This window comes from Acinetobacter sp. YH16042, from assembly GCF_013417245.1.
Lineage (GTDB): Bacteria > Pseudomonadota > Gammaproteobacteria > Pseudomonadales > Moraxellaceae > Acinetobacter > Acinetobacter amyesii.
In genome coordinates this window covers 1-115,343 of record NZ_VPEJ01000003.1, presented here as the reverse complement: position 1 = coordinate 115,343, position 115,343 = coordinate 1, and the positions used below count along the sequence as shown (strand labels likewise).

At 42.0% G+C, this 115,343-nt stretch carries 108 protein-coding genes, 8 tRNA genes, 3 pseudogenes and 1 riboswitch (1 of these 120 running past the window's edge); of the genes and pseudogenes, 74 read left to right on the top strand and 45 right to left on the bottom strand.

The window, feature by feature from the left end:
• Window positions 1–203: the 5' end (the start) of a methyltransferase type 11 gene (locus FTV37_RS03285; protein ID WP_180008776.1), read on the bottom strand. It extends 508 nt beyond the left edge of the window; 203 of the gene's 711 nt are visible here — the first part of the coding sequence; its start codon is at window positions 201–203; its stop codon lies beyond the left edge, outside the window.
• A gap of 58 nt (window positions 204–261) precedes the next feature.
• Window positions 262–404: riboswitch (yybP-ykoY riboswitch) on the top strand.
• 74 nt (window positions 405–478) lie between these two features.
• Between FTV37_RS03285 and FTV37_RS03280 the strand changes: the two genes are divergently transcribed.
• The 7 genes from FTV37_RS03280 to recJ all read left to right on the top strand — a co-directional run bounded on the left by FTV37_RS03280 (window position 479) and on the right by recJ (window position 8,029).
• Window positions 479–1,057 carry a TMEM165/GDT1 family protein gene (locus FTV37_RS03280; protein ID WP_078190565.1) on the top strand — a complete coding sequence of 193 codons (579 nt, stop codon included), beginning with the start codon at window positions 479–481 and terminating at the stop codon, window positions 1,055–1,057.
• Window positions 1,058–1,251: 194 nt separating this feature from the next.
• Window positions 1,252–2,049 (top strand): MBL fold metallo-hydrolase, encoded by a 798-nt coding sequence (locus FTV37_RS03275; protein WP_078190564.1) that lies wholly within the window; start codon window positions 1,252–1,254, stop codon window positions 2,047–2,049.
• A gap of 99 nt (window positions 2,050–2,148) precedes the next feature.
• Complete coding sequence (locus FTV37_RS03270; RefSeq protein WP_168379406.1) at window positions 2,149–2,514, top strand: YkgJ family cysteine cluster protein; 366 nt, start codon at window positions 2,149–2,151, stop codon at window positions 2,512–2,514.
• A 219-nt stretch (window positions 2,515–2,733) separates the two neighbouring features.
• Window positions 2,734–4,200, top strand: a complete 1,467-nt coding sequence (gene guaB, locus FTV37_RS03265) for an IMP dehydrogenase (protein ID WP_078190562.1) — start codon at window positions 2,734–2,736, stop codon at window positions 4,198–4,200.
• 118 nt (window positions 4,201–4,318) lie between these two features.
• A complete protein-coding gene (gene glmM / locus FTV37_RS03260) occupies window positions 4,319–5,650 on the top strand; it encodes a phosphoglucosamine mutase (RefSeq protein ID WP_180054189.1) in 1,332 nt (443 codons plus the stop codon).
• Between the two features lie 18 nt (window positions 5,651–5,668).
• The gene (gene pdxH / locus FTV37_RS03255; RefSeq protein WP_180063025.1) at window positions 5,669–6,325 is read left to right on the top strand and encodes a pyridoxamine 5'-phosphate oxidase; all 657 of its coding nucleotides are present in this window, start codon (window positions 5,669–5,671) and stop codon (window positions 6,323–6,325) included.
• Complete coding sequence (gene recJ / locus FTV37_RS03250; RefSeq protein WP_180063024.1) at window positions 6,326–8,029, top strand: single-stranded-DNA-specific exonuclease RecJ; 1,704 nt, start codon at window positions 6,326–6,328, stop codon at window positions 8,027–8,029.
• 71 nt (window positions 8,030–8,100) lie between these two features.
• Here recJ and FTV37_RS03245 read toward each other — a convergent pair whose 3' ends face one another.
• Both FTV37_RS03245 and FTV37_RS03240 read right to left on the bottom strand, forming a co-directional pair.
• Window positions 8,101–8,886, bottom strand: a complete 786-nt coding sequence (locus FTV37_RS03245) for a putative porin (RefSeq protein ID WP_067761595.1) — start codon at window positions 8,884–8,886, stop codon at window positions 8,101–8,103.
• 325 nt (window positions 8,887–9,211) lie between these two features.
• A complete protein-coding gene (locus FTV37_RS03240) occupies window positions 9,212–10,030 on the bottom strand; it encodes a putative porin (RefSeq protein WP_180063023.1) in 819 nt (272 codons plus the stop codon).
• 181 nt (window positions 10,031–10,211) lie between these two features.
• On the opposite strand from FTV37_RS03240, the gene prfB reads away from it, so the two are divergent.
• From prfB to FTV37_RS03215, 5 genes are all read left to right on the top strand, one after another.
• Window positions 10,212–11,307, top strand: a protein-coding gene (gene prfB, locus FTV37_RS03235) for a peptide chain release factor 2 (RefSeq protein ID WP_111884474.1) whose coding sequence is annotated in 2 segments (ribosomal slippage) — window positions 10,212–10,283 and window positions 10,285–11,307 — 1,095 coding nt in all. Because the reading frame shifts where the segments join, the coding sequence is not laid out codon by codon here.
• A gap of 154 nt (window positions 11,308–11,461) precedes the next feature.
• Entirely contained in the window at window positions 11,462–11,761 is a 300-nt protein-coding gene (locus FTV37_RS03230; protein ID WP_078190555.1) for a helix-turn-helix transcriptional regulator, read from the top strand.
• Window positions 11,762–11,798: 37 nt separating this feature from the next.
• Window positions 11,799–12,887, top strand: a complete 1,089-nt coding sequence (locus FTV37_RS03225) for an alkene reductase (RefSeq protein ID WP_111884475.1) — start codon at window positions 11,799–11,801, stop codon at window positions 12,885–12,887.
• Between the two features lie 87 nt (window positions 12,888–12,974).
• Window positions 12,975–14,255, top strand: a complete 1,281-nt coding sequence (locus tag FTV37_RS03220; RefSeq protein WP_180063022.1) for a 3-deoxy-D-manno-octulosonic acid transferase — start codon at window positions 12,975–12,977, stop codon at window positions 14,253–14,255.
• Window positions 14,256–14,581: 326 nt separating this feature from the next.
• Window positions 14,582–15,292 (top strand): 16S rRNA (uracil(1498)-N(3))-methyltransferase, encoded by a 711-nt coding sequence (locus FTV37_RS03215; RefSeq protein ID WP_180063021.1) that lies wholly within the window; start codon window positions 14,582–14,584, stop codon window positions 15,290–15,292.
• On the opposite strand, the gene FTV37_RS03210 is transcribed toward FTV37_RS03215, so the two are convergent.
• Together FTV37_RS03210 and FTV37_RS03205 are read right to left on the bottom strand one after the other, a co-directional pair.
• A complete protein-coding gene (locus FTV37_RS03210) occupies window positions 15,278–16,249 on the bottom strand; it encodes a mechanosensitive ion channel family protein (protein ID WP_078193200.1) in 972 nt (323 codons plus the stop codon). The two genes, FTV37_RS03215 and FTV37_RS03210, sit on opposite strands and share 15 nt — an antisense overlap.
• 123 nt (window positions 16,250–16,372) lie before the next feature.
• Entirely contained in the window at window positions 16,373–16,951 is a 579-nt protein-coding gene (locus FTV37_RS03205) for a DUF805 domain-containing protein (RefSeq protein WP_180022760.1), read from the bottom strand.
• A gap of 284 nt (window positions 16,952–17,235) precedes the next feature.
• Between FTV37_RS03205 and acs the strand changes: the two genes are divergently transcribed.
• Entirely contained in the window at window positions 17,236–19,179 is a 1,944-nt protein-coding gene (gene acs / locus FTV37_RS03200; RefSeq protein ID WP_180022761.1) for an acetate--CoA ligase, read from the top strand.
• Between the two features lie 306 nt (window positions 19,180–19,485).
• Entirely contained in the window at window positions 19,486–20,664 is a 1,179-nt protein-coding gene (locus tag FTV37_RS03195; RefSeq protein WP_180063020.1) for an acyl-CoA dehydrogenase family protein, read from the top strand.
• 71 nt (window positions 20,665–20,735) lie between these two features.
• Here FTV37_RS03195 and FTV37_RS03190 read toward each other — a convergent pair whose 3' ends face one another.
• From FTV37_RS03190 to msuE, 4 genes are all read right to left on the bottom strand, one after another.
• Window positions 20,736–21,350, bottom strand: a complete 615-nt coding sequence (locus tag FTV37_RS03190) for a riboflavin synthase subunit alpha (RefSeq protein ID WP_180022763.1) — start codon at window positions 21,348–21,350, stop codon at window positions 20,736–20,738.
• Between the two features lie 125 nt (window positions 21,351–21,475).
• Window positions 21,476–22,894, bottom strand: a complete 1,419-nt coding sequence (locus FTV37_RS03185; RefSeq protein ID WP_180063019.1) for a deoxyribodipyrimidine photo-lyase — start codon at window positions 22,892–22,894, stop codon at window positions 21,476–21,478.
• A gap of 494 nt (window positions 22,895–23,388) precedes the next feature.
• The gene (gene sfnG / locus FTV37_RS03180) at window positions 23,389–24,495 is read right to left on the bottom strand and encodes a dimethylsulfone monooxygenase SfnG (RefSeq protein WP_180063018.1); all 1,107 of its coding nucleotides are present in this window, start codon (window positions 24,493–24,495) and stop codon (window positions 23,389–23,391) included.
• Window positions 24,496–24,534: 39 nt separating this feature from the next.
• Window positions 24,535–25,266, bottom strand: a complete 732-nt coding sequence (msuE, locus tag FTV37_RS03175) for an FMN reductase (protein WP_078190544.1) — start codon at window positions 25,264–25,266, stop codon at window positions 24,535–24,537.
• Between the two features lie 374 nt (window positions 25,267–25,640).
• Here msuE and FTV37_RS03170 point away from each other — a divergent pair, with 374 nt between their 5' ends.
• The gene (locus FTV37_RS03170; protein ID WP_078190543.1) at window positions 25,641–26,291 is read left to right on the top strand and encodes a response regulator transcription factor; all 651 of its coding nucleotides are present in this window, start codon (window positions 25,641–25,643) and stop codon (window positions 26,289–26,291) included.
• A 425-nt stretch (window positions 26,292–26,716) separates the two neighbouring features.
• Here the strand turns inward: FTV37_RS03170 and FTV37_RS03165 are convergent, their stop codons facing one another.
• Window positions 26,717–27,466 carry a hypothetical protein gene (locus FTV37_RS03165; protein ID WP_171525947.1) on the bottom strand — a complete coding sequence of 250 codons (750 nt, stop codon included), beginning with the start codon at window positions 27,464–27,466 and terminating at the stop codon, window positions 26,717–26,719.
• A gap of 447 nt (window positions 27,467–27,913) precedes the next feature.
• Window positions 27,914–31,402, bottom strand: coding sequence for a PAS domain-containing hybrid sensor histidine kinase/response regulator (locus FTV37_RS03160; protein WP_078190541.1), 3,489 nt, complete (start codon window positions 31,400–31,402; stop codon window positions 27,914–27,916).
• A gap of 181 nt (window positions 31,403–31,583) precedes the next feature.
• Between FTV37_RS03160 and FTV37_RS03155 the strand changes: the two genes are divergently transcribed.
• Both FTV37_RS03155 and FTV37_RS03150 read left to right on the top strand, forming a co-directional pair.
• Window positions 31,584–31,916 (top strand): DUF485 domain-containing protein, encoded by a 333-nt coding sequence (locus tag FTV37_RS03155; protein ID WP_078190540.1) that lies wholly within the window; start codon window positions 31,584–31,586, stop codon window positions 31,914–31,916.
• Between the two features lies 1 nt (window position 31,917).
• Complete coding sequence (locus FTV37_RS03150) at window positions 31,918–33,633, top strand: cation acetate symporter (RefSeq protein WP_180063017.1); 1,716 nt, start codon at window positions 31,918–31,920, stop codon at window positions 33,631–33,633.
• A gap of 89 nt (window positions 33,634–33,722) precedes the next feature.
• Here the strand turns inward: FTV37_RS03150 and FTV37_RS03145 are convergent, their stop codons facing one another.
• Entirely contained in the window at window positions 33,723–34,097 is a 375-nt protein-coding gene (locus FTV37_RS03145; protein ID WP_180063016.1) for a hypothetical protein, read from the bottom strand.
• Window positions 34,098–34,348: 251 nt separating this feature from the next.
• On the opposite strand from FTV37_RS03145, the gene FTV37_RS03140 reads away from it, so the two are divergent.
• The gene (locus FTV37_RS03140) at window positions 34,349–35,044 is read left to right on the top strand and encodes an ion channel (protein ID WP_180008803.1); all 696 of its coding nucleotides are present in this window, start codon (window positions 34,349–34,351) and stop codon (window positions 35,042–35,044) included.
• Between the two features lie 59 nt (window positions 35,045–35,103).
• Here the strand turns inward: FTV37_RS03140 and omp33-36 are convergent, their stop codons facing one another.
• Entirely contained in the window at window positions 35,104–35,979 is an 876-nt protein-coding gene (gene omp33-36, locus FTV37_RS03135) for a porin Omp33-36 (protein WP_180063015.1), read from the bottom strand.
• A 1,100-nt stretch (window positions 35,980–37,079) separates the two neighbouring features.
• On the opposite strand from omp33-36, the gene FTV37_RS03130 reads away from it, so the two are divergent.
• A complete protein-coding gene (locus FTV37_RS03130) occupies window positions 37,080–38,786 on the top strand; it encodes a diguanylate cyclase (RefSeq protein ID WP_180063014.1) in 1,707 nt (568 codons plus the stop codon).
• A 41-nt stretch (window positions 38,787–38,827) separates the two neighbouring features.
• On the opposite strand, the gene FTV37_RS03125 is transcribed toward FTV37_RS03130, so the two are convergent.
• The gene (locus FTV37_RS03125) at window positions 38,828–39,637 is read right to left on the bottom strand and encodes a toxin-antitoxin system YwqK family antitoxin (RefSeq protein ID WP_180063013.1); all 810 of its coding nucleotides are present in this window, start codon (window positions 39,635–39,637) and stop codon (window positions 38,828–38,830) included.
• A gap of 202 nt (window positions 39,638–39,839) precedes the next feature.
• On the opposite strand from FTV37_RS03125, the gene blaOXA reads away from it, so the two are divergent.
• On the top strand, window positions 39,840–40,691 hold the full coding sequence (gene blaOXA / locus FTV37_RS03120; protein ID WP_373683556.1) for a class D beta-lactamase: 852 nt from the start codon (window positions 39,840–39,842) through the stop codon (window positions 40,689–40,691).
• 417 nt (window positions 40,692–41,108) lie between these two features.
• On the opposite strand, the gene FTV37_RS03115 is transcribed toward blaOXA, so the two are convergent.
• Both FTV37_RS03115 and uvrA read right to left on the bottom strand, forming a co-directional pair.
• Window positions 41,109–41,480, bottom strand: coding sequence for a hypothetical protein (locus tag FTV37_RS03115; protein WP_180063012.1), 372 nt, complete (start codon window positions 41,478–41,480; stop codon window positions 41,109–41,111).
• A 199-nt stretch (window positions 41,481–41,679) separates the two neighbouring features.
• Window positions 41,680–44,511 (bottom strand): excinuclease ABC subunit UvrA, encoded by a 2,832-nt coding sequence (gene uvrA, locus FTV37_RS03110; protein WP_180063011.1) that lies wholly within the window; start codon window positions 44,509–44,511, stop codon window positions 41,680–41,682.
• 253 nt (window positions 44,512–44,764) lie between these two features.
• On the opposite strand from uvrA, the gene FTV37_RS03105 reads away from it, so the two are divergent.
• The 3 genes from FTV37_RS03105 to FTV37_RS03095 all read left to right on the top strand — a co-directional run bounded on the left by FTV37_RS03105 (window position 44,765) and on the right by FTV37_RS03095 (window position 46,410).
• Window positions 44,765–45,118: a DUF1304 domain-containing protein gene (locus tag FTV37_RS03105; protein WP_180063075.1), complete on the top strand. Its 354-nt coding sequence runs from the start codon at window positions 44,765–44,767 to the stop codon at window positions 45,116–45,118.
• Between the two features lie 64 nt (window positions 45,119–45,182).
• Entirely contained in the window at window positions 45,183–45,521 is a 339-nt protein-coding gene (locus FTV37_RS03100) for a GlpM family protein (protein ID WP_180063010.1), read from the top strand.
• 166 nt (window positions 45,522–45,687) lie between these two features.
• A complete protein-coding gene (locus FTV37_RS03095) occupies window positions 45,688–46,410 on the top strand; it encodes a hypothetical protein (protein ID WP_180063009.1) in 723 nt (240 codons plus the stop codon).
• A gap of 111 nt (window positions 46,411–46,521) precedes the next feature.
• Here FTV37_RS03095 and tenA read toward each other — a convergent pair whose 3' ends face one another.
• On the bottom strand, window positions 46,522–47,187 hold the full coding sequence (gene tenA, locus FTV37_RS03090) for a thiaminase II (RefSeq protein ID WP_180063008.1): 666 nt from the start codon (window positions 47,185–47,187) through the stop codon (window positions 46,522–46,524).
• Between the two features lie 207 nt (window positions 47,188–47,394).
• Here tenA and FTV37_RS03085 point away from each other — a divergent pair, with 207 nt between their 5' ends.
• The 3 genes from FTV37_RS03085 to ssb all read left to right on the top strand — a co-directional run bounded on the left by FTV37_RS03085 (window position 47,395) and on the right by ssb (window position 50,639).
• Window positions 47,395–48,480 (top strand): DUF475 domain-containing protein, encoded by a 1,086-nt coding sequence (locus FTV37_RS03085; RefSeq protein WP_180009231.1) that lies wholly within the window; start codon window positions 47,395–47,397, stop codon window positions 48,478–48,480.
• A 155-nt stretch (window positions 48,481–48,635) separates the two neighbouring features.
• Window positions 48,636–50,000, top strand: coding sequence for an MFS transporter (locus FTV37_RS03080; RefSeq protein ID WP_180063007.1), 1,365 nt, complete (start codon window positions 48,636–48,638; stop codon window positions 49,998–50,000).
• Between the two features lie 51 nt (window positions 50,001–50,051).
• Window positions 50,052–50,639 (top strand): single-stranded DNA-binding protein, encoded by a 588-nt coding sequence (ssb, locus tag FTV37_RS03075; RefSeq protein ID WP_078193176.1) that lies wholly within the window; start codon window positions 50,052–50,054, stop codon window positions 50,637–50,639.
• Window positions 50,640–50,762: 123 nt separating this feature from the next.
• Here the strand turns inward: ssb and FTV37_RS03070 are convergent, their stop codons facing one another.
• Window positions 50,763–51,227 (bottom strand): hotdog fold domain-containing protein, encoded by a 465-nt coding sequence (locus FTV37_RS03070; RefSeq protein WP_180054205.1) that lies wholly within the window; start codon window positions 51,225–51,227, stop codon window positions 50,763–50,765.
• Window positions 51,228–51,359: 132 nt separating this feature from the next.
• Here FTV37_RS03070 and FTV37_RS03065 point away from each other — a divergent pair, with 132 nt between their 5' ends.
• The gene (locus tag FTV37_RS03065; protein WP_180054206.1) at window positions 51,360–51,998 is read left to right on the top strand and encodes a TetR/AcrR family transcriptional regulator; all 639 of its coding nucleotides are present in this window, start codon (window positions 51,360–51,362) and stop codon (window positions 51,996–51,998) included.
• A 162-nt stretch (window positions 51,999–52,160) separates the two neighbouring features.
• On the top strand, window positions 52,161–52,724 hold the full coding sequence (gene ahpC, locus FTV37_RS03060; RefSeq protein WP_078190520.1) for an alkyl hydroperoxide reductase subunit C: 564 nt from the start codon (window positions 52,161–52,163) through the stop codon (window positions 52,722–52,724).
• Between the two features lie 68 nt (window positions 52,725–52,792).
• On the opposite strand, the gene FTV37_RS03055 is transcribed toward ahpC, so the two are convergent.
• The gene (locus FTV37_RS03055; RefSeq protein ID WP_180054207.1) at window positions 52,793–53,716 is read right to left on the bottom strand and encodes a LysR substrate-binding domain-containing protein; all 924 of its coding nucleotides are present in this window, start codon (window positions 53,714–53,716) and stop codon (window positions 52,793–52,795) included.
• 106 nt (window positions 53,717–53,822) lie between these two features.
• Window positions 53,823–54,449, bottom strand: a complete 627-nt coding sequence (gene ycaC / locus FTV37_RS03050) for an isochorismate family cysteine hydrolase YcaC (protein WP_180022376.1) — start codon at window positions 54,447–54,449, stop codon at window positions 53,823–53,825.
• A 327-nt stretch (window positions 54,450–54,776) separates the two neighbouring features.
• Here ycaC and FTV37_RS03045 point away from each other — a divergent pair, with 327 nt between their 5' ends.
• The 3 genes from FTV37_RS03045 to FTV37_RS03035 all read left to right on the top strand — a co-directional run bounded on the left by FTV37_RS03045 (window position 54,777) and on the right by FTV37_RS03035 (window position 58,213).
• Window positions 54,777–55,655 carry a pirin family protein gene (locus FTV37_RS03045; RefSeq protein ID WP_180025915.1) on the top strand — a complete coding sequence of 293 codons (879 nt, stop codon included), beginning with the start codon at window positions 54,777–54,779 and terminating at the stop codon, window positions 55,653–55,655.
• A gap of 430 nt (window positions 55,656–56,085) precedes the next feature.
• Window positions 56,086–57,384: an FAD-dependent oxidoreductase gene (locus tag FTV37_RS03040; RefSeq protein WP_180002759.1), complete on the top strand. Its 1,299-nt coding sequence runs from the start codon at window positions 56,086–56,088 to the stop codon at window positions 57,382–57,384.
• 1 nt (window position 57,385) lies between these two features.
• A complete protein-coding gene (locus FTV37_RS03035; protein WP_180063006.1) occupies window positions 57,386–58,213 on the top strand; it encodes a cyclopropane-fatty-acyl-phospholipid synthase family protein in 828 nt (275 codons plus the stop codon).
• A 51-nt stretch (window positions 58,214–58,264) separates the two neighbouring features.
• On the opposite strand, the gene FTV37_RS03030 is transcribed toward FTV37_RS03035, so the two are convergent.
• The 3 genes from FTV37_RS03030 to FTV37_RS03020 all read right to left on the bottom strand — a co-directional run bounded on the left by FTV37_RS03030 (window position 58,265) and on the right by FTV37_RS03020 (window position 59,276).
• Window positions 58,265–58,340 (bottom strand) — tRNA-Thr (locus FTV37_RS03030).
• A 190-nt stretch (window positions 58,341–58,530) separates the two neighbouring features.
• Window positions 58,531–58,758, bottom strand: coding sequence for a hypothetical protein (locus FTV37_RS03025; RefSeq protein WP_078190515.1), 228 nt, complete (start codon window positions 58,756–58,758; stop codon window positions 58,531–58,533).
• A 427-nt stretch (window positions 58,759–59,185) separates the two neighbouring features.
• Window positions 59,186–59,276, bottom strand: a tRNA-Ser gene (locus FTV37_RS03020).
• Window positions 59,277–59,398: 122 nt separating this feature from the next.
• Here FTV37_RS03020 and FTV37_RS03015 point away from each other — a divergent pair.
• The gene (locus FTV37_RS03015; protein WP_078193161.1) at window positions 59,399–61,279 is read left to right on the top strand and encodes a potassium transporter Kup; all 1,881 of its coding nucleotides are present in this window, start codon (window positions 59,399–59,401) and stop codon (window positions 61,277–61,279) included.
• Window positions 61,280–61,481: 202 nt separating this feature from the next.
• Here the strand turns inward: FTV37_RS03015 and FTV37_RS03010 are convergent, their stop codons facing one another.
• Window positions 61,482–62,198, bottom strand: a complete 717-nt coding sequence (locus FTV37_RS03010) for a hypothetical protein (RefSeq protein ID WP_180022375.1) — start codon at window positions 62,196–62,198, stop codon at window positions 61,482–61,484.
• A gap of 263 nt (window positions 62,199–62,461) precedes the next feature.
• Here FTV37_RS03010 and FTV37_RS03005 point away from each other — a divergent pair, with 263 nt between their 5' ends.
• Together FTV37_RS03005 and FTV37_RS03000 are read left to right on the top strand one after the other, a co-directional pair.
• Window positions 62,462–63,550, top strand: coding sequence for a DNA/RNA non-specific endonuclease (locus tag FTV37_RS03005; RefSeq protein ID WP_180063005.1), 1,089 nt, complete (start codon window positions 62,462–62,464; stop codon window positions 63,548–63,550).
• A gap of 117 nt (window positions 63,551–63,667) precedes the next feature.
• Window positions 63,668–63,916 (top strand): hypothetical protein, encoded by a 249-nt coding sequence (locus FTV37_RS03000; protein ID WP_180063004.1) that lies wholly within the window; start codon window positions 63,668–63,670, stop codon window positions 63,914–63,916.
• Between the two features lie 99 nt (window positions 63,917–64,015).
• Here FTV37_RS03000 and aqpZ read toward each other — a convergent pair whose 3' ends face one another.
• Together aqpZ and FTV37_RS02990 are read right to left on the bottom strand one after the other, a co-directional pair.
• Window positions 64,016–64,702, bottom strand: a complete 687-nt coding sequence (aqpZ, locus tag FTV37_RS02995; protein ID WP_180063003.1) for an aquaporin Z — start codon at window positions 64,700–64,702, stop codon at window positions 64,016–64,018.
• 73 nt (window positions 64,703–64,775) lie between these two features.
• A complete protein-coding gene (locus FTV37_RS02990) occupies window positions 64,776–65,786 on the bottom strand; it encodes an AraC family transcriptional regulator (protein ID WP_168378986.1) in 1,011 nt (336 codons plus the stop codon).
• Between the two features lie 111 nt (window positions 65,787–65,897).
• On the opposite strand from FTV37_RS02990, the gene FTV37_RS02985 reads away from it, so the two are divergent.
• Complete coding sequence (locus FTV37_RS02985) at window positions 65,898–66,518, top strand: hypothetical protein (protein ID WP_180025920.1); 621 nt, start codon at window positions 65,898–65,900, stop codon at window positions 66,516–66,518.
• Between the two features lie 374 nt (window positions 66,519–66,892).
• Here FTV37_RS02985 and hisF read toward each other — a convergent pair whose 3' ends face one another.
• A complete protein-coding gene (hisF, locus tag FTV37_RS02980; protein WP_306674445.1) occupies window positions 66,893–67,654 on the bottom strand; it encodes an imidazole glycerol phosphate synthase subunit HisF in 762 nt (253 codons plus the stop codon).
• Window positions 67,655–67,764: 110 nt separating this feature from the next.
• On the opposite strand from hisF, the gene FTV37_RS02975 reads away from it, so the two are divergent.
• From FTV37_RS02975 to FTV37_RS02965, 3 genes are read left to right on the top strand one after another with little or no spacing between them, the layout of a single operon-like run.
• Window positions 67,765–68,715, top strand: a complete 951-nt coding sequence (locus FTV37_RS02975; protein ID WP_180025921.1) for a homoserine kinase — start codon at window positions 67,765–67,767, stop codon at window positions 68,713–68,715.
• Window positions 68,716–68,742: 27 nt separating this feature from the next.
• Window positions 68,743–69,369, top strand: coding sequence for a DUF1294 domain-containing protein (locus FTV37_RS02970; protein ID WP_180025922.1), 627 nt, complete (start codon window positions 68,743–68,745; stop codon window positions 69,367–69,369).
• A gap of 39 nt (window positions 69,370–69,408) precedes the next feature.
• Window positions 69,409–69,801, top strand: a complete 393-nt coding sequence (locus tag FTV37_RS02965) for a hypothetical protein (RefSeq protein WP_078190495.1) — start codon at window positions 69,409–69,411, stop codon at window positions 69,799–69,801.
• A gap of 90 nt (window positions 69,802–69,891) precedes the next feature.
• Here the strand turns inward: FTV37_RS02965 and FTV37_RS02960 are convergent, their stop codons facing one another.
• The 10 genes from FTV37_RS02960 to hisB form a co-directional block, all read right to left on the bottom strand.
• The gene (locus FTV37_RS02960; RefSeq protein WP_180063002.1) at window positions 69,892–70,779 is read right to left on the bottom strand and encodes a DMT family transporter; all 888 of its coding nucleotides are present in this window, start codon (window positions 70,777–70,779) and stop codon (window positions 69,892–69,894) included.
• 69 nt (window positions 70,780–70,848) lie between these two features.
• Window positions 70,849–71,580 carry a 1-(5-phosphoribosyl)-5-[(5-phosphoribosylamino)methylideneamino]imidazole-4-carboxamide isomerase gene (hisA, locus tag FTV37_RS02955; RefSeq protein WP_078190493.1) on the bottom strand — a complete coding sequence of 244 codons (732 nt, stop codon included), beginning with the start codon at window positions 71,578–71,580 and terminating at the stop codon, window positions 70,849–70,851.
• 193 nt (window positions 71,581–71,773) lie between these two features.
• Entirely contained in the window at window positions 71,774–72,112 is a 339-nt protein-coding gene (locus tag FTV37_RS17810) for a hypothetical protein (protein WP_257223971.1), read from the bottom strand.
• Complete coding sequence (locus FTV37_RS17805) at window positions 72,100–72,363, bottom strand: hypothetical protein (RefSeq protein ID WP_257224198.1); 264 nt, start codon at window positions 72,361–72,363, stop codon at window positions 72,100–72,102. Before FTV37_RS17805 ends, FTV37_RS17810 begins: the two co-directional genes overlap by 13 nt.
• Window positions 72,329–72,538, bottom strand: a complete 210-nt coding sequence (locus tag FTV37_RS17800; RefSeq protein WP_257223153.1) for a hypothetical protein — start codon at window positions 72,536–72,538, stop codon at window positions 72,329–72,331. The genes FTV37_RS17805 and FTV37_RS17800 overlap by 35 nt, the downstream gene beginning before the upstream one ends.
• 433 nt (window positions 72,539–72,971) lie before the next feature.
• Entirely contained in the window at window positions 72,972–73,637 is a 666-nt protein-coding gene (locus FTV37_RS02945) for a 3'-5' exonuclease (RefSeq protein ID WP_180063001.1), read from the bottom strand.
• A gap of 174 nt (window positions 73,638–73,811) precedes the next feature.
• Window positions 73,812–74,285, bottom strand: a complete 474-nt coding sequence (locus FTV37_RS02940) for a DUF805 domain-containing protein (RefSeq protein WP_180009274.1) — start codon at window positions 74,283–74,285, stop codon at window positions 73,812–73,814.
• Between the two features lie 229 nt (window positions 74,286–74,514).
• Window positions 74,515–75,024: a DUF805 domain-containing protein gene (locus tag FTV37_RS02935; protein WP_180009276.1), complete on the bottom strand. Its 510-nt coding sequence runs from the start codon at window positions 75,022–75,024 to the stop codon at window positions 74,515–74,517.
• A gap of 130 nt (window positions 75,025–75,154) precedes the next feature.
• The gene (hisH, locus tag FTV37_RS02930) at window positions 75,155–75,772 is read right to left on the bottom strand and encodes an imidazole glycerol phosphate synthase subunit HisH (protein WP_078193147.1); all 618 of its coding nucleotides are present in this window, start codon (window positions 75,770–75,772) and stop codon (window positions 75,155–75,157) included.
• On the bottom strand, window positions 75,772–76,365 hold the full coding sequence (hisB, locus tag FTV37_RS02925; protein WP_180063000.1) for an imidazoleglycerol-phosphate dehydratase HisB: 594 nt from the start codon (window positions 76,363–76,365) through the stop codon (window positions 75,772–75,774). The genes hisH and hisB overlap by 1 nt, the downstream gene beginning before the upstream one ends.
• 97 nt (window positions 76,366–76,462) lie before the next feature.
• On the opposite strand from hisB, the gene FTV37_RS02920 reads away from it, so the two are divergent.
• From FTV37_RS02920 to FTV37_RS02875, 10 genes and pseudogenes are all read left to right on the top strand, one after another.
• On the top strand, window positions 76,463–76,852 hold the full coding sequence (locus FTV37_RS02920) for a GNAT family N-acetyltransferase (RefSeq protein WP_078193146.1): 390 nt from the start codon (window positions 76,463–76,465) through the stop codon (window positions 76,850–76,852).
• Between the two features lie 194 nt (window positions 76,853–77,046).
• A tRNA-Phe gene (locus FTV37_RS02915) sits at window positions 77,047–77,122 on the top strand.
• Window positions 77,123–77,259: 137 nt separating this feature from the next.
• Window positions 77,260–77,335, top strand: a tRNA-Phe gene (locus FTV37_RS02910).
• Between the two features lie 155 nt (window positions 77,336–77,490).
• Window positions 77,491–77,940: a hypothetical protein gene (locus FTV37_RS02905; RefSeq protein WP_180025927.1), complete on the top strand. Its 450-nt coding sequence runs from the start codon at window positions 77,491–77,493 to the stop codon at window positions 77,938–77,940.
• Window positions 77,940–78,662, top strand: coding sequence for a hypothetical protein (locus tag FTV37_RS02900; RefSeq protein WP_180025928.1), 723 nt, complete (start codon window positions 77,940–77,942; stop codon window positions 78,660–78,662). The genes FTV37_RS02905 and FTV37_RS02900 overlap by 1 nt, the downstream gene beginning before the upstream one ends.
• Window positions 78,663–78,766: 104 nt before the next feature.
• A pseudogene (locus FTV37_RS02895) lies at window positions 78,767–79,501 on the top strand (class I SAM-dependent methyltransferase).
• 193 nt (window positions 79,502–79,694) lie between these two features.
• A complete protein-coding gene (locus tag FTV37_RS02890; protein WP_257222199.1) occupies window positions 79,695–80,222 on the top strand; it encodes a hypothetical protein in 528 nt (175 codons plus the stop codon).
• Between the two features lie 192 nt (window positions 80,223–80,414).
• Entirely contained in the window at window positions 80,415–81,164 is a 750-nt protein-coding gene (locus FTV37_RS02885; RefSeq protein WP_180059359.1) for a hypothetical protein, read from the top strand.
• A gap of 79 nt (window positions 81,165–81,243) precedes the next feature.
• A complete protein-coding gene (locus FTV37_RS02880; RefSeq protein ID WP_078190480.1) occupies window positions 81,244–81,522 on the top strand; it encodes a hypothetical protein in 279 nt (92 codons plus the stop codon).
• Window positions 81,523–81,898: 376 nt separating this feature from the next.
• Window positions 81,899–83,260, top strand: a complete 1,362-nt coding sequence (locus tag FTV37_RS02875) for a GGDEF domain-containing protein (protein WP_180062999.1) — start codon at window positions 81,899–81,901, stop codon at window positions 83,258–83,260.
• A gap of 53 nt (window positions 83,261–83,313) precedes the next feature.
• Here FTV37_RS02875 and FTV37_RS02870 read toward each other — a convergent pair whose 3' ends face one another.
• Window positions 83,314–83,934 (bottom strand): hypothetical protein, encoded by a 621-nt coding sequence (locus FTV37_RS02870; RefSeq protein WP_180010565.1) that lies wholly within the window; start codon window positions 83,932–83,934, stop codon window positions 83,314–83,316.
• A 297-nt stretch (window positions 83,935–84,231) separates the two neighbouring features.
• Between FTV37_RS02870 and tehB the strand changes: the two genes are divergently transcribed.
• The gene (gene tehB / locus FTV37_RS02865) at window positions 84,232–85,104 is read left to right on the top strand and encodes an SAM-dependent methyltransferase TehB (RefSeq protein WP_180062998.1); all 873 of its coding nucleotides are present in this window, start codon (window positions 84,232–84,234) and stop codon (window positions 85,102–85,104) included.
• A 149-nt stretch (window positions 85,105–85,253) separates the two neighbouring features.
• Here the strand turns inward: tehB and FTV37_RS02860 are convergent, their stop codons facing one another.
• The 3 genes from FTV37_RS02860 to fadB all read right to left on the bottom strand — a co-directional run bounded on the left by FTV37_RS02860 (window position 85,254) and on the right by fadB (window position 89,681).
• Complete coding sequence (locus tag FTV37_RS02860) at window positions 85,254–85,973, bottom strand: hypothetical protein (protein ID WP_180041547.1); 720 nt, start codon at window positions 85,971–85,973, stop codon at window positions 85,254–85,256.
• Window positions 85,974–86,342: 369 nt separating this feature from the next.
• Entirely contained in the window at window positions 86,343–87,515 is a 1,173-nt protein-coding gene (fadA, locus tag FTV37_RS02855; RefSeq protein ID WP_168379008.1) for an acetyl-CoA C-acyltransferase FadA, read from the bottom strand.
• 12 nt (window positions 87,516–87,527) lie between these two features.
• Window positions 87,528–89,681: a fatty acid oxidation complex subunit alpha FadB gene (fadB, locus tag FTV37_RS02850; protein ID WP_180002818.1), complete on the bottom strand. Its 2,154-nt coding sequence runs from the start codon at window positions 89,679–89,681 to the stop codon at window positions 87,528–87,530.
• 471 nt (window positions 89,682–90,152) lie between these two features.
• Between fadB and lpxO the strand changes: the two are divergent.
• Window positions 90,153–91,067: pseudogene (lpxO, locus tag FTV37_RS02845) on the top strand (lipid A hydroxylase LpxO).
• Window positions 91,068–91,323: 256 nt separating this feature from the next.
• On the opposite strand, the gene FTV37_RS17790 reads toward lpxO, so the two are convergent.
• A complete protein-coding gene (locus FTV37_RS17790) occupies window positions 91,324–91,449 on the bottom strand; it encodes a hypothetical protein (RefSeq protein ID WP_257220820.1) in 126 nt (41 codons plus the stop codon).
• On the opposite strand from FTV37_RS17790, the gene FTV37_RS02840 reads away from it, so the two are divergent.
• A complete protein-coding gene (locus FTV37_RS02840; RefSeq protein ID WP_180062997.1) occupies window positions 91,448–92,530 on the top strand; it encodes a diguanylate cyclase domain-containing protein in 1,083 nt (360 codons plus the stop codon). The genes FTV37_RS17790 and FTV37_RS02840 overlap by 2 nt on opposite strands.
• A gap of 181 nt (window positions 92,531–92,711) precedes the next feature.
• Window positions 92,712–93,125, top strand: a complete 414-nt coding sequence (locus FTV37_RS02835) for a PH domain-containing protein (RefSeq protein ID WP_168379012.1) — start codon at window positions 92,712–92,714, stop codon at window positions 93,123–93,125.
• 53 nt (window positions 93,126–93,178) lie between these two features.
• On the opposite strand, the gene FTV37_RS02830 is transcribed toward FTV37_RS02835, so the two are convergent.
• A complete protein-coding gene (locus FTV37_RS02830) occupies window positions 93,179–94,225 on the bottom strand; it encodes an AAA family ATPase (RefSeq protein WP_180062996.1) in 1,047 nt (348 codons plus the stop codon).
• A gap of 178 nt (window positions 94,226–94,403) precedes the next feature.
• On the opposite strand from FTV37_RS02830, the gene uvrC reads away from it, so the two are divergent.
• The 3 genes from uvrC (at window position 94,404) to pgsA (ending at window position 97,826) form a co-directional block, all read left to right on the top strand.
• Window positions 94,404–96,203, top strand: coding sequence for an excinuclease ABC subunit UvrC (uvrC, locus tag FTV37_RS02825; protein WP_180063074.1), 1,800 nt, complete (start codon window positions 94,404–94,406; stop codon window positions 96,201–96,203).
• 136 nt (window positions 96,204–96,339) lie between these two features.
• Window positions 96,340–97,134 (top strand): thioesterase family protein, encoded by a 795-nt coding sequence (locus tag FTV37_RS02820; RefSeq protein WP_180063073.1) that lies wholly within the window; start codon window positions 96,340–96,342, stop codon window positions 97,132–97,134.
• Between the two features lie 104 nt (window positions 97,135–97,238).
• Window positions 97,239–97,826, top strand: a complete 588-nt coding sequence (gene pgsA / locus FTV37_RS02815; protein WP_180007017.1) for a CDP-diacylglycerol--glycerol-3-phosphate 3-phosphatidyltransferase — start codon at window positions 97,239–97,241, stop codon at window positions 97,824–97,826.
• A gap of 663 nt (window positions 97,827–98,489) precedes the next feature.
• Here the strand turns inward: pgsA and FTV37_RS02810 are convergent.
• Together FTV37_RS02810 and argH are read right to left on the bottom strand one after the other, a co-directional pair.
• On the bottom strand, window positions 98,490–98,759 hold the full coding sequence (locus FTV37_RS02810; RefSeq protein WP_078190466.1) for an oxidative damage protection protein: 270 nt from the start codon (window positions 98,757–98,759) through the stop codon (window positions 98,490–98,492).
• Window positions 98,760–98,786: 27 nt separating this feature from the next.
• Window positions 98,787–100,217 (bottom strand): argininosuccinate lyase, encoded by a 1,431-nt coding sequence (gene argH, locus FTV37_RS02805; RefSeq protein ID WP_171262638.1) that lies wholly within the window; start codon window positions 100,215–100,217, stop codon window positions 98,787–98,789.
• Here argH and FTV37_RS02800 point away from each other — a divergent pair.
• From FTV37_RS02800 to FTV37_RS02710, 19 genes and pseudogenes are all read left to right on the top strand, one after another.
• Window positions 100,208–101,361: pseudogene (locus FTV37_RS02800) on the top strand (sensor histidine kinase). The gene argH and the pseudogene FTV37_RS02800 overlap by 10 nt on opposite strands.
• Before the next feature lie 53 nt (window positions 101,362–101,414).
• A complete protein-coding gene (locus FTV37_RS02795; RefSeq protein WP_180062994.1) occupies window positions 101,415–102,155 on the top strand; it encodes a LytTR family DNA-binding domain-containing protein in 741 nt (246 codons plus the stop codon).
• A gap of 95 nt (window positions 102,156–102,250) precedes the next feature.
• A complete protein-coding gene (gene hemC / locus FTV37_RS02790; RefSeq protein WP_218947547.1) occupies window positions 102,251–103,168 on the top strand; it encodes a hydroxymethylbilane synthase in 918 nt (305 codons plus the stop codon).
• 3 nt (window positions 103,169–103,171) lie between these two features.
• A complete protein-coding gene (locus tag FTV37_RS02785) occupies window positions 103,172–103,951 on the top strand; it encodes a uroporphyrinogen-III synthase (protein ID WP_180062993.1) in 780 nt (259 codons plus the stop codon).
• Window positions 103,948–104,790, top strand: coding sequence for a hypothetical protein (locus tag FTV37_RS02780; protein WP_180062992.1), 843 nt, complete (start codon window positions 103,948–103,950; stop codon window positions 104,788–104,790). The genes FTV37_RS02785 and FTV37_RS02780 overlap by 4 nt, the downstream gene beginning before the upstream one ends.
• A gap of 6 nt (window positions 104,791–104,796) precedes the next feature.
• The gene (locus FTV37_RS02775; protein WP_180062991.1) at window positions 104,797–105,990 is read left to right on the top strand and encodes a heme biosynthesis protein HemY; all 1,194 of its coding nucleotides are present in this window, start codon (window positions 104,797–104,799) and stop codon (window positions 105,988–105,990) included.
• A gap of 9 nt (window positions 105,991–105,999) precedes the next feature.
• Entirely contained in the window at window positions 106,000–106,431 is a 432-nt protein-coding gene (locus FTV37_RS02770; RefSeq protein ID WP_180062990.1) for a thioesterase family protein, read from the top strand.
• A 142-nt stretch (window positions 106,432–106,573) separates the two neighbouring features.
• Window positions 106,574–106,900, top strand: coding sequence for an H-NS family nucleoid-associated regulatory protein (locus tag FTV37_RS02765; protein ID WP_078190459.1), 327 nt, complete (start codon window positions 106,574–106,576; stop codon window positions 106,898–106,900).
• Window positions 106,901–107,067: 167 nt separating this feature from the next.
• Entirely contained in the window at window positions 107,068–107,811 is a 744-nt protein-coding gene (gene gspN, locus FTV37_RS02760; RefSeq protein WP_168379021.1) for a type II secretion system protein N, read from the top strand.
• Entirely contained in the window at window positions 107,811–108,677 is an 867-nt protein-coding gene (locus FTV37_RS02755) for a type II secretion system protein N (RefSeq protein WP_180007029.1), read from the top strand. The genes gspN and FTV37_RS02755 overlap by 1 nt, the downstream gene beginning before the upstream one ends.
• Before the next feature lie 42 nt (window positions 108,678–108,719).
• Window positions 108,720–110,951 (top strand): type II secretion system secretin GspD, encoded by a 2,232-nt coding sequence (gene gspD / locus FTV37_RS02750; protein WP_180062989.1) that lies wholly within the window; start codon window positions 108,720–108,722, stop codon window positions 110,949–110,951.
• Between the two features lie 77 nt (window positions 110,952–111,028).
• A complete protein-coding gene (locus FTV37_RS02745) occupies window positions 111,029–111,778 on the top strand; it encodes an FHA domain-containing protein (protein ID WP_180025945.1) in 750 nt (249 codons plus the stop codon).
• Between the two features lie 77 nt (window positions 111,779–111,855).
• Window positions 111,856–112,524: a phosphoglycolate phosphatase gene (gene gph / locus FTV37_RS02740; RefSeq protein WP_180025946.1), complete on the top strand. Its 669-nt coding sequence runs from the start codon at window positions 111,856–111,858 to the stop codon at window positions 112,522–112,524.
• Between the two features lie 117 nt (window positions 112,525–112,641).
• On the top strand, window positions 112,642–114,135 hold the full coding sequence (gene trpE / locus FTV37_RS02735; protein WP_078193306.1) for an anthranilate synthase component I: 1,494 nt from the start codon (window positions 112,642–112,644) through the stop codon (window positions 114,133–114,135).
• 98 nt (window positions 114,136–114,233) lie between these two features.
• Window positions 114,234–114,309, top strand: a tRNA-Thr gene (locus FTV37_RS02730).
• Window positions 114,310–114,363: 54 nt separating this feature from the next.
• A tRNA-Tyr gene (locus FTV37_RS02725) sits at window positions 114,364–114,447 on the top strand.
• A 38-nt stretch (window positions 114,448–114,485) separates the two neighbouring features.
• A tRNA-Gly gene (locus tag FTV37_RS02720) sits at window positions 114,486–114,561 on the top strand.
• A gap of 23 nt (window positions 114,562–114,584) precedes the next feature.
• Window positions 114,585–114,659, top strand: a tRNA-Thr gene (locus tag FTV37_RS02715).
• 154 nt (window positions 114,660–114,813) lie between these two features.
• The coding region (locus tag FTV37_RS02710; protein WP_180062988.1) for a GTP-binding protein at window positions 114,814–115,343 on the top strand (530 nt) is incomplete at its 3' end.

Genomic DNA, 115,343 nt, shown 5'->3' with positions numbered 1-115,343 from the left:
GCATAGTCTGAATGATGGGCAATTTGAGCCTGAGGAAGTTGAAGAAAACTTTGATTACAGCAAATGATTAGCAGCTTTTTTGAGGGCTGAATGGTGGTTAAGTCAAAACTGAGCTGAGACGGGCCGCCTGCAATGATTAATACATCCTGCACATGCATATAGTGTTGAATAAATTCTTGAAATTTTTGATTATTGTTTTGCATATCAAATTGAGTCATCGAAAATTAAAATTGCGAAAACATGCATTCCTCGCTAGAATAGCATTACTTCATTGGGGAGTAGCCGCTTTTTACGCAAAGTAAAAAGGTGATGGTCAACATATTTGCTCTAAAACGAGCATGGTCATCATAGTAAAGAACCAAATGAGCTCTTCGTAGCTTTCTTTTGTTGGCAAGACCTTTGATTTATCACTCTGCACATTGGCTAGCAGGAGGGATAAGTCATCGGTATATGTTATTGCTAGCCAGAGAAATGCACCATGTTAACCGCTTTCTTCATTTCCCTTGCTGTTGTTGCCCTGTCAGAAATGGGCGATAAAACACAATTACTTGCCTTACTGCTTGCTGCACGTTTTCGTAAACCCGTTCCGATCTTAATTGCAATTTTCCTCGCGACTGTGGTGAACCACGGGGTTTCTGCTGTGCTGGGTCAATGGATTACCACTGTTTTAAGTCCAACCGTTTTATTGTGGATCGTTTCTCTGGGCTTTATTGCTATGGCGGTGTGGATGTTGATCCCCGATCAATTGGATGATGAATCTGAAAGTATCAATAAGTGGCAAAAATATGGGGTTTTCGGCGCCACTTTCGTTTTGTTCTTCTTGGCTGAAATTGGAGATAAAACCCAAATTGCCACTGTTGCACTGGCTGCACGCTTTGACAGTATTGGCTGGGTGACTTTGGGGACGACATTAGGCATCATGTTGGTTAATGCGCCTGCGGTATTTATTGGGAACAAGCTAGCTGAAAAACTACCGATTTCACTGATTCATAAAATTGGCGCCTTGGTATTCTTGGTGATTGGTTTGGCTGCGTTGGCACAACACTATTTATTTTAAATAATGATCTCACCATATTAAAAATACATGAAATCCTGAGTTAAAAACTCAGGATTCTTTGCCAATAAATGAGACCCAATTCACTGATATTTCAGATAATATTGACTTAATATTTATTGTAAGTTTCCCTAAATAAATATATGTTATTCACCTATAGAATATATTTTTTTTGATAAAAAATTTGGGGAATGGGAATGGCTTTCGAACGCACAACATCACAGGTACTTTATGATGATGGAAAGCATAAATGTATTAGCTTTACCAGCTTGGTAAAAGGCGAGGGCGTACAGGCGAACCAGTTCCTGATTTTGGATAATGAGCGCGCAGCGGTGCTCGATCCGGGTGGTGACTTGACCTATGTCCCACTGACTATGGAACTGAATAAATATACCCGTTTGACCAATCTTGACTATGTGATGGCCTCGCATCAGGACCCAGACATTATTACCTCGATGCCGCGTTGGTTGGTTTATACCGACGCCAAAGTGGTGGCATCTAAGCTGTGGGCGCGTTTCTTACCGCATTTAAACTCTGCATTTATGAGTGACCGGATGAAAGGCAACTGGTTGGATCGTCTGATCGAACTGCCAGATCATGGTCAGGTGATTCCATTAGGCAACAGTCATTTGGTGGCTGTTCCTGCACATTTCCTACATTCGGTTGGTAACTTCCAATTTTATGACCCGATTGCCAAAATTTTATTCTCAGGGGATATGGGCGCATCTATGGTGGATGATGCCTCTAAACCTTTAGAAAATTTTGCCGCTCATATTCCTAAAATGAAAGGCTTCCATCAGCGCTACATGTGTTCGAACAAAGTGATCCGTCTGTGGGTCAACATGGTACGGACGATGGATGTGGAAATGATCGTACCGCAGCACGGCACGCCATTTATTGGTAAAGAACAGATCAACCAATTCTTAGATTGGATCGAAACCTTGCAGTGTGGTGTCGATTTAATGGATGAAACAGTCTTTACTTGCCCAGTATAATGACTTGAAAATTCAGAAAAAATAATTGAGTTTGCAGATAACATTTTTTAGTATTTTTCGTCCATAAAATAAGCTTTTAGATGACGAGAATAGATAAAAATGTTGTCTCAAATACCGACTCAGGATGCATGTTTAACCTGTGGAGCATGTTGTGCCCACTATCGCGTTTCTTTTTATTGGGCAGAAGGGCTGAATATGCCCGAACATTATACTGAGCCGGTTAATGCCGTGTATTCATGTATGGCGGGCACCAATCAAACACAGTCTCGTTGTATCGCTTTGGGTGGGAAAATTGGGCAAGCAGTGAGTTGTAGGGTGTACGAGGCTCGGAGTTCCACATGTAAAAGTGTGCAGATAGCTGATGAGCAATGTAATAAAGCACGCATCGCGCATCAAATGATTCCATTGATCAGTATTCCACTGCATGACGCTGAAAATGATGAAGATTTCGATCAAGTCAGTTAAGGCTTTAGTTCCAGAATAAATTTATTGAAATTAAGCGGTAGAGTCTTCGGATTCTGCCTGTATTGAACAAGTTGCTGACTAACCCTCAGTGTATTCTTGCTGAAAACAGCATATTCGATGGTTAATATTGAAAACTCTGTAAAGAATTGCCGCAATTAAAATGAAAATTGAACGGAAATTTGTATATAATGGCTCACGGAAATTACCAGCGAGACTGTTATGTTGACCATCGTTCAAGAAGCCCTAACCTTTGATGATGTCTTATTACTCCCTGCCTATTCTACTGTTCTCCCAAAAGATGTCTCTCTTAAGACACGTTTCACACGTGGCATCAATTTGAATATTCCACTTGTTTCTGCTGCGATGGATACTGTGACTGAATCACGTATGGCGATTGCAATGGCGCAAAACGGTGGTATCGGTATCCTGCATAAAAACATGGATATTGCTGCACAAGCTGCAGAAGTTCGCCGCGTGAAAAAATTTGAAGCAGGTATGGTGAAAGACCCAATTACCGTTACACCAGAAACGACTGTACGTGAGTTGATTGCTTTAACTCAAGCAAATAACATCAGCGGTGTACCAGTGGTGAAAGACGGTCAAGTGGTGGGTATTGTTACTGGTCGTGACACTCGTTTTGAAACCAATCTTGAGCAACCTGTTAGTAACATCATGACAGGTCATGATCGTTTGGTGACTGTTCGTGAAAACGAATCAAAAGAAAACATCCAAGCATTACTTCAAAAGCACCGTATTGAAAAAGTCCTTGTTGTAAATGACAACAACGAACTGAAAGGTTTAATCACGGTTACTGATTTCCGTAAAGCTGAAAACTATCCAAACAGCTGCAAAGATGACTTAGGTCGTTTACGCGTTGGTGCTGCAGTTGGTACAGGTGCAGAAACACCAAGCCGTGTAGAAGCATTGGTAGAAGCGGGTGTTGATGCGATTGTTGTTGATACTGCACATGGTCACTCTGCAGGTGTAATTGAACGTGTACGTTGGGTTAAAGCCAACTATCCACAAGTTCAAGTGATTGGCGGTAACATCGCGACTGGTGATGCAGCACTTGCATTATTAGATGCTGGCGCAGATGCAGTGAAAGTGGGTATTGGCCCAGGTTCAATCTGTACTACACGTATTGTGGCTGGTATTGGTATGCCGCAAATCTCTGCGATTGACAGCGTTGCCAATGCACTAAAAGATCAAATTCCATTGATTGCAGACGGTGGTATCCGTTTCTCTGGTGATATGGCAAAAGCGATTGGTGCCGGTGCGAGTACCATCATGGTAGGTTCATTGATGGCGGGTACTGAAGAAGCACCGGGCGAAGTTGAATTCTTCCAAGGTCGTTACTACAAAGCGTATCGTGGTATGGGTTCATTGGGTGCGATGGCAGGTGCAACAGGTTCTGCTGACCGTTATTTCCAAGACTCAAAAGCAGGCGCTGAAAAACTTGTACCAGAAGGTATTGAAGGTCGCGTACCGTACAAAGGCCCAATGGGTAACATCGTTCATCAAATGATGGGTGGTTTACGTTCATCTATGGGGTATACCGGTTCTGCGGTGATCGATGACTTACGTAAAAATGCACAGTTTGTCAAAATTACTGCGGCAGGTATGTCTGAATCTCACGTACATGACGTGACTATTACTAAAGAAGCACCAAACTACCGTGTTGGTTGATATTTAGTAGCTTTTAGCCGAAAAGGCCGTCATTAATATGACGGCCTTTTTGTTTTTGGTGTAAAGTATTTGCAGTAAAAAGTGATGATTAAGATCACCATTAAGAAGTGAGTACAACATGAGTTATTTTGGTACAGATGGCATTCGTGGCAAATTCGGTGAATTGCCTATTACCCCTGAATTTGCATTAAAACTAGGATTTGCCGCAGGTAAAGTATTAAAACAATACAGTAAAAAAGCAAAGCCCATCGTTGTACTAGGTAAAGATACCCGATTATCGGGCTATATTTTAGAGTCAGCGTTACAAGCTGGTTTAAACGCAGCAGGTGTTTATGTTCATTTGTTGGGTCCATTACCTACACCTGCAATTGCCCATTTAACTCGTGCATTACATGCCAGTTTAGGCATCGTGATCTCGGCGTCGCATAACCCTTATTTTGATAATGGCATTAAGTTCTTCTCGAGCGAAGGTAAAAAATTGCCGGATGAAATTCAAGAAGCCATAAACAAAGAACTTGAAAATGACTTGGTGATCGAAGACCCTGCAAACTTAGGTAAAAGTGTGCGTGTAAAAGATGCCAATGGTCGTTATATCGAATTTTGTAAATCAACCTTCCCGTACCATTTTGACCTGACAGGCTTAAAAATTGTGGTGGACTGTGCCAATGGTGCAGCCTATAGCGTCGGTCCTTCGGTATATCGTGAACTGGGTGCAAAAGTAATTGCGCTGTTTAACGAACCGGATGGTTTAAACATCAATAAAGACTGTGGTTCGACGCATCCTGAGTTTTTACAAAAAGCAGTTGTTGAACATCAGGCGGATTTAGGGATCGCTTTTGATGGTGATGCTGACCGCGTGATTATGGTCGATAAAAACGGTCAGCAAATTACTGGTGACCATATTCTTTATATTTTAGCCACTCAAGCGAGTCAAAAACCTGCGGGTATCGTGGGTACGGTTATGAGCAATATGGCGCTTGAAATTGCGCTAGATAAAGCCCAAGTGCCATTACTGCGTGCCAAAGTCGGTGATCGTTATGTATTGCAAGGTTTGGAAGAAAAAGGTTGGGTAACAGGTGGTGAGCCATCAGGTCATATTCTGACTTTGGACAAGAGCACCACAGGTGATGCGATCATTGCTTCACTTCAGGTGTTAACGGTGATGGTTGAGCAAGGTAAAGCTTTGCATGAATTGGTGGAAGGGTTTGAGTTATTACCAAATGTCTTGGTGAATGTTCGCTTGGCTGCGATGTTTGATCCCTACGCCGTACCTGCACTGGTGAGCGAGTTTGAAAAAGCTGAAGCTCAGCTTAAAGGGCGTGGTCGCATCTTGATTCGTAAATCAGGCACAGAGCCGGTCATTCGTGTCATGGTTGAAGGTAATGACCTTGAAGAAGTCACAGCGTTAGCAAATCATTTGGCCGATGCTGTTCGTGCCAATGCAGCTTAAATCAAGAGGGGAAATTGCATGAATGATGTGATTAAGGACTTAAGTGAACTGCGTTTAACTTATCAAAAAGGTGAGTTGCATGAAGATCAGGTGAACCGTGATCCACATGAGCAGTTTTTATTATGGTTTAACCATGCCTTAGAAGCACAATTGCATGAACCCTATGCTATGTCTTTGGCGACGGCAAATGCCCAAGGTCGTCCGCACGTGCGGACGGTCTTGTTGCGCGGTGCGACCCATGCAGGTTATGACTTCTATACCAACTATGACAGTCAAAAAGGTAACGATCTGCTCAATAATCCTTATGCAGAGTTATTGTTTTATTGGCAAGAGCAGGAACGTCAAATTCGGGTCAGTGGTCGTGTGGAAAAGATATCTTCAGAAGAATCTACGGATTATTACCATAAACGACCGCGTGACAGCCAAATCGCAGCGCACATTAGTACTCCACAAAGTGGTGTTATCGCTAGTCGTGAAGAATTACAACAGCGATTCCAAAATTTGCATGATCAAGTGGAAAGCAAAGACGTATTGGCGAAACCTGAGTTTTGGGGTGGCTATCGTTTAGTTCCGGATTATTATGAATTTTGGCAAGGCCGTCCGAATCGTTTACATGACCGCTTGAGTTATAAACTACAGGATGGTCAATGGGTTCTACAGCGACTGATGCCATAAATGTCTAAACTTTTAATTCAACAAAGACCCTATTTGACGCGCCCTGAAGATATTCAGGGCGTTGCGCCGTTTATTGCGGACTTATTGGCACGTCGCGGGGTTTCTTCCGCACAAGAACTGGAATTGAAGCTCAAGCATTTACATGCCCCGACCTTAAAAGGCATGCAGCAAGCTATAGAGTTGATCGACCAAGCCATTGATATACATAAAAAAATTGTCATTGTAGGCGACTATGATGCCGATGGTGCAACCAGTACTGCATTGATGGTCTTGGCACTGCGTGATATGGGCGCGGATGTTGAATATCTGGTTCCAGACCGTTTTAAGTATGGTTATGGCCTGACACCCGCCATTGCTGATTTAGCCTTCGTGAGTTTTACCCCAGATGTGCTGATTACAGTCGATAATGGTATTTCGAGCCATGCTGGTGTAGCACAGGCACAGGCGCATGGTATGCAGGTGATCATTACAGACCATCACCTGACCACGAAGGAAACACCACAAGCAGAAGCGGTGGTGAATCCGAATCAGTTGGGATGTGAATTTCCAAGTAAAGCCTTGGCTGGCGTAGGTGTTGCATTTTATGTGTTGGCCAATTTGGCCAGTATGCGTAAAAAAAATGCTAAATCCACAGCCAACCTCAGCCAATATTTGGACTTGGTGGCTTTAGGCACTTATGCCGATGTTGCAAGTCTAGATCTGAATAATCGGATCTTGATCGATGCTGGTTTGAAGCGGATTCAGCAAGGACTATGTCGTCCAGGGATCAGTGCATTATTGGATATCGCTGGTCGTGATCCCGCACAGTTAAAAGCACAGGACTTGGGCTTTGTAGTTGGCCCACGACTCAATGCAGCTGGGCGTATGGAGACTATGGATATTGGGATTGAGTGTCTGATTGCGGCGGATTTAAGTACGGCTTATCCGATTGCGCAGCAGTTGAATCAACTCAATATTGAAAGACGCCAAGTCGAAGGGCAGATTAAACAGGAAGCTCTGGCTGAGTTAGAACATATTCAGCTTGATCAGGATAATCTACCTGCAGCCTTGATCATGTTTGAACAGCATTGGCATCAAGGGGTGATTGGGATTGTTGCAGGGCGTTTGAAAGAACAATTCCATAGACCTGCAATCGTCTTTGCTGCAGATGAAGATGGCGTACATATTAAAGGCTCTGCGCGTTCTATCGAAGGTATTCATATTCGAGACAGTATTGAGCGTATTGCTGAATTACATCCGCATTTGGTCAGTCATTTTGGTGGACATGCAGCCGCAGCAGGACTAACCATTCAAAAGCAGCATTTTTCTGAATTTAAAACCGCTTTTGAAGCACTAATCGCTGCGCAAGATGAAAGTTTATTTCAGGCCACTATTTGGACAGATGGCGAATTGCCCGATTCGGCCATTAATGTCGAAACCGTCGATCTTCTGCAAAATTTAAGTCCATGGGGACAAAAATTCCCTGCACCGGTCTATGAAGGCCTATTTAAAATTTTAGATTATCGTTGGTTGAAAGACCTACATTTGAAATTAAAACTTGCTTTAGATAATGGTTTAATGGTGGACGCAATTGCATTTAATGCGGCAGAAAAATATGAATTTAATCCTATGCAAGATAAAATCCGCTTGGTCTACGAACTCGATAAAAATGAATTTAGAGGAAATGTCAGTGTTCAATTGAGAGTTTTACACTTGGCTCAATAAATTCCATTTTTACAGGCAAATAAAAAACCGCTCAGAAGAGCGGTTTTTTTTATGGTTTTGACTTCAATGGATTAGAAGCGGTATTTCGCTGCTACACCAAATGAATTGTAGTCATTGTTGCCAACTTCACCGAAACCAACACGACCTTCAAGGCTCACTTGTTGGTTGAAGAATTTACGTGCATTGATCCCTACTTCGTTACGATCAGTGACATCGTTGTTGTAGTAGTCAGCACCAACACTGAATGTTTTGTCGATGAAGTAATCCGCTGCTAGATTGAATTCATCTAGATCACCGAATGCTGCACCCGCTTCAAGGTTGATGTCTTTACCATTGCTTAAAGTTGTTACGTATTTAGCACGTAAAGTTGGATCTACACCGTCGTCATCGTCATTGTCCCAACCTTTTAGACCGGCAGCAACTAAGAAACCAGGTGCAGGAAGGTAACCCACTTCAGCTGCATAATAAGTTGTATCGTTGTCTATTGTGCCGACTGCAGTGTCAACTTCGACATTATTACGGCTTACATCACCAGATACATAGAAATCTGAGTTTGGTACGAAGTATTCGATACCAACGCCATAAGTATTGTCGTCAACATTGCCACGATCAGCGAAAGTTGCGTGTGCATTGACGTTACTTGCACGGTTTAAGAATGCAGCTTCTGCAAGAGGAGCGTTACGCGTTTGAACAGGGTTGAAGTAATAAGTACCGTTTACACCAAATTCACTGCCAGAGCTTCCATTATCTGGGTCGATGTAACCAGCTGAAGCGCCTACTTCTGCTTGATAAGCATGAGCTGTACCTGTAATAGCAAGTGCAGAAAGAAGTGCTGAAGCAATTGCGAGTTTTTTCATGGAAACTACCCCTCTAAATTGTTTGGCTAAATTTAATACATTTTTTGTTACAAGTTTTAGTCTAGAGAATTTTTAAAGATGGTCAATCGCTGCAAAGTTGCAGAACTGTGTATTCGGTAATTTTATGTAATTTAAATAATTTAATATATTGAAAAATATGAATTTATTTATAATGTTTTGTTTTATTAAAACTGTGTAGATATTATGAATTTGTAGATTATTTGGTCAATAACTGGACTTTTTTTAAAGTAAATATTACATCGAAAAGAAAAAAGCACCTCAAATTTGAGGTGCTTTTTTATGCAAATTGCTAAATCAAACGAAATTAGAAACGGAAAGTTGCATTGATGTTGAACGCTTGAACGTCATCGCCAAAACCAACTTGACCACCGATTGCTAGGTTCGGGTTAAGGAAGTATTTTGAACGAATAGCGAAGTAATCTGTATCTTCTTCACCGTTATCAACGATGCTATAAGCAGCGCCAACGCTAAATGCTTGGTCGAAGTAGTAGTCTGCACCAATCGTAACAGCATCTACATCACCAAAAGCACCATCTGCTTCAAGGTTGATGTATTGACCATTGTTCAAAGGCGCAACATATTTTGCTTTTACAGCAAAACGGTTGTCTTCGTCTTCATCGTTGTCGCCTTGATAGCCATCAATACCTGCAGCAAGTAATAGGTTTGATACAGGAAGATAACCCACTAATGCACGGTAAGTAGTCACATCGTAGTCTTCATCATAAAGAGTTTGACCAAATTCAGTTTCTTTTTGATTGTATTGACCAAGACCAATTTCACCATTGATATAAAATTGATCGACAAAATATTCAATACCTGCGGTTAAGTGGTGAGTATCAGATTCAAGTTTTGAACCAAAAACTTCATTACTTTCCCAAGTGTTATATGAATAACCAAGATAGGCATTGCTGTTATGACCTAGAAATGCAGCTTCATTTAATGGACCATTACCAGTTTGTACTGAGTCAAAATACAAAGTACCTTTTAGGTTGAATGTATTATCAGTATCAGTAAAATCATCATCCCAATCTGTATAAGTAAAACCTCCATCAATTTGGCCGTCATAAGCAAAACTTGAAGATGCGATTACAGCTAAGCCTAGTGCAAGTAATGTCTTTTTCATAAAACCCTCGAAACATTATTGTTGTAAAAAAAATGTAATAAATAGTAATGCGAGCGTATTGTTCATATTATGTGCATTGAAGTCAATGATTTGGATGATCAATCTGGCTGAAACTGTGCAAATGCTCTGTGATATAATAGGCGGCTATTTAAGCCAAATTTTTTGATTGAGAGTAATTCACGTGGAAATTAATCCGTATCTATTACAGCTAAAAGACTTAAACGACCGTGGTCAAACATTACGGGGGTATCTTTGACTACGATCTGAAAAAAGAGCGTTTAGAAGAGGTTCTACGTGAGCTGGAAGACCCAGCAATTTGGAATGATCAAAGCCGTGCGCAAGCAATGGCAAAAGAAAAAGGTGAACTCGAAAACGTCATTAACGTGCTCGAAGGGCTTTCAACTCAACTAGAAGATGCCCAAGCGATGCTGGATCTTGCGGTTGAAGCAGAGGAAGAAAGCTTACTTGCGGATGTGCAAGCAGAGTTAACTTCAGCGGAAGCAGAACTTGCGAAATTAGAATTCCGTCGTATGTTCAGTAATCCGATGGACCCGAACCCATGCTATGTCGAAATTCAAGCAGGTTCTGGCGGTACTGAAGCACAGGATTGGGCATCGATGTTATTACGTATGTATCTACGTTGGATTGAACGTCATGGCTTTAAAGCAGAAGTGATGGAAGAGTCTGATGGTGATGTGGCAGGGATCAAGTCTGCAACGATCCGTGTAGAAGGTGAGTATGCATATGGTTGGTTACGTACAGAATCTGGCGTACATCGTTTAGTCCGTAAGTCACCTTTTGACTCGGGTAACCGTCGACATACTTCATTTTCAGCGGTTTTTGTATCGCCTGAAATTGATGACAATATTGAAATTGAAATCAATCCAGCTGATGTTCGTACTGATACCTATCGTGCATCTGGTGCGGGTGGTCAGCACATTAACAAAACAGACTCTGCGGTACGTTTAACTCACGCTCCAACAGGGATTGTGGTGGCATGTCAGAACCAACGTTCACAGCACGCCAACCGTGACCATGCATGGAAACAGTTACGTGCAAAATTGTACGAACTTGAAATGCAAAAACGTAATGATGCGGCACAAGCGTTGGAAGACACCAAGTCCGATATCGGTTGGGGCAGCCAAATTCGTTCATACGTTTTAGATGACTCGCGTATTAAAGACTTACGTACCAGTGTGGAAAGTTCAAACACCGGCGCAGTACTTGATGGCGATTTAGATAAGTTTATTGAAGCCAGCCTTAAACAAGGTTTGTAATTTAAATTTATATAGAAAACAAAGTTCAATCTGTTTTTGATCAATATATCTAAAAAAATCGATATAAAAATCGAAAAAATACGATATAGTGTATTCAAGATGCTGAATAGAACTTTGTTGTCCAAATTTTTATTTAATTAAACCCGTTTAAATTATGGATATTGATTTAATTTTTAAAGCACTTGCCAATCCGACTCGACGTCAAATCTTGGAATGGTTGAAAACACCAGAACAGTTTTTGTCAGAAGAACAATGTGGCGGCTTTAATCGTGGTGTATGCGCTGGCAATATCGAAAAACTCGGTAATGTTTCGCAGTCTACGATGTCTAATCATTTGTCTGTGTTACAACAGGCGGGCTTAATTCAAGCCGAGAAATATGGTCAATGGTCGTATTTTTCGCGCAATGAAGAACTCATTCAGCAATATATTGATTATCTGCAGAACTCACTTTAAATCATTTTTCGCATTTGAAGTGTCAGGCGAGACATATATGGCTGAACTTAATACTCCTCTCATTTTGGGTGATTTACACCTCAAAAATCGCGTTGTAATGGCGCCACTAACCCGTAGTCGTGCAACGATTGACCGTGTTCCAACGCCGATGATGGCTGAATATTATGCACAGCGTGCAAGTGCTGGATTAATCATTTCAGAAGCAACAGTCATTTCAGAAGCAGCTAATGGCTATTTGCAGACGCCGGGTTTATTTACCGATGCTCAAGTTCAGGGCTGGAAATTGGTGACCCAAGCCGTACATGAACAGCAAGGTTTAATTGTGGCACAATTGTGGCATGTCGGACGTGTCTCACATCCCGATCTTTTGAATGGCGATACACCAGTTTCTGCCAGTGCGGTACAACAGGCAGGTTATGTCAGTCTGCTTCGCCCAAAACGCGAATATGTCGTGCCACGTCCATTAGAGATTGCAGAAATCAAAAGCATTGTTGAGCAATACAAACAGTCTGCGATCAAAGCCAAAGAAGCGGGATTTGATGGTGTGGAATTGCATGCGGCCAATGGTTATTTGATCGATCAATTCCTACAAAGCAAAACCAATCTACGTGAAGATGAGTATGGTGGTTCTGTCGAAAACCGCGCACGTTTATTGCTTGAAGTGGTGGATGCGCTGATTGAAGTGTGGGGGGCAGGTCGTGTAGGTGTGCATCTTGCGCCGCGTGGTGATGAACACGACATGGGCGATCATGATCCACGTGAAACCTTTGGCTATGCTTTAGAGCAGTTGGGGCAGAGGAAGATTGCATTTTTCTTTACCCGTGAATATCTAGCGGATGACAGTATCAGTGATTATCTGAAACAGCGTTCAAATGGTGTGCCATATATTGCCAATATGCGTTTAAGCCGTGAAGATGCTGTTGATTTATTGGCCTCAGGTAAAGCCGATGCGGTGTCTTTTGGTAAAGCTTATATTGCCAATCCAGATTTGTTTGAACGTTTGCTAGCGAATGCTGCACTGAATGAATTGCAGTTGGAAAATATGATTGGAACAGATGTTGCCGAAGGCTATATTGATTATCCAAGCATGAAAAATAAATTTGGTTCAGGTCGTTCAACCTATTAATCGACACTTGAATACGCATTATCCATTAACATGTGGATAATGCTCTGATATATTCTGCCGATTCAAACCGTTTTTGAGCGTAATAATTTGACTACTCCTTTTTGGTATAACGCAGCTTTGGCGCTGATTAAGCCGCTATATCAATGGCGCATCAAAAAACGTGCTGAAGATTTCCAACTATATCAGCAAGAGTGTATTGAGCGCTTTGGGCCATTTCAGCCAGTTAAAAACCGTAATGCAATTTGGTTTCATGTGGTTTCCGTAGGAGAAACCAACGCTGCACAGCCGCTGATTGAACATTATCTCAAAGCAAGCCATCCAGTCTTAGTCACCAATACCACCAAAACCGGACAAGCGCGTGCGAAACAATTATTTTTAAAAGCACCTTATGAATCACTGTTTCAGGCCGTGTATTTGCCGGCAGATCAAAAAAAATTAGTCCGTCGTTTTATCGAAAAATATCAACCGAAAATGTTGGCACTGGTCGAAACTGAACTCTGGCCAAATTTGATGATTGAAGCCGATCAGGCTAACGTTCCGTGTTTATTGATTAATGCCAGATTATCTGAAAAATCGGCGAAGGGTTATAGCAAAGTCCCGAGTTTGACGCAGCCGATGCTAAAGAGTTTGAAACAATTATTGGCGCAAGATCAGGCAACTTTAGCGCGATTTATTGGGTTGGGTGCAAACCCACATACCAGCCAGGTCGTCGGTAGTATCAAGTTTGATATTCATGCGCCCGATAGCTTTGTGCAACAAGCAGCGCAGTTGCGTCAAGATTGGGCTTTGCAAGAGCGTAAAATCATCACCATTGCCAGTACGCATGCGCCCGAGGAACAAAAACTACTTGCAGCGCTGCAGCCAATTTTGCAACAACAGCCTGAGCTATTATGTATCGTCGTACCACGGCATCCTGAACGCTTTGATGAGGTTTTTGTAGAAGCGCAGAAACTGAATTTACGCACGCAGCGCCGCAGTTTAAAGCAAACGATTCAGCCTGAAACGCAACTGTATTTAGCGGATAGTATGGGTGAATTATGGCTTTGGCTGGCACTGAGTCAGGCTTGTTTTGTTGGCGGGTCTTTAAATGTACCGGGCGGTGGACATAATATTTTGGAGCCCATCGCGTTACATGTCCCGACAGTATTAGGTCAGCATTATTTTAATTTTCAAACCATTGTGGATGAATTTGTAGCGGCCCATGCGGTTGTGGTTGTGCAGGATTTTGAGCAGGCGGTCAGTGCATTGGTTGAGATCATTCAAAATACTGCGAAAGCGCAGGCTTTAAATGATGCAGCGCAGCTGATTATGCAAAAAAATACTGGGTCGCTGCAAAAGCATATTCAGGTGATTGATCAATACCTTTGATTTTTCAACCATGATTTAAATTGGTTGATGCTTTAAATAGATGAATGAATAGGCTCGACAGAGTCTTACATTTAAGATTTGAAGAAAGGGGTTAGCCTTCGGTTGGAGGTACTCTTACGAAACGTTGTTTCTCATTCGGTAAAATGAGATGCGAAGCTTCGCAAGGAAACCATCTTGCGGTGCAATGCACCTCACCGACAAAACGCGTCGAATTTTTATGTCTAACAAATAATCGCTGAAATTTGAGTGATTCTATTGAGTGTTGCCTCGAACAGTTGTGGATGACGTTTTCGCGTATCCAATTGAACTGGGTAAGAGAATTTTTTATGAACATCGTCCTGCTTGACCCACGTCAAACTGAATCTGAACTGTGGAGTATCAGTGCTAAACGCCAAATTGAGCATTTAAAAACCCATGTTGATGTACAGGTGGGCGATACCCTCAAAGTCGGGATTCGGGAAGGAAAACGCTATTTAACCCAAATCGTCAGTATCAGTGATGAGCGCATTCAACTTAAACCCTTACAAGAAGAAGAAGTACCAGCAAAGCATCCGGTGACTTTAATTGTGGCAATGCCTCGTCCGAAAGTGTTGCGCCGTCTGATCATGGATGCCGTCACCTTAGGCGTAGAAAAAATCATTTTGCTGCACAGTTATCGCGTGGATAAAAGCTATTGGCAGACACCATTTTTACAGCAGCTCGATCACTATGTGACGTTGGGTTTGGAGCAGGCAGGTGACACCATTGCGCCCAAAATTGAACTGTATAAACGCTTTAAACCCTTTGTGGAGGATGTTTTACCGAGCATGATTTCATCGGACTATCCCGCTTATGTGGCGCACCCTTATGTCGAAGATGTGATGCCTGCAGGGATTCAACATGGATGTACGATCATTATTGGGCCTGAAGGTGGATTTATCCCTTATGAGGTCGATTTGCTCATAAAAAACGGTTGCCAAGCAGTCAGCTTAGGCAACCGAATTATCCGGACAGAAACTGTGATTCCGTACGTTTTAGGGCGATTATTTAGCTGTTGACGCTTCTGTCTCAGCTTGATCACCACGGTAAACTTTAACTTCCTGTACAGGGTAAGGAATTGAAATACCATTTTGATTGAATGCTTGGATAACGTGTTCTTGCACTTCACTGATTGAGTTCGCAGTGGTGGTCTCTGTGGTATCTACCCACCAACGGACATTCAGATTGACCGAGAAATCAGCCAAAGCATTTACGTTTACGGTAAATGCAGGCTGGCTCAAGATGGTTGGATCTTTGTCCAAAATAGCCAAAACAATGTTTTTAGCTTTTTGAATATCATCTTCATAACCAATACCAACCACAAATTCACAACGACGACGTTGATAAGCGGTATTCACCGTTACCGCACTGGTGTAAACAGTCGCGTTTGGAATCACGATACGACGACCATCTGGAGAACGTAGGAAGGTTGCACGGATCTGAATATCTTCAACCGTACCTTCCATTCCTGACACAATAATATCGTCACCGATTTTAAACGGTTCACCGAGGAGAATCAAAATACCCGACAGTAAGTTCTGGAAAATATCTTTAAACGCGAAACCGATTGCGACCGAACCAATCCCCAATGCACTCATGAGCTGACCCGGTGTGAACCCAGGAATCGCAATGACCATTGCAATTAGGAAACCGAAGAACATAATGGCTGAGCTACCCACACGGTTCAGTACTAAAACTAGATTTTGTTTTGAGTAAGAACGGTCAGTGAGCGCTTTACGAACAAAGAATCTAAAGAGTTTAGACAGTAGATAGAAGATCGTAAAAACAATTAATGCGATACAAATATATGGCAGGCGTTCCCAAAATCCATCGACAAATTTATCGATCGTTGAGTATGCGTCATTATATTTAGAGGTATGTTCCAGCACGGTTTGTGCGGTTTTTTCTGTTGCCTCTTGCAAAAGTTGAGTCGTGCCTTGAGTGACATCACTCAAGGCATTTTCTTTTTCAGCCACGAGTTTTCCAAATGTTCCGGTTTTTCGCTATTTTGCCTGAAATTAGTGGCGAAAATAACCCTCATTTACAGGCTTGCGAACAGATGTATCAAAATTCAGACAGGCTCAGATTCGGTCAGTGGCTTAGAAGTATTCAGTACCTTGTTGAATGATTTCTGTAGGCGATTCAATTTCTCCGCTACCCATCATATACGAGGTGATGCTACCTGTAGCCAAGAGCGACAAGACACTGATTAAAATCATCAACCATGCCAGAATTTTTTCCCAAACCGCAGCAGGGCGTGGCGCGCCGTATTGATTTACGGTCGGTGTGCCTGAGGCCAATAATAAATACAGGATAAAGAACAGATTGATCACGGGGATAAATAATAATAGTAGCAACCAACCGGCTTTATTGAGGTCATGCAGCCGACGCACGACAAAGACACAATAAAAATAAATGTAGAGAATAATAATCGCCAAATAGGCGAGGCCAGATACCCCTGTGAATATGCCAACAAATTGCTCATTTAACGCCATGGTATTGATGTTGAAAATACCCACAGCAAGGCTTAAGGCGATCAAGGCAAAAAAGCTGATGATATTGAGAAAGCCATACCAACCAATCATGCTCAGTCGACCAAAACGTCCATCTGGTTTCAGGGGATTATCCGATGTAGTGGTCGTCTGACGGGAAAAGAAAGAAGAGTCATTGGTATTCATGCTTGGGTCAACTCAACGTGTATGGAAGAATAAAAAAGTGGAATGCTGAGTAAAATTACCTTTGCATTATAGGTTCAAATGAACTGATCAGATACTGAATTGAAACATGTTTTTGTTGAAATTTTGCTTATAGATGTGCTTTAAATGGGAAAGAATAATACGACCAAAGCATGATTGCTGCGATTAAAAATTAATCGTCATACTGCTGTGATGCAGAAATTATAAAAGTAGAAATGTGGCATGGCATCTCGTGATGAGATGAATCAGATCAAGGAAAATACAATATGAAAGAGATCTATCCAGTACCTGAAAGTTTTAAAAAAACCGCGCGCATCAATGAGTCGGAGTACTTTGAGCGTTATCAAAAATCAATTGAACAACCAGATGAGTTTTGGGCGGAGCAAGCGCAAAAGATCGATTGGATCAAACCGTTTACCCAAGTTAAAAATACCAATTTTAAGCAAGATGATTTCAAGATCGAGTGGTTTGCTGACGGTGAACTGAATGTCAGTGCCAACTGCCTCGATCGACATTTAAAAGAACATCCACATAAACCGGCCATTATTTGGGAAGGAGATCATCCTTCACGGCATAAAATCATTTCTTTTGAAGAACTGCATGATGAAACTTGCCGTTTTGCTAATGTGCTGAAAAAACATGGCGTGGGCAAAGGCGACCGTGTGGTGCTGTATATGCCAATGGTGCCAGAAGCGGCAATTGCGATGTTGGCCTGTACCCGAATTGGAGCAGTACACTGCGTGGTTTTTGGCGGGTTCTCACCAGACTCATTGGCAAGTCGTATCGATGACAGTCAGGCGAAAGTCGTGATTACTGCGGATTGTGGGATGCGTGGTGGCAAGCCCATTCCACTCAAAGAAAATGTCGATCTTGCACTCGACATTGAAGGCACATCTTCGGTTCAAAATGTCATTGTGGTGCACCGTACAGGTAACCCGATCGAAATGAAAGCGGATCGTGACCTGTGGTATCACATGGAAATCATGTCGGTCAATGATATTTGTCCACCTGAACCTATGAATGCCGAGGACCCGCTATTTATTTTGTATACATCAGGTTCGACAGGAAAACCGAAAGGTGTATTGCATACCACAGGCGGCTATTTAACCTATGTGAATTGTACTTTCCGTGAGGTTTTTGACTTAAAACAAGATGATGTGTTTTGGTGTACCGCAGATGTCGGATGGATCACTGGGCATTCATATGTATTGTATGGCCCATTGTCGAATGGTACTACGACCGTGATGTTTGAAGGTGTACCACAATATCCAAGTTGGGCTCGGACCGGACATATTGTAGATAAACACAACGTCACTATTTTATATACGGCACCGACTGCAATTCGCGCCATGATGCGAGAAGGGGATGCCTTTGTCCGAGAAAGTGACCGTAGTAGTCTGCGTTTACTAGGTTCAGTGGGTGAACCCATTAACCCAGAGGCATGGAATTGGTACTACACCGTGGTAGGTGAAAGCCGCTGCCCAGTGGTGGATACATGGTGGCAAACAGAAACAGGTGGTTTCATGATTACGCCATTGCCGGGGGCAACTGATTTAAAACCGGGTTCGGCGACGCGTCCATTTTTTGGTGTACAACCTGCGATAGTTGATGCTGAAGGCAATGAGCTTGAAGGCGCCGTAGAAGGTAACTTGGTGATTAAGGATTCTTGGCCGGGACAAATGCGAACCATTTGGGGTGATCCTGAGCGCTTTATTGAAGCCTATTTCTCCACTTATCCGGGGACGTATTTTACAGGTGATGGCGCACGTCGTGATGAGTCTGGCTACTATTGGATTACGGGCCGTGTGGATGACGTCTTGAACGTTTCAGGGCATCGATTAGGAACGGCTGAAATTGAAAGTGCGTTGGTTGCGCATGATGCTGTGGCAGAGTCTGCGGTGGTGGGTATGCCGCATGATATTAAAGGACAGGGGATTTGCGCCTTTGTCACCCTACAAGCAGGGACAGCTGAGACGGATGAGTTACGTCAGGAACTGGTGGCTTGGGTACGAAAAGTCCTTGGACCAGTGGCAACGCCAGATGCACTGCATTGGGCGCCAGCCTTACCAAAAACCCGTTCTGGTAAAATCATGCGCCGTATTTTAAGAAAAATTGCGGCCAATGAGCTGGACTCTTTAGGCGACACTTCGACCTTGGCAGAGCCTCAAGTGGTTGAACATTTGATTGCGACGGTTTATCCGAAGTCATAAGAACAATTTGAGCGTGAGTGATCACGTTCTGATGAAAGTTCACTATGGCTTATATGAAGGATTATTAAAGCAATAATGAACGTCCTTTCCCCTAGAAATGTTGATTAGGATGAGGTGACGTTCATGATGCATTTTATCCATCGTACATACGATGGATAACAAAGACCAAGCCATGAGTCGCCTGAATGTTGGTGACTTAGATTTCATGAGATATAGATTTTACAGATATAGACTGCAGGCATTGAGATAAGCTGAATGCCTCTACTTTGTTAAGCTAAAACGGTAACAGAATAATCAGACAGATATATGAACGCTTCAACTCCATTGACTCAAGATCCGATCGATATTGCCCAAAAACTGGCGGCAGAATTTGCCACGACGGCTGCTCAGCGTGATAAGCAGGGGGGAAATCCCAAAACTGAACGTGATTTGATTCGTCAAAGTGGTTTGCTTGCATTGTCCATTGGACAGCAATATGGTGGACAGGGTGCAGATTGGCAGACGATTTTTAAAACCATTCAAACCATTGCCCAAGTGGATAGCTCATTGGCGCATGTTTATGGTTTCCATCATTTATTGATTGCAACGGTACAGTTGTTCGCGCAGCCAGAGCAATATGGCCCGTGGTTTGAACAGACTGCACGTGAGCATTTATTTTGGGGTAATACCTTAAACCCTTTGGACCGTCGTACTACAGCAACGCAATTGTCTGAACATGAATATGTGTTTCATGGCGATAAAAGCTTCTGTTCGGGTTCCATGGATTCAGATATTTTGCTGTGTTCCGGGTTCAATGACGATGGAAAATTATTGATCGGGGTGATTCCTACAGCACGTGAAGGCGTCAGTTTTCTCGGCGATTGGGACAATATGGGACAACGTCAAACCGACAGTGGAAGTAGCCATTTTGAACAGGTCAAAATTTCCAAAGATGAATTACTACTGAACCCGGGGCCTTTGAGTACGCCGTATTCCAGCTTGCGTCCATTGATTGCACAGTTGATCTTTGTGCATTTGTTTTTAGGGGTGGCAGAAGGGGCTTTTGAAACAGCAAAACAGACGGTTCAAAACCAAAAGGCGTGGTCAAAATCATTGGCTGAAAATGCAGTGAATGACCCATTTATTCAAAAGCATTTTGCTGAGTTTTATGTGCAATTAGAAAGTGTACGTTTATTGGCAGATAAAGCGGTTCAGCGTTTGCAAGGGGCTTGGGAGATTGGTGAAGCTTTGACGGCGGAACAACGTGGAGAAGTCTCTATTGCGATTGCAACAGCCAAAATTGCAGCCACCAATAGCTCGCTGTACATTACGCAAAATATTTTCCAAGTGATGGGTGCACGTGCCACGACGGCCAAACTGAATTTAGACCGCTTCTGGCGCAATGTGCGTACCCAGACCCTGCACGATCCGATTGATTATAAATATCAGGAAGTTGGTGAATGGGTGCTCACAGCCAAAGTGCCAGATCCAAGTTTTTATTCTTAAACGTATATTGCAAATGAGCCAATAAAAAGCCTCCGAAAGGGAGGCTTTTTGCAATGTGCTGTCAGTCGATTTTAACGCTGATGGATATTTTCTAAGGTATCGACTAAGGTTCGCGTTGTTTGATCAATTTCATAATTCACGGCATCACCGACTTGGACATCTTTCCATGTAGTGAGGCGCAGTGTTTCAGGAATGAGATCGATTGAAATTTCACTATTGGCACGATCAACACGGTTCACAGTCAAACTGCAACCATTGAGTCCAATAAAACCTTTGAGAAAGAAATATTTAATATTGCCTGCCGGAATGTGAATATCGAGATGAAAGGTTTCCCCACGATGTTCTAAGTTTTTGATCGTGGCTGTGCCTTCGATATGACCATAAAGATTGTGACCACCATTTTCTGCGCCAACTTTGGCTGAGCGTTCGACATTGACCTCATCACCGGCCTTGAGAGCTTTTAGCGTGGTGAGTTGATTGGTCAAATCTGAGACATCAAAATGTACTTGGTTGGCTGCCAAATCAATATGTGTGGCCGTTAAACACACGCCATTAATCGCCACACTTGCCCCGATAAAGACATCATGAAAAAAATTCTGATGATTTGAAATCACCAAGGTTGTGAAGCCATTGCCTTGACGAATGTCTAAGACTTTTTCTAAACCTTGCACGATGCCTGTATACATGTGAGCGTCTCTAAAATGATTTGCGTTTTCTGTATTGTAGGGACAAAACGACCGATCGGCTATGCCTTAGAGTGACCATTTCAGTACAGCGTTTTGATCCCTAGCAGTTCGATCTTGGCAATGGCCTACAATGCTCGGAAAGTTTCAATTGCAGCTAAGCGAGACTGCTTTAAATCGACGATCGGTTGAGGGTAGTTCAATTCTAGTTGAGGATTTTTGGCAAAGGGTTGGTGAATTTGCTTTGCATCCAAATCTGCCAGTTCAGGTAGCCATTGACGTAAATAATCCCCGTTCGGATCAAATTTCTGAGATTGGCTGATCGGGTTAAAAATCCGAAAATAAGGTACAGCATCTGTACCCGTCGAGGCGCACCATTGCCAACCGCCATTATTGGCTGCTAAGTCACCATCGACAAGGTGCTGCATAAACCATTGCTCCCCCAACCGCCAATCGATCAGTAGATTCTTACTGAGGAACATGGCACAAATCATCCGCACCCGATTATGCATCCAACCCGTAGCCAGTAGTTGACGCATCCCTGCATCGACGATCGGAATGCCCGTCTGGCCGTATTGCCACGCAGCAAAGTCTTGTGGTGCATGGCGCCATTTTATTTTTAAGGTTTTGGCTTGAAACGGCTGGTGCTGAGAAACTTGCGGGTAGTCAAATAAAATGTGCTGGTAAAATTCACGCCAAAGTAGCTCATCGAGCCACGTTTGTTGCCCTCTGTGGTCGATCTGGAAATAGCCACCTTGTTCACGAAACAGGGCTTGCAGACATTGGCGAATAGACAAGATGCCCAAGTTGAGATACATGCCAATTCGACTGGTAGCATTGAGCGCTGGATAGTCCCGATCATCAGCATAACGACTCAGATGTTGTTCTATAAATTCATCTAAGCACTGCTGTGCATGATTTTCCCCAATCGGCCAAAGCTCGATTTGAGCTGCTAACAGCCCTGCGGGATAAAAAGGACGAAGATCGAATTCGGTTTGCCACAGAGGATGCTGGGCGAGAGCCGTTTGGGCTTCGATCGCAGGATAACAACTGGGCACACTGATGCTCAATTTCTCGTAGCAATTTTTCTTAAATGCACCGAAAACTTGATAAGGATGTCCAGATTGATTGCGAATACTGCCAACAGGAAACAGGGTGCGGTCATGGTACAGCTCAACAGAGATGTGCTGCTGTTCTAATAACTGTTGTACTTCGCGATCTCGTTTAAGCTCATTCACACCATGTTCAATATGTGCATGCACCGTGTGTATATTGAGCTGAGTGCATAGGGTTAATAGCTCATTGGCGATGTCTGACCAATGGGGAATATGCTGAATAATCAGTGGAATATTTAGTTCAGCCAATTGCTGTCGCAAAAGTTCCAGTTGGGCAAGATAGCGATGGATTTTAATGGGGGCATCGTCATGCCTTGCCCATTGTTCAGGAGAAAGCGCAATAAAGGCAATCGTTGGACCAGACTGTGTCGCCTGCCACAGTGCGCTATGGTCATGTCGTCTTAAATCTTGTCGAAACCAAACCAGTTGCATGTTTATTGCCTCGTTTGTGTTGGAAATATCACTGGAATTACGGGGGTATCTAGTGGTAATGAAATTATCTAAAAAATCGATTTCTATAAAAAACCATATAATATCTATGGTTTAAGTTAACCGATTGCGCACAATCCTGTCAGCTTAAGCGTACAAGTAACGAAGTTTTTAGACGCTATGCGTGCTTTTAAATTTTACCTAAGATGAACTTATACAGGAACAGGACGTTCCGGAACATAAAACAATAACAAAGTGTTCACCATCAGGACTGTGAAGCAAGACAGGAGTCATGCTTAAGTATCCATATAGAAAAAGCCCGACAGGATGTCGGGCTTTTTCTTTGTTTACAATTCCGCTCGTTTTGTAGAAACAGAGCATGTCTTTAAATTGGACTGGCGATAAAAAATCCCCTAAGCCGAGCCTTAGGGGAGGAAAGTGAAGTGAGCCATTTGTGATTATTATGCTGATTTTATGAGCTGTGACTGCATCAACAATTATGCTGATTTAGCCTGCACAACTTGCTGCTGTTGAGCTTCCAGTTCACGAACCAGTGGCAACACTTTTTCGCCAAAGTATTCCACTTCTTCAATGAAGTGGAGAAAACCTGAGAGAACCAAATCGACACCTACACTTTTGAGTTCCACAATGCGTTCGGCAATTTGTTGTGGCGTGCCAATCAGATTGGTTTTAAAGCCGTCGTTGTATTGAACCAAATCTTCAAAAGTAGATTTTGCCCAGTTACCTTCGCCTTCTTTTGTGGATGCACCTGCTTCACGAGTTGCATCGCCAAAGGCATTGACCGCTTCGGTATTGGCATTGTCGATAATCGCTTGAAGCACCGCTTGGGCTTCTTCCTCCGTATCTCGGGCAATAATGAAGGCATTCACCCCGATTTTGACCTGATGGTTATTGGCCTTGGCTTTTTCACGAATATCGTCGATCTGCTTTTTCAACTCAGCAGGGCTATTGCCGTTGGTGAAGTACCAATCGGAAACACGTGATGCCATGTCACGTGCTGCACGTGAACTGCCACCTTGGAAGATTTCAATATGCGGTTTTTGCACCGGTTTCGTAGATAGAGTGTAGTCTTTAAATTGATAGTATTTACCATCAAAACTAAAGTTATCCTGCGTCCAAACGCCTTTTAGGCTACGAATGAACTCTTCAGAGCGCGCATAGCGTTGATCATGTTCGGGCCATTCTTCACCAATCGCATCAAACTCTCCACGGAACCAACCACTTACAACATTGATTGCAATACGGCCATTGGTAAGATGATCGATGGTCGCCAATTGTTTCGCAGCCAGAGCCGGTTTCCAAGGGCCGGGTAAAATCGCTGCAATGACTTTGAGCTTTTCAGTTTTGGCCAAAATACCATGACTGAAGCTAACTGATTCGTGTTGATTTTCCGCGTTATAACCTGCGGTAAAACGAATTTGAGTCAGCGCATAATCAAAGCCACTTTTTTCTGCAGCTTGTGCCAAACGCACGTTATAGTCATAGCTCCAATCGGTACGCTGTTCAATATTACTGACCACCAAACCACCACTGACGTTTGGTACCCAATACGCAAATGTAATGTTTTTTTCTTGTACTGACATTTTGCAAACCCTCGGGATCGAATTGTTATGCTGTGGTGTTTAGGCCACTTGCGTTTTTGGCTTTTTACTATGCAGTCGAGCTTCAGCGGCATCCAAACTTGGAACAGCTGCAGAAGGAAGGACTTCTTCTTGCTCGATTTGCTTATTAATGCCCAAGTTTTGGTTGGCTTGTTGAGACTTGGCTTTCACCACTTCAGCACGCTGACCTTTGGCTGGAGCCCATTCCAAAATCGGCAGCGCACGTGCTACAGCTAAAGTAATGCGGTCACGGAGTAATTCACTATGAATGGTGTATTCAGGGGTGAAATCACGATCTGTTGCATAGACCCCAATCGGCAATGTTTGCGCTTGGAAGAAACTGAACAATGGACGCAGTTGATGTTCAAGCACTAAAGCATGGCGTTCAGAACCACCCGAAGCTGCAAGCAAGACAGGTACATCCACCAATGCAGTTTGTTCGACAAAGTCAAAGAAGTGTTTAAACAGACCTGTAAATGAAGCACGGTAAACAGGTGTTCCAACAATCAGTGCATCAGCAGCTTCAACAGCAGCAAGGTCATCTTGTACACGTTGTGGCAATTGGTTACGGTAAATCGCGCCACCTAATAAATTGCCAATTTCACTAAACTTAATAAAATGCACATTGATTGGAGTTGCATCACCGAGTTCATCAACAATAGCTTGTACCAAAGCTTCGGTTTTAGATGGATTGTTTAGACCACCTGACACAGCAACAATATTCAGGGGTTTTTGTAGATTAACTTGAGACATTTTTTAAACCTAAAAGTGTGGTTTCTCGGAATGCCTTTTATTAATCCCGATGGGTGGATCACTGTAAAATAACGAAAATCAGAAAAGTTATCTGATTTTTAGATATGTTGGAAAAACCAGAAGATTTGTGAAATTTCAAATTTTAAACTGTTGATATTTCAACATATAATGCTTAGATGTACGCATTTTTACTGTGTTGATAAAATTTATATGAAAATATGATTAGATTTAAAGATTTATAGAAAATGCGAAAAAAGACGCATTTTAGGTGAAAATCTACATTTTAAATGCAAAAAAATAAGTTCTTGCATATCCTTCACATAGCATGTGTGGTTAGAATAGGGTCATTGTGCACAAGATCTCTCACGTTGCTTATGAATATTTTAATCGTTGATGATCACCCGCTGTTTCGTCATGCTTTAATTCAGGCGGTTCGTTATAGTTTGCCTCAGGCGCAAATTCATGAGACTGCAGCAGTCAATGAATGCTATGAACGTCTTGAAAATGGCCCTGAGCCTGATCTTGTGTTATTGGATTTAAACTTGCCGGGTGCTTCAGGCTTTTCTGCTCTGGTGCATATTCGCGCACAATATCCATCGATTCCAATCATTGTGGTCTCTGCGCATGAAGAAGCGTCGATTATCCAACGTGCGATTGCACATGGTGCGATGGGTTATATTCCAAAATCTGCGCATCCAAGCCACATTGGTGAAGCGATTCGTCAAGTCTTAGAAGGCGAGATTTGGTTACCACCAAATTTACCTGCCAACATGAACTTTGACCCACGTGCTGCAGATGAAACAGCATTGGCCGAACGTATTCAGTCTTTAACACCGCAACAATTCCGTGTGTTAATGATGGTGGCGGAAGGTTTGTTGAATAAGCAAATTGCCTATGAGTTAGATGTATCTGAAGCAACTATTAAAGCGCATGTAACGGCGATTTTCCGTAAGTTGGGCGTACAAAACCGAACTCAAGCTGTATTGGCAATTAATGCATTGAATATTGAAGAAAAGAAAATCTAAGGATTTTTTCCAAAAAAAGACCTCCATCGTGGAGGTCTTTTTTTACGCTGTTTAAGCGATAGAACAATGCGAATTAAACCAATAACTGATATTACGCACCTAAAAGTAATTTCGCATTTTTAAAATGATTTTTAAGTCAGTTCGACGGAGTCTTACATCTAGGGATTAAATAAAGGGATCAGCCTTCGGCTGGAGGTACTTTTGTTTCGGCAAAAGTACCCAAAACCATTGTCATCCGCAAAACTCGTTCACTTGCGCCAAATTATTCAAAGTATCGCAAAAACATTTGTGATTAGAAGTCGTCCTGTCTCAAACACTTGCGGATGACGTTACCGCGTATCGTTCTTTTATTTGAATCAAATTGTGCTTCTGATGTTACTGCGTAACATCAGTTAATACCTTATATAAACAACTTCAACAATAACTTAAGCAATATAGTCTTGCTTAGGCGTCAGATCGGTACAGTACAAAGGGTTGAGCGCACATTGTAATTCATCAATTTGTTCATCGGACACATAGCCGCGCGCTTTGAGATAATCCGCGACACGGTCATCACGTAAACTCAGGAAAGCCGCATCATAAACACCCAAATCCACAAATAGGGCTGCAGTTTCTAAGCTGTTAAAACGATCCAGATAAACATCATTGTCATACATCAGGAAGATATGGTCTTGCTTGGAGTTGGCATCGACATTCAAACGTTGTGCCAATTCAAATGGCGCTGTTTTAATAAACAGTAAATCAGATAATTCATCAAACTGTGTTTTATCCAGCTGGTTTTTGTCGGTTTTGACTTTACCGAGCCACGCTTTAAACACCAAAACCGCACCACCACGCAGTAGCATGCTCCAAATCTGATGACGGGTGTCCAAACCCAAGCCATTGGATTCTGCTTCTAAATTTTGCAGCAGTAGGTCTTCTTGCTCTGCCAGTCGATCGAATAAGCCAAGGCCTTGAGGTTTGTAGGCATTCGGCGCAAAGACATCAAAATTCAGTTCATCAAACACTTGTAACGCGAGAGGAACGGCACTGCGATAGAGTGTTTCCAACGCTTCGACTTGCACATCACTTAATTTGCTGAACTTAAATAGCTGACGCCAATCGATCTCTGGCAAAATGGCATTGGCACCATACTGACGATGAAACTGTAGATTTTGATCAAAACCATGCGGCATTGTTTCTGAAATATTCACAAGATCACTCCTAATATGCGGGGGAGATCAGCTTCTCAAGTGTTGAGTTATGACGCTTCTTGAATTGGCTTGAAACTGATCAACTTCTTATGAATATTTTTAAAACGAACGGCCGCAGCTAAATATACGACTAAAGTTTTAGTTTTTATTTTTGGTTATAAAAATATGATTTAAATCAAATAGATTTTTAATTGTAACTAAGTGTACAAGTGTTCACTCACGCATTCGATATCTTTTGCCATAGGCAATCTAAATTTGATATTTATGGCTAATAAATAGACGAAATATCGGGGCTATTTTGAATGGTCTTGCCGTTGAGACAAATTTTTTTGCCAGTTAGGTAAGTTTAAGTAAAAGCAAGGTAAACAAAAGCCCATTTCATGTGAATGAAATGGGCTACTTTTCACAGAGCGATGTCCTGTAACAACGCTACTGATTTGAAATTTTTAAACCAGATAACCATGAACGCAGTGAAGCCGGTTTCAATGGTTTTTTCAGTAAGACGATGTTTAACTCTTTTAGACGTTGCGGTAGTTCAGGATCAGAATCTGCGGTAATCAGCGCCACAGGGACATTTTCCTGACGGTTATCTAAAATAAAGTCGAGACCGATCTTGTTGTTATTCAAGTGTTGGTCAACCAACCAAACTTGAATATTTTCTTGTTGAATCAACTCCATGGCCTGTTCAGGTTCAGTGGCTTTAAAGACTTGATAGCCCCATTTGGTCAGTAAGGTCGACATCCCTTCCAAAATGGTTTCATCATTGTCTAAGCACAGAATCTTATAGGCTTTGGTCTTCAGCGGAACCGCTTGAGTCGGTGCAGCGACCACTTTTGGCGCAGCGACCACAGGCACTTCAATCATAAAACACGAACCATGACCAAGTTCTGAGAACACATGCACTGGGTAGTCGAGTAGGCTGGTCATGCGTTGCACGATGGCTAAACCTAAGCCCAGACCCTGTTCGCCCCAAGGAGAGGTATGTCCACAGCGTTCGAACTCTTGGAACAACTTAATGCGCTGTTCTTCCGCGATCCCTGGACCTGTATCCCAAACGCCAATACGAATATGTCCTGGACGTGCTGAACGTAGCACACCCACCACAACACGACCACGCGCCGTATAGCGTAGGGCATTGCTGACGAAGTTTTGAATAATACGACGAATCCACTGTGGGTCGGTGTCAATCCAGAACTGAGCATCATGTACGGTCAGTTTGATATTACGCTGTGCCGCAATCGATTTAAATTGCAGTTCAAGATCGCTGAGTAAGTCATGCAGCGGATAAGGCTGACGTTTTGGTTGAATGGTTCCACCTTCGAGTCGTGCAATGTCCAATAGGGCAGAGAGCATACTTTCCGCACCATGCAGCGCACGATCTAGTTGCTGAAGCGTTTTACGATCATCGTCATTTTGTACGCTTTGCTCGAGGGCGGTACTAAACAGACGCGCAGCATGCATCGGTTGCAATAAGTCATGGCTTGCGGCAGCGATAAAGCGGCTTTTCGACATATTGGCTTTATCGGCTTGCTCACGTGCCAATTGTTGTTCAGACAGGGCATCTGCCAACTGTTGGGTACGGTCTTGCACACGGCCTTCAAGCAAGGCTTCATTTTCACGGAATGCAGTAATATCGGCAAAGGTCGTCACGAAACCGCCGCCTTCGATCGGGTTCCCGCGCATCTGAATTACACGACCATCTTTACGAATTCGTTCAAATTCGTGTGCGCTGCCGACTTGCATCCAATGCATACGTTTACGCACATGTTCTTCGACTGAACCAGGACCACATTCGCCGCGTTCAGCGTTATAACGAATCAAGTCTGAAATTGGGCAACCGACATAGACAATGTCTTTTGGATAATCAAACAGTTTGAGGTATTGATTATTCCATGCCACCAAACACATATTTTCATCAACCACGGACACACCTTGAGTCATATGGTCGATCATGGTCATGATCAGGTTTTGGTTAAAGCGCTGCCACTGTGAGGCTTGGTCAAGAATATTTGCGACCTGACCGAGTGCTAAACCATTATTGACCATGGCTGTGGTGAGTAGGGTACGGGCAGATGCCGCACCGATGGTGCCGGCAAGATACTGTTCGGTAAAACGCCACCACATGCCGTTGGCGCTGCTATTTTCATTCAAAACGACATTGTTTTGTGCGCAGAACTGGTTGAAGGCGCGCATAGTTGGACCTTCACCGGTAATGCGTTTTGCCAAAGTAATCAGATCACCTACTTTTAAGCGTGCCACATCATGGTGAATATAGCTGATGTCGTTTGATGTACTTTGAGCCGGGAGGGGCTTGGTTTCATAATAAAAGAAACTTTCGGCCTGAATTTGCTCGGCAACACTTGGACGGAATACGCGGGAAATCCAAATATAGAGGGTGATATTTAAACCGAGTGCCCAAACTACGCCATGGGTAAGTGGATCGAAAGATTCAAACCCTAACAGTGCTTCAGGACGTAACCAACTCAAGCCTAGCGGACCCTGACTTAAAAGATTTTCGGTAAATGTTTTAAATTGTTCAGGTAAGCTACGCAATACGGTTGGTAATAACAGGGTATAAGCCCACATGCCAAAACCGACCAACAGACCTGCATATACACCTTGCTTACTTCCGCCACGCCAATACAAACCACCAATTAGCGCCGGTGCAAACTGTGCCACAGCACTGAAGGCCAATAGGCCAAATACCGATAATTGGTCAATGTCATTGAAGAAATGGAAGAACAAGAAGCCCAATAACATGACCGCTAAAATACATACACGACGTGTGAATTTCAGTACGAGTGGTAGGCGCTTATCATGGCGTGATAATAAACGTGTACGCCATAGTGCAGGCATGATCAAGTCATTACTGAGCATGATGGATAAGGCCACTGACGATACCAACAGCATGCCTGTCGAAGCAGAAAAACCACCGAGAAAGGCAAGTAAAGTCAACCAGTCTTGGTTATAACTTAAAGGCAGTGAGAGCACAGCAACATCGGGGATTGCCAAGTAGGCAGGTGCTGCATGCAGCGCCCAACTGGCAATCGGGATGATCGCGATAATGGTTAAAATCAGATAAATGGCGAACCAACGACGAGCACCACGGATATGCTTTTCATCACGTAGTTCAACTACCGCGACATGGAACTGACGTGGTAGACAAATAATCGCTAAAGCAGCCAATAAAGTTTGAATCCAGAAGCTTTCTGGCACACCTTTGAGCTGGACATCTTTAAAGGTGGTGTTGATGTCATGGCTGATTTGCGCCATGTTTTCAGGTGATTCAAAAACAAAGAAAAATGCGACTGCAAGTAGTGCAAACAGCTTGACGAAAGACTCAAATGCCACAGCCAACATTAAGCCGCCGTGCTGTTCAGTATTGGCAATCTGTCGTGTCCCAAACATCATCGCCAAAATCGCCAATACACCAGTCAAAAACAGCACACTATTGGTGGTGCCGGTCAGACCAGCGGTCGGTTCTAAAATGACCGTTGCACTTAGGGCAATTGCACGTAGTTGCAAGGCTAAATAGGGAATAATGGCAATCACGGCAAGGATCGTGACTAATGACGCTAAGGGGCCACTTTTACCATATCGTGCTGCTACAAAGTCGGCAATCGATGAAATGGCATGATGCTGACGGACACGGCCTAAACGTCGCCAAATATCATAGCCGAGCGCAACAAATAGCAGCGGTCCTAGATAGATCGGCAGGAAAATAATGCCCTCACGAACCGCGGCACCTGTTGCGCCATAAAACGTCCAAGATGAACAGTAAACCCCTAAAGTTAGACTAAAGAGAAGCATTCTGCCGCGAGTACTGAGCCTGCTGGCATGCTTTTCACCAAAGAATGCACATACAAAGAGTAATGCGATGTAAAGGGCCAATACCCCGACGATAAGCCAACTATTCATAGAGCCTGCAGCATATTAATTCTCGCTTAATGATAACGCATCCATAGGCTTAGGGAGGTTATTGCTCAAAATTTAACGACCAAAGTCTAAATTACAAGAGATAAGGAACATTGGTAAGTTTAGCTTCGAAATAATTCGAATTAGAAAATTGCGCGCCAAGGTTCGGCGTAAGGAGAACATTATGGATGAGAGACAGGTAGAACAAATTCTACAGAATCCAAAATTTAAGGAAATGGTTAGCCGTAAAAGTAAGTTGAGCTGGACTTTGACGATCATCATGTTGGTGGTCTATGTCGGCTTCATGCTACTTGTGGGCTATAACAAAGAGTTCTTGATGCAATCCGTGAGTGGTGGTGTAACCACGATTGGTATGCCATTAGGTTTGAGCATTATTGTATTGTCATTCCTGCTCTGTGGTGTGTATTCGTACATTGCAAATAATAAATTAGATGCATTAAACGAAGAAGCAATGCGTGAAGTAGAAGCAATTACTCAAGAAAAAGGACTTCACTAAGATGAAATGGAATTCATTGAAAGCAACAGCACTGGCGGCTCCCGCTCTGCTCATGTCAAGCATGGCAATGGCAGGACCAGATTTAGGTGAAGCACAGCAGCAAGCGACCAACTGGCATGCGATTATCATGTTCGCAATCTTTGTTGGTTTGACTTTGTTTATTACCAAATGGGCAGCGAAGCAAACCACGAACACTGCAGACTTCTATACTGCCGGTGGTGGTATTTCGGGTTTCCAAAATGGTTTAGCGATTGCCGGTGACTACATGTCAGCAGCATCGTTCCTCGGTATTTCCGCAATGGTATTCAGTTCAGGCTTTGACGGCTTGCTGTATTCATTGGGCTTCATGGTAGGTTGGCCAATCGTACTGTTCTTGGTGGCTGAACGTCTGCGTAACTTAGGTAAGTTTAACTTATCTGACGTGGTGTCATTCCGTTTGGCTGAAAAACCTGTACGTACACTTGCAGCAGTCAGCTCGCTTGTGGTTGTCGCGTTCTACTTGATTGCACAGATGGTGGGTGCAGGTCAGTTGATCAAACTACTATTCGGTCTAAACTACAACATTGCGGTTGTGATCGTTGGTCTACTGATGATGGCGTATGTAATCTTCGGTGGTATGTTGGCAACAACTTGGGTACAGATCATTAAAGCAGTGATGCTACTTTCTGGCGCAACTTTCATGGCATTCATGGTCATGAAAGGCGTGGGCTTCAGCTTCTCTGAAATGTTCTCTCAATCGATCCAAGTTTTCTCGAAGGTGCATGATGTATCTTTAACTGAAGCTGCAAACATTATGGGGCCTGGTAAATTGGCTGCAAACCCAATTGATGCGATCTCTCTCGGTCTTGCATTAATGTTCGGTACAGCAGGTCTGCCACACATTTTAATGCGTTTCTTCACAGTAAAAGATGCGAAAGAAGCGCGTAAATCAGTAGTTGTGGCAACAGGTTTCATTGGTTATTTCTACCTTTTAACTTTCATCATTGGTTTTGGTGCGATCCTTTATGTTTCAAACAACCCACAATTCCTTGATGTAGCGAAAATGGCGGTAACTGGCAAGCTAGAGCTTGTTGGTGGTAACAACATGGCTGCGGTTCACTTGTCTGATGCATTGGGCGGTGACTTGTTCATGGGCTTCATTTCAGCGGTAGCATTCGCAACGATTCTTGCAGTAGTTGCAGGTCTAACATTGTCAGGTGCATCGGCAATCTCTCACGACTTGTATGCAAACGTATTCAAGAAAGGTCAAACAACGCCAGAATCTGAACTTCGTATGTCTAAAATCGCGACTTTAGGTCTTGCGATCTTCGCGATGATTTTAGGTATCTTGTTCGAGAAACAAAACGTTGCATTCATGGTTGGTTTGGCATTCTCTGTAGCAGCGTGTGCAAACTTCCCTGTGCTTGTATTGTCGATGTTCTGGAAAGGTTTAACGACGCGTGGTGCGGTGATTGGTGGTGTGGTTGGTCTAGCAACTGCGGTGATTCTCATTGTATTGTCTAAAGCAGTTTGGGTAGATACATTTGCAATCTCTGAAACACCAGTTAACCCATTCAATGGTCCTGCAATCTTTGCAATGCCATTGGCATTCATCTGCTGCTGGTTGTTCTCTGTAACTGATAATTCAGCACAAGCACAAGCTGAGCGTAAAGCATTCGATGCACAGTATGTACGTTCACAAACTGGTATTGGTATCTCAGGTGCTTCAGATCACTAATCTGAATCGCCTAAAAAGCCCCTAACAAGGGGCTTTTTTTATATCTAAGTAAATTATATGGAGCAGTGGATCATGGACAAATCTCTGTCCTATTTGCGTGTATAACTTTCTCCATTGACCGACATTTTCCAATGGCCTTGATCATCTTGATAAGGCGAGCGCTGAATGGTGAATTGTTGAGAGAAATTATCCTGACCGATGCTAAAGCTCTGATCACCAAAACTGCTCAAATGGGCTTTTATTCGCGACTGTTCAGCACCACTGAAGGTTTGGTTGGCAATACTTTTTTCAGTATGTTCTTGATGGTAATACGTCACTTCGCCCGACGATTTGATCACTAATTCACTGTGGTTGTTTTGCCAAGTCCCCACATAATTTTCATGGCCTTTGAGGAGCGGACTGTTTTGTGTACAGGCAGAGAGCATGAGCAGACAGAGGGGAGCAAATACGAGATGTTTTTTCATAATGAAATCTACCACGTAGGAGATTCCTTTGAATATGTGCCTGAAAACTGAAACTTACAGTAGGTTTTTTGAACCTCTTTGGTAATAAGAAACCCATCTAGAACAGTGCTCATATGGATGCTTTTTCAGATTAAGATCAACAAATTTTTGCAATAAAAAAAACTCACTTCGTGCTAATTTAAAATCAATCAGTTGATGATGCTTCAGATCAATCATTTCAGCGCATGAAAAAAATATAGAGATTGAAAATAATGCAAGGTTTTGTAGATTTTTGGAAAAGCTTTAGACTTTTACCCTCAGCATGGCTGTTACTGGTGCAGTTTCTGATCTTGGTTTTAACCGCGATTACCCGAGAAAGTCTGTCTTTTCGTGCGCTAATTTGGGTACTTGGGGTGTCGGTACTATTGATCATTGCCAAAGTGATTCGCCAAACTCCAATGTTTACGATTCTAGGACTGAGTTTTGTTGGCTGCGCCGTATTGTTTTCTACTTTGATTATGCTCGGTGTAAATCATCCCAATATTCAAATTATTGCGCATGGTTTTGAAGCCTGTGCGTATTTTAGTGCAGCCTATGGCTTATTACGCTATATGTTTGCCGATCGTTATTTAACCAAAGATGAACTTTTTGCAGCAGGGGCAGTATTTACCCTCATCGCATGGGGTTTTGCTTTTCTCTATAGTATTTGTCAGCTGATTTATCCGGATAGTTTTGTAAATCCTGCAGAGCCGGGTATGCAGTCGTGGTTAGATTTACTATTTTTAAGTTTTAGTTTGCAGTCTGCAACGGGCTTGTCAGATCTCATGCCTGTGAGTGCGCCAGCACGGGTGTTGGCTATGCTTCAAATGTTTTGTGGAGTGATGTATTTGGCTCTCATCGTTTCACGTTTAATAGCATTGCAATATATTGCCCATTTACCGGAACGCCATGAGCCCAAAGACAAATAATGGCAGAATAAAAAAAGGACGCAAATGCGTCCTTTTTGGTATTCAGTATCTAATATGAATTAGAAACGGAATTTAGCGTTTACGCCAACAGTTTGAGTGTCAAGCGCAACTTCTTCAGCATTAGCATTTACATAGCTAGCACCAACTGCAACAGCAGGAGTGATGAAGTAGTTTACGTTCGCGCCCCAAGCTGAGTCTGGAGTACCAGCAAAGCTAGATTCAGCGTAAGAAGCACCAACGCTTAATTTAGGAGTTACGAAAAGATCAGTTTTGAATTGGTAAGCAGTGTCATCACCGTAGATGATGCCTGATTCGAAACCAATTGCCATGTTAGTGTCGTCGATTGCGCCAACATATTTAGCACGTGCAGTGATTGCGTCTTGGTCTTGGCCAATAGTTGTAGCTTCAGCAACAGCTTTAGCAACACCGTTACCCATAACGTTGAACGCGTCAACAGCAGCTTGGTCAGCAACGCTAGTGTAACCAACAGCAACTAAGAAGTTTTGAGTTGGAAGCGCACCAACTTCTAATGCATAACGGTCGCCGTTGTCATCAGTGTTGTTTGCATTTTTGCTGTCAAGGATAGTGTGGCTGTAAGACGCGCTTGCATATACAGGAACAACTTTAGTTGGAACATAAGCTTCAGCTTTAGCACCAAAGTTATGAGCAATTACGTCAGTACCTTTTGAACCAACTTCGCCGTAGTTGTAAGCAACAGCTACGTTAGAAGCTTGGTTTAAGAATGCAGCTTCTGCTAAAGGGCCTTTTGTAGAGTCAACATTTTTGAAGTAGTAAGTACCTTGAACACCACCAATGAAATCTTTGTCATTTGTAGTTGTGTCGATGTATTCTGCTTGGCCTTGAACTTCAAATTGGTAAGCTTGAGCACCGGTCATGGCTAATAATAAAGCAGTGGCTAAACCGAGTTTTTTCATGATTTTCTACCAGTTGTTACAAATGGATTAAACATTGAGCATTGTATTGTAACAATATATTAAGTCAATGATCCTAAAGGTTATTATTCAGTCTCTAACTCAGATCTTTATTTCATAATAGGAAATTCAGTTTTTACTCTAACTAATAAGTCACTGAAAAAAAATCATTGAGAACAATCAAATAAGTTTGACTAAAGTCGTAATCGAAAAAATAGGCTTGAAAAATTACACAACTTTTCGATCTAAAATAACAATCAATGTATTTATTTTTATTTAAAATAACATTTAATACGAAGGGCAAATTCTAACGCTTTTCACGCATTTGAAGCGATAAATTGCGGCTTTGACTGCTGAATTGTTGGGCTAAAACCACTTATTTGTATATTAAATAGACATTTTTGTTTTAAGTTTGAGGGATATGTCACTTAAATATGTGTCTTTGTGATATTTTTAATATCCTAGTGAAATACTTGGCTTTACATCAGGTTTTATTTGATTCATAATTTGCCAATTGAGTCGTCACACAGTTTAAAAGTGTGACTTTGACCCTGATTCTCCATCATTTGTTTTTTATTCGCCCAGCTTTCCCCAAGGTTGGGCTTTTTTTTTGTCTAAAAATGGAACTTTACCGCAAAGATTATAGATAAAACGGAGATGGAATAAAAATAAATGCCCTTTTATGGTGCATATATTATTGGATTTATCATCGAGTTGTGTAGGCACAGACAAAAAAAATCCTGATTTTCATGGAAAATCAGGATTTTTTAGCCAAAATTTTCGGGAAACTAAAATATTCTGCTGAGGAAGAAATCTAGTGTGCCCTAATACGGTGCATTCTGCACCAATTTATTGCAATTGTAAATATTTATTTAAGCAAGTTCATAAAAAAATTTATTCCTTTCAAATATGTTGCTGTTTTTTTAGCGAATTATCTCGTTTCAAAGTGATAAAAGTGTGACAGGTTAAACACATTTGTATAGAATTTAGAGGTATAAATGTTCACTTTACAAATTAATAAATTATTGATCATTAATTTAAATATTCCCGCGTTTAGTTGAGAAGTGGGTTGGGGTATGCAACAAGTGTGGGGCATAAAATAGATGGAAACATTACGAACAGAGCATATTAGTAAGCGCTTGCAACTTGCGATGCTAGTAATCGTCTTGTCTATCGTATTTATCAGTGTTCCATTGATTGTGAGCAGCAATCAAAATTACCTCAAAAGTGCCGAAGCGCTGAAAGAAATTCAGATGCTGAAAATGGTGGCAGATTTAACTAACCAAATTTCCCGCGAACGTGCGCCAGCCAACAGCGCAATGTCGAGTCAGGGTGAGCAGCGCGAGCAAAAAATTATTGAGTTGGCTGAATATCGTCAGGGCGTCGATCAGCAATATCAAGACACACTGAAGGTTTTAAAAGAAGAGGGCTTTGCACCGATTGCCCAACAGTTAGAGTCCAATTTATATCCGTATTTGTTGCAGGGTCGCAAAACGGTCGATCAATATATTGCGCTGCCTCTACAACAGCGTGAAGCTAAAAAATTAGATCATGCCATCTTGGCGATGTTCCAAGCTTGGGATCAAAGCTATATTGCCATGCAGAAATTGGTCAATCATTCACATGGTAAAGATACCCGTGTATCGAATTATTACACGCTGATTTTATTACTGGCAGAATTACGTGATCAGGCGGGACGAGTCGCATCAAATATTATGGCTGCGGTATCATTTCAACAGGAAATTCCAGAGCAAAATTTAGCGCGGAGTTTACAAACCCAGCGTCAAACACGCTATCTATGGGAATTGATCAATGTCGTGCAGTCCGAACATGACAAAACACCCGAGTTTAAACAGTTACATCATGCGGTACGAACGGAATTTTTAGATAAAGGTTTGCCAATTATTGATGGTTTGGCTCAAAAAAGTCTTCAACATCAGCGTTATCACATGGATGGCACCCAGCTCACTGATGCAATGGTCAATAAATTTGTCACAGTGGTGGAATTGCAAAGTTATATTTTAGATTACAGTCTCAAAGTAGCTGCGGATGAACAACGTGAAGCGCGAAATAAATTGATTTTCACGCTTTTTGTCTCGCTCGTGTCATTACTGACTGCATTATTAACGATGTTCTATGCCAAGAAATGGGTGTTTGAACCTTTAATTCGTGCTCGTAATCAGTTATTTAAACTGGCTCGGCACCGACAAATTGATCAAGGCGTGATTGAACCCAGCAAATTAGGTTATCTCAGTTTATTTGACGCCATTCAGCATATTGAAAATATGCTAGAACAACGTGATGCCTTTGAGTTTCAGCTTAAACATATTGCCAATACGGACTCACTCACCAATGTCGCCAATCGTTTTGCTTTAGATGAATATATTAAATTTCGTGATAGCCAAAATTCAGGTTTTTTACATACAGCACTGATCGTGATTGATATTGATCACTTTAAACAGGTGAATGATCGTTATGGGCATATTGTTGGCGATTTGGTGATTCAACATGTTGCCAATCAATTACGCCAACATATTCGTTCATCTGACTTGGTGGTGCGATATGGTGGAGATGAGTTTTTAGTCCTGATCGAGGGGATTAATATGCTCAAAGCCCAGCACATTGCCGAAACCATACGGCATGATATTCAGCATGTGAATTTCAATTTGGCAGAAGACGAAGCAGATCTCATCGTGACGGTGAGTATTGGTGTTGCAGTGGGTGCCAAAAGCTGGATCGATTTATTAGAGCGCGCAGACCAAGCATTGTTTAAAGCCAAAGCTGCGGGGCGTGATCGTGTTTCAGCCTAAACGCAGCTTGGCAGATTCATATAGTTAGCCAGAAAAATCAATTAATCTTCATCTTTATATAATTTATTGCAGGCTTGTTGGTTCATTTGGCTGCCGTCTTCATTCCAACACTGGGCTTGGGTAATTTTGCCTAAATCGTACTGAAGCACCGCTTCAGGTTGCCCATTGTCATACCAAATTTTATAACTGTTATGACGAACGCCATTACGATAATAACCTTGGCGTTCTAGTTTGCCGTTTTCAAACCACATTTTCAGCTCGCCAATCAGTTTATTGTTTTGAAAATTGGCATAGGTCCACGGTTTACCATTACTGTACCAGCGTTGGCGCAGGCCATTTTCGATCCCATTTTTATAATTTTGAGAAAAAGCCAGTTGCCCATTTGGATGCCAAATTTTGTAATCCCCCTGTGATTCGCCATTGATGATGCTACTTTCTTGTTCTTTTATCCCATTGGCAAACCAAAACTCAAGTTTGCCCTCGTACTCCCCATTTTTATAGGCAATGCGGCTACGGGGTTTGCCGTTGGGGAAGAAGCTTTCAAATACGCCTGAGCCTTGAATGCCATCTGGAAAGTGAATTAAATGTTCACATTCACCGTTTTTAATTTTGCTGTTGCTCAGAAAGATGGTGGTCAGGGCATTGCCATTGGCATAGACATATTGATTTTCAAAGATTCCTTTGTGTTGAGTCGGGGTACTGAGGGCTTTACACTGCGGCTTATCTTTCCATGGGCTAAGATCGGGGTCTTCTTGTGAGACAAACAGCACCATGTATTCGTTTAGATAGCCATCGGCAAAGCTATATATTGGACATAATAAGAGGCTGAAACTTAAGATAAATTTATTCATTGTTAGTATGCTTTTATATTTTAAAAAATTAAAAATTATTCGTTGTTGAGTCCACGATAGGCGTCATCATAAGGATGTTTTGTTTAAAAATAAATAGTGGTTACGCTAAGTTCTCAACAGATAGAAGACTGTTGAAAAGTAAACAATTCAGGTTTGAACTTCATCTTATACTATGGATTTTAAACACCATAAAAATAGTGCAATGAAAAAAATATATCTATCGTTGATGACTGTCCTGAGTTTGACAGCATGTACAGCAAATGAAGGCATGTTGGATTCATCTCAACACTTAAAACAAACCGCTCAAGCCAATTTAGCAAATTCACGGGTGAGTGAAATTCCGTCTTTATTTAATCAAGCACAGACACAGGCAGTATTTGTCACATTTGATGGTCAGCGTTTAAGTCATTATGGCAATGACTTACAGCGCGCCCACACTGAATACATTCCTGCATCTACCTTTAAAATGTTAAATGCTTTAATTGGTTTGCAGCATCAGAAGGCGACAACCACTGAAGTTTTTAAATGGAAAGGTGAAAAACGTGCTTTTCCGTCATGGGAAAAAGACCTGACTTTGGGTGAAGCCATGCAAGCATCTGCAGTTCCTGTATATCAGGAACTGGCAAGGCGAATAGGTTTGGCGTTAATGCAACAAGAAGTCAAACAGGTCGGTTTTGGCAATGCCAATATTGGCAAACAGGTGGATAATTTTTGGTTGGTAGGGCCGTTAAAGATTACGCCTGAACAAGAAGTCAAATTTGCGTATCAGCTTGCGACAGAGAAATTACCGTTTGATGTCGCGGTACAAAAGCAAGTCAAAGATATGCTTTATATTGAAAGCCGTGAGGATGCGAAGTTATATGCCAAGAGTGGTTGGGGTATGGATGTTGAACCCCAAGTCGGTTGGTATACCGGTTGGGTGGATGATGGTCATGGCAAGATCACGGCGTTTAGTTTGAATTTGCAGATGGCAGCAGGGGATGATGTGGCGGAGCGTAAGCAGTTAACTTTGGATGTGTTGGATAAGTTGGGTGTGTTTCATTATTTACGTTAATTTTTTGAGTTTTGAGTTTTGAGTTTTGAGTTTTGAGTTTTGAGTTTTGAGTTTTGAGTTTGCATTGGGGTTGAGTTCCATTACGTAGGAGATTCATACTTTTGAAAGCACAAAAATAAGCAAAATGCTTTTGTTTGGTTGAAGGTACGTCCGAACGGTTCGAGTAGAATGTATAAAATGATGGCACGAATTTTATGGATGGATTTAGTTCAGGTTATTTTCAAAAAAATATGCTTTTCTAAACGTCCTTGCTTAGCATTGGGTTCGAGTTTCCATTGTGTAGGAGATTCCTACTTTTGAACGCACAAAAGTAGACAAAATGCTTTTGTTTGACTGAGGGCACATCCGTGCTGCCCCACTCAAACAGGCGACATCCATGTCGCCGTCATGTGATTGAATATTGTGAAGAACAAGAATTTATGTAGAAATGGCTTTGTTTAAGCTCGTATAAAGTAATTTTCTAGCCTCTAAAATTTCAAATCTATATTGAGCAGTTGTTTCAACATTGATAGCTCCATTTTTACAAAGTGTATAAGCGTTAAATTTTCCGAGTAATTCGCCATAAATTCTTAGCTTTTCTTGTTGTTCAATATATCCATGTATAAGAAGTAAACCTTCATTTTTGCTAAGCAAATTAAAGTCATTAAAAAGTGCATGTCTTAGAGGTTTAAGTCTGTCTGAAATCTCATTAAGAGCTAGTTGAGATTGTTTTGTTTCAAATTCAAAAATTGCCCAAATTTTTAAAACGAGATGATTTATTTCCTCGAGATCTTTGGAAATATTGGTCAATAAATTACGATTATATAGAAGGTTATCTTTTGCAACTGATGCTGAAATATTTGCCTTTTGATTTTAGTAGGTGATTACGCCAGTTAGCAGTGCTCCTAAACCAATTTTTACGGCTGTATCAATTATCTCTAATAAAGTCATATAAATAAAAACGGTGAATGAATCACCGTTTTATCATGCACTTAAAGGAAAGAGAATCTTATTTCAACATCGGCTTTAAAAACTTCGCTGTATGCGACACTTTATTCTTCGCAACAACTTCAGGTGTACCTTCGGCAATAATCATACCGCCACCCGCACCACCTTCAGGGCCTAAGTCCACAATCCAATCGGCAGTTTTAATCACATCCAAATTATGCTCAATCACCACGATGGTATTACCCTTATTACGTAGCTCATGCAGGATGTCGAGCAATTTGGCAATATCATGGAAGTGCAGACCTGTCGTCGGTTCATCAAGCACGTACAAGGTTTTGCCTGTATCACGTTTCGCCAACTCACGTGCCAATTTCACACGCTGCGCTTCACCACCTGAAAGTGTGGTTGCAGACTGACCCAAACGGATATAGCCCAAGCCCACTTGGTTCAAGGTTTCCAAACGACGGTGAATCACAGGAATAGCATCGAAGAAATGCATCGCATCTTCAACCGTCATTTCTAAGACATCTGAAATATTACGACCTTTATAGCCAACTTCTAACGTTTCACGGTTATAGCGTTTGCCGTGGCAGGCATCACAAGGCACATACATATCAGGTAAGAAGTGCATTGCAACCTTAATCATCCCGTCACCTTCGCAGGCTTCACAGCGACCACCTTTCACGTTAAATGAGAAACGACCTGCCGCATAACCACGTGCTTTGGCTTCAGGAGTTTGCGCAAACAGTTCACGAATAGGTGTGAACAAACCGGTATATGTTGCAGGGTTTGAACGTGGTGTACGACCGATTGGGCTTTGGTCAATATCAACGACTTTATCTAGGAACTGTAAGCCATCAATCGAATCAAATTTCTCAGCCGTTAATGTGGTTGCACCATTCAATTGAGTCGCTGCAAGCGGCAATAATGTCCGGTTAATCAGCGTCGATTTACCTGAACCTGATACACCTGTCACACAGGTCATCACACCTAAAGGAATAGTCAAATCGACATTTTTCAGGTTATGACCCGCAGCACCCATTAACTTAATTTGCTCTTCAGGTTTTGGCGGTTGTGTGCGTGTTTTCGGCACATCAATACTGAGCTTTCCTGATAGATATTGACCAGTTAATGAATCTGGATTTGCCAAAATTTCATCATACGTCCCTTCGGCAATCACATGACCGCCATGCACACCTGCACCGGGGCCGATATCAATAATATGATCGGCGGCACGGATCGCGTCTTCATCATGTTCTACAACTAGTACGGTATTACCTAAGTCACGCAAACGTACTAGGGTTTCCAATAGGCGGTCATTATCACGCTGATGCAAACCAATAGAGGGTTCATCCAGCACGTACATTACGCCCATCAGGCCCGCGCCAATTTGCGAAGCCAAACGAATACGCTGAGCTTCACCACCCGACAGTGTTTCTGCCGAACGCGATAAACTTAAATAGTTCAAACCGACAGAGACTAGGAAGTGCAAACGTTCACGAATCTCTTTGAAAATCTTGTCAGCAATTTCGCCTTTGGCACCGCTTAAGTTGAGGTCTTGATAATAGCTTTCAGCATCGCCAATCGACATCTTGGTGATTTGCGCGATGGTTTTATCTTTAACTCGAACATGACGTGAAATTTCATTGAGACGTGAGCCACCGCAAGCATCACATGCAGCATTGGATAAATACTGCGCCAAATCTTCACGCACGTAGTTTGATTCGGTTTCACGGTAACGACGTTCTAAATGCGGCAAAATCCCTTCAAAGGCTTGTACTCGTTTATGCGAGCGACCACGTTCATCAATATAACTGAGGTCAACTTTTTCCTTGCCTGTACCATAAAGGAATTTCTTTTTGGTCTCGGCATCCAGTTCATTCCATGGGGTTTCCAAAGAATAGCCAAAATGATCAGCGACTTTCTGAATCATACTATAGTAATACGGACGTTGACGGTCCCAACCACGGATTGCCCCTTGGCTAATCGAAACTTCATTATTGGGAATCAATTTGTCAGCACTAAAATGGCTGCGTGTGCCTAAACCATCACAAACAGGGCATGCACCGAATGGATTATTGAAGGAAAATAGACGCGGTTCGAGTTCACCTACGGCACGCTCACATTCAGGGCAGGAGTGTTTCGCAGAAAATACGCGGTCTTCTTGTTCGCCTTTCATCCACGACAAAATGGCAATGTCGCCGCCCATGCGTAAAGCCGTTTCAAAACTTTCTGCAATCCGGTTACCAAGATCATCACGTACTTTAAAACGGTCAACGACCACTTCAATGGTGTGCTTTTTCTTTTTGTCTAATTCGGGTGGTGTGTCGATATCAATGACTTCACCATCGACACGGGCACGGACAAAACCCTGACCTTGTAATTGTTCAAATAAGTTGGTGTATTCACCCTTACGGTCACGGACCACAGGGGCAAGCAACATAAGCGCCGTGCCTTCTTCTAGACCTTTGACGGTATCGACCATTTCAGACACAGTCTGAGCCACCATCGGGAGGTCATGTTCAGGACAGTATGGCGTGCCGACACGGGCATAGAGTAGACGTAAATAGTCGTAAATTTCGGTGATTGTTCCCACTGTTGAGCGTGGGTTATGGCTAGTTGATTTTTGTTCAATGGCAATCGCGGGACTCAAGCCTTCAATCGAGTCGACTTCGGGCTTTTCCATTTGCGAAAGGAATTGGCGCGCATAGGCAGATAAGGACTCGACATAGCGACGTTGACCTTCAGCATACAAGGTATCAAAAGCCAAAGAGGACTTCCCTGAACCAGAAAGACCCGTAATGACCACAAACTTGTCGCGTGGAATATCGAGTGACACATTTTTTAAGTTATGGGTACGTGCGCCTCGAATACGGATATGGCTTTGGCTCATGCAAGGGGTCCTAAAAGATTCATCGAAAAACCTATATATGATAGCGCATGAAAAATGTTCAAGCTTTATTTAAATGAAATTAAACGTCAGCCTATGACGGCTAAATTAACCTATTGTCAAAGCTGTAAACTTTATCTAGGGTAATTAATAGAAAAATTGCATTCATCCAGTTTGAGCTGTTAGGGATGGATCATCATTTGGCAGTTTAGGCAATCTATCCTAAGCGAGTTAAAACAAAAAGGAAAATCACATGATTGTTGGAAAAATTTTCATCGCCCTGATTGCATTCTTGCATATTTATTTTTTAATTTTGGAAATGTTTCTCTGGGATAAACCTTTAGGCATGAAAGCTTTTGGCAATAGTGCAGAAAAAGCAAAACTGACTAAGGTGCTGGCACAAAATCAGGGACTCTATAATGGCTTTTTAGCAGCAGGGCTGATTTGGTCACTGTTTGCACCTGAAAGCTATGCTGTTGCACTGGCGAATTTCTTTTTGGGCTGTGTGTTGGTTGCAGGGATCTATGGCGGCATCACTGCGAGTAAAAAAATTATCTATATTCAGGCGCTGCCAGCCTTAATTGCTTTAATAGTGGTGAATTTTGTCTAAGCAAATCATGTTTTGAAGCGTAGACTACGTGGCGTGATGAATTAATTTGTGGAAACGGTTAGGCATGCTGTCCTTATTTCTCAAAAGCTTAATGGGTGCATTTGTTGTGGTATTAATTGCCTTACTATCTAAAAGTAAGGCATTTTATATCGCCGGTTTGGTCCCGTTATTTCCGACTTTTGCGTTGATTGCCCATGTCATTGTGGCAAATGATCAGGGTGCATCCGCATTACAAAAAACAGCGTTGTTTGGGCTCTGGTCTCTTATCCCGTATTTCATTTATTTATTGTTGATGTATCTGCTCGCAACACGTTTGAGTTTAACGGCATGTTTGAGTGTAGCAACGTTGAGTTGGGTGCTTGCTGCAGCTGTTTTGATTTATGCATGGCAGAGTTTTCAGTAAGCATCAAAGCCAATATCGGTGCTGATTCAGATCATTTATAAAACAATAGATTTGGCTAAAATTATGATGAATTTCCAATCATTAAATATGTGATTTTGAATGTAAGTATTTGAATAAATAATTATAATTCTGCCAGAACAGCAAATAATCATGATAAGAGCAAATAATGTTAAAACAATTTTGGGTGATCATCTGCCTCATGTTTTCAAGCCAAATCCTGTGGGCTGAAGACAGTCAAATCCTCGCGTTTGAACAGTTTATTGACCCTGCAGAAGAGCAGCGCTATAGCGTGAGCGTGCCTGCGGTCGCGCAAAATGAACAGCTATGGTCTGTGGTATATATGGTGCTACAAACCAACCAAGTCCCTGAGAATACTGTTCTGGACTTTAAAGTCGTTCCCCAAGGCTTATTGTTGAAAAATAATCCTGCACAAAAAATACAAGAGTATGCTTTTGACGGCGTGCAGTTGGCACAGAAAAAAGACTATGTATTGTCCCAATTTTCCAATCTGAGTGAGCAACTGGAAGATCAAACGGGCAAGAAAGTGCAGGATGCATCGCTCTTTGATACTAGTCGTGCCCATGTATATGCCCGCGTAGAAGATTGGGTGCCTGACTATAATGCACAAGCAACTCAATTGAATATTGAACTGGGTAAACTTAATGAAATGCAGGTGAAAGGGCTGTATTTGATTTTAGGCAAAGGTGAAAAGCCCAAGGATTTATTGGCCATTGCTCAATTTGATCCGATGATCAAATCACAATTTCATTCAGAAGAAATGCAGGAACGCAAAGCAGCGCGCAGTGAATTGCGTGAAGCACGTTTTGCGATCTTCTTGGTGATTATCGCGATGGGGATTTTCCTCGGATGGTATCGTTTTAAACGCTAATGCTTAAAATGATCATGCAAGGTCATTTTAAAAACCGAATCCAACCGTATAAAAAAAGGATCTAAAAGCAATTTTAGATCCTTAAATTTTTATACAGCTTAAATCACAGGTTTATTCTACAGGCCATGTCCGCTGTTGATACGCGCTGTCCCAGAACATCCATTCTAATTTTGCGCCGTTCGTATAAGCCGCATGCATTTTTTCACGTGTATCTGCATCGCAGCGAGCCGCCACTCGATCAATAGTTTGAATCACGTTTTGCACAGCAGTATTGAAGTCTTCACCTGAGTAGGTATCGATCCATGCTTGGTAAGGGTTATTCGGTACAGATTGGCTGACAATGGCTTTGCCGACTTCAGCATAGATCCAAAAGCAAGGCAGGAGTGAGGCAAGGACCACAGGGTAACTTTCTGACCATGCTGTTGCCGTTAGAAACGAAGTGTAATGATGACAGGCAAGGGTCAGTGGAGTATTTTCAAACTGTTCTTTGCTAATGTTGAAACCTTGCATAAAGTCATTGTGCAGACTACGTTCCACCACGATGGCAATTTTTGCCGCTTCAGAAAACTGAATTACATCGTCGGCATCAAATGCCTTGGCTGCACACACTGCAAGCGCACGACCATAGGCCAATAAATAATGGGCATCCTGAATGACATAGTGGCAAAAGGCATCGCGGCTTAAGCGGCCCTGAGCCAATTCCTGATTAAACGGTAGATGGAGTATCTGCTGATATAACGCGGTATTACGTTGCCAAACTTCTTCAGAAAAACGCATTGAACATTCCTGTCGTTAAAAATGAAAGACGGGTCTACACCATGATGCGATGTAATTGAGAGCCTCCATCTTAGAGTGTTTATTCAAAATGTAACGAATAATTTTTGGTTTCAATCCTGAAAAGCGGCATAATTGCGCCATAAACTTAGCTTCAAACTGGGTATTCCCTCATTTTGAAATCTTATTGAATGAATAGGTCGATCTATCATGATGAAACATTTTGGTTTCTCAATCGTCTTTACGATCGTGTGTCTTGCCATTTCTGCATATTGGGGTCTGAATCATGGCCCAAATGCAGGTGTGCAAGCCATGCTGACAGCACTGACCATTACTGCAATTTTGGCAGTGATGGAAGTATCATTGTCATTTGATAACGCTGTAGTGAATGCATCGGTACTCCGTGGTTGGGATCATTTCTGGAAAATGATTTTCTTAACCGTCGGGATCGTGATTGCTGTATTCGGTATGCGTTTGATTTTCCCAATCGTCATTGTTGCTGTAACGGCTGACATGGGCGCAATGGAAGTGGTGCGATTGGCATTGAATAATCCAATTGAATACTCTGCAAAATTGATGGCACATCATGCAGAAATTGCGGCCTTTGGTGGTGCTTTCTTATTGTTGGTGTTCCTGAACTTCTTCTTAGATGAAGGGAAAGATACCCATTGGTTCCGTTGGCTAGAGCGCCGTTTGGCCAATCTTGCAAACGTTCCTGCGATGTCCGTGTTTATTGCCCTAATTGCGTTATTGGTAATGGCAGCAAACGTGGCCGAAGCCTCTCGTCTAGCGGTAGTGATGGCGGGTATCTGGGGGATCGTGGTGTATATCGGTGTCCAAGTACTGAGTCATTTATTGGGTGGTGAACCTGAAGTTGATGAAAACGGTAATGCGGTTGGACATGATGCAAATGGCGTACCGACGGGCGTGATCAAAGCAGGTTTTGGTGGTTTCCTTTACCTTGAAGTACTCGATGCCTCATTCAGTTTTGATGGTGTGATTGGTGCATTTGCGATTACCTCTGATGTCGTAATCATTATGCTCGGTCTTGCTATTGGTGCTATGTTCGTGCGTTCAATGACCATTTACTTAGTGGATAAAGGCACCTTAGATGCTTATATCTTCCTTGAACATGGTGCGCATTATGCGATTGGTGCTTTGGCCTTCATTATGTTGGCGAGTGGCACAGGTCTGCATGTCCCTGAAGTGGTAACAGGCCTGATTGGTGTGGCATTTATTGTTTGGGCGGTGATTGCCTCAATTCAATATAAAAAGCGCCAAGAAAGTCTAGGCTAATTTAAATTTGCCTAATATCTCCCAAAAAGCGCAGCATCAGCTGCGCTTTTTATTTGTCCAATCATCAGGATATTTAAAATCAATAAAAATCCTGCTTCGCTTTAAGCTGAATGTCCTATAATCCCATTCCAAGATTAATGAATTTTTAACCAGCTATGATGAATGCTCTTGAACGACGCTCAACTTTTGCTTTGAGTAGTATTTTCGCCTTACGTATGCTGGGGCTGTTCATGATTATTCCTGTTTTCTCTGTGGCAGGTCAGCAATATGCAGGGGCAACACCGGCACTCATTGGTTTAGCGGTGGGTGTCTATGGCTTGACCCAAGCAATTTTACAGATTCCGTTTAGTTTGATTGCAGACCGTTATAGCCGTAAACCGTTGGTGGTGATCGGGCTGCTGTTGTTTGCTTTAGGCGGTGCAATTGCGGCGATGTCCGATAGCATCTATGGCGTAATTATCGGGCGTGCGATAGCCGGTGGTGGCGCTGTGTCTGCGGTAGTGATGGCTTTGTTAGCCGATGTCACTCGTGAAGAACAGCGTACTAAAGCTATGGCGATGATGGGGATGAGTATCGGTTTGTCCTTTGTGGTGGCATTTAGCCTTGGACCTTGGCTCACAGGTTTAGTTGGCATCTCGGGTTTATTTTGGGTGACCACCATCATGGGACTTGTGGCAATTGCGATGTTGCTGTTGGTGCCGAAAGTGACACGTCATCACCGAAATTTCCAACAAGGTTATCTGACGCAATTGAAGCAAGTGCTGAAAATGCCTGATCTAAATCGGTTGCACGTTTCAGTCTTTGCATTGCATTTACTACTCACAGCGATGTTTATTTATGTGCCATCTCAGTTGATTGACTTCGCCAATATTCCCTTGCATTCGCATGGTCTGGTATATTTGCCGCTTTTGGTCGTGAGCCTGTTTTTTGCCTTTCCGAGCATTATTCTGGCGGAAAAATATCGCAAAATGCGTGGCATTTTCTTGACCGCCATTGGTGGCATTATTCTAGGATTGGGCATCTTAATTTTTGGTTTCGAATCTAAATATATTCTGCTTACTGGCTTAGGATTATTCTTTATTGCATTTAATGTGATGGAAGCATTATTACCGTCATGGTTATCGAAAGCGGCTCCAATTCAGTCTAAAGCGACAGCCATGGGCGTGAACGCCAGCAGTCAGTTTCTGGGGGCATTTTTTGGTGGTATGATTGGCGGGCAACTTTTGTTGCTAAATGATACGGCAATGGGATGGGGCATCCTGACAGGGCTAGCCATTTTATGGTTGATCATTAGTTTTGGGTTGGCTCAGCCGCGTTATTTATCGTCTATGGTTTTCAGTTTGCCTGAAGATAAAGAAACGGATGAATGGACTTCTCAGCTTTTAGCAATTCGTGGTATTGAAGAAGTTGTGGTGATGTCTGACCAGCAAGTGGCTTATGTAAAAGTGGATAAGCAGCAGATGGATGAATCTGCGCGACAACATTTAACGCACTTGTTAGGGAAAGAGGTAGCCATTTAAGCATAACTCTTATAAAGTAAATAATAGAAACAAATAGGAAGAATACGTCTGATGCGTGGTGTAAATAAGGTCATTTTAGTTGGTACTTTGGGTCGTGACCCTGAAACAAAAACTTTCCCAAATGGTGGTTCTCTCACTCAGTTTTCAATTGCAACGAGTGATTCATGGACAGATAAAAATACAGGTGAACGTAAAGAGCAAACAGAATGGCACCGTATTGTGTTACATAACCGCTTAGGTGAAATTGCACAGCAATATTTGCGCAAAGGTTCTAAAGTTTATATTGAAGGTTCATTACGTACTCGTCAGTGGACAGATCAAGGCGGTCAAGAGCGTTACACGACTGAAATTCGTGGTGAACAAATGCAAATGCTTGACAATAATCGCCAACAAGGCGAACAAGGTCAAGGCGGTGATTTTGGTCAGCCTCGTTTTAATAATCAACAAGGTGGTTATAACAATAACCAAAACCAAGGTGGCTACGGTAATAGCTCAAACCAAGGCGGTTATGGCAATAACCAACCGGCTCAAGGCAATAGCTATGGCAATAACAACCCAGGTGGTTTTGCGCCAAAACAACAGCCTGCACCGACACCGGCTCCTGCAGCAGCAGATTTAGATGACGACTTACCGTTCTAATGAACCTTAAACACAGCGTTTAAAACGGTAGATCATCATCAAAAAAAGCCCTCAATCTTGAGGGTTTTTTTTCGCAGGTCTCATCTTGAAAGATCAGTTTTATTTTGCAATTGAGTCGACGACTTATTTTTTTGCAGAAACCCACATGGTAATTACGGCTTTAAAAACGGCTTCATTACGCGTGTTGTTCACCACTACATTCACCAAATAATCACTCCCTGCATTCCACGTAAAATTAGCATCGACAGGCGTGGCAATGGCCGTTAAATCTGTATCGGCTTTTTTCAAATATTCCACAGTCATGCCTTTGGGAATCCAACGATGGCTGCTCGGAACGGTCACATCGGTCATGGTACCGCCAGCCAATTCAGCCATATTACACATGGCAATCGCGTGGACAGTGCCAATATGATTCAACACACTGCGCTGTTTTTTAATATGTAGTTCACAGTATTGGGGCTTTAATTCATCAAAAACAGGCGAAATACTGCTGAAATACGGTGCTTTTAAACACAGCAATTTTGAAAAAGTCCATTTCCCTGCGGGTTTGTTTTGGAAGGTCTTCCATAATTTTAATGCTTGGCTCATGCTTAATTATCCGTCATTATTCAGAATATAATTCTAATACAGAATATTGTTCTGTTAATGGCGTAAATGACGTCACAGCTATTAAAAAAAGCCAACATTGTTTTAAAATGACCCGAGCAAAGGAAAGTATCAATGTCGTCAAATCAAGCATTATTGCAACGAATTTACAGCGGTCGCAGAGCGGAACTTAAAAGGCAGATCTTAGGAGAAGCCCTTGCATGTTTTTTAGAACAAGGGATTGAAACGACGACGATTGAACTTGTGCGAGACCGCGCAGAGACCAGTGTTGGTGCGATTTACCATCATTTTAAAAATAAAGATGGTTTAGTAGCAGCATTGTATTTTGCGGCATTGCAAGATCAATTTGCGAAAAGGGCAGACGCCTTGACACAGGCCCAATCGCTGCAGGAAGGCATTCAAGCCATTTTGTGCTCGTATATAGACTGGGTCGAAGCGTATCCTGATTTTGCAGGATTCTTGTATGCGGCAGGGTTTAGTATGCGTAAGGAAACGCTACAAGCCGAGTTAAAACAACATAATCTACAACGCAATACCGCGCTGCTGGATTGGTTGACCGCACAATCCGATTGGCATTTGATCGAGCATTTACCCAAAGAATTAATGATGTCTTTGGTCTTAGGGGCAACGGAAAATTATTGTCGGGCATGGTTATCGCATAAAGTCAAAACGCCACCATCACACTATAAACAACAGTTTACACAGGCTGCTTGGCAGGCCCTCTGTATGGATATAAAGCCTTGCTCTCATTGAAATTGATTGGTTTGCTCGATGGAAAGGCAAAGATTGATTTAAATAATAAATCTAAAAATCCGATAGTTTTTATAAAAAAGTTCGGTTTTACCTATGATTTGATAAGTCGTATTCTAGCTTCAACAGATAAGCAATCCCTGAAATGAGTTAGAGGAATATCAAATGAGTTTAATTAATACTGAAGTAAAACCATTTAACGCTACCGCTTACCAAGACGGTCAATTTATTGAAGTTTCAGAAAAAGACTTCTACGGTAAATGGTCTGTGGTGTTTTTCTATCCTGCTGACTTTACTTTTGTATGTCCAACAGAATTAGGCGATCTTGCTGATCACTATGCTGAATTCAAAAAAATGGGCGTAGAAATTTATTCAGTATCTACTGATACACACTTTACGCATAAAGCTTGGCACGATTCTTCTGAAGAAATTAAGAAAATCGAATACCCAATGGTTGGCGATCCAACTTGGACACTTGCGAAAAACTTTGATGTTTTAATTGAAGCGGATGGTCTTGCTGACCGTGGTACTTTCGTAATTGACCCTGAAGGTAAAATCCAAATCGTTGAAATCAATGCAGGTGGTATTGGTCGTGATGCTTCTGAATTGATGCGTAAAGTAAAAGCTGCTCAATATGTACATGCACACCCAGGTGAAGTATGTCCTGCAAAATGGAAAGAAGGTGAAGCGACGCTTGCACCATCGATCGACCTAGTGGGTAAAATCTAATTTGGTGATCCAACCGTAGATTTAAAAAAGCCAGAACTCAGTTCTGGCTTTTTTTGTGGTCTAGAACATTAAACTAAATAGCCATCATGTTCTGGAGCATAGCCACGAACTCCATCGACTAAATAGTCAATTAATCTTTCCATGACTAGGCGTTGACCTTTGCGCGAAGCATATACCAATTGTACCGTACCGACATTTGAGCACCATTCGGGGAAGAGGTGAATTAAACGACCTGCCTCAATATCTGCTTGTACCGTTAAATACGGTAAGTCTGCGATGCCTAAACCATCGAGTACCGCATAATAAGCACCGGCTAAGTCATTGCTTTTAATCCGAGGTTGTAAGGCAATTTCAATCTGCTCTTGCTGTCCCGTATGATGCAAATGCCATTGATAGCGGTTTTTCTGTGTACCCAAAACGATACTCGGAAATTCTGTCAATTCGAAAATATGCTTTAACTCGCGTCCTTGTAAAAGTTCAGGACTAATCACTAAGCAATGCACGGTTTTAATCACGTCACGTACAATAATGCTCGAGTCTTCATTTTTACTAAAATTGGTACGAATCGCTAAATCAATGTCGTCATGCAAGACATCTACACGGCGGCTAGACAGCTCAAGTTCGACCTGAACTTTGGGATGATCTTTTAAAAATTGATTTAACAAGGGGCGAATTTGATGTTCCATCATGACCGGTGGACAACTAATTTTAACCAAGCCTTCAAGTTCACTTTTTTGCTTCAGGAGCACCTGATGCGCACATTCAACTTGTTCGATTACTTTTATGCATTCTTCATACAATTCTTGGCCTAATGTCGTGACCTTAAAGTGTCGGGTAGAACGCTGAATAAGGGTGACATTATATTTGGCTTCAAGATCTAAAATGCGTCGGCTTAATTTTGATTTTGTAATATTCGATGCTTCACTTGCAGCGCTAAAACCGCCATGTTTCACCACCAAGTAAAAGTAGTAATAATCATCAAATGAATGCATGGATCACCTTATGCAGTGAAAATTATTTCAATTCAAATCATCATACGTCAATTTATACATCAGGTATAAAAAAAGCGGCTCGAAGCCGCTTTTTACTACTGAAGGATTATTTCTTTTCAGTATTTTGCGTATAGCTGTTGATTAGGTTGCGGTAGTCCGGTATATGGTTGCCGAAAAGCGCACCTAAACCTTCAATATCATTACGCCAGTCGCGGTGTAATTCACACGCGGTACCAAACCACGTCATAAGCTGCGCACCCGCTTGCGTCATACGTTGCCAAGCTGAGTCACGGGTTAAATGGTTGAATGTACCTGAAGCATCGGTCACCACAAAGACGTCAAAGTCTTCTTCTAAAGCAGACAAGGTTGGAAATGCAACACAAACCTCAGTCACTACACCGGCAATAATCAATTGCTTTTTGCCTGTTGCTTTGACGGCTTTCACAAAGTCTTCATTGTCCCAAGCATTAATTTGACCTGGGCGTGCAATATAAGGTGCGTCAGGGAACATCTCTTTTAGTTCTGGAACCAATGGACCGTTTGGACCTTGTTCAAAACTGGTGGTGAGAATCGTTGGAAGATTAAAATATTTTGCGGCTGCAGCCAGTGCGAGCACATTATTTTTAAATTTATCTGGATCAATGTCGCGAACCAATGAAAGTAGACCTGTTTGATGGTCAACTAAAAGTACCGCGGCATTATCTTTGTCTAAACGAACGTAAGGTTTGCCCATTTTATTGTCCTCTTTCCTGTTTGCAAGTACGCAGGATCAGATGAAATCTGCGTGTTAACTAGATTTAGAATAGTTGTAAAAATGAGACAATGAAATGGGTTTAAATGAGAAGCTCAATCATAAAATTGGGATAATTCATCGTTATATATGACTTAAAGCTTAGAATTTCTGAATTAATGCTTGGTTTTGAGTGAGGTGCAGATTGTATGTCTGAGTATTGTTCTAAATTTGAGATATAGAATGCTATCTGGATGATGGCCATCAAGTATTTCAAAGCTTAAAATAAGCGCTATGTTCATCCTATCGTATGAATATAGGAGCTAAGAAATGAAAAAAGTAATTGGTGTTTATCGTAATCAGCAAATGCACTGGGTGGGCGATGGTTTTCCAGTCAAAAGCTTATTTTCCTATGATCGTCTAGGTCAGGCGATTAGCCCATTTTTGCTTTTGGATTATGCGGCACCTTATCAGTTCGATCCCACCACTGCACGGCATGGTGTAGGTTCACATCCACATCGTGGTTTTGAAACGGTGACTATCGCCTACAGCGGTGAAGTGACTCATAAGGACTCAAGTGGTGGTGGCGGCACAATTCAAACAGGCGATGTGCAATGGATGACCGCAGGGTCGGGTCTGGTGCATGAAGAATTTCATTCGCCTGAATTTGCTCAAGCAGGTGGTCTTTTTGAAATGGTTCAATTGTGGGTGAATTTACCGGCAAAAGACAAAATGACCCAGCCTCGTTATCAAGCGATCACACGCCAAGATATTCCTCGCATAGACATGGATGAAGGTGCAGGGCATATTCGGGTGATTGCTGGTGAAATGGGTGGTCACCTTGGGCCTGCACAAACCTTTAGTCCAGTGAATGTCTGGGATGGTGAATTGAAAGCTCAATATGAAACCACCTTACATGTACCTGAAGGGCATAACACCATTTTGGTGGTCTTGAAGGGTGAGGTTGTGGTGAATGAAAGCCATAAAGTTCAAGACAGTTCGATGGTCATGTTTGCCAAAGATGATATCGCCATTCAGCTACAAGCGTTGCAGGACACACAATTTCTGTTACTTAGCGGTGAGCCACTAAATGAGCCGATTCAAGGTTATGGCCCATTTGTGATGAATAGCAAAGCTGAAATTATTCAAGCCTTTGATGATTTCAATAACGGAAAATTTGGTGAAATTGCGCTAGCGCATGAGGCTTAAGTGAAATTCATGCCGTTGAAATAGCCGAAAAAAAAGCCTCTGAACAGTCAGAGGCTTTTTTATTGAGCGCTGTAGTATTTATAGTCGTCATGATTTAAATATCATTTTACTTTTTATAAATTGTGATGAATTTATCACTTTCTTATGTGGCGCATCTTAGCGAGACTTGGCTTTAAAGTAAACCGAAAGTTATAAAAATGGTTAATTTAATTGTTTGGTTTTATAGAGTAATTAAAATTTTAAAGAAAAATATGTTTAAAAAACAAAGCTTAAATTGTGTGCTTTTTGACTGTAAATATTTGTAAATTTAACTTAAAAACGGCTGTACTGAAATCCATACAAAAAGTGCGAATCTGGTATTTTTTAATAGCTATTTTTAACTTCTGATCAGTCATACTTTTAAACTGTGTTTTATAGATGGAAAAGAAAATTGGAAATTGCAGTCATCGGTAGTGGCATGGCTGGGCTGGCTACCGCAAGAATTCTTAAAGACGCAGGGCATAACATTACAATTTTCGAAGCTCTGCCTGGTCGTGGTATGGATAGCCACAGCACTGAGTTTGAAGGCGGCTTGATCGATGCCCCTTTGCGTGTGATGAATCCACACCTTTGGAAAAATACCTTAAGTTTGGCGACCCATTTAGGGATTAAAACCTTCCCAGTCCGTACCTATATGGCATGCAGTTGGCTATTTGAAGATCGTACAGAAACGTGGTTGACCACCAGTCGTAGCCGTATTGGTAATTTCCCAATTATTAATAATCGTAAAGGCTTACAACAATATGGCTGGCGTTTAGTCAAAGGAATGTTGCAACTCAAAGCCGCGATCACTCGATTTTTTAAATCAAAAAATCAGGACATTACGCTTGCTGAATTCATTAATAAAAATGAAATTGAAGAAGTATTTTGGCATGGTGCAGTCATGCCTGTGTTGTATACCATTTGCACTTGTAACCCGAAAACGATTGGCGAATGGCCTGCGAAACCGCTGTTGATTTTCTTGCGTCAATTGACCAATGGTGATGCCTTGTTGCGTATCCAAGGTGGTACACCTGCGTTGGTTGATAAACTGATTGAAGGTTTAAATATTCAAAGTGGTACGGCAATTACCAAAGTGCTCGAGCAAGACGATAAAGTCTTGGTGGAAACTGAGGCCGGTGCACATCATCTATTCGATCGCGTGGTTGTTGCGACACCAACCACCAAAACGGAAGAATTTTTAGATTCTACTCAGTTTGCTGACGATATTGAGCTCTTAAAGAAATTTAAATTTGAGCAAGGTCAGTTGGTGATCCACACTGATCAAACGGTGATGCCGCCGAAGCGCAAAGATTGGTCTGTACTAAGTTATATGATGGATCGTAAATTTACTCGTCAGCAATTTACCGTGTGGCTTAACTCAATCGAGCCGAGCTTGGTGGGTAAAACTCCAGTGTTCCAAACTTGGCAGCCAGTGACACCGATTGATCCTAAAAAAGTGATCTCTTCGGTCAGTTTGACACGCGCAGTGGTGGATTCACATACGGTGGCGCTGAATAAAGAGTTACAGCAACGACATTTATCCCCTGAGCGTAAAGTCTTCTTTTGTGGCTCATGGTCTTGCGATGGTCTGCCGATTTTAGAGTCTGCGGTAACGTCTGCTATGCATATTGCAGAAATTTTTGGTGCGCCATTGCCGTTTGTGGGTTTAAAACCTAAAGTGGAGGTTGCCCCTCAACTCGGTTACTAACATGAAATGGCTTCAAGCAATTCGTCAGTACGTCCCTAGCCATAAATATGCGATTAACAGTCGACTACTCGGAGATGATGCGGAGCTTGCTTGGAGCAATTTGGGCTATTGGAATGATGCAAAATCATCCTATCCTGCAGCCTGTCAAAAACTCGCTTTCCATCTTGCCGAATCCATTCAATTAAAATCTACAGATCGTGTTTTAGACCTTGGTTGTGGGCAGGGCGCGAGCTTGGTTTTTTGGATGGAACATTTTCAAATTCAAAACTTATCCGCAGTCGAATTGCAAACCGCATGTGTGGAAAAAATCCAAAAAAATTTAAATTCAAAAATCAAAATACAACAAGATTCATTTTTGAATTTAAAAAATATTTATCCACAAAACTGTATGGATGCCGTACTGTGTATTGATGCTGCGTATCATAGTGAGTTGAATTCATTGCTTTCATCAGTCGTTGATGTTTTGAATTCAAAGGGACGCTTTGCTTTTCACTATTTGATGTTGTCCGATGCGTTTTTGAATTTAAATTCAGTGCAACGATTGAAATATCAAAGTCTGTTGAAAGCAGCAGATGTGAATTTGAAAAATTTAAATTCAAAGCAAAATTTACAACACCAAGTGCAACAGGCAGGTTTCGAAAATATCCAGATTGAAGATATCAGCGAATTCGTATTTCAGGGTTTTGCCGATTATATTCAAGAACAACAACGTCAGATGAGCCTGAGTCATGTGGATCAATTCAAAATCAAGATGACGGCAAAATTGTGTGAGAAGTTGTATCGAGACGGGCTGATTCGTTATGTGCAGATTAGCGCGAGGAAGCCATAAAAAAGAGGCTTTAAAAACATCAAAGCCTCACTAAAAAGCGCGGCTAAGAAATGGTGCCGGCACACGGATTCGAACTGTGGACCTACTGATTACAAGTCAGTTGCTCTACCAACTGAGCTATGCCGGCGTTGTGGAATGCATTCTACAGATTTTTTGAAGTGGTGCAAGTTAAAAAAACAGCAAATCGAATGTAATTTATACGTTTGATTTATTCAGCATTCGACCGATGTTTGGCTCTAAAAACCAGAGAAATAAAAATAGGTAATGTTTCGCCCACAAGATGTGGGCGAAAAAATAGGATGGGTGAGCGTTGAGTGCTATTTCATTCTTAAAATTTGGTCTAGATCCTGTGCGCATTCTTCAAGTGTATATGCCATCTCCAGTTGCATTTGGGGGCGGAGTTCATTCGCGAGCTTTCGCCATTCGTCAATCAGACGCTGTGCTTTTTGAATTTTATGTTTATTGATGTCTTTGGCAAGGGTTGGGGTATAGCCACCACGTTTGGCGTTCTTGATCTGCTTAACATAATTCTGGCTGTTATTCATGTTCTCTCCCGAATAGCAGTGATATATGAAATGTGTTTTTTAAGTTTTTCGTTGATCAAGTTAAAAGTACCGCAATCGCGTTTCAGTTCTATGATGTTTAAATTAATGAATAATTTTTTGAATAGCACCTATATTGAGAGGATGATTTATTTTTAGCATAGGCTTAAGTAATTGTCTTTAGAATATAAAATTTGTATTTGTAAATAAACGTGTCTTTCTTACTGCCAATAAAAAATCCATAAGTCGTGCATTAGGAAAAAACGTGTGATTTAAATCCATCAATCAGGACTCAAATACTGTGAAGCTATTGAGCTAAACAAATAGAAGATCAATTAGGGGAATATTTAATATTGAGAACAATAAAATTAAAAAAGGCCTAAATTTTATCAATTTAGACCTTCATTCTGCTTGGTATAGCAGTTTATTCTGGCGGTGAAAGAGGGATTCGAACCCTCGAAACGCTATAAACGTTTACACACTTTCCAGGCGTGCTCCTTCAGCCACTCGGACACTTCACCTTTTGCGCGGTGGATAATAGCGAAAAAAATATATTCTGCCAAGAGAAACAATTGAATTAGACAAAAACATCTTGAGCGGTGCTATGATTCGCAAAAATCCTGTCTAAATTGAAGACAATTATATGCAAAGTACTGCACAAAAAGCCGCATTGCCTGCCATCACCTTGGCAGCTTTGGGCGTAGTATTCGGAGACATTGGGACGAGCCCATTATATGCGCTGCGCCAATGTTTCCTCACAGCACACTTGGCGATTAGCGAAGCGTCTGTGCTGGGTATTCTGTCCCTGATTTTCTGGTGCATCATGCTGACGATTAGTTTTAAATACGTCAGCATCATCATGCGCGCAGATAACAATGGCGAGGGCGGTATTATGTCGCTGTTGGCCTTGAATCTACGAACCACACGAATTGCCGAAAACAAAAAAATCTACCTGATTGCCCTTGGCTTTATTGGGGCATCTTTGTTCTTTGGTGATGGGATCATTACCCCCGCAATCTCTGTGTTATCCGCGATTGAAGGCTTAAGTATTGCGACGCCGATGTTTAACCAATGGCTGCAACCCTTATCGATCGGTATTTTAGCGGGGCTATTTTTAGTGCAACGCCATGGCACAGGCACGATGGGTAAATTCTTTGGGCCTTTAACGCTCATGTGGTTTTTATCCATTGGTGGTTTTGGACTATGGAGTATTTCGCAAACGCCATTTGTATTGACCATGATCAGTCCACATTGGGCCTTCAATTTTGTGGTTCAGCAGCCTTATGTTGCATTTTTGACTATGGGTGCGGTTATCTTGACGATGACGGGTGGTGAGGCAATCTATGCCGATATGGGGCATTTTGGCCGACTCCCAATCCGCTTGGCATGGTTTATTGTGGTGATGCCGTGCTTGCTGTTGAACTATGCGGGTCAAGGTGCTTTGCTACTGCGTAATCCTGAAGCTCTAGCCAATCCATTCTATATGCTGATTCCTGAATGGGCATTGTATCCAATGATTGCTTTGGCAACTGCGGCCGCGGTGATTGCCTCTCAAGCGGTGATCACAGGGGTATTCTCCATGGTCAATCAGGCGATTCAATTGCGTTACTTGCCGCGTTTGACAGTGAAACATACCTCTGAAGTTGAACGTGGTCAGATTTATTTACCATTTATTAACTGGGCATTGTTTATCTCGGTGCTGATCTTGATCTTGCTGTTTGAAAACAGTGCGAATTTGGCCAGTGCGTACGGCGTAGCTGTGACCATGACCATGCTCTGCGGTACGATTTTGATCTCAGTTTTAGCTTATGGTTTATGGCGTTGGCCGGTTTGGAAAGTGGCGATTTTTGCAGTTCCATTTTTATTGATTGATTTGATTTTTGTTGCATCGACATCATTAAAAATCGCAGCGGGCGGTTGGGTTCCAATCCTGATTGGTGCGGTATTGTTTACGATTTTAATGACGTGGAAAGATGGACGGGCATTGGTGCTCAATCGGCTCGGTAAAGATGCTTTGCCTATTGACCTGTTTATTCGCAGTGTTAGCATGGGTAGTGAAACCAAGTTTGTTCCAGGTGATGCCGTATTCTTGACAGGAACGCCTGAGATCGTGCCTCATGCCATGTTGCATAATATTAAGCACAACAAAGTTCTGCATGAACGCAATATTATGGTTACGGTCAACACCCGAGATGTGCCATTTGTACCCGAAAATGAGCGGGTGATCACGGAAAAACTAGATGATCGATTCTATCGAATCACGATGTTTTATGGGTTTAAAGATCAGCCGAATATTCCTGCCGCTTTGGAGCATGCGTATCGTGAATTGGGATTTGAATTTGATTTAATGCAAATCAGTTTCTTTATTTCCAGAGACCGTATTATTCATACCTTGGGTGAAGGCATGGCACCTTGGCGAGAAAAGCTGTTTATCTCTATGCAGCGAAATACCAGTCCAGTCAGCGATTTTTATCAAATTCCAACCAACCGTGTGGTTGAGTTGGGCAGTCAGATTGAAATTTAAGACGTAGATTGAACTTTTAGGCATAGATTTAAAAGTTAGACACGAAAAAGCCAGATCAATTCTGGCTTTTTTTTATCTGTAATAATTAAACTTTTTAGTCCAAAGACATAGAGATCATTCTGTTGCTTTTTCCTGGGAGGAGTATGCGAGCAAAACAACAGAATGAAGATGTTGCGTTATTTGATCCTTGAAAATACGCTGATTAGTTGATTGTCGCGTCTACATCTGCAGAGGCTTCAGGCGCAGCTTGGATGGCTTCGTCAGCAACAGGTGCTTCTGGGTTGGCTTGAATTGATGCATCTGCAGGATTTACACTTTGAGTCTCAGGTGCTGCCATAAAAGCATCTTGTTGTGCTTGAGGAGCTTCAGGCAATGCAGCCGATGCGCTATCGGCATTCACTGGCGCTTCTGCAGAAGAGGCAATGACGGGTGCAGCGTTGTTATCCGCTGATACGGCTTCAGGTGCTTGCTGTGCTGTTTCCACAGGTGCTTCAGTTACCGCGGCTTCAGGTGTATTGGCCACTGCTGTTTGTTCAGTTGGAACGGACTGCTCTGTAGGTGCAGCAGCTACACTTTGTTGTTCATTTGCGAGTGCATTTTCCGCTTCAGTCACGGCTTGTTCAGCATTTGCAGGGACTGCAGGGGCATTCGGATCGATTTGGTTTGCCTGAGCCTGTTCAGGGTTTAAGGGCTGTTCTGTTGCAGCGGCATTGACTTGTCCGGCAGGAGCTTCAACCAATTGAACTTGGCCACTTGAAACTAAGTCCTGAATGGAACCAGGTTGACCATTCACGGTGGTCACAATTTTGACTTTAGATAAGCTTTCTAATGTATCACCGGGTTGAATCGGCGGCTCTGCAAATGCTGCTGCGCTCATTAAACCTGAAATTAAACCTAAACCTAAAATTTTAGAATGCATAATCACTCCGTATATTTTTATCGCAATTTTTCGTATTTTTACCTTGTCATAATTCTTGAGGCGAATTCAATGAAACATACGCAACTGCTTCATGACCTCCTATAAAGAACTGCACAACTGCGACATAAAGTTACATCAACTGCTGCTTTGTTAAACAATATTTGTGTGATTGTTAAGCAAATTAAAAAAGAAAAGTGTACTAAAATATGCACCCTTGCTAAGCTGCGGAAAAATAGTCCTTTTAGAAGTCATTGTTGTAAGTCATGGTCAAAAAGAAACGCAATTCAGCAAATCCACTTTCACAGTTATTTGGGCAAAATGGCATAAAAGTGCTGTTGGGTCTGGTGGCAACAGGAAGCTTTGCTATTGCTTTCGGGCAAGAAAAAATTCAACAACTTGTTTCTATGAGCAGCACTTCAAATAGCGCCTGTTTGGACCAATTTTATCGTGAAGTGCCACCTTATTTGGTCCGTGAAAGCCTACATAAAAACAGTTTTCCACTGTGTTTTAATGGCTTTAATGTCATGTATTCAGGGATATCCAAGACACCGCTTTGGGTTGCAGAAGCATTAACCCCCGCACGCCTGAGTCAAAAAATTCCGCGTGAAGATAACTTTCATGAAGAGACTCGCGTGCCGTCTGAATATCGGGCTTTGCTGTCAGACTATAAATCTTCAGGCTATGACCGTGGACACATGGCGCCAAATGCCGATATGCCCAATAAAGCTGCGCAGTTAGATAGTTTTTCTTTGGCCAATATGGTGCCGCAAGCTCCAAAAAATAATCAGCAAGTGTGGCGTGAGTTAGAAGAAGCCACACGGGCGATAGTGACCAAACAAAAGCAAGATGTCTATGTGGTAACGGGGCCGGTATATAGTGCGAAAAAATTAAAAACCATCGGGCAAGGGGTCATCGTGCCGACCGCTACTTATAAGGCGATCTATTTGCCGAAAAAAGGTGTTGCAGGCGTGTACTATGCGGACAATACCTTGCGTGATACGGCACCGACAGTCAAAGTCATGAGTATTTGTGCGCTAGAAGAACTGACTGGAATTAATTTCTTTCCAGAATTAACTGAAGACCAAAAGCGCAATACCTACCGTTTGCCACTCAAAGCCACCCAAGTCAAAGCAAATCAAGACATTGCTTATTTGCATTGGGATGCTGAAAGCCAGTGTGCTGCAGATGTCGCAGAAGACAAGATTTTAAGTTTGCAAAAAGACTTTAAATCGAGTGGTGGTTCTGTGGGTGAGACAACTACGGCAAGCAGTGGAAATGACAACAATCAAGATGCCTTGGTCAAACAATTGATTGAAGAAATTCTGCAATATCTGCTACAGATTTTGAAATAATCGAGCAGATAATAGCGCTGAACTGTGAGTGATGAAGAAGATCATTGCTTGCAGTTGAAATCTTTTTCACGTATTTCTATTGCTGCATCACTACAACAAAAAAGAAGGATATCTATCATGTTCAAAGCATTTGAAAATGACACAGCGTCGCATGCAATTCATGACTTAACACTAGAAAATGGTCAAGATCGAATTAATATTTATGGCAACCTACAGGTGACGAAAGACCAAGCTGGATTAGCTGCAGCGAAAGCTTTACAGGCATTTTTCAATGATGTGGTGACCACACTTGAGGCAGAAACCAACTTAGCTGAAAAAATAGTGCAGGGCGGTGAAGACAACGAAGTGGAAAATCCATTTCTTTAATGCTGTGTCATCGACCGTCGAAGGAAGCAATGCTCAATTCGGGATGAATGAAAAAAAAGCTCACAGATTGTGAGCTTTTTTTATGGTGTCTTCTTCTATTTATGCGTCTTTTGCCATCAGTTTATAGATGACAGCACCAATCACCGCGCCAATGATAGGGGCTACCCAAAATAGCCAAACTTGTGAAAGCGCAGCAGTTTCAGCAAAGAATGCCACACCCATACTACGCGCTGGGTTGACCGAAGTATTGGTGACGGGAATGCTGATGAGATGGATCAATGTAAGCGCAAGACCGATTGCAATTGGGGCAAATCCGGCAGGTGCACGTTTATCTGTTGCTCCCATGATCACAATCAGAAAGCCAGCCGTCAGCACAATTTCAATAACTAACGCTGAGAGCATAGAGTATTTGCCCGGAGATAACTCACCATAGCCATTGGTGGCAAAACCGCCGACACCGGTAAATCCGGCCTGACCTTGTACAATGATGAATAGAATAAATGCGGCGAGGGTTGCACCCAGCAATTGAGAAATAATATAGGGTGCTAGTTCTTTCGCTTCAAAACGACCACCGGCCCACAAGCCGATACTCACGGCAGGGTTAAAATGTCCCCCTGAGATATGACCCAGCGCATAAGCAGCCGTTAATACGGTTAAACCGAAGGCCAGTGCCACGCCAGCGAAGCCAATGCCAAGTTCAGGAAAGGCCGCAGCCAAGACCGCACTACCACAACCACCAAAGACCAGCCAAAATGTACCGATCAGTTCTGCTAAATATTTATTCATTTATCGAATATGCATAGATTTAATGGATTTTGCTGAAAATCACAATATATAAAATGATAACTGTGTCACATTTTTAACTTACTGCTTCAATTTGCGATAAGCGCCATTGCTGTGGGGTCAAGTTTCGCCATTGTTTAAAAGCGCGTTGAAACGCACTCTGTTCTGAATAACCCAGCAGTAGAGCAATTTCCTGCAAACTTAAATGCGGGTCTCTTAAAAATTCTTCTGCCATCATGCAGCGGACCTCCTGCATACGTTGCTGATAGGTGCTGCCTTGTTGTTGTAAATGGCGTTGTAATTGTCGGACGGACAGATTCAGTTGAGTAGCGACATGTTCAATTTGGAACTGATTTTTTTGTAAACCCATTAAGATGGCTTGCTGTAAGCGTTGGTCGATTTGCGTGGTATTCGGCAGCTTTTCCAATAAAGACTGTGCCTGTTGCATTAACAGTTTTTGTAAGGTCTGATCGCCTTGGGAAAAGGGGCGAGACAGTTCTTGAATGGGAATAATAACCTTCGACTTTTCTTGGGAAAATCGAACTTTACAGCGAAAATATTGTTCATACTGAGCGACATTTTTCGGTGCAGGATTATGAAAATGCACTTCGTGTAAATTGATATCTTCAAAACGCATGAATAATTTTAGAAACTGCAGCATTAAGGCAATCGCAATTTCATCGGTCAATTGATTGGCCATATTCATGGGTAAATCATTCCAACCGATCGAGAAAAAATCATTTTGAATATCAATCAGCAATGGACTACCATCGAAGATTAAGCGATGAAAATCATGGTAGCGGAGCAGCGCTTCGCCTAAGTTTTCACAGGACAGGGCAATATACGCAATGATGCCAATATGTTTGGGTTGCACATGTTCTGCAATTTCTAAACCCAGCGCTGGCTTTTGGATCTTTTGATCTAAATCCATCAATAAATCACGCCAAACGGCATAATCAAAACGTTCTAAGTTTTGAACTTTATTCAGTTTTTCAGGAATAGCAATGCCTTGAGCTTGGTGATAAGCATAGAGCAAATGGCCCAGTCCTCCATAGACCGATCCTGTATAGTCCTTGAGTTGTTGCATATTTTTTTAATTCTAAATTTTGTCGTGTTTTGTCAATAATATTAAAAAAAACGGTCAATATCTAGCCCTCTTCATTACCTATAGTGGAGCTAAGAAAAGGAGATATTGGTCATGTTAAAAGGTTTTATTGCAGGGTTGGTCGTCGCCAATGCCTTTGAATGGGTCGCGCATAAATATGTTTTGCATGGGACACATCGGTCAGGCAAGCCACGTTTTAGTCCAGTACCGAAAAGCATGAAATCACATTGGGAACATCATCGTGAAGTTCGAAAAACAGATTTTCATGATCATGGCTATGTTGAAGGTGTACAGAACTGGCGCACGAAAAATGAAATATTGTCACTGGTGGCAGTTTCAGCGGTATTTGTCCCGCTGTTTTATCCCATTTCCAAAGGAATGAGTTTGTCTGTGCTGTATTGCGCAGGGAATTATTATTATATCCATCGTCGCGCACATCTTGAGCCAGAGTGGGCGATGAAAAAGATTCCATGGCACTATGACCACCATATGAACTCAAATCAGGATGCCAATTGGTGTGTGACTAAGCCGTGGTTTGATTATATTTTAGGGACTCGAGTGATCTCCTCGGCAAAATTACAGGAACAGAACCCATTGGGTGTGTTACTACCGACAGCGATTGCGAAACCATTGTCACACTGGGTCAATCGGGTATTTCCTGCAAAGTGGGTCGCTGAGCGTGAAAAGCCAGTTGCACTTCTTGAAACGGTCTAATGTGAAAGCGTTGTACGTTGTGACAACAAGCTTTTCTACCCAATTGAGTTGTCGCAATTTGTCAACAAATTATGAATCTACTGTCAATCAAATGCAGTGCAAATGCCCTATATTTAAATCATCAAAAGGCTTGTACACGACGAGTTGATTGATGAAGTTGCTATGTATATTTTTTCATTTGTTTTAAGTATCAGACCAAGTGCTGTAGTTTTTCTTGGTTTATAGGAGCCGACAAGGCTCCTTTTTTTATGTCTATAGTGGATGAATTAAATTGACGATTCGCTGCTACAACTCCATGGCGTTGCATCAAAAACACCAAAGCAAAAAAAGAGCGAATCATCGCTCTTTTTCAATCCTCATTGAAAACGAATCAATTAAAGACGCATTTCAATGCCTTGTTCTGCAAGATATTTTTTCGCTTCAGGAATGGTGTGTTGACCAAAGTGGAAAATAGAGGCTGCAAGCACCGCATCTGCGCCACCTTTTAAAATGCCATCGGCCAAATGTTGGAGATTACCGACACCACCAGAAGCAATGGTTGGAATGGTCACACGGTCATTGATGTTACGCATCAGTTCAAGGTCATAACCGGCTTTGGTTCCGTCAGCATCCATCGAGGTGATGAGTAATTCACCTGCACCGAAGTCCGCCATTTTTACTGCCCATTCGATGGCATCGATACCGGTTTCTTTACGACCACCGTGGGTGAAAATTTCCCATTTATTGTCGCCAGTTTTTTTTGCATCAATAGCAACCACAATACACTGTGCGCCAAAACGCTGAGAGGCTTCTTGTACAAATTCAGGGTTATAAATAGCCGCAGAGTTAATCGAAACTTTGTCCGCACCCGCATTTAATAACAGGCGGATATCTTCTACTTTACGCACGCCACCACCGACTGTTAATGGCACAAATACAGACTCAGCCATACGCTCTACCGTACGGTAAGTGGTATCACGACCATTTGAGGTTGCGGTAATGTCTAAGAAGGTAATTTCGTCCGCACCTTGTTCGTTATAACGGCGTGCAACTTCAACTGGATCGCCTGCATCACGAATATCAAGAAATTGAACACCTTTCACTACACGACCGTTGTCCACGTCGAGGCAAGGAATAATACGTTTAGCAAGCATAATTTTTTCCAAAAATAACAGCCGATTATGAAACTTCGCGACTTAGATGCTACACCTTAGTAGTCGGAGCGGTTATTCTATCAAAAATATGTAAGTTTTTTCGCAGGTTTTCTATGTCGGTTTATACCACTTTGACTTTAAAGGAAGTTCAGGATTTTGCAGCACCTTATGGACTGGAGGTGATTGACCTGATTCCGATTCAAGGCGGTATTCAAAATACCAACTATTTTATTGTTTGCGAAAATGGCACGCAGTATGTATTAACTGTTTTTGAAGAGATGGACGAGCAAGGTGCAGGGGAACTGGTCCCTGTACTTGAACATTTGGGGCAGGCTGGTCTAGCTGTGCCTGTACCGCTGAATCATTCGGGTAAAGCGATTCATAGCTTAAAGGATAAACCTGCACAGATTGCGCCACGCATGCAAGGTCAACATCCCATGCCTGCGAGCTTAGCGCAAGCAGAAGCGATTGCTGTAGCCCAAGCGAAAATGCATGTGGCTTTACAAGATTTCCCTTTGGAACGTGCAGAATATCGTGATCATGCTTATTGGTTACAAGTTTCACGTGATATTCGTCCAATATTAAATGAAGCAGATACCACGTTACTTAACAATCTGTTGGGCTTATATGACATCTTAACGGCGATGTATCCAGACCGTCCTACCGGTTTTATTCATTCTGATCTGTTCCGTGACAATACTCTATTTGAAGGCGATCAACTCAACGGCATTTTAGACTTTTATGAGTTAAATAAAGACGAACTCTTGTTTGATATTGCTATTACTTTAAATGACTTTTGTACTGAATATCCGGATGTGCATTTGAATGAAGACAAAGCCATTGCCTTTTTAAATGCCTATGAAAGCGTGCGCCCATTAACCGCAGATGAAAAATCATGTCTAGAGTTATATTTGGCAATGGCTGCAGGTCGTTTCTGGATGATGCGTTTACAGGTGGCACAGAAAAATGCGGCAGAAGGCCGTACAGGTGATGATATTTTGCAGAAAAACCCTGCTGAAATGCGTAATATGCTGATTGAACGATTAAAATTCGTCACAGCATAAATTTTAAAAACAACGAGAGGGAAAAGCATGCGTGATCAAGGACGCTTAGTAGAATGGTTTGATGATAAGGGCTACGGCTTCATTCAACCGAACGATAGCACCAAAGATCGCGTATTTTTGCACATTAAAGACTTTTCCCGTCCCGGCCCACGACCAATCGTGGGCTGCGCGTTGGATTATGCTGTGATCTTAGACGAACGCGGACGCTTTCGTGCGCAGCAAGTGCATTATTTAAAAGCCTCACAAACCAAAGCTGCACAACGTCCCAATAAAAAAAATGTGGTGCAGATGCCGCGTCAGGCAGAGCCGATGCAAATCTTGTGCATTATGTATATCCTCGCCTTGGCGGGCTTGTCTGTGGCGGGTTTACTCAGTGGCATGGTGCTGCTTTTTGTGAGTATTATCAATGTCCTGACCTATTGGTTCTATGCGCAGGATAAAGAAGCTGCGCAAATGGGGAATCGACGCGTGCCAGAAAATACACTGCATCTTTTGTCTTTTTTAGGTGGGTGGCCAGCGGCATGGCTGGCTCAGCAACGTTTGCGGCATAAAACACAAAAAGAACCGTTTCGAAAAATATATTTCTGTACTATAGCCTTTAACATATTACTGATTTTATGGCTAATTTCACCATTTAATATCCTACATATTTAGGGTGGAACGATCCGCAAAATCATCATGACGGAGAGCGAAATGAATTATTCTATTGATAAAGATCCAAACCGCCTGCTCACGATTATTTTGTATATTCTTTATATTGTGGCGATTTTTTCTGCCGGCTTGCTTGCGGTCCTCGCGCTGATTATCAATTACGTCAAACGCAGTGATGTGCGTGGTACGATTTTTGAAAGCCATTTTACTTGGCAGATCCGTACGTTTTGGTGGTATCTCATTTGGAATATCATTGCTTTCGTGCCTTTTATTTTTCTGTTCTTTACTGGCAATAATGCCAATGCCTTTGCGGGTGTGGCACTGGGAGCGAGTACCTTCTGCGTCACGGTGATCGGACTGTCTTGGTTATGGATTGTGTATCGCGCGATTAAAGGTTTAATCCGTGTCAATGACAACAGACCGATGTATGACTAATGCGAGTTCAGAACTTTTTGGCATAAAAATCTTGGCATCAAAAAAGCGGCTGTATGGGCCGCTTTTTTGATTTAAGAGAGGAAGCTGAAATTAGCGTTTCTTTAACCATTTCGGCCGCCATTCACTCACAATCACACCCAGAACAACACACAGTCCGCCAATGAGAGCGAGCGGTGTTAAGCGTTCACCTGCAAGCCGCCCAATGATAGCGGCCCAAACCGGTTCACCTGCATAGATGATTGCTGCCTGTGCAGAATCGACCATGCGCTGCGCCCAGTTCATCACCAGTTGAATTACGGCGCTGGCCAGCCCCAATCCGCAGAGTACAGCGATTAATGGCCATTCAAATGTTGGCAAAGTGGTTTCACCCACCAGTGGAGCGAAGCAGAAACAGAACAGAGAGGCAAATGCCAACTGTAGAACCGTCACTCTGCGCAGATTGACGCGGGGTGCAAAATAACTGATCAAGATAATTTCAAAGGCAATGGCAATCGACCCGAGCAGCGTAATGATTTGTCCAAAGTTGAGCTGAATGGCGCCAAAACCATTACCAGTTAAAAAGACCAAACCAACAAAAGCCAAACACACACCTAGCCATGTCATCACATGCGGTTTATGCCGAAAACACAGCCACATAAAAATCGGCACCAGCGGTACATACAGCGCTGTTAAAAAAGCCGATTCACTGCTGCTGATGCTTTGCAGGCCGATTGTTTGCGTCGCATAGCCGATCGCAATCACCGTGCCGATACTTGCGCCCGCAATGACATCATATTGAGAAAAGTGTCTAAGATATTTGAGCGATAACAGACTCACAGCCAGTGTAGCTGCGGCAAAACGTAGACCGACAAACAGCACTGGACTGCTAAAATTTAAACCGTATTGCACGGTGATAAAACTGGCGCCCCAAATCATGGTAATCAGGATGAGTGCGAGCTGCGGAAACTTGGCTTTCCAAGCAGATTGGACGGTTGACATGTGTATTTGATTGTTTGAAGAGGAGAAATAAAAAAAGAGGCCCGAAGACCTCTTTTCTGCTCGGGAAAATTACAAGCTTTGTTGATCAAGCAGTAATTGAGCTTCACGAAGGTTCAATGTGCCTTCATAAATTGCACGACCGGTAATCGCACCTAAAATACCCGGTTGGCCTTTTAAGTTACGCACGTCGTCAAGGTTGGTCACGCCACCCGATGCAATAACAGGTAAGCCTGAATACGTTGCAAGGTTAACGGTTTGTTCAACGTTCACACCTTGCATCATGCCATCACGTGCGATGTCGGTGTAGACAATGCTTGATACGCCAGCATCTGCAAAGCGTTTTGCCAAATCAGTAGCTTTCACGTCTGTGACATTTGCCCAACCATCTGTTGCCACCATGCCGTTCATGGCATCGATACCAACAATGATATGGCCTGCAAATTTTTTGCACGCTTCTTCAACAAATTCAGGCTCTTTTACCGCTTTTGTACCAATGATGACAAACGATACGCCTGCATCAAGGTAGTGTTCAATGGTTTCAAGAGAGCGGATACCACCACCAATTTGAATTGGCAATTCAGGCTGTGCTTTAGCAATCGCTTCAACCACAGGCTTATGAATCGGTGTACCAGCGAAAGCACCGTTTAAATCTACCAAATGTAAGCGACGCGCGCCTTCATTTACCCAATGCTGTGCAGTTGCCACTGGATCGTCAGAAAATACGGTATCGTCTTCCATACGACCTTGTTTTAAACGGACACATTTGCCATCTTTCAGGTCAATTGCAGGGATGATCAGCATGCTTTCGCTCCTTGCTCAATCAAATTAAGAATGAATTTGTGCCTAATCTTATCAAATAAACGGCTATTCACTAAATGCTAATATCAGAATTGATGAATTAAAAAAGCCTGACATAGGTCAGGCTAGTGCGAATAAAGGATTGGATTTTATTCTTGATCTATAAAAATGCGCTGTGTATTCGCGTTTTGAGTCATTAAATATAAGCGGTTGTTTGTAATAAATCGCTGTTTACGGACTGAAGTAAGCTACCGACATCGTACAAGCCATGATTGAGGACTGTGGTACTTTCACCGACCACTTGAACAAGATCACCGACCACAGGAAGTTCAGTGGCAATCGATGTAATCGGTGCAATGTCATCCAGTAAGGCATCTAAAGTGCCTGAAACATCTTGCACGACACCACCTACACTTGTTAAAGGAGCATTCAGGACAGCTGTTAATAATTCGGTAGGATCAATACTGGCTACATAGCCGCCCGTTTCAGCCAACAAGCCTGTTAAATTGCCTGTAGTTTCGCCTACTGCATCCAATAGACCGCCCAGCAATGGCAGGTCAGAAAGTGCGTCTGTGATTGGTGCAGCCCCCCACTGAGATGATCAACCAAACCTGCAACTTCAGTCACAGTTTGACCGACCACACCAGTTATGCCATTGAGAGCGGTCTGTACACCGCCGAGAAGATCACCTGTCGCTAGTTGATCGGCTACCGCATGTAAGCCATCGCCTAAAGTGCCGATCAACTGATTTTCAACTGCCAGTACTTTTTCGATGGTCCCCCCCAATGAGTGGAAGCTCAGTCAGTGCATCCGTTAAGGGGGCTGTTAAGCTACTCACGGTCTCTAAAACGCTGTCTACAGTATCCAAAACAGTATTTAAAACCAGTCCAACCGCTTTACTGATCCCTTGTAAAGTCAGGCTGAGTACACCGCTGATTTTTCCTGTAAATAAGTTCAACATGTCAGGTTCTCCAAGTTTTTAAATTATGATGTGTTATGTATTTTGCAGACTTGTTTTAGCAAAAGGAGATTGATGAAAACAAATTATGAAAGTATAGAAAGAATGAGATAAATCATGTAATTCTGCTAGAAAACCAAGAGAGATCAAAACCTTAGTTGAATAAAAATACAAATGTATATTAATGTAATTAAAATGAGTTAAATCAAAGATATAAATGTACTTAAAAGGTGCAATTTTATTGTTTTTAGGCTGTGCTGTGACTATTTTTAAAGCAATAACGTACTGTTCAAATCTTTAGCGCAAATAAACTGCAAATTCATTGGCACTCTTCAGCCGATCTTTGCACTTGGTCATGCCATAGATTGGGGCAATATCCAGTTACAGAGTGGTTACATCGCTGAATATAAATTAAATCATTAAAATAATTAAGGGTTTATAATTTCATGTGCGGACGAATTCTTAGTTTGAGGGAGGTATTGGGAATGGTTTTAGGTAATAAGCCACGTTGTAATAATTCTTCAAAGACCAAAACAGGGGCATAAGCATCGGCAGCGGCATAACGAATTTGCTCCGGACTTATGCGCTTTTTGGCCCAATTGGAGGTGCTGACCGATTTAGATTTTGGAAAATTCACACGAAAAAGCAGTGCCATGGCATTTTTTAAACCGACGGGTTGGCTTAAGCCAAAAGAAGCAAAGCACTTGGAGAGTTCCAATACACTATTCAGTTCGATGCCTTTTTTACGAAATAAATGCGCATCATTTTTTAAGCCAAAACCTACTTTAATTTGATCACGATTACTCAAGATTGGTCTTAAAAAATCCCAAGTGCATTCGTTCATTTGAAACAACCACGCCTGTTGCGCCGTAGCGAGTTGGATTAAATGTGGACCGGTAGAGACCTCACCTTTACGAAAAGTCGGCTTAGATTCAGAGTCGAAACCGAATAAGGCAGTCGTCTGCAATTCATCGGCCCAGTGTTGGCATTGTTCTGCATTGTGAATGACATGGATCTGCTCTGGCACTAAATTTTGGAACAATGGAAAATTTTTAATCTGTTCTTTTGTTGGCAAAATAGGTGTCGGTAGAGCATCAGTCATTGTGATTTAATTCAAAGGCTTGTTGTTGCAGCCTAGAGCGTTTAGTAGGGAAATGCAAATACCGAGATGTGGCGTTGAGCATGAGCCATTGACTCACCTGCCTGTCATAGCGCGTTGCTATGACAGTGACGAGGGCACTTAAACACAGTGACCAAGAGATTTAAAGACAGTAACTTAAAACAGAAAACGCGCAGTAAATAATACATTTACCAAGATCAGTAAGAATAAACCGATAAAGAGAAAGGCGAGAACCACCTCCCATGTTTTGGATGCACGTGGCTCACCATATTGATTGGCATTTGCAGACCCGGGGATGAGCATCAGCGCAATGCACATGACGATATTGAGCAACGGAATCAGCTCTAAGAGTGCAAACCAGCCTGAGAGATTAAAGTCATGCAAACGACGCACTGAAAAAATCATCAAAGGAATCAGCATTAAAACATTTAGGATAAATCCAATCACTTGCGTCATTGGATTTTCAGCGTGAGCTATTAGGGCATTGAGAGTATTGGGCATCATGCTGACAATCAGCAGCATCAGTATGCTTAGCATGAGGCCATAGAAGACATTCCAACCGATAAATGACATGCGATTAAAGCGACCGTCACGGTTCCAGCCAGAGTTAATATTGGGTGAATTATTCATATTAAATGATCTTAAATTATCGTAAAAAGTATTGTTATCATTCATTTTTAGCCGCAAAAAATTGAGCTAAAAACGACATAAAAATGTGAAAAAGTACAGGATTTGATCCTGTACCAAAAAAGCGCGTTGATTATAAAGGTAAAGTACAAAAAAAGCCCACTTGTGTGAGCTTGTTTGAGTAGATGTATTGCTGTTTAGGACGATCTCGGCGGCATCTAATGATTTATCATTATTGTTGTTGAATCGTGGTTTGTTGAGAGCGGATCACATAGTTTTGGTAAGACGGAATCATGATCGCAGCAAGTATCCCGACTATAAACACCACGATATACAAAACAGCCAGCACTGTTTCCCAGCCTTTGGTCGGGCGTGGTTGTCCAAAGCTATTACTACCGCTATTACCCGGTGCAAATAACACATAGAGCGCAAACAATATATTCACTACAGGAACTAAGATCAGCAGTGCAAGCCATCCTGAATGGTCTCGGTCATGTAAACGACGGATTAAGAAAATGACGCTGTAATAAATGACGATGGCATACATGATAAAGAAAATAATCATGAGTGGCGTTGACATAGCACCCTCAGTCAGCGCATTTTGCGCACCGGGTATGAGCAGGCCGACCACAACAGCAATTAGCGTAAAAATAATGCCGAGCAGTAGATTCCATGCAAGATAAGCGCGACGGCTAAAGCGACCACTGGCTTGGGTCGGTGAGTCAGATGTGAAGGTATTCATTATTATTCCTAGGCTTTGGTATTTTTATAAGTAGGCAAATTCTAAAATGAATATGTAGAAAATAAAAGGATGAAAAATAAACAGTACAAAAAAGCCCGCAAGGAGCGGGCTTTTTTGCGGTGAAGGAATTTTAAATATCCCATTCCACAAAGTTTTTCAGCAATTGCAGACCGGCTGTATGACTTTTTTCTGGGTGAAATTGTGTCGCAAACAAGTTTTCCTTGTGAATTGCGGTACAAAATTCCAAACCATAGTCACAGGTAGCAGCGACAATGCTTGAATCTTGCGGCTCTACATAGAAGCTATGTACGAAATAGAAACGTGCATCTTGCTCAATGTTTTTCCACATCGGGTGGCTAGGGTCTGCCTGATGCACTTGGTTCCAGCCCATGTGCGGCACTTTTAATCCCTCTACATCAGGAAAGCGTTTAACCGAACCTTCAAAAATACCCAATGCATCTGCACCGCCATTTTCTTCGGAATGCTGCATTAGGGCCTGCATGCCGACACAGATCGCAAGCACAGGTTTATTAAATGCCGCTTTACGGACCACTTCATCAATCCCTGCATCATGCATGCCTTGCATACAGTCACGCATTGCTCCCACACCGGGGAAGACAATTTTATCTGCTTGTGCAATCAGCTTAGGATCATTGGTGACATCAACAGTTGCGCCCACGTGTTCAAGGGCTTTTGCTGCTGAGTGAAGATTTCCCATGCCATAGTCAAGAAGGGCAATACGGGTCATTACAATGTTCCTTTGGTAGACGCAACAGTATTTTCGGCACGCGGGTCAACTTCACACGCCATACGTAATGCACGGGCAAAGGCTTTAAATACGCTTTCAATTTGGTGGTGGCTGTTTTTGCCTTTTAGGTTGTCGATGTGCAGCGTCATTAACGCATGGTTCACAAAACCTTGGAAAAATTCAGAGAAAAGATCCACATCAAAAGTCCCGATGCGCGCGCGAGTGAATGGAATATCCATCCAAAGACCCGGACGGCCAGATAAATCCACCACAACACGACTCAGTGATTCATCGAGCGGCGCATAGAAGTGACCGTAGCGTTTTAAACCTTTTTTATTGCCCAGTGCTTGAGCAAAAGCTTGACCCAGTGTGATGCCGCAGTCTTCTACGGTATGATGATCGTCAATGTCAAGATCGCCATCACAATGAATATCAATATCAAACAGACCATGTCGCTTGATTTGATCAATCATATGATCTAAAAATGGAACACCAGTGTTTAAAGTGCCTTGACCAGTACCATCAAGATTCACACGAACTCGAATTTTGGTTTCGTTGGTGTTTCTTACCACTTCACTGATACGATCTGTCATAGACACGTTCCTCAAATACGTCAAAATGATTGATGTAAAAATATTTTCGCTGTGACGAAAAGTCACCGCATATTAGATTGCTCAGGAGGGTTTATCAATGCCTATTACCGTACATGCCTATACTTCTTTGGAAAATGATGAAGTGCGCAGCCAGCTTGAGCGACTGTATGACACCAGCCCTGAGTTTAGCGACGGTTCCGATGCGATTGAACAACTTGAGCAGAACTTAGCTCAGTATACCTTAGTTTATACTGCAGAATTTAATACAAAATTGATTGGCGCGATTTGGTGTACAGGCCAAGGTGAAAGCAAAACCCTTGAATATATTGTGGTACACCCAGCAAATCGTGGGCGTGGTGTTGCAGAACGTCTAGTGAGTGAAGCGACACGTATGGAGGAAGAAAAAGGTGTAAAAACTTTCGAGCCAGGTTGTGGCGCGATTCATCGTTGTTTAGCACACATTGGTAAAATTGACGTAGTTGAGTAAAGTTCAATTTTTAAAAGACAGTCTCCGTGCTGTCTTTTTTTCGTCTGAATAATTAAATTGACTCAGACTTAAATGTAAATAAGACAAAAAGTAAGCGATTAGTGTGAAATATTGATTTAAAAATAAACATTTGAGAAAAAAGCCCATGCTTATGCTTGACGGCATCCAGCTTAAATTGTTTAATACGCCCCATCGGCGTGATAGCTCAGTAGGTAGAGCAACGGATTGAAAATCCGTGTGTCCCCAGTTCGATCCTGGGTCTCGCCACCATATTCAAAACTGATTTTTCAGTTTATCAATCCCTGATCCCATCAGGGATTTTTTTTGCCTAAAAAATATGCATACGAAAAATATTTTTATAAATATGATTGACTAATTAACTGATATACGGCTTAATACACCGCATCGGCGTGATAGCTCAGTAGGTAGAGCAACGGATTGAAAATCCGTGTGTCCCCAGTTCGATCCTGGGTCTCGCCACCATATTCAAAAAAACCTCAAACCATTGTTTGAGGTTTTTTTTGCCTGTTGTTTTTTCGGTTGTTTATCATTTACACAATTTAACTGCTACAATCTACCGAATATAATTTGACTAATAGTTAAAAAAATTTTTAAAAATAAAAGGTATGACAATGCATATGAACAAAATGTTAATGGCTTTAACTGTAATGACAAGTGCTTTATTAACAGCATGTGGTGGTGGAAGCAGTGGGAGTTTTAATTCATCTTATGAAAAAGAATTTACTTTTGGTACTCAAACCTATATTTGCCGCAGTGAAAAAGCAGCAAATGCATGCGGTAGTGCAAGTCGAGATTGTTCAGCGTGTGATCTTAAAACACCGTCTACAAATGTGATCACGGCAATATGTACTCAACCTGTAGCAAATACCCATAAAGTGACAACAGCAGGCTGTGTATTAAAGCTAACAAATGATACCCAGACAGGAATCTGTACATCAGAAGGATTAAGATTATTGTCAGGCAGTAATCGAACTAAAGAAGAAGTGAATCAGGGGGCATTATTTACAAATGGAAGTTTGAAAATCACGCTGGCGAATAACGTGACTGAAACGATTACGTGTAATTAATGCTGATGAAATTCATTGTGCCAATGTTGATTGGACTCGTCTGTTTTGGATTGGGCTATTTAATAGCCCCGTCTAATACTGTATCTGATGATCCTACAGTTATAGAAAGTAATAGAGATCAGACAGGGATTAGGTTTATTCAAAACCTTCAGCAGAATATACCTGAGCAGTCTGAAAATAATATCGAATTACAACAGCAACTTAAAAATCAAATGACTCAGGTGAATGCCGTCATTGATCAGGCGACACCACAACAGTTGGATCAATATTTAAAACAAGCTTTTCCCAGCTATGATTTATCGGCAATAAAAAACAAACGCGAATTTGCGAAGCATCTTGTACGCGAATTTGTTGATGCAAAAAATAATCCTCATGAGCCTATGAGTGGACGAGCCGCGGTTATGGCACAGCAAGAATACGGGGTTGAAAATGTACTGCCGCGTGACATTTATGCAGAGCAGCAGTTGTTTGCTCACTTTGATACTTTAGGAAAAACTCCGAATAATGAGCAGGTTTTTGTACGTTGGAGCGATCAATCTACTGGAGAAGTGCTGTTTTTTATGCCTCAACGGATTAGTGCTCAGCGTGAACAGAATTGGGTCAGTTTTAGTCCTGTCGCTGGCTGGAAGCCAGGGCACTATGATGTGAAATATTATCAAATGAATGATCAATTAAGCCCGATTGCACAGACCAGTTTTTATATACAGCACGTGATTGAGTAAATATTTGAAGCTCAAATTTTATCGCTGAAGCTATGACTTAAGTGCTAGTTTCCGACCCCTAAAATTCGATTAAACTGATAAAAAATAACCAATGAATTTCTACAATGAAAGACCTTTTCTCTACAGGGAGTGTGCTGTATCAACAAGCACGTCCAAGTTATTCTGCTGAAGTCGTCGATAGCATCTTGCAGCATGTTGCCGTGCGTGAATTGGCATGGGACTGTGGTGCAGGTTCAGGTCAATTTACCAAAGGTTTGGCGCCCTATTTTCAACAGATTTTAGCGACAGATCTGAGTGCAGAGCAATTGGCACAAGCACCCAATTTAGACAATGTGCGTTATGAGCAAGCCAGCGCCGAACATTGTCCGCTTGCAGACCATTCAGCGGATTTAATCACAGTTGCGCAAGCGATTCATTGGTTCGATTTTGCTGCCTTTTATGCATAAGTACGACGCGTATTGAAACCCCATGGTCACATCGCCATTGTGGGCTATGGTCTGATTCAATTTGAACATCCAGAATTGAACCAGCTTTTACAGGATCTGTATTTTGTCACGTTAAAAGGCTATTGGGATGCTGAACGTTGTTACATCGACGAAGAATATCGCAGTATTCCGTTTCCATTTCAGGAGTTAGCGACACCTCAGCTGTTTTTAAATTACAGGTGGAGTTCACAGCAAATTTTGGACTATTTGCAAACATGGTCTGGGTTAAAACATTATCAACAGCAACATCCGACACTTCAACCATGTGCAGCTTTGCACGACTTCTTTAGCCGTCATCCGCAGCAAGAGTTTGCTTTGTCATTTCCTGTGCTGTTAAGAATTGGAACAGTATAAAAAAGAAAAAGCAGTGGTAATGCAGATAGGTAAAGGATGATATCTCAAGTCCAGAATGAGCAACGTGAGGTTTAAACTAGCTGTGCTATCCTGCCGTTTGTCGGGGTTAAATCTAGTGAGTTGATTAATTGCTGTACAATAATAGCAGTGTAAATTTTTTCAATTTTCTATTTTTAAATCTCTCGGAATAAACATGATGAATCTCCCTAAATCTGTCTCCGTTTTGGTTTTTGTTAGTACAGCAATGACGGCTATGAATACTTTGGCTGCGGAAAAAGCCACAACAAAAGCTGCGGACACCGAACAACAAGCCATTCAGATGCCTGCTTTAACCATTATGGCAGAGCGTGAAATGCGTGCAGAGACGGGCATTGTTGAGTACCAAGAGCAGGTGGATCGCCGTAAAGCCTTACAGCAACGGGTGATGCAACTTGAGCGCGATACTCAAAACAAAGGTGTCGATGCAACAATCGTGTCAAATATTGATATCTTACCTGCCACAGCAGTGCCAGATATGTCGAATTTATCGCCTTTGATGCAACAGCATGTTTTAAATATTGCCGCAGGTTTGCAGTCTTCTGACCCACGCAATGGTTTATATATTATGTTGCAACCCTTTGGGATTGACCGTAATGCGACCAATGTGCAAATCAGTCGTGAGCAAATCAATCTCGGAAACATCGACCGTCAGTTAAATACCAATCCGATCAAGACCCCATAATCGAATACACCTCTACAGTACATTGAAGGCGAAAATTCATGCTTTATCCATGAATTTTCGTTTTGATGGCATGCGTAATTTAGGTCTTTCTACATTGATGAAGTTAAATAGCATCGCTAAAAAACATGGCTATTTTATCGTCAATCTTCAAACTTTTGGTTAAACTGAATAAAAGAGGGTTCGGAGCTCATTATGCCGCGTATCTTTGTTGTCTTGGCCAGTGCCACGGTATTGGTGTTTGGTTGGATGTTTTATCAATATTCAGTGCAGCAAAAAGAAGCTGCCCAACTCTCGACCTATGAAACGGTTTTACGTGAAAAAACTGAGCAAATCTTTCAGCAAGCTCAGCACTGGGAAGAACCGATACAACTCAATGTAACAGATGCACGATTAACGGGTGATTATAAGATCATGGCGGATTTTATTTTGAGCCAAATGGTGCAGCGTGCAGAAGCGCGGAATCAATATATTCGTGATCTTAAAGCACTGAATTGGGATAAATTTCTCGATATCGATCGCTTATTAAAAGATAAAAAAAACCAATATCAAGAGACTGAGCAAATGCTGCAGCAGGTGCATGCAGTGGTCGATGCTTATGAACAAAAAACCACACAGCAAGAGGAAAATGGTTTAGCGCAGGCCAAACAGTTGGCGGTCAAACAGGTGTTTCGTCAGCAAATTGCGCAGAGTTTAAGAGACAGTCGTGATAGTGATGAGTCGCATGCTTTATTTGAGTTAGAAAAGCAAAGCTTGGCGAAGGCTGATGAGCTCTTTGCTGTGCTGAAAGCCAATAAATGGGAAAAGAAAAATAAATTATTTATGTTCTATGAAGATGCGCCTTTAAAGCAGTTTAATCAGCTTTATACAGAGATGTTAGCGCTCAATGCACAAATGGATGAGATCCGCCAAAAGAACCGTTCAGAGTTGAAACAAAAGCTTTAACTGACTGTCATCTCTCTTTCAAAATTGCGCGATAAAGTGGCTTATAGCAAGGTTTTACATCATATAGAGGTCCATGCTCATGCGAGCTATTCAGATTTTTGATGATATTCAGCAGGTCTATATCGACTTTATCGCGAACCGCCAATATCCACGTTTGGAAAGTTTAAACAATTGGGGCAAGAACCGTTTTTTCTTCAGTCAGTATTTTCGCATGATTGAAGATTGGCATCTGACTGAACAGATTGTGATTGAATTTAATCAACAATTTTATAGTTTGGATACAGGGACGGCGCCTGACTTTATGGATCAAGATAAATACATGGCTTGGTTGATGGAACAATTACAAATATTAAAATAAGTCCTTTTCATTCAAATTATTCAGCACAACTTCGAGACATGTTATGCAAGTGAAAGCCATCCTTTAGCGGATGGCTTTTTTGTTGTTATCGAGCATCATTTTGGGAACTGAGTTCCGAACTAGCACGAATGGCGCAAAAAACATTGGCTTTAAAACAGTCTTTGATTGTTTAAATTGCAAATTTAATACAACTATCAACCAATAGTGTGACTTAAATCACTTAAAATACGCCGAAAATTTAAACATAACTTTTTAGCCAGCAGCCCATAACTCATAAGAAGCTGAGCTGTATTGAACTTGCAAAAATTCTAACCTTAGACCGATTGGCTTTGAATGAAAGGTTTATCGCCATTTTTAGAGACGATTTTTTTAGCGTATGAAAAAATTAATACTGCTATGGCTTGCCATATGTGCGGTTTCATTGGTGTCGATAGGCTATACCTATGAATTATTCATTAGCCCTGTTTGGGTGGTAAATGCATTCGCTGCCTATGGCATGGTTTTAATGCGAAAGCATTTAAGTCACGATTTACTGATCGTGCTTTATGCTTTTAGTGCGATCTTTGTGGCTTCGCTGATGGTCGATCCTGCCAAAATCTTAGAAGATAAATTTCTCCTGTGTGCGATTTCGGCATTTCAGATTTGGGTATTTATTAAAGCCTATTTAGCGCTGAGCCATTTAAAAAAACGCCGCTTTAAGCGAACCCTAATGTTAGCTGTTCCGAGTATCGTGAGTGCTTTTGCAGGCAGTCTCTTGTTTGTGGCGTGCTTTCAGATGGACAACCAATACTTTGCCTTTGTTGATTATTTTCTAGAGCAATTTGCAACAAGTTTGGCTGTGGTGTGTTTACTGTTTGGTGTTCAGCGCTGGATGAATGTACCGTGGATGGATTATGGCTATCTGATCGTGGCACTGGCCGTGCAATATGTGATCTCAAATGATCAGATCTTCTATGCCTGCATGGTCTTGCCTTTATTGATGTGTTACTACGCGATCAAATATGACTTCAAAACCTTTTGCTGGCTGATTGGCTTAATGACGCTGATCTGTGGCTGGTATGGTGCCATGCCATTGGCTGGGGAATATTGGTCGGATGCACAGGTACATATGCTCTCGCGGATCAGTTCTTATCGTTTGGCATTGGGTATTTATTTGATCATTTTTCTGTTTATTTGTGAGCTGTATGCACGAAATAAACGTCTATATTTGGCTTTGCAACGTGTAAGTTTTTGCGATGAGTTGACGGGACTGAAAAATCGCCATGCCTTTAAAGAACAAATATTTATAGAGGGTGCGGTTGATAAAGGCTGTGTCATTTTGCTCGATGTCGATAATTTTAAAAAAATTAATGACCAATATGGACACCAAATGGGGGACAGTGTTTTGGTGCATTTGGCAAAAATCTTAAAAAATTGTAGTCCACGCGCGAGTTTTATTAGTCGTTGGGGCGGTGAAGAATTTTTAATTTTGCTCGAAGGTGCCGATTTGGAGCAGGGTAAAATGTTGTGTGAAACAATTTTGGAACGCTGCGAACATGTGCCGTTTCGAAAAGATCAATTAAGGCTAGATGTCAGCTTTAGTATGGGCTTGGCCGAGTTTCAACAGTTGAGTTTGTCCAATTACTCCACGACTTTACAACATGTCGATGCCTGCCTATATCAGGCGAAATCACAAGGGAAAAATCAGTTTGTTTATCAAAAGATTATTCCGTTGTCAGAAAGCAGTATTGCAGTCTAAATGGGCAAAAAAAAGATGCCGTGAAGGCATCTTTTTTTGCATTTAATCAACGATTAAGCTGCTTTTTTGAACCAAGAAAAGAAACCTTTTTTCTCAGCTTTCGCTGCTTCAGCTTTTTTCTCTGCACATTTTTTAGCGCAGTCTTTTTTCGCTTCAGCTTTTACTTCTTCAGTTTTAGTTTCAACAGCTTCTTTTGCATCAGTTGCTTTTTCTACAGCTGCATCTTTTGCTTCAACAGTTTTTGCAACGACAGCATCTTTAGTTGCTACAGTTTTTGCTACAGTCGCGTCTTTTGCTGCAACAGTGTTCGCAACAACAGCGTCTTTAGCCGCTACAGTTTTTGCTACAGTTGCATCTTTTGCTGCAACTGCAGTTTCTTTAGTTGCTGCTGCTTTTTCTACAACTGCTTTTTTCATGTCAGCAGTTTTTGCTTTAGTGGTTTCTTTCACTGTTAAAGTTTTAGTTTGAGTCGCTTTTTCTGCAACAGCCACTTGAGTTTTAGCAGCATCTTTAGTTGCTTGAGCAGCAGCTACAGTTGCAGTTTTCGCTTGTGCAGCTTGAGCTTTTACAGCTTCAACAGCAGTCGCAGGTTTTTGTTCTACAGCAGTAGTTGCCATAGCAGAAGTTGTAGCAGCAACTAAAGCAACAGCTAAAGTAGTTTTGATCGCGTTCATAGTCATCACTCTATAAAACTTAGTTAAAATAAGGCATTGTAAATTTTATGCCTTATCAACAGCGCTTAGGTTACACGGCACAGAGTGAGGGATTCGATTGTGTGAATATTCCACCAATGTTACAAACGGATAACATGGTCTAACGCAGAAAAACAAACAAAAACAGCGTGCATTGCACAGCATTCGAAATTTTCAATTCAAAGCTGATTTAAAATCACTGTTAAAGCCGTTATTGTGAATATATATTTCTGCCATTGGTATGGCATAAAAATAAAGTCGCATGAGGGATAACATCAGATGCAGCAGCTTATTTGTTATAAACAGCTCCCTGTGTGGACGCAGCAGTCGATTCCACAAGGTTTTAAACAACAGCACAATACCAAAGCAGGCACTTGGGCAAAACTCACCGTGCTGCAAGGTGAAGTAAATTTTGCCATGTTAGATGCGTCAGGAAATATCCTTTCCACGCATGTATTTAGCCCAGATCAGCCACCGCCGTTTATCGAACCGCAGGCGTGGCACAAGATTGTGTCTGCGAGTGACGATGTGCAATGTCAGTTGAGTTTTTATTGCTTAGCACAGGACTATTTTTATAAGAAGTATCAGCTCAGTCCAACACATTCAGAAATTTTGGCAGCAACACCATATTTGCAAGGTGGTCGTGCTTTGGATGTCGGCTGTGGGCAGGGGCGTAATTCGCTGTACTTAAGTCAGCTGTCTGAGCAGCGCTTTGAGGTGGATGCATGGGATGTCAATCCACACAGTTTGCACAAGCTGCAAGAGGTGATCGCTGCGGAAGGTATTGAAAATATTCATGTACAGCAGCGTGATTTAAATGCAGACCAAAGCATTACGGGGAAATATGATTTTATTTGCTGTACCGTGGTGATGATGTTTTTAGAGGCCAAGACAGTGAAGCCACTGATTCAGCAGATGCAGCAAGCGACAAGTGTAAATGGCTATAACCTGATAGTTTGCGCTATGGATACACCTGATTTACCTGCGCAGCCTGACTTTCCATTTAGCTTTAAAGCAGGAGAGTTAAGTGCGTTGTATGAAGGCTGGAATATTGTGAAATACAATGAAAATGTCGGTGAGCTGCATCGGGTGGATGCTGAAGGGCAGCGGATTCAACAGCATTTTGCGACTTTGTTGGCGCAGAAAATTTAAGCCAAGAATTGTAGGATGTTGAGTTGAAGGATTGGTGATCAACTCAACACTTACTTTACTTAAATTGGAAAAAGGGAACCATTTTTGAGCTAGTCAGGGTGTATGTGTACTTAGAAAATTCAACCAATTGAATATGATCATACTCTGATTTAAGGCTGATAAATAAAGCCCAAAGCTTTTAGAGGCAATTGAATGATGTCGATAGTGAGTGTTAAAGGCAATAGTGGTAATTCTGCCAATTTTTCCTGCCCTGACTTTTTGACATAGCCACTTTGGTCTTCGTAATGCTGGATACGGATCTTATAGGGATGGCTTAAGGGCTTTAAATCTGCGGCATTCGCAACTTTTGGGTAAACCGTACCTGCAATTTCTAAGTTAAACAGGTGATCTTGTTGTTCTGCCTTTGAACAATCACATGGTGCTACACCATATTGGTTGAATAATGCCCTTTCCGTAGGACTTAGTGTTCCATTGGGAGGCGCATAATAAAATTTAAAGCTTCCGCTAAATTTAGTGCTGTTCGGGCTCGGAGAATTAAAGTCAAGTTCTCGATGGAGACGAATATATTGTGGATTGAGTTGGCTTATCAGTTGAATAAAATCAGCACCGCCTTTATTGATCAAATAGCTGTATTTATTGCCTGCGACTACGATGCTATCGATTGGTTCATTGGGTATTGCTTTAGCAGGTTTGCCAAATGCGATCACATCATCTTCAAGGATTGTTCTCCATGCATATTTTGTTTCGTATTTTTGAAACAGATCACGGGAGAGTTCACCGATTTGATTATTTGTAACGCAAGCTGTAAGAAAAATAAAAGTGCTTAGGTAGCTCATCTTTATGAGGTAGTGAAGTCGTTTATTTATCATTGTTATGCATATTTAAGTTTTGGTTCAGGCCTTACCATAATTCAAAAATCGCTGAAAATCGAGAATTAACGTTTTAAATTTTAAATATGCTAAGACGTTTTTTAAGGGTTGTTTAGCACGGTTTATTGCTGAAGATTTTTGAACAAAATTTATTGCACTATGAAATTTCCCTCTCCTTTTAAGGAGACTTGCGCAGAATACCGCTCAGGGATAGGATTTATATGAAAAATTTCCCCTCATCCTCTTGTGGTGCATGCTGCTCACCCCAGAGGGAGAAGGGGCTTCTAGTATTATTCATGCGAGTTTAGTTAACAAATAAAAAACCCCGCACTAAACGGGGTTTCTTTTATCTCAGTATTTAATTAAAAATTAAACACGTTCGATAATAGTCGCGATACCTTGACCAAGACCGATACACATAGTCGCAAGACCGATTTGTGTATCTTGCTGTTCCATAACGTTCAGCAAAGTCGTTGTGATACGCGCACCAGAACAACCCAATGGGTGACCCAATGCAATCGCACCACCGTTCAAGTTCACACGGTCTTGTTGGTCATAAATGCCTAAGCCTTTAAGAACAGACAAACCTTGTGCTGCGAACGCTTCGTTCAATTCAAAAGTTTGAATATCAGCAATCGATAAGCCAGCACGTTTTAATGCTTTTTGAGTTGCTGGTACAGGACCATAACCCATGATCGCAGCATCACAGCCTGCAACCGCCATAGAACGAATCACAGCACGTGGCTTAAGACCTAAAGCTTGAGCACGTTCAGCAGACATCAGCAACATTGCAGAAGCACCGTCAGACAAAGCTGAAGATGTTGCAGCAGTTACCGTACCGCCTTTCGGGTCGAATACTGGACGTAACGATTGGAACGCTTCAAGGTTTGCATCAGGACGAATCACTTCATCGATATCGCACAGGATTTTGAAACCATTTGCATCGTGACCTTCAACGCCCACGATTTCATTTTTGAAACGGCCTTCTTGTGTTGCAGCCCAAGCACGGCGGTGTGATTCAACACCAAACGCATCTTGTTCTTCACGCGAAATACCGTTCATACGACCTAACATTTCAGCCGTTAAGCCCATCATGTTAGACGCTTTTGCATAGTGCTTAGACGCTTCAGGGTTGATGTCGATGCCGTGCATCATGCCAACGTGACCCATGTGTTCTACACCACCAATGATGAAGATATCACCTTGGTTGGTTGCAATTTGCGCAGCCGCTGTGTGGATTGCTTGCATAGAAGAACCACAAAGACGGTTCACTGTTTGACCTGCAACAGTACGTGGTAGGTCTGCTAACAATGCAATGTTACGACCAATGTTCATACCTTGCTCTAGGGTTTGGTTTACACAGCCCCAGATAACGTCTTCAACTTCATTGGTATCAAACTGGTTACGAGCAACAAGCGCGCGTACTAATTCAGCAGATAAGCTGTCAGCACGTACGTTACGGAACATACCATTTTTGGTTTTACCCATTGCTGAACGTACGCCATCAACGATGACAACGTCACGTGGATTTAAAGTAGCCATTCACGTTGCTCCTTAACCGTAGAATTTTTTGTTGTTAGCAGCCATGTCACGCAACATTTGTGGCGCTTCATAAGCCTTACCTAAATACGCATATTTGTCGCAAAGCGCTACGTATTCAGCGACACCTGTTTGGTCGATGTAACGGCATGGACCACCACGGAATGGAGGGAAACCTACACCCATGATCATCGCCATATCTGCTTCAGCAGCAGTCGCTACGATGTTGTCTTCTAGGCAACGAACAGTTTCGTTACAGAACGTCAGCATCATACGGTCAATGATTTCTTGAGCATCAAATTCACGTTTTTCCGCAGTTGCAACAGAAGCCACAAGTTCGTAAGCCACTGGATCAACCACTTTGGCTTTCTTACCTTTACGGTCAAGTTCGTATTTGTAGAAACCAACGTCATTCTTTTGACCCAAACGTTTTGCTTCATACATCGTTTGAATTGAACCTTTGAAGTCAGGCTTCATACGGTCAGGGAAACCTTCCGCCATCACTTCTGCACCGTGTACGCCTGTGTCGATACCCACAACGTCGATGAGGTAAGCAGGACCCATTGGCCAGCCGAATTTTTCCATGACTTTGTCGACTTGTTGGAAGTCAGCACCGTCTTTCAATAGAAGGTCAAATGCACCAAAGTAAGGGAACAATACGCGGTTTACAAGGAAGCCCGGGCAGTCATTTACCACGATTGGTGTTTTACCCATTTTCTGAGCAAGAACCACAGTCGTTGCGATTGCCTCAGCAGATGTTTTCTCACCACGTATCACTTCTACCAATGGCATCATGTGAACTGGGTTAAAGAAGTGCATACCTACGAAGTTTTCAGGACGTTGTAGGTTTTCAGCCAAACGTGTGATTGAAATGGTTGACGTGTTCGAAGCAATGATCGTATTGTCACGAACATTTTTTTCAGTTTCAGCCAGTACGATACCCTTAACTTTCGGGTTCTCTGTGACTGCTTCAATCACGATGTCCACTTCTTTGAATTCGTCATAGCTTAAAGTAGGACGGATGCGCGCAAGAGTTTCACCCATTTGAGCAGGTTTCATTTTCTTGCGTTCAACTTGTTTGGTCAGTAAGCCATTAGCTTCTTTCATACCTAAAGCAAGTTGTGGGTTACCAATGTCTTTCATGATGATTGGTGTGCCTTTGCTTGCCGCTTGGTAAGCAATACCACCACCCATGATACCCGCGCCTAATACAGCTGCTTGGTTGACAGGGTGTGCACCTTTTTCATATTTCTTCGAAGTTTTCTTCACAATTTGGTCGTTAAGGAATAAACCAATTAACGCACCTGCTTGTGGAGTCACAGCCGCTTTAGCAAAACCTTGCGCTTCGATTTTCAATGCTTCATCACGTGGAAGGCTTGCACCTGCTTGTAATGAGTCTAGAAGAAGTTTTGGCGCTGGGTATTGAGCAGGATTTGCTTTTGCAAGAACTGCACCTTTCGCTGTATTGAATGCCATCATTTGTTCAAGCATGTTCAATTTAACAGGATCTAATTTTTCTTGACGTTTTGCTTTCCAGTCTACACGGCCAGCAATCGCTTGTTTTACAAGGTCAATTGCAGCGTCTTGTAGTTTGTCTGCAGCAACAACTGCATCAACAGCACCGTCTTTGAGCGCAGCAGCTGGCTTTTTCGGTGCAGCCATTGCCATCCATTCAACCGCATTGTCGATACCAATCACGCGGCTTAAACGAACCGTACCACCAAAACCAGGGTAGATACCCAGTTTGATTTCTGGAAGGCCAACTTGTGCAGCATCTGACATCACACGATAGTCACACACTAAGCACATTTCAAAACCGCCGCCCAATGCCATACCATTGATTGCAGCAACTTTAGGAACGTTTAGATCTTCAAACGCATTGAAGATGTCGTGAACAGGCAATGCCCAATCCACAATCGCTTGTTCGCCTTGAGCGAAGTTGTCACCGAATTCAGTGATATCTGCACCCACGATAAATGTAGATTTACCTGAAGTAACGATTAAACCTTTGATGTCACCGTTTGCTTTAACAGCGTCAATTGCAGCTTTAAAATCTTCAATTGTTGCGCGGTTAAATTTGTTGACCGACTCACCTTGTAAGTCAAAGCGGAATTCTGCAATTCCGTCCGAAAGCATTTGGACGGTAATGGCATTGCCAGCGTGGATCATGCCTGATCTCCTTTATTTTGGAGGACTTCTAAGTTGATGTTGTGAAGCGAGTACGCGGTTCCTGCGTACACTTTATGCCTCGCTAATCTTACGATAACTATATCTAAAAAGAACATAACAAGTTGTATCAAGCCGTGACGCTAGGGTCATCAAAATTTCTTTTGGAAATAGCCTTCGGATCTGCCTTTAAACGCTATCGCTCTGATTAAATATGTTGAAGCTTATGTTTCAGTTCACATTTTTTTATAAATGTAAGCTATAGATTGAGATGCGAAAGAAAAATTCAAGAAAAAAGCAAGTGTATTTTTCGGCAGAATGGTCAATTCACTTTTACTATTGTCATCCATCTTTGCTGAGACACAGTGTTCTATGCTGCTTATTTAAGCGTCACTGAGCACTATGCTATACTCGTCGCGTTCTCAAAAGTTAATTTTTTATTAAGCACAATGCTTATTAGCACCAGGTCCTCATATGATTAAGTGGATTATCCTGGCGGTCTTTGTCATTTCTGCGTTTTATATCCAGCAACGCGGTAAAGTCCGTCATTCATTTTATCGTCAGTTTTTTGATCATTCGACATTGCTCGCACCGATCAATTTTCTCATGTACATGTTTTCAAAAGTGCCGAGCCAACCCTATATCGACACGCAGCATTTTAAAGATTTAAAAGTCTTAGATGAAAACTGAGAAATGATTCGTGATGAAGCCAAGGCCTTATATGAAAAAGGGGGCATCAAAGCATCGAGTACTTATGATGACCTTGGATTTAACTCGTTTTTTAAAACAGGTTGGAAACGCTTTTATTTAAAATGGTATGACTCAGCCCATCCTTCGGCTGCTGAACTTTGCCCAAAAACCACGGCTTTATTAAAAAACCTACCCACCATTAAAGCCGCGATGTTTACCGAGTTGGCGCCCGACAGTCGTTTAGTCCGTCATCGCGATCCCTATGCCGGTTCATTGCGTTATCACTTGGGCTTACTAACGCCGAATGATGACCGTTGTTTTATTGATGTCGATGGTCAGCGGTACTCATGGCGTGACGGCGAGAGTGTGGTGTTTGATGAAACCTATATTCACTATGCTGAAAATAAAACGGATCAGAACCGGATCATTTTCTTTGCAGACGTTGAACGGCCATTAAAGTCCAAGTGGATGGAAGCTTTTAACCATTGGTTTGGTAAAAATGTCATGACTGCTGCGAGTTCACCGAATGAAAGCGGTGATAAAACGGGTGGTTTAAATAAAGTATTTGGCTATGTCTATCAAATTCGTATAAAAGCCAAAGCCTTGAAAAAAACCAATCGTTCACTGTATTACTTTTTAAAGTGGTTCCTAATGTTGGGGCTGTTCTTCCTGATTTTTGTACGCCCATATTTATTTTAAAAGTAGAATAAATATTGAAAAAATGCGCCCTTAGGGGCGTTTTTTTATGCTGACAGTCAGCAAAATATCAGTTATCGTGCAAGCAGAATAAAAATAATTATGCAGAGCAAATCTGCAAAAAGCAGAAATAGTGTTAGCCAGAATAAGCTAGAACCAGAATAAGCCAGAAAAAGTGAGCCAATAGACGAGGAATATGATGTTGACGTCCGAACTTAAGCCCATGCCAAACCATTGAGCTGAAAGAAAAGCGTCATCATCAATGATAGCCAAAACCCAAAGGTGAACGGTTGAAGCTTTGCATGCAGGCATGAAGACCTACTGCATAGAAACCCTGTTTAAACGCCTGAAGGGATTGATTTGGCGGGAAGGGGATCCGATTCATGAAAGCAACCAACCAAACATTGATGCATCAAATGCATATTTCGATGCAAGATATAGAACGACGTAAACAGTTGCTTGGCTTGACTGATTTAGAGCTGGCGGAATTGGCTTCGATTGGTGGGATTGTGGCGCCGATACTCGACAGTATGGTTGATGAATTTTATGAAAATCAGACCTCAATTCCAGAAATTGCCACTTTGATTGGTGATCTTGATACCTTGAAGCGTTTGCAACGCGCGCAGCATCAATATTTATTGGATTTATTTTCCGGGCGCTATGACAGCGCGTATGTGAATAACCGTTTACGGATTGGTTTGGTTCATAAGCGCATTGGTGTAGAGCCGAAGTTGTATCTCTCTGCGGTACATACCCTAAAGACCATGTTGTTTCGCTTAATTCAGCGTACCTTTAATGATACGGAACAATATCAGCGGATTATTAACACGTTGGAAAAGCTCTTTATGTTCGATACTACATTGGTGGTGGAAACCTATGTATGGAGTTTGATTAATGAGGTGAAGATCTCCCGTGAAAAAATGGAACAGTATGCGCATGCGCTAGAGTTTCGTGCACAAGAAATGGAAGAACTTTCACAGCGCGATCCATTAACAGGACTCTTAAATGTCCGGCATTTATCGACCTTATTGACCAGTATTTTATATACCGCACAGCGTAATCATGAACCCGTAACAGTAGTGTTTATTGATATCAATGATTTTAAAAAGATCAATGATGAACAAGGTCATCCACGTGGAGATCAGGTACTACAAACGGTTGCTGCGGCCATAAAGTCGGTTGCACGTTTAGATGATCATTGCTTCCGTTATGGCGGAGACGAATTTTGTTTGGTCTTGCCTGGTTGCAGTGAAAAGCATGTGGAAGCGAGTTTTATCCCTCGTTTATTAGAAGCGGTGGCGGAAATGGAAGCAGGCTTAAGTTTAAGTATTGGGCTCTGTCAAACAGACCATCAGCAAGGCTATATAGATGCCATGAGTTTGGTACAACAAGCCGATGCTAAAATGTATCAAGAGAAAAAGAATTATAAACGTTTGCAGGAACAACCTATATCGAAAGAAGCGTGATTCGAGCGTAAATAACACCAAAAATAACAATTGATGAATAGCGACACTTGAGCGAAATGGATCTCCATATTCTTGAAAATAATGTGATAAGTATGCTTATTTCCTGCAAAAATAAAAGCTGAAATAGCAGATGCATCCTGCAAAATCTTGTATAGAATAAAAGCAGTTGATGGGGGATAAGATGCAAGTTTTTCGTTCAAAAAAAGATTGGTGGGTGGTGGCGTTTATTGTTTGTATGAGCGGTTTACTCATTCAATTATTACTCACCATGCAAGCCAAAGGCACGATGCAGCAATATCCTCTTCATACCGCGGTGTATATTTTAACGGTATTACTGCTGTGGTGGCCAATATTCAATACACGTTATCAAATTTCCGCTACAGAATTAAACATCCGTAGCATGTTTCTACGTTGGCAGATTCCTTTGCAGGATATCCAACGCATCAGTGCAAGTCAGGATTTATCTGCGGCACCTGCGCTTTCCATTAAACGTTTAAAAATTGAATATCTTCGAGATGGCAAAACCAAATTTGTCATGGTTTCACCGAAAGATCCGCAAGCTTTTGCTAAAGCGATTGGTGTTCCAATCCAATAAATATAAGAATGCTGAATAAAGGTATGTGAGCATGCCTTTTAAAGACCAGTGAATTATTTAATAATAACCAATTGTCCAAGTTGTGCATCTAGGTGTATTTTAGTTTGTTCGGGATGATTCAAAAAATACACCGCCAAAATAGGCTCAAGCTCGACCCGCATTTTTCGTGCTAAATGTCGTGCGCCATAACGAATATCATGGTTCTGATAAAAATGTGCTTTGGCTGCATCTGTGAGTTTGATACTGCGTTTTTGATGTTGTAGGCGTTGATTAAGTTTTTCCAATTCAATCTCCACCAAACGGGGCAAGGCATCATCTTGAACGGGTTGATATTGCAATACACGATCAATACGGTTAATAAATTCAGGGTCGAATTTACGTTGCATGACTTTTTCAATAATGCTGCTGACCGGCACGCGCTTGAGACAAACCTTTTGTATTTTTTCGGGCAAAAAATTTAACTTATCTAGATATTGCTGTGCCGCTTGTGCACCGACATTGCTGGTCATAAAGATCATACAATTACGAAAGTCGATGGTTTTTGTGCCTGAGGTTAGGGTTAATTTTCCGCTATCTAGCACATTCATTAAGCCGCGAAGCACTTCGGTTGACGCTTTTTCCAGTTCATCAAAAAGCACGATGCCCGGACGGGTATGACTACCTGCAATGGCAACTTCATCAAATAAACTATGGCCTTCTTTAGAACCGACATAGCCCGGAGGCGCACCAGTAATGGCAGCCGCATAATGTTCCTGTGCGAGCGTGTTCATATCAATACGGCAAAAGGCATCAGGCCTGCCATAAATCACTTCACTGATTAAACGTACGGTTTCGGTTTTACCAACACCTGTCGGTCCAAGCATTAAGGTTACGGAGAGCGGTCGTTCTGGACTGGAAAAATCAGCCTTGACCACATGCAGCATTTTTTCAATTTCGTCTAATGCTGCTTCTTGTCCAATGATCCGTTGCTTTAGGCGTTGCATAACGTCATGCGGTTCAAAATGAAAACGCGGCTTACCCATCAAACGGTTTTTTTCAGCAGTGCTATGCGTCGAAGTTGTCGGGTGTACGACATGGATGGCGGGATTGGCGTTCGTCATGCATCATGTTCCTAAAGCGGGATGTTTTGAGCATAGCAAATTTAGAATTTTGCATTAATAGCTTTTAGCAATCAGATCATTGCTATGAGCAACAATAAATTTGCTGGATTGCTTGAAAATGCAGGTAAAAGCATCACATCATGTCAAAGAGCAATATCGAAGACGGAACAAGGCAAAAGTGAACGAAAACGCACGCGAACATATTGAAAAAATTCTTGCCAATATGACGACTCTACCCGGTGTTTACCGCATGCTGGGTAAAGACGGTGAGTTGCTGTACGTGGGTAAAGCAAAGAATTTAAAAAATCGTGTGTCGAGTTATTTTGTGAAAACCATTGAGCATCCCAAGACGCAGGCTTTGGTTGCCCGTATTTATGATATTGAAAGTTTGGTGGTGCGTTCTGAAACGGAAGCCCTATTGCTCGAACAAAACCTGATTAAGTTGCATCGTCCGCCCTATAACATCATGCTGCGTGATGATAAGTCTTATGTTTATATTTTTATCTCTGCCGATAAACCCTATCCACGAATTGCCGCAGGACGTGGGAAAGGTAAGCATCAAGCTGGTAAGTTTTTTGGGCCTTATCCGAGTGCTTATAACGCGCGTGATACTTTGGTGGTGCTGCAAAAACTGTTTAATGTGCGTCAGTGTGAAAATAGCTATTTTTCGCAGCGCAAACGACCATGCTTGCAATACCAAATTAAACGCTGTTCCGCGCCTTGTGTGGGTTTGATCTCACCCGAAGATTACAAAGAAGATGTCAATAACTCGATTCGGTTTTTACAAGGCGACACTAAAGAGCTTAATCAAGAGCTGATTGGGAAAATGGAAGCTGCGGCCGAAGCACTCGAGTTTGAAAAGGCGGTGTTTTATCGTGATCGTATGGCATTGCTGCGTGATGTACAAACCCAGCAAGCGATTTATAAAGTCAAAGGTGAGGCCGATATCATTGCCATTGCTTATCAAGCCGGTGTGACCTGTGTGCAGATTATGCATGTGCGCAATGGTAAAATGCTCGGCGGAAAGAGTTATTTTCCTGACATGTTGGGCGATGATTTGGGGCAAATGCTCTCAGATTTTATTGCCAATTTTTACTTTCAGGTGGCAGACGAAATCCCTTCGGAACTCATCATTAATGTCGATATTCCAGATCGTAAAGACATGGAAGATGCGTTGTACCAACACTTTGAAAAGCGGATTCAAATCAAACATAAAGTGCGTGAAACCCGTGCAGAGTGGCAAGAATTGGCACAGATGAATGTACAACATGCGATTAAAGGTAAATTGGCTGATCATTTTGAATTGAATGAGCGCTTTCATCAGTTAGAGCAAGTCGTTGGGCGGCCGATTGACAGTATTGAGTGTTTTGATATTTCTCATACTATGGGTGAGGCGACCATAGCGTCTTGTGTGGTCTTTGATGCGGGCGGCGCAAGAAAGCGCGACTATCGCCAATTTTCCATCAATGACATTACCGAAGGCGATGATTATGCTGCCATGCGTCAAGCGCTGACCCGCCGTTATAAAAAGCACATGTTGCCCGATTTGCTATTAATTGACGGAGGCAAAGGTCAATTACACATGGCGATGGAAGTCATGCAGGAGCTCGAGCTCGATGCCTTTATGGTCGGTGTGTCCAAAGGCGAGGGGCGTAAACCAGGTCTGGAAACCTTGCACTTTACCGATGGTGAAAAAATCCAATTGCCCGAAGACCATAAAGCCCTGCATTTGATTCAACAGGTTCGTGATGAAGCCCACCGCTTTGCTATTACTAAACATCGAGCGAAACGAGATAAAAAGCGTGGCTCATCGGTACTTGAGGTGATTCCGGGCTTAGGGCCAAAACGTCGTCGGGATCTGTTGACCCATTTTGGTGGCATTCAGGGGGTACTCAAAGCTTCTGAAAATGATTTAAAACTAGTGCCGGGCTTAGGCGATGTGATGGCGCGCACCATTTATAAAATCCTGCATGAATAGCGCGAACTAAGCCCAATCGATGACGGGTCAATCCTGAATTTGCCAAAATGATCATTGACGCATGAGTCACTGATCATTCACATCATTTAATTTTTATACAATGATATAAAAATCAAAAATATGATCAGGGATGATGATGTCACTCGCACAGTTGTATCAACATATTGAACACAATGAATGGGTTGAGATTCCAGAAGGATGGTTGCAAGGACGTACGATCTATGGCGGCTTAGTGGCTGGCATGATGATGCACAAAGCCGTTGCCACCATTGCCGATCCGCAGCGACGTTTACTCAGTTGTAATGTGACCTTTGTTGGGCCAGTACAATTGGCGCCCGTGCGTTTAAGTGCTGAAATTTTAAGACAGGGCAAATCCGTCACCACTATCGAAGTTCGACTTTGGCAAGATGATGCCGTACAAAGCATTTTATTGGCGAGCTTTGGTGTTCCACGTGAATCAAGCATTGCCGTCAATCAGGAGCGTCAAGCACCCGATTTTCCTGAAGTGAGCAGCTTAAAGATTGCCGAACATCATCCACTTGCACCCCAGTGCTTTCAGCAAATGGATTTGGTCTGGGTAGATGGGCAGTATCCATGTACAGCAAGTCAAAAGCCTGACTTTAGTGGTTGGATGCGTTTTAACCCAGAACGTCATGATAACCGTAAGATGACTGTTGCTGACCTAATGGTCTCGATGGATATGTGGCCGCCCGGTGTACTGCCTATGTACAAAACCATGGCACCTGCGAGTTCTTTAACGTGGACATTGACTTATGTACATCCCTTGCAATCAAACTTACATAATTGGTTTAAATATAAAGTATTTACCGATTATGCAGCGGATGGATACGCTACAGAATATGCTCATTTATGGGATGAAAATAACCAGTTGATAGCGATTGCGCGACAGACTGTTACGGTGTTTGCCTAGTGACACTGCGGGGCATTTCGTATAAAGTGAGTGCAACTAACGATGGATAAATCCTCAAATTATTTTGCATTTTCATCGTGCATGAGGGGAAAACTGGGGTGTCTATGACAACAGGTCGAATCCTGAATATTCCTAATATTTTAACATTGGCACGAATTGCTTTAATTCCTGTGTTTTTGTTGGTGGCGTACTGGCCACCTGCAATGGGCGTGGGTGAGCATGCTGCAAGCATGTCACGTCATATATTGCTGACTGCTATTTTTGTGATCGCAGCTGTCACTGACTGGTTTGATGGCTACCTTGCAAGAACTTTAAATCAGACTTCAGCATTTGGACGTTTTCTCGATCCTGTTGCAGATAAATTGATGGTTGCAACAGCGTTGATCGTTTTGGTGCAATGGCAACCGACCATTTCGATGGCCTTTGCAGCGATTGTAATTATTTCACGTGAAATCACGGTGTCTGCCCTACGTGAGTGGATGGCTGAATTAGGCGCGCGTACCAGTGTTGCGGTTTCAACCGTTGGTAAATATAAAACAGCATTTCAGATGATTGCGATTTCAGTGTTCTTGCTAAATTGGCAACCCCTAGAAATGTTGGCCTATGGATTGCTCTATACAGCCGTAGTTTTAACGTTATGGTCGATGTTTATTTATTTAAAAGCCGCATGGCCGTATTTAAAGCAACCTTGATTTAAAGGTAGTTATTAAAAGCTCCGTGATCGGGGCTTTTTTATTGCCGAGTTTTTAGAAAAAATTGAGGGTTTGACTAGTTTGAACAGCGCTTCATTTGATTAGAGCTTGAAGTTAAATGTGAGATGTTAGCGCAAATTTTGGATAAAAAAATTCCCAGATTTTGGGGGAAATCTGGGAAGGAAAATCGGGGTTACTTATCGCTATTATGGAAGATGTTTCCATCTTCTTGATTGCTATTATAGGAAAGCAGATTTAGAAATACATGGAGTTTATTGTAGTGTAATGTTGTGTTTTATTGAGAAATGTATCACAAATTTACATTAAGAATTTTTGATACAAATTGGCCGATAACTTTGGTAGGTTTTGTTTGGATTTAAACGATAAAAATCGATATATGTGATGATAAAAATACAATTAACATTATTTAAATAATAGATTCATCTATTTAAGTTTAAATAAAATTGATCAATGGATAAAAGATTTTTCAGCAATGATAAAGATCATTTCTCAATGAAAGCTTACACAGACGTCATCTTTGTCTTACGAAAAAAAGCAGTGCTCCTAAGCACAAAAAAAAGGAGCCTTTTTAGACTCCTTTTTGAGATTTGAAGCTACGCGCTTCGCTTGTCTTGCGTAATTTTTAGAGCAGCGCTCTAAAAATTACTCAGGCTTTAGGCCTTCGGCTTTTTCTAAAGATTCATCATTGCTGAAGAATTTTTCACGCTGCTCTTCAAGGAACTTTTTCGCGTCAGCTTCAAACACGTTTAAACGTTTTTCATTGATCAACGTAGTTTGGTGTTTTAGCCATTCTTGCCAAGCTTGTTTAGATACCGTATCAAACAATTCTTGTCCCTTCGCACCAGGGAATGGTGCAAAGTCTAAACCTTCCATTTCAGCCTGATATTTACGGCAAAAAACTTGTCGAGACATATCAATACTCCATTTAACTTGAAAAAGTTATGCGTAAAGTTTTTCTAAACGTGCGTGTGCGCGTTCAATTGCTGCTTCAACTTGAGCAGGTGCAGTACCACCAATGTGGTTACGTGCATTGACAGATGCTTCAAGTGTTAATGCTTTTTCGAAGACATCGGCTTGAATCAAGTCAGAGAATTGTTGAAGTTGCTCAAGGGTTAATTCTGAAAGGTCTTTGCCTTCTTGAACACCAAGAGCAACTGCTTTACCCACAATTTCATGCGCATCACGGAATGCTACGCCATTTTTAACGAGGTAGTCGGCAAGGTCAGTTGCAGTTGAGAAGCCACGAAGTGCTGCTTCACGCATGATGTCAATGTTTGGTACTAGTGCAGGAATCATGTCGGCAAATGCCATGAGTGAGCCACGAACAGTATCAATTGCATCGAATAGTGGTTCTTTATCTTCCTGGTTGTCTTTGTTGTATGCCAATGGTTGACCTTTCATCAGGGTCAATAGGCTCATCAAGTCACCATATACACGGCCAGTTTTACCACGGATCAACTCAGGAACGTCTGGGTTTTTCTTTTGCGGCATAATTGACGAGCCAGTGCAGAAACGGTCAGGAATGTTTACAAATTTGAACTGAGCCGATGTCCAAAGAATCATTTCTTCTGACATACGTGATAAATGCATCATGATGAGTGATGCCGCAGCATTGAATTCAATACCGAAGTCACGGTCAGACACAGCATCTAAAGAGTTTTCTGCAACGGCTTCAAAACCTAGTAATTCTGCAGTGAATGCGCGGTCGATCGGGTAGGTTGTTCCAGCAAGTGCAGCAGAACCTAAAGGCATGCGGTTGGTCCGTTTACGGCAGTCAATTAAACGCTCTGAGTCACGAACCAACATTTCAAACCACGCCATTAAGTGGTGGCCAAAAGTCACTGGCTGTGCAGTTTGTAAATGCGTGAAGCCCGGCATGATAGTATTGGTGTTTTTCGCCGCTAAGCCCAAGATACCTTTTTGTAATTTTTGCAATAATTCTAAAATCGCATCGATTTCGTCGCGAACATACAGACGGATATCGGTTGCAACTTGGTCATTACGGCTACGACCGGTGTGTAGTTTTTTACCTGTAATACCGATACGTTGAGTCAAGCGTGACTCAATATTCATGTGCACATCTTCTAGGTCAATGCGCCATTCGAAGTTACCCGCTTCAATTTCTGCTTTAATGGTGTTTAAGCCATTAATAATATCGTCACGCTCTTGTTCAGTTAGAACGCCAACTTTTGCAAGCATGGTTGCATGTGCAATTGAACCTGCAATATCTTGTTTATAAAAGCGTTGGTCAAACTGTACAGATGCTGTAAATTCAGCAACAAAAGCGTCAGTAGCTTCGGAAAAACGACCGCCCCACATGCCTGAAGTTTGGGCTTGTGACGGATTTGAGGAATTAGAAGATGTGGTCATGTCGGCTCAATAAGATAAAAAGCATAGAACTGAGCAAGAGTATAGCAAATTCGAACCCAGTTGCCGAAGGGCAAGTTGATCAAACTTTTAGACAGGGTTTAGGTCTATGACAATTTCAGTATTTTCAGGAAAAATGGGCCGTTGGCACTATCTGTGGGAGCTTTTTCTTGCGGGCAATATCGTGGCTTTGGTCTTGGCCTTGGCCCAAGCTCAATCGTGGCATGCCTTAAGTTTTTCGAGTGTTATGCAGCATGTGTTGTTTATTAACTGGATTTTATTGGCATTTGCTGCATTTTCAGAGCTTTTGCAGAGTAAGACGCGTGGTTTAAGCATGAAAATGCTCATGTTTAGCGGGTTTGTTTTATTGCAAGCTTTGGTGTTGTTCACCACCTTAATTTTAAATGTCTTGATCTATTTTGGTGAAAATTTCAGTTTAACTGGCTTGAGTGCAGACGTTTTAGCTGCTGGTGTAGTTTTAAATCTGAGCTATGGGGTTTTACTTGGCGCATTTTGTTTTCGATATTTATATTTAAGAGAGCAGTGGGGGCGACAACATCATAGTGAATTAAACGCACGTATTCAGGCGATGCAAGCTCGGATTCATCCGCATTTTTTATTTAATAGCTTAAACAATGTGATTAGCTTGATTGCGATTGACCCAGATAAAGCGGAGCAAATGCTGCTGAATTTATCGCGTTTGTTCCGTGCGAGTTTTCAAGAATTGAAGCTAGTGAGTCTCAAAGATGAGATCGATCTGTGTCAGCGTTATTTGGCCATCGAACAAATGCGATTGGGGGATCGGCTCAATGTGGAGTGGAAACTGGCCGACATTGAACAGTACGCTCAAGTACAAATTCCACTATTAACTTTACAACCTTTGTTAGAAAATAGTATTTTTCATGGAGTCGAAAAGATTTTGACAAAGAGTACGATAAATATATTGATTGAAATATTACAAAATCAAATTAATATCGTTATTACAAATCCTTATACACAGGATACAATTAAATTACGTCAGGGGAATGGTATTGCCATCGAAAACGTGAAACAGCGACTTGAGGCATATTATGGTCAGCATGTCACTTTTCAAACCTACGCAGGCGAGGGAATGTATACGACTGTGGTGCAATATCAATATAAATAGAAATCTCAGTTGACCAATAAAAATAAATGACGTTAACGAGATAAGGAGGAGAAATGGACATCCTAATCTGTGATGATGAGCCTCTAGCAGTAGAGCGATTGTCACGTTTAGTCACTCAACTTGGACATCAAGTGGTTGCGAAAGCTTCACATGGTCAACAAGCGATTGACTTGGCTCAAAGCCTCGAGCCTGATGTCATCTTACTAGATATACAAATGCCTGAAATGGATGGGTTGACTTGCGCGAAATTGTTGCGTGAATTAGACCCCATGCCCGCTATTATTTTTTGCACTGCATATGATCATCATGCACTTGATGCATTTAAATCGAATGCAGAGGGATATTTACTAAAACCAGTTATGCAACAGGAATTGCAGCAGGTTTTAGATCATTTAACTAAATTAACCCAAGCTCAATTGAGCACGATAAAACAAAAAGAAAATATGGACGAAATTAAAATCAGCCGTCATCAAATCGCGGCAAAGACCTATCGTGGTGTAGAACTGGTCCCTGTGGAAAATATTTACTATTTTCTTGCAGATCAGAAATATGTCACTGTTCGGCACAAAAATGGCAGCGTACTCATTGATGAAACGCTGAAAGATTTAGAGCATGAATTTGGTGATCGTTTTATACGCATTCATCGCAATGCCTTGGTGTCTGTGAGCTTTTTAGATGGTTTAGAGGTTATAAGCTCAGGGCAATATCAAGTGCGTTGTCGAGATTTAGAAGAACGTTTGGCGGTCAGCCGTCGACATTTACCGAATTTGCGTGAGCGAATACAAAAATTATAGGGCAAGGGTCAAAGTACATTGCGAATTAAGCTTGCATTTTCAACTGAGCAAGTTAAGTTTAGAATAATAGCCCTATAGACTGTATTTTAAAATTTATGAATATCCTTAAGATCGCAACTCGACAAAGCCCGCTTGCACTTTGGCAGGCGGAACATATTCGTGCACGCTTAGAAGCACTTCATGCAAATTTGAAAGTTGAGTTGGTGACCTTTGTGACCCAAGGTGACAAGATTCTAGATACCCCTTTAGCCAAAATTGGGGGAAAAGGATTATTTGTAAAAGAATTAGAAGCGGCGTTGTTGGATGGTCGTGCAGACTTAGCAGTTCATTCGATGAAAGATGTGCCGATGGCCTTGCCTGAAGGTTTAAGCTTGGCCGTGATTTGTGAGCGTGAAGATCCATTAGATGCTTTCGTTTCAAATACCTATAACAGTTTTGATGATTTACCACAAGGTGCGAAGGTGGGGACATCGAGCTTGCGCCGCAAATGCCAAATTTTAAAACAACGTCCTGATCTTGAGATTATTGATCTGCGTGGCAATGTGGGTACGCGTTTATCTAAACTCGATGCGGGTAACTATGATGCGATTATTTTGGCGAGTGCAGGGCTAAAGCGTTTGGGTTTAGCAGAGCGTATTCGTCATACTCTTGAGCCTGTTGTGAGTTTACCTGCAGTTGGACAAGGTGCATTGGGCCTAGAATGTCGTAGCCAAGATCAAGCTGTATTGGATTTAATTTTGCCCTTAATGCATACAGAGACCAATTCTTGTGTACGTGCAGAACGTGCTTTTAATGCATATCTAGAAGGTGGCTGTCAAGTACCGATTGCAGGTTATGCAACCTTAGAAAATGGTCAGATTCATTTGGAAGGTCGAGTCGGTAGTGTTGACGGTCAAACCTTGTTGAAAGCACAGCAAGTAGGTCTTCCCGAACAGGCTGAACAGCTCGGTGTCAAATTGGCCCAAGACTTGTTAGCCCAAGGTGCCGGTGAAATTTTAAAGGCACTGTATTAATACATGCTTTTTATCAATACACGTCCGACAGATCGTGCAGCGCAGCTTAGCTTGACGCTGCGCTCTGCGGGTGTTGCTGTGGCTGAGCTTCCATTACTTGAGCTCAAGCCGCGGGCATGGTCAGAAGCATTGGCAGCGTGCTACGCCCAGTTGAGTGCTGCGGATGTATTGGTTGTGGTGAGCCCCTCTGCGGTCACCTTTGGTATACAAGGTCTGCGTAAGGCAGGCATTTCACTTGAACAGCTCGAACATACTCAATGGATTGCAGTCGGTGACGCAACCGCAGCAAAGCTGGCTGATTATGGCATTCACAGTGTTGTGCCGCAGGTGGAAACCTCAGAGGGAATGCTCACCTTAAGCCATTTAGAACAATTAGAGGCCGGGGCTTGTGTAGCGTTTTGGCGCGGTGAAGGTGGTCGTCAATTTATGATGCAGCAGTTGCTAGCACGTGGCATTCAGATTCTCAATTTTGTGCTATACGAACGGCATCTACCGGAAGAGACCACTCAAAAAGTAAAAACACTTATTTCTGAACATCAGTTGTCATCTCTGTATTGTATGTTGATCACCAGTGAGGCCAGTTGGCTCAATTGGCTTGACTTGATTCAGTCGCATTTATCAGTGCTGAGTCATGCACATTTTTTAGTTTTAGGTGTAAGGTTGTTCGAGCTACTTGAGCAAAGTCGTATAACACTGAACAAAGATTTTAAAATTATTCAACTCGAAGATTTAAACGCGACACACATATTGCAGCATGTGCAAGTCGTGCAGGGAAATACATGAAGAAGTTGTTTGTCGTTGTGGTCATTTTCGCCGTACTTTGGTTGGCTAAACTCAGTTTTGACTTGTTTCAGGTCAATGCTCAACAAACCGAACTGATGCAACAACAAACTTTATTGCAACAGCGCAATGCAGGTTTGAATGATCAGGTCGTGGCTTTGAAACGCCAGTTGAATGGCACAACGACCGAGATGGCGGCTGCAACGACATCGAATGCTTCGATTGCTGCTGAGGCGACCCATAGTATTGAGCCAATGATGGTTGTGGGCCAGCAACTTGATTTGGTTGAATTTGCCATGCAGCAACAACAATTTGCTGTCGCTTTGGAAAAATTAAACCAATTAGACCAACAATTAGATCAGTTGAGCTTGGCACCTGCACTGCGTATGAGTTTGCATCAGGTGATTCAAAAAGACCGTGAGACCTTAAAGCAATATGTGACAGAGCGTCAGTTGCAATCTGATAAAGTGAAAAATACTCTGCAATCGATCGATCAATTGTTAGAAAAAGAAATATTAAAGCCCTATAGTTCTAAAGAGCAGCAAAAAGGTCTTTCTTTTTGGCAAAAATGGATTCAAGTCGAATCAGTCGAACAACCAAGTCCCGTATTAATGCAGCGTAGCTTGGTATTAAAAGAAATGCAGTTACGTTTAATTTTGGCTCAGCAAGTTTTAAATCAAGGACAATATCCTCAATTTCAACAAGAAATCACTGAAATTATGCAAATTATGCAGCAATTGCCAGATGCTTCATTAAAACCAATACGCCAACGTTTAGAACAATTAAAGGACATTCCGGTTATTTCTGTACCGCTATTAAATACTCGGGCACTCATAGGATAATCGACTATGAAACATATTTTATTGGCCTATTTATTTATTAGCTTATTGGTTGTTGCCATTATTAGTTTGCTGAGTTTTGGACATGGTGCAGGCTATGTCTATTTATACTGGCGTGAATGGCAAGTTCAATCTAATATTTGGTTTTTAGCATTATTGCTGGCACTACTGAGTTTGTTCGTGCAAATGCTTTGGTATGCGGTTAAACGCTATTTAAGTCGAGAACAGCGTAAATCTGAAACAGTCTTTAGTTTTAATAAACTACATCCCTATGAGCAATTGGCTGTCATTTGGCTTTTAAATGCTGCGCAAGATCAAAAAAACTTTATTCAGCAAGCTTTTACTGAGTCTGGATTATTAAAAGGGGTGATCGATGCGCGTTTATATTGGATTCAGCAACAATATGAAACAGCATTAAATGCATTAACTCAGACCAATCCAATGGCTTTTGAGCTTGCAGAATTGCAACGGATTGAAATTTATTTATCTCAACAAGAGGGTGAAAAGGCTTTAACGCATCTTGAATTTTTAAATCAACATGAACTATCGCCATGGTTGCAAAAAGTCAGTAGTGCCTATGAGCAGCGCCTAACCACGCTATGGGGCATGTTTGCGTTGCAGTTTCCTTGGTTGTATTTGCGTTCGACACGTTATGGACATTTAGATGAGCTGACAAAACAAGCTTGGTTGGAGCAATTATTATCAGCGTTTGATCAAGCTGATGTCGATGACTTACAGTATTTAAAGCAGCGTTATTTGGATTTACAAGATCAAATCACAGAGCGTAAATATGCGGTCAAAGTGCTTTGGTTAAAAGTCTTGTCTCGTATGCCAGAGATGAGTCAGGAGCATGAGCAATTGGCCATTCATTTGCTGGAACAGCAATTTAACAAAGAAGTGTTCTTTTTGTGGTTCCAGCAAAAAATGCTGAAGCAAAACCCTGACTATGTGGCTGTAGAACAGCAGATTCAACGTTGGGAAGAAAAGTATCCTGCGCTGCCTGTTTTTAGTTTTGCAAAATGGAATATTTACCAAGCGACAGCACGTCAAGCTGAAGCAGATGCATTGTTAGAATTATATCCAAATGATGTATTAATGAGTTATTTACGCATCAAGTCAGCCTTAAATCAGCAGGATGACTTGATCAAACAATTAAATTTAATATTTGAAAATAATGCCAATTTTATGGAAATTCGAATATAAGGACATTATATGCAAGAAGATTTAGCTCAATATTCATTGGTTCATACTCAACACGTCGCTTGGGGGGATATGGATGCTTTTGGGCATGTAAATAACGTGCATTATTATCGTTATATGGAAAGTGCGCGGATTGGTTATTTAGACCAGTTGGATATATTTGATCAGTCTGTGGTTACGGTTGTGGCTTCAAGCCAGTGTAAATATTTAAGCCCCGTGATTTATCCTGATATTTTAAAAGTGGCAACGCGCGTTGAAGAATTAAGGAATAGTGCATTTCGTATGAGTTATATATTATGGAGTGAAAAGCAACAAAAAATCGTTGCAACAGGCGATGCAGTTATTGTGTGCGTGGATAAAATGACCCTACAAAAAACTTCAATTCCAGAAAGTATAAAGACCAAAATAAAAGCTTTAGAGATTTCAGTGGGAAATAATATTTAAATACAATTTAACTTTATATATTTTAAGAAGTCGTGTTAAAATATTGTAGTAAAATGAAAATTATTTATTGAATAAAAATTTTATTATAATATTATGAGCGAGTTTTCATAAGCATTATTAAAATGAAATTTCGGAGTTAAAGATTATGCCTGATATTAGTAATTTATCAGTTGAAGAGTTAAAGAAGCTTCAAGTAGAAGCTGAAGCACTGATTGCATCTAAAAAAGATCAAGCGATTGAAGATGCGTATAACCGTATTGTTGAAATTGCAGAAAATTTAGATTTAAGCGTTGAACAAATCCTTGAATTTGGTTCAAGCAAACGTAAAAAATCAACGCGTAAAGCGGTTGAGCCACGTTACCGTAGCAAAACTAATGCAGATGACACTTGGACTGGTCGTGGTAAACAACCGCGTTGGTTAGTGGCTGAGCTAGAAAAAGGCGCGAAACTAGAAGACTTCTTAATTTAAGAATAATTCATGAAATCGTCATATCCTGAGTTCAGGATAATTAAACCAGGCAAATGCCTGGTTTTTTTATCTCTTTGAATTGGCTATGCAGAAAAAGTATGCATAATGTGTCTATAAAGAAAAATGTTTAAATGATGGAAAAAAATTGATGGATCGGTTGTGGTGGGATGATCAATAAGACTAATAATATTCGGTGGCTCATTTTTGCTGCGATCAGTTTTTTAATTTTCGTTATGCTGCAAGTGCCAGCAGCGTGGCTCATTACAAAGTTTTATAAAAATAACCAAATGCTACATAACGTCAGTGGCAATATTTGGCATGGGCAAGCAGATTGGACACGAGGAAATTTGAAAGGCTCGTTAAACTGGAACACACGCCCGTGGGATTTGATTTTATTACGCTTGGGTGCAAATGTTGAAATTCATAGTGGCAATACCAAACTACAAGGTGTGATGGGGTATGGTTTTGGTAAAAGTATTAGTATTAAAAACTTAGAGGGTCAAATTGCTCCTGAAACCTTAAAAAGTTTTGCCGATTGGCAATGGCCAATGAATGCCATTCAATTAAAAGATGTGCAGTTTAAATATAAGCCACAACAGGGATTTAGTCGTTCATCAGGCGAGATACAGTGGGCAGGTGGGGATTTATCATTTAGCTTTGCACAGCGTCAAGAGTCAATGAATGTGCCTGCCATGTTGGCTCAATTAAAAGACGATAATGGCAAATTGTCGATTGATGTTCGAGATCAACGTGAACAAAAAATGATGAATATGTCACTTGAGCCAGACCTCATGTTGGATGTGCAATTAACCCAGCGCTTTTTGATGAATGTTGCTTCCTATGAAGGTAAGGCAGGATTAGATACGTATGTGATTAGTTCGCGTCAACCCCTATTGAGTGGGGTGAACTGATGGCTGACTATTTCGAAAAAATCCGCGAGATCAATTGGAAGCAAACAGATCGACTTGCACCTGTGGTCTTGGTTTTAATAATTTTGTACTTGTGCTGGAAGTTAGCCGCTTTATTTTGGTTATTGATTGCACCGCCACAAGCCATGCAGTTAGACCGAGTTGAATTGGGTTCACAGCAAACGCAAGTTCCTAATATTAGCTCTTTTGCCTTGTTTCAGGAAAACCGCAGTTCAGCAGCTGACGCGCAGTTAAATATGGTGTTACAAGGTGTGGTGGTTGGACAGCCAAGTCGCTACTCGTCGGCAGTGATTAAGGTCAATGAGAGTTCAGATCGCTACTTGGTTGGAGAAACCATTCAAGGTTCATCATATCAACTGGCTGAAGTTTATTGGGATAAGGTGATTTTAACGCAGGGTAATGGTGCACGGCGTGAATTAGCGTTCCAAGGTATTGAAAACGGATTAGATCAACCGATTGTCCCTACAGCCAATGCAACATCAGGCGGATCTTTGCAAAATAACAGCATGCAAAATGCAGCTAATCCTGCAAATTCAGGGCAAGGCACGACGCAGTCCGCGATTGGTCAGGCCGTACAACGCATGACAGAAAATCGTGAGCAATATCTGCAGGAAATGGGGGTGAATCCATCAGGTAATGGTGGGTTTGAGATTTCAAATCGAACACCTGCTGCCTTGAGAAATAAATTGGGTTTGCAACCGGGTGACCGCATCATGTCTTTAAATGGGCAGGCAGTCGGTGCAGGACAATCTGAGGCGCAATTATTAGAACAAGCCCGCCGTGAAGGGCAGGTGAAACTTGAAGTCAAACGTGGTGATCAAGTGATGACCATACAACAGGATTTTTAGTGATGTTTCATCACTTTATAGGGTTAGGAAACACAGGCGTATATGGCTTTATTTAATAATAACCGTTCAACTTTAGCTGCCTATGCCATGGTGCCCTTGGTTGCTATGGTCAGCACAGCAAGTTATGCACAAACATGGAAAATCAATTTACGTGATGCAGATCTTACGGCATTCATTAATGAAGTCGCAGATATCACGGGGAAAAATTTTGCAGTTGACCCACGGGTACGAGGAAATGTAACGGTTATTTCCAATAAGCCTTTAAATAAAAATGAAGTCTATGACCTGTTTCTCGGTGTATTGAATGTCAATGGCGTGGTGGCGATTCCATCGGGCAACACCATTAAACTGGTTCCAGACAGTAATGTAAAAAGCTCGGGCATTCCTTATGATGCGCGCCACCGTGCGTCTGGAGACCAAATTGTCACCCGAGTAATTTGGCTTGATAACACCAATGCCAACGACTTAATTCCAGCCCTACGTCCACTGATGCCGCAATTTGCACATTTGTCAGCAGTGGCGGGGACCAATGCGCTGATCGTCTCAGACCGTGCTAGTAATATTTACCAGCTCGAAACGATTATTCGTAATTTAGATGGAACGGGTCAAAATGATATCGAAGCCGTGACGCTGCAATCGAGTCAGGCCGAAGAAATGATTGGGCTGTTAGAGTCGATGAGTTCGACCGGCGCATCAAAAGACCCGAAAGGTTCACGAATTCGTATTATCGCGGACAATCGAACCAATCGTATTATCATTAAAGGTGATACAGCGACACGTAAGCGTATTCGTAAGATTATTGAGACCTTAGATGTGCCTGCGGCAGATCGATTGGGTGGATTGAAAGTTTTTCGTCTAAAGTATGCAAGTGCAAAAAACTTGTCGGAAATCTTACAAGGCTTGGTCACGGGGCAGGCCGTTTCGAGTACGAATTCATCGAATAGCTCAAATAGCAGCACGATGAACAGTTTAATGAATGATAGTAACAGTTCAAATTCACAGTCATTCAGTTCACAAAATAACACCAGTTCAGGTATTAACCTCAACAGTAATAACTCTTCCAATAATACGCAAAACGGTATTTCAAGTTTTAATGCCAATGGCGTGAGTATTATTGCCGATGCCACACAAAATGCACTGATTGTGAAAGCAGATCCGCAGCTCATGCGTGAAATTGAGTCTGCGATTCAACAGCTCGATATTCGTCGTCAGCAAGTGCTGATCGAAGCGGCGATTATTGAAGTTGAAGGCACGGATACCGATCAGCTCGGTGTGCAATGGGCGTTGGGTGATATCAGTAGTGGTATCGGCTTAATTAACTTTGATAATTTTGGTTCTAGTTTAAAAAATATTGCCGCAGGTTATTTAACTGGTGGTGCTGCGGGTGCGGGTAGCGCGGTGAGTGCGGGTACTTCTTTAGTTCTTGGTGATTATCGTGAAGGCAGTGATGGTTCGCGCAAACTCTATGGTGCGATGATTCAGGCCTTAAAAGAAAAAACTAAATCGAATCTATTATCTACACCGTCTATTGTGACGATGGATAACGAAGAAGCCTATATTGTGGTGGGTGAGAACGTTCCATTTGTGACAGGCTCGGTCACCACCAATGGTGGTACAGCCAATCCATATACATCGATTGAGCGTAAAGATGTCGGTGTTACTTTGAAAGTTGTGCCGCATATTGGCGACGGCGGTTCGGTGCGTTTAGAGGTCGAGCAAGAAGTTTCTGATGTAAAAGACAATAAAGGTCAAGCGTCGGACTTGGTTACGACTAAACGTGCGATCAAAACCTCGATCTTGGCAGAGCATGGTCAAACGATTGTGTTGGGTGGTTTGATCTCTGACAATACATTGCATGGGCGTCAATCGGTTCCGGGGCTAGGGGCTATTCCTGTACTCGGCAAACTCTTTAGCTCGGAAGGAAAATCCAACAGTAAACGTAATTTGCTGATCTTTATTCATCCGACTATTGTTGGAAATTCTGCTGATGTGAAGAAAATGTCTCAGCAGCGCTACAGTCAGCTCTATAGTCTGCAACTGGCATTGGATAATGACGGTAATTTTGCGAAATTACCTGAAAATGTGGACGATGTGTATCAACAGCGCATACCTGTTTCAAAAGGTACAGCGCCAGCCCCTGTGTATAAGACGGTACCGACAGCACCACAAATGACACAGCCAGCGGCAGTGGTCTCCACGCCAGTCGCCATTGAACCTACGGTGAAGCGCCAAACCATTACCGTACCGAATGGCAAAGTGGTGGGCATGCCTTAGGTTAGACAGCAGAGTGGTTTAGCTTTGAAACCACTGCATGCTATGATGAAAAAAACGAGCAATAGAGAATTAACTTCATGACTTGGAAAATTCAAGCAATTTCTGGTGATTTAACAGGACAAGAAATTAGTATTGAGCGAGATATGTTGGTGGGGCGTCATCAACAAGCAGATATTGTTTTGCAAGAATCTGATGTATCGCGTAAACATGCTGCCTTTGTACTGAAAGATCAGGCACTCTGGTTGCAAGATCTCAATTCATCTAATGGGACGTTTATTAATGATGTCCGTTTGACTGGTGAATCACTTTTAAAAGAAGGTGATATTGTACAGTTTGCCAGTGTGAAGTTTAGTTTATTGGCTCCAGCTAAAGCTGTTCAGATCCCAGCGGATATTGAACAAAGCGTTGAAGCGTTGCAAACAGAAGAAATTACACCTGTTCAGCAGCCGTCTGAAGCTGTTGCAGTTTCTGAAAATGTGGCACAAGAGTCTGTAGCAAACACGTCTGAGACTAAGGCACAAGAGCCTGTCGTTAAAACCGCAGCACAACAAATGAATGATCAAGGTATGCCAGAGTTGAAAGAGCGAGATAGCTCAGTTCAATTGACTCGTGATGGTATGCCGACCAATGTAGATGTGCCTAAACCTGCACCAATTCCTGAGGGAATTGACGTAACTGCTGTTCCGAAAAATGAAGCATGTGATGTAGAAATTCCAGCGACATGTGTAGAGCAAGAGCGTGAAGCGCAAAAAAATGCCTCTGTGGGCTTAATCTCAGTCATTGTTTTAATCATTCTTGCAATTATTGCATGGGTCTTGTTTAAATAAACCGAGACATTCCTCAAAAGGCATGCATGGGCATGCCTTTTTTATGGGGAAAATTTACAAAAAAATAGAGGGACATTATGTTTGAAGTTCGTTTAGCAGAACGCCAAATGATTTTATTTGATCTGGATGGAACGCTAGTCGATTCAGCATCTGACTTACATCGTGCGATGAATATGAGTTTAAATGCGTTGCAATTACCGTTGGTCACAGAAGCGCAGGTGCGAAACTGGATTGGGAAAGGAACTTCATTGTTTTGTCATAGCGTACTTGAATACTTGACCGGGAAGGTGGATGCCGCACAGCACCATCTTTTACTGGAAACTTTTCTAAAGATTTACAATGCAGATCCTTGTGTTTTGACGCAGCCCTTTGACGGCATTCTAGAGTTCTTGGATTGGGCAAAAGCAGAAGAGAAAATTCTGATTTGTGTGACCAATAAACCAGAGCAACCGGCACGCAGTATTGTGCAGGCACTAGGTATGCATGAATACTTTGATGATGTGATTGGCGGAGATCGTTTTGAAGAGCGTAAACCACATCCCAAGCAGCTAGAGTATTGTGCGGAGCATTATGCCTTGCCGAAACAGCAAATTTTGATGGTGGGTGATTCTGTCAATGATGTAGAGGCAGCACGTCGTGCGGGTATTGATTGTATTGTGGTCAGCTATGGCTATAATCATGGTGAAAATATTCGAGATTGTCAGCCGCAGCACGTGGTTGATAACTTAAAAGAATTATTGGGTTGAAATAAGTAGGGTTAAGGAAGTGAAAATGAGCAAGTGTGTAGGTTTTCGATGGCGTCACTCAATCAGCATGAGAAGAAATTAACTGAAATTGACCACGCGAAATATAGAGAAACCCAAATGACTACACAAACTCAATTTGAACAACTGAAAACTGCTGGATATAACTTGATTCCGGTATATCGTCAGCGCTTGGCAGATACAGAAACTCCACTTTCTGTCTTTGCGCGATTAAAACAACATAAACAAGCCTATTTATTTGAATCTGTAGAGGGTGGCGAAAACTGGGCGCGTTACTCCATTATTGGCTTGGGCGAGTCCACCGTATTTTCGTGTAATGAAGGGCAGTTGACCGTTCAACATGCTGATGGCTCGGTTGAAAAACAACAATGTGCTGACCCATTTCAATACATTCGTGACTTCCAAGCACAATATAAAGTGCCTACACAGCAAGATTTGCCAGCGTTGCCGAGCTTTACCGGTGGATTGGTTGGATACTTTGGTTATGATGCTGTACGTTATATCGAACCAAAGCTCAATAACGTTCCAGAAGCTGACCCGGTCGGGATTCCGGATATTTGGATGATGCTATCAAAAACCGTCATCGTCTTTGATAACCTTAAGGATACCTTATTCTTAATTGTGCATGCCGATGTAAATGATGCTGAGGCCTATACCAAGGCGCAGCAACAATTGGATGAGCTAGAAGAACTTTTGGCAACCCCAATTGCACTCAAAGCAAATAAGCATACTGCACCACAGTTTGAATCCATCACTGGACATGACAATTTTATTGATTCTATTGCGAAAGTAAAAGAGTACATTAAGGCCGGTGATGTGATGCAGGTTGTGCCGGGCCATCGTATGGTATCCGATTTTGATGGTGAGCCTTTGCAGGTCTATCGTGCACTACGTCACCTCAATCCATCGCCATATTTGTTCTTGGTGCAAGGGCAGACACTAGAAAATGACATTCCTTTTCATATCGTCGGTTCATCACCTGAAATTTTGTCCCGTTTAGAAAATGGTGTGGCAACAGTTCGTCCTTTGGCGGGAACGCGACCACGGGGTAAAACAAAAGAAGAAGATTTAGCGCTAGAAAAAGATTTGCTATCTGATGAAAAAGAAATTGCAGAGCATTTGATGTTGATCGATTTGGGGCGAAATGATGTTGGACGCGTTTCTAAAATCGGTAAAGTTCACGTGACTGATCAAATGGTGATCGAACGTTATTCGCATGTCATGCACATTGTGTCAAATGTGCAAGGTGAAGTACGTGATGATGTCGATGCTTTGGATGTTTTTAAGGCAACATTCCCTGCGGGCACGCTTTCAGGCGCACCAAAAATCCGTGCTATGGAAATTATTGACGAAGTTGAACCAGTAAAACGTGGAATTTTTGGTGGTGCTGTTGGTTATTTAGGCTGGCATGGTGAAATGGACATGTCGATTGCGATTCGTACCTGTGTAATTCGAGAAAATAAGGTCTATGTTCAAGCTGGAGCAGGGGTAGTTTATGACTCAAATCCTGAATCAGAGTGGAATGAAACCCAAATAAAAGCTCGCGCAGTGATAAAAGCGGTTGAATTATCATCAAATGGATTGATTTTATGAGTTTTTCACGTTTTTTTTAGAAAAAACACTTGCAAGGATTTCAAGATTTGCTAAACTGCACACCGTTCCGATACGAAACGTACGAAACACTAAGAAACGCCGGCATAGCTCAGTTGGTAGAGCAACTGACTTGTAATCAGTAGGTCCACAGTTCGAATCCGTGTGCCGGCACCATCTTAGAGAGTTTGAGAGTGAGTAGAAAGAACGGCACTGAAGTAAGTGTAAAATGGTGAGGTTCCCGAGCGGTCAAAGGGGGCGGACTGTAACTCCGCTACGAAAGTTTCGAAGGTTCGAATCCTTCCCTCACCACCAATTTTAAGACTTCAATAAGTGGTTTGTACCAACATCGTGCGGGAGTAGCTCAGTTGGTAGAGCGGTAGCCTTCCAAGCTACATGTCGCGAGTTCGACCCTCGTCTCCCGCTCCATATCTATTGAAGTGCTTATATTTGCTCTTATAGCTCAGTGGTAGAGCACTCCCTTGGTAAGGGAGAGGTCTCGAGTTCAAATCTCGATAAGAGCTCCAGATTTTACAGTTTAGCAACTTTAAATGTTGCGCAAGATTCCAGAAGCAGGCTTTTTAGTCTGCTTTTCAAGTATTGGGTGTTTATTTTTTTAGGCGATATGTCGGAGCTGGGTTTTACTCAGAATTGTGTTCGACGTAAACGAGGAAGAAAAGCATGGCTAAGGCTAAGTTTGAACGTAATAAGCCACACGTTAACGTGGGCACAATCGGTCACGTTGACCATGGTAAAACGACTTTAACAGCTGCGATTGCAACTGTATGTGCAAAAAAATTCGGTGGTGAAGCGAAAGATTACGCTGCAATCGACTCTGCACCAGAAGAAAAAGCACGTGGTATTACAATTAATACTTCACACGTAGAATACGATTCTCCAATCCGTCACTACGCTCACGTAGACTGCCCAGGTCACGCCGATTATGTTAAAAACATGATTACTGGTGCTGCGCAAATGGATGGTGCGATCCTTGTATGTGCTGCGACTGATGGTCCAATGCCACAAACTCGTGAACACATCCTTCTTTCTCGTCAGGTAGGTGTACCTTACATCGTTGTATTCTTAAACAAATGCGACCTTGTTGACGACGAAGAGCTTCTTGAATTAGTAGAAATGGAAGTTCGTGAACTTCTTTCTACTTATGACTTCCCAGGCGACGACACTCCAGTAATCCGTGGTTCTGCTCTTGC

Coding starts and splice junctions, on each gene's coding strand:
- FTV37_RS03280 (WP_078190565.1), top strand. CDS start 479: ATGTTAACCGCTTTCTTCATTTCCCTTGCTGTTGTTGCCCTGTCAGAA.
- FTV37_RS03275 (WP_078190564.1), top strand. CDS start 1,252: ATGGCTTTCGAACGCACAACATCACAGGTACTTTATGATGATGGAAAG.
- FTV37_RS03270 (WP_168379406.1), top strand. CDS start 2,149: ATGTTGTCTCAAATACCGACTCAGGATGCATGTTTAACCTGTGGAGCA.
- guaB (WP_078190562.1), top strand. CDS start 2,734: ATGTTGACCATCGTTCAAGAAGCCCTAACCTTTGATGATGTCTTATTA.
- glmM (WP_180054189.1), top strand. CDS start 4,319: ATGAGTTATTTTGGTACAGATGGCATTCGTGGCAAATTCGGTGAATTG.
- pdxH (WP_180063025.1), top strand. CDS start 5,669: ATGAATGATGTGATTAAGGACTTAAGTGAACTGCGTTTAACTTATCAA.
- recJ (WP_180063024.1), top strand. CDS start 6,326: ATGTCTAAACTTTTAATTCAACAAAGACCCTATTTGACGCGCCCTGAA.
- FTV37_RS03245 (WP_067761595.1), bottom strand. CDS start 8,886: ATGAAAAAACTCGCAATTGCTTCAGCACTTCTTTCTGCACTTGCTATT.
- FTV37_RS03240 (WP_180063023.1), bottom strand. CDS start 10,030: ATGAAAAAGACATTACTTGCACTAGGCTTAGCTGTAATCGCATCTTCA.
- FTV37_RS03230 (WP_078190555.1), top strand. CDS start 11,462: ATGGATATTGATTTAATTTTTAAAGCACTTGCCAATCCGACTCGACGT.
- FTV37_RS03225 (WP_111884475.1), top strand. CDS start 11,799: ATGGCTGAACTTAATACTCCTCTCATTTTGGGTGATTTACACCTCAAA.
- FTV37_RS03215 (WP_180063021.1), top strand. CDS start 14,582: ATGAACATCGTCCTGCTTGACCCACGTCAAACTGAATCTGAACTGTGG.
- FTV37_RS03205 (WP_180022760.1), bottom strand. CDS start 16,951: ATGAATACCAATGACTCTTCTTTCTTTTCCCGTCAGACGACCACTACA.
- acs (WP_180022761.1), top strand. CDS start 17,236: ATGAAAGAGATCTATCCAGTACCTGAAAGTTTTAAAAAAACCGCGCGC.
- FTV37_RS03195 (WP_180063020.1), top strand. CDS start 19,486: ATGAACGCTTCAACTCCATTGACTCAAGATCCGATCGATATTGCCCAA.
- FTV37_RS03190 (WP_180022763.1), bottom strand. CDS start 21,350: ATGTATACAGGCATCGTGCAAGGTTTAGAAAAAGTCTTAGACATTCGT.
- FTV37_RS03185 (WP_180063019.1), bottom strand. CDS start 22,894: ATGCAACTGGTTTGGTTTCGACAAGATTTAAGACGACATGACCATAGC.
- sfnG (WP_180063018.1), bottom strand. CDS start 24,495: ATGTCAGTACAAGAAAAAAACATTACATTTGCGTATTGGGTACCAAAC.
- msuE (WP_078190544.1), bottom strand. CDS start 25,266: ATGTCTCAAGTTAATCTACAAAAACCCCTGAATATTGTTGCTGTGTCA.
- FTV37_RS03170 (WP_078190543.1), top strand. CDS start 25,641: ATGAATATTTTAATCGTTGATGATCACCCGCTGTTTCGTCATGCTTTA.
- FTV37_RS03165 (WP_171525947.1), bottom strand. CDS start 27,466: ATGCCGCATGGTTTTGATCAAAATCTACAGTTTCATCGTCAGTATGGT.
- FTV37_RS03160 (WP_078190541.1), bottom strand. CDS start 31,402: ATGAATAGTTGGCTTATCGTCGGGGTATTGGCCCTTTACATCGCATTA.
- FTV37_RS03155 (WP_078190540.1), top strand. CDS start 31,584: ATGGATGAGAGACAGGTAGAACAAATTCTACAGAATCCAAAATTTAAG.
- FTV37_RS03150 (WP_180063017.1), top strand. CDS start 31,918: ATGAAATGGAATTCATTGAAAGCAACAGCACTGGCGGCTCCCGCTCTG.
- FTV37_RS03145 (WP_180063016.1), bottom strand. CDS start 34,097: ATGAAAAAACATCTCGTATTTGCTCCCCTCTGTCTGCTCATGCTCTCT.
- FTV37_RS03140 (WP_180008803.1), top strand. CDS start 34,349: ATGCAAGGTTTTGTAGATTTTTGGAAAAGCTTTAGACTTTTACCCTCA.
- omp33-36 (WP_180063015.1), bottom strand. CDS start 35,979: ATGAAAAAACTCGGTTTAGCCACTGCTTTATTATTAGCCATGACCGGT.
- FTV37_RS03130 (WP_180063014.1), top strand. CDS start 37,080: ATGGAAACATTACGAACAGAGCATATTAGTAAGCGCTTGCAACTTGCG.
- FTV37_RS03125 (WP_180063013.1), bottom strand. CDS start 39,637: ATGAATAAATTTATCTTAAGTTTCAGCCTCTTATTATGTCCAATATAT.
- blaOXA (WP_373683556.1), top strand. CDS start 39,840: ATGAAAAAAATATATCTATCGTTGATGACTGTCCTGAGTTTGACAGCA.
- uvrA (WP_180063011.1), bottom strand. CDS start 44,511: ATGAGCCAAAGCCATATCCGTATTCGAGGCGCACGTACCCATAACTTA.
- FTV37_RS03100 (WP_180063010.1), top strand. CDS start 45,183: ATGCTGTCCTTATTTCTCAAAAGCTTAATGGGTGCATTTGTTGTGGTA.
- FTV37_RS03095 (WP_180063009.1), top strand. CDS start 45,688: ATGTTAAAACAATTTTGGGTGATCATCTGCCTCATGTTTTCAAGCCAA.
- tenA (WP_180063008.1), bottom strand. CDS start 47,187: ATGCGTTTTTCTGAAGAAGTTTGGCAACGTAATACCGCGTTATATCAG.
- FTV37_RS03085 (WP_180009231.1), top strand. CDS start 47,395: ATGATGAAACATTTTGGTTTCTCAATCGTCTTTACGATCGTGTGTCTT.
- FTV37_RS03080 (WP_180063007.1), top strand. CDS start 48,636: ATGATGAATGCTCTTGAACGACGCTCAACTTTTGCTTTGAGTAGTATT.
- ssb (WP_078193176.1), top strand. CDS start 50,052: ATGCGTGGTGTAAATAAGGTCATTTTAGTTGGTACTTTGGGTCGTGAC.
- FTV37_RS03070 (WP_180054205.1), bottom strand. CDS start 51,227: ATGAGCCAAGCATTAAAATTATGGAAGACCTTCCAAAACAAACCCGCA.
- FTV37_RS03065 (WP_180054206.1), top strand. CDS start 51,360: ATGTCGTCAAATCAAGCATTATTGCAACGAATTTACAGCGGTCGCAGA.
- ahpC (WP_078190520.1), top strand. CDS start 52,161: ATGAGTTTAATTAATACTGAAGTAAAACCATTTAACGCTACCGCTTAC.
- FTV37_RS03055 (WP_180054207.1), bottom strand. CDS start 53,716: ATGCATTCATTTGATGATTATTACTACTTTTACTTGGTGGTGAAACAT.
- ycaC (WP_180022376.1), bottom strand. CDS start 54,449: ATGGGCAAACCTTACGTTCGTTTAGACAAAGATAATGCCGCGGTACTT.
- FTV37_RS03045 (WP_180025915.1), top strand. CDS start 54,777: ATGAAAAAAGTAATTGGTGTTTATCGTAATCAGCAAATGCACTGGGTG.
- FTV37_RS03035 (WP_180063006.1), top strand. CDS start 57,386: ATGAAATGGCTTCAAGCAATTCGTCAGTACGTCCCTAGCCATAAATAT.
- FTV37_RS03025 (WP_078190515.1), bottom strand. CDS start 58,758: ATGAATAACAGCCAGAATTATGTTAAGCAGATCAAGAACGCCAAACGT.
- FTV37_RS03015 (WP_078193161.1), top strand. CDS start 59,399: ATGCAAAGTACTGCACAAAAAGCCGCATTGCCTGCCATCACCTTGGCA.
- FTV37_RS03010 (WP_180022375.1), bottom strand. CDS start 62,198: ATGCATTCTAAAATTTTAGGTTTAGGTTTAATTTCAGGTTTAATGAGC.
- FTV37_RS03005 (WP_180063005.1), top strand. CDS start 62,462: ATGGTCAAAAAGAAACGCAATTCAGCAAATCCACTTTCACAGTTATTT.
- FTV37_RS03000 (WP_180063004.1), top strand. CDS start 63,668: ATGTTCAAAGCATTTGAAAATGACACAGCGTCGCATGCAATTCATGAC.
- aqpZ (WP_180063003.1), bottom strand. CDS start 64,702: ATGAATAAATATTTAGCAGAACTGATCGGTACATTTTGGCTGGTCTTT.
- FTV37_RS02990 (WP_168378986.1), bottom strand. CDS start 65,786: ATGCAACAACTCAAGGACTATACAGGATCGGTCTATGGAGGACTGGGC.
- FTV37_RS02985 (WP_180025920.1), top strand. CDS start 65,898: ATGTTAAAAGGTTTTATTGCAGGGTTGGTCGTCGCCAATGCCTTTGAA.
- FTV37_RS02975 (WP_180025921.1), top strand. CDS start 67,765: ATGTCGGTTTATACCACTTTGACTTTAAAGGAAGTTCAGGATTTTGCA.
- FTV37_RS02970 (WP_180025922.1), top strand. CDS start 68,743: ATGCGTGATCAAGGACGCTTAGTAGAATGGTTTGATGATAAGGGCTAC.
- FTV37_RS02965 (WP_078190495.1), top strand. CDS start 69,409: ATGAATTATTCTATTGATAAAGATCCAAACCGCCTGCTCACGATTATT.
- FTV37_RS02960 (WP_180063002.1), bottom strand. CDS start 70,779: ATGTCAACCGTCCAATCTGCTTGGAAAGCCAAGTTTCCGCAGCTCGCA.
- hisA (WP_078190493.1), bottom strand. CDS start 71,580: ATGCTGATCATCCCTGCAATTGACCTGAAAGATGGCAAATGTGTCCGT.
- FTV37_RS17800 (WP_257223153.1), bottom strand. CDS start 72,538: ATGTTGAACTTATTTACAGGAAAAATCAGCGGTGTACTCAGCCTGACT.
- FTV37_RS02945 (WP_180063001.1), bottom strand. CDS start 73,637: ATGACTGATGCTCTACCGACACCTATTTTGCCAACAAAAGAACAGATT.
- FTV37_RS02940 (WP_180009274.1), bottom strand. CDS start 74,285: ATGAATAATTCACCCAATATTAACTCTGGCTGGAACCGTGACGGTCGC.
- FTV37_RS02935 (WP_180009276.1), bottom strand. CDS start 75,024: ATGAATACCTTCACATCTGACTCACCGACCCAAGCCAGTGGTCGCTTT.
- hisH (WP_078193147.1), bottom strand. CDS start 75,772: ATGACCCGTATTGCCCTTCTTGACTATGGCATGGGAAATCTTCACTCA.
- hisB (WP_180063000.1), bottom strand. CDS start 76,365: ATGACAGATCGTATCAGTGAAGTGGTAAGAAACACCAACGAAACCAAA.
- FTV37_RS02920 (WP_078193146.1), top strand. CDS start 76,463: ATGCCTATTACCGTACATGCCTATACTTCTTTGGAAAATGATGAAGTG.
- FTV37_RS02905 (WP_180025927.1), top strand. CDS start 77,491: ATGAACAAAATGTTAATGGCTTTAACTGTAATGACAAGTGCTTTATTA.
- FTV37_RS02900 (WP_180025928.1), top strand. CDS start 77,940: ATGCTGATGAAATTCATTGTGCCAATGTTGATTGGACTCGTCTGTTTT.
- FTV37_RS02890 (WP_257222199.1), top strand. CDS start 79,695: ATGATGAATCTCCCTAAATCTGTCTCCGTTTTGGTTTTTGTTAGTACA.
- FTV37_RS02885 (WP_180059359.1), top strand. CDS start 80,415: ATGCCGCGTATCTTTGTTGTCTTGGCCAGTGCCACGGTATTGGTGTTT.
- FTV37_RS02880 (WP_078190480.1), top strand. CDS start 81,244: ATGCGAGCTATTCAGATTTTTGATGATATTCAGCAGGTCTATATCGAC.
- FTV37_RS02875 (WP_180062999.1), top strand. CDS start 81,899: ATGAAAAAATTAATACTGCTATGGCTTGCCATATGTGCGGTTTCATTG.
- FTV37_RS02870 (WP_180010565.1), bottom strand. CDS start 83,934: ATGAACGCGATCAAAACTACTTTAGCTGTTGCTTTAGTTGCTGCTACA.
- tehB (WP_180062998.1), top strand. CDS start 84,232: ATGCAGCAGCTTATTTGTTATAAACAGCTCCCTGTGTGGACGCAGCAG.
- FTV37_RS02860 (WP_180041547.1), bottom strand. CDS start 85,973: ATGATAAATAAACGACTTCACTACCTCATAAAGATGAGCTACCTAAGC.
- fadA (WP_168379008.1), bottom strand. CDS start 87,515: ATGGCTACTTTAAATCCACGTGACGTTGTCATCGTTGATGGCGTACGT.
- fadB (WP_180002818.1), bottom strand. CDS start 89,681: ATGATCCACGCTGGCAATGCCATTACCGTCCAAATGCTTTCGGACGGA.
- FTV37_RS02840 (WP_180062997.1), top strand. CDS start 91,448: ATGAAAGCAACCAACCAAACATTGATGCATCAAATGCATATTTCGATG.
- FTV37_RS17790 (WP_257220820.1), bottom strand. CDS start 91,449: ATGAATCGGATCCCCTTCCCGCCAAATCAATCCCTTCAGGCGTTTAAA.
- FTV37_RS02835 (WP_168379012.1), top strand. CDS start 92,712: ATGCAAGTTTTTCGTTCAAAAAAAGATTGGTGGGTGGTGGCGTTTATT.
- FTV37_RS02830 (WP_180062996.1), bottom strand. CDS start 94,225: ATGACGAACGCCAATCCCGCCATCCATGTCGTACACCCGACAACTTCG.
- FTV37_RS02820 (WP_180063073.1), top strand. CDS start 96,340: ATGTCACTCGCACAGTTGTATCAACATATTGAACACAATGAATGGGTT.
- pgsA (WP_180007017.1), top strand. CDS start 97,239: ATGACAACAGGTCGAATCCTGAATATTCCTAATATTTTAACATTGGCA.
- FTV37_RS02810 (WP_078190466.1), bottom strand. CDS start 98,759: ATGTCTCGACAAGTTTTTTGCCGTAAATATCAGGCTGAAATGGAAGGT.
- argH (WP_171262638.1), bottom strand. CDS start 100,217: ATGACCACATCTTCTAATTCCTCAAATCCGTCACAAGCCCAAACTTCA.
- FTV37_RS02795 (WP_180062994.1), top strand. CDS start 101,415: ATGGACATCCTAATCTGTGATGATGAGCCTCTAGCAGTAGAGCGATTG.
- hemC (WP_218947547.1), top strand. CDS start 102,251: ATGAATATCCTTAAGATCGCAACTCGACAAAGCCCGCTTGCACTTTGG.
- FTV37_RS02785 (WP_180062993.1), top strand. CDS start 103,172: ATGCTTTTTATCAATACACGTCCGACAGATCGTGCAGCGCAGCTTAGC.
- FTV37_RS02780 (WP_180062992.1), top strand. CDS start 103,948: ATGAAGAAGTTGTTTGTCGTTGTGGTCATTTTCGCCGTACTTTGGTTG.
- FTV37_RS02775 (WP_180062991.1), top strand. CDS start 104,797: ATGAAACATATTTTATTGGCCTATTTATTTATTAGCTTATTGGTTGTT.
- FTV37_RS02770 (WP_180062990.1), top strand. CDS start 106,000: ATGCAAGAAGATTTAGCTCAATATTCATTGGTTCATACTCAACACGTC.
- gspN (WP_168379021.1), top strand. CDS start 107,068: ATGATCAATAAGACTAATAATATTCGGTGGCTCATTTTTGCTGCGATC.
- FTV37_RS02755 (WP_180007029.1), top strand. CDS start 107,811: ATGGCTGACTATTTCGAAAAAATCCGCGAGATCAATTGGAAGCAAACA.
- gspD (WP_180062989.1), top strand. CDS start 108,720: ATGGCTTTATTTAATAATAACCGTTCAACTTTAGCTGCCTATGCCATG.
- FTV37_RS02745 (WP_180025945.1), top strand. CDS start 111,029: ATGACTTGGAAAATTCAAGCAATTTCTGGTGATTTAACAGGACAAGAA.
- gph (WP_180025946.1), top strand. CDS start 111,856: ATGTTTGAAGTTCGTTTAGCAGAACGCCAAATGATTTTATTTGATCTG.
- trpE (WP_078193306.1), top strand. CDS start 112,642: ATGACTACACAAACTCAATTTGAACAACTGAAAACTGCTGGATATAAC.